Source organism: Streptomyces sp. NPDC048171, from assembly GCF_043202655.1.
Classification (GTDB): domain Bacteria; phylum Actinomycetota; class Actinomycetes; order Streptomycetales; family Streptomycetaceae; genus Streptomyces.
In genome coordinates this window covers 838178-948988 of record NZ_JBIDAU010000001.1, presented here as the reverse complement: position 1 = coordinate 948988, position 110811 = coordinate 838178, and the positions used below count along the sequence as shown (strand labels likewise).

Annotated in this window: 102 protein-coding genes and 1 pseudogene (2 of these 103 only partly in view); 60 read left to right on the top strand and 43 right to left on the bottom strand. The window is 72.6% G+C overall.

Annotated features, from left to right (window positions below):
* The 3 genes from ACGF3J_RS04235 to ACGF3J_RS04225 all read left to right on the top strand — a co-directional run.
* Positions 1–343, top strand: partial view of a DUF3043 domain-containing protein gene (locus ACGF3J_RS04235; RefSeq protein ID WP_161326109.1) — the 3' portion only. It extends 329 nt beyond the left edge of the window; 343 of the gene's 672 nt are visible here — the last part of the coding sequence; its start codon lies beyond the left edge, outside the window; the stop codon is at positions 341–343.
* 83 nt (positions 344–426) lie between these two features.
* A complete protein-coding gene (locus ACGF3J_RS04230) occupies positions 427–1128 on the top strand; it encodes a methyltransferase domain-containing protein (protein WP_161326110.1) in 702 nt (233 codons plus the stop codon).
* 76 nt (positions 1129–1204) lie between these two features.
* Positions 1205–2281, top strand: coding sequence for a S1C family serine protease (locus tag ACGF3J_RS04225; RefSeq protein ID WP_161326101.1), 1077 nt, complete (start codon positions 1205–1207; stop codon positions 2279–2281).
* Positions 2282–2315: 34 nt separating this feature from the next.
* Here ACGF3J_RS04225 and ACGF3J_RS04220 read toward each other — a convergent pair whose 3' ends face one another.
* Entirely contained in the window at positions 2316–2570 is a 255-nt protein-coding gene (locus tag ACGF3J_RS04220) for a hypothetical protein (protein ID WP_161326102.1), read from the bottom strand.
* Positions 2571–2733: 163 nt separating this feature from the next.
* Here ACGF3J_RS04220 and ACGF3J_RS04215 point away from each other — a divergent pair, with 163 nt between their 5' ends.
* Positions 2734–3933: a bifunctional adenosylcobinamide kinase/adenosylcobinamide-phosphate guanylyltransferase gene (locus ACGF3J_RS04215; RefSeq protein WP_161326103.1), complete on the top strand. Its 1200-nt coding sequence runs from the start codon at positions 2734–2736 to the stop codon at positions 3931–3933.
* On the opposite strand, the gene ACGF3J_RS04210 is transcribed toward ACGF3J_RS04215, so the two are convergent.
* Positions 3922–4641 (bottom strand): methyltransferase domain-containing protein, encoded by a 720-nt coding sequence (locus ACGF3J_RS04210; RefSeq protein ID WP_161326104.1) that lies wholly within the window; start codon positions 4639–4641, stop codon positions 3922–3924. The genes ACGF3J_RS04215 and ACGF3J_RS04210 overlap by 12 nt on opposite strands.
* A gap of 143 nt (positions 4642–4784) precedes the next feature.
* On the opposite strand from ACGF3J_RS04210, the gene cobT reads away from it, so the two are divergent.
* Positions 4785–5861 carry a nicotinate-nucleotide--dimethylbenzimidazole phosphoribosyltransferase gene (gene cobT, locus ACGF3J_RS04205; protein WP_161326105.1) on the top strand — a complete coding sequence of 359 codons (1077 nt, stop codon included), beginning with the start codon at positions 4785–4787 and terminating at the stop codon, positions 5859–5861.
* Positions 5862–6076: 215 nt separating this feature from the next.
* Here the strand turns inward: cobT and ACGF3J_RS04200 are convergent, their stop codons facing one another.
* A complete protein-coding gene (locus tag ACGF3J_RS04200) occupies positions 6077–6820 on the bottom strand; it encodes a hypothetical protein (protein WP_161326106.1) in 744 nt (247 codons plus the stop codon).
* A gap of 63 nt (positions 6821–6883) precedes the next feature.
* Here ACGF3J_RS04200 and ACGF3J_RS04195 point away from each other — a divergent pair, with 63 nt between their 5' ends.
* Positions 6884–7666: an adenosylcobinamide-GDP ribazoletransferase gene (locus tag ACGF3J_RS04195; protein ID WP_393853454.1), complete on the top strand. Its 783-nt coding sequence runs from the start codon at positions 6884–6886 to the stop codon at positions 7664–7666.
* A gap of 30 nt (positions 7667–7696) precedes the next feature.
* Here the strand turns inward: ACGF3J_RS04195 and ACGF3J_RS04190 are convergent, their stop codons facing one another.
* Complete coding sequence (locus tag ACGF3J_RS04190) at positions 7697–8488, bottom strand: endo alpha-1,4 polygalactosaminidase (protein WP_161331980.1); 792 nt, start codon at positions 8486–8488, stop codon at positions 7697–7699.
* 253 nt (positions 8489–8741) lie between these two features.
* Between ACGF3J_RS04190 and ACGF3J_RS04185 the strand changes: the two genes are divergently transcribed.
* From ACGF3J_RS04185 to ACGF3J_RS04155, 7 genes are all read left to right on the top strand, one after another.
* Entirely contained in the window at positions 8742–10277 is a 1536-nt protein-coding gene (locus ACGF3J_RS04185; RefSeq protein WP_393853453.1) for a leucyl aminopeptidase, read from the top strand.
* Positions 10278–10642: 365 nt separating this feature from the next.
* Positions 10643–12031 (top strand): dihydrolipoyl dehydrogenase, encoded by a 1389-nt coding sequence (gene lpdA / locus ACGF3J_RS04180; protein WP_161330460.1) that lies wholly within the window; start codon positions 10643–10645, stop codon positions 12029–12031.
* Positions 12032–12094: 63 nt separating this feature from the next.
* The gene (sucB, locus tag ACGF3J_RS04175; RefSeq protein WP_393853452.1) at positions 12095–13891 is read left to right on the top strand and encodes a 2-oxoglutarate dehydrogenase, E2 component, dihydrolipoamide succinyltransferase; all 1797 of its coding nucleotides are present in this window, start codon (positions 12095–12097) and stop codon (positions 13889–13891) included.
* A gap of 209 nt (positions 13892–14100) precedes the next feature.
* Positions 14101–14724: a GntR family transcriptional regulator gene (locus ACGF3J_RS04170; RefSeq protein WP_161328654.1), complete on the top strand. Its 624-nt coding sequence runs from the start codon at positions 14101–14103 to the stop codon at positions 14722–14724.
* A gap of 416 nt (positions 14725–15140) precedes the next feature.
* Positions 15141–17843, top strand: coding sequence for a pyruvate dehydrogenase (acetyl-transferring), homodimeric type (aceE, locus tag ACGF3J_RS04165; protein WP_161330919.1), 2703 nt, complete (start codon positions 15141–15143; stop codon positions 17841–17843).
* Positions 17844–17902: 59 nt separating this feature from the next.
* A complete protein-coding gene (locus ACGF3J_RS04160; RefSeq protein ID WP_161330920.1) occupies positions 17903–18904 on the top strand; it encodes a YafY family protein in 1002 nt (333 codons plus the stop codon).
* A gap of 84 nt (positions 18905–18988) precedes the next feature.
* On the top strand, positions 18989–19510 hold the full coding sequence (locus ACGF3J_RS04155) for a DUF4240 domain-containing protein (protein WP_161330924.1): 522 nt from the start codon (positions 18989–18991) through the stop codon (positions 19508–19510).
* Positions 19511–19564: 54 nt separating this feature from the next.
* On the opposite strand, the gene ACGF3J_RS04150 is transcribed toward ACGF3J_RS04155, so the two are convergent.
* The gene (locus tag ACGF3J_RS04150; protein WP_393853451.1) at positions 19565–20401 is read right to left on the bottom strand and encodes a peptidoglycan recognition protein; all 837 of its coding nucleotides are present in this window, start codon (positions 20399–20401) and stop codon (positions 19565–19567) included.
* Positions 20402–20610: 209 nt separating this feature from the next.
* Between ACGF3J_RS04150 and ACGF3J_RS04145 the strand changes: the two genes are divergently transcribed.
* On the top strand, positions 20611–21795 hold the full coding sequence (locus tag ACGF3J_RS04145) for a MarP family serine protease (protein ID WP_161330922.1): 1185 nt from the start codon (positions 20611–20613) through the stop codon (positions 21793–21795).
* Here ACGF3J_RS04145 and ACGF3J_RS04140 read toward each other — a convergent pair.
* Positions 21785–22300: a GNAT family N-acetyltransferase gene (locus ACGF3J_RS04140; protein WP_393853450.1), complete on the bottom strand. Its 516-nt coding sequence runs from the start codon at positions 22298–22300 to the stop codon at positions 21785–21787. The genes ACGF3J_RS04145 and ACGF3J_RS04140 overlap by 11 nt on opposite strands.
* 72 nt (positions 22301–22372) lie before the next feature.
* On the opposite strand from ACGF3J_RS04140, the gene ACGF3J_RS04135 reads away from it, so the two are divergent.
* Both ACGF3J_RS04135 and ACGF3J_RS04130 read left to right on the top strand, forming a co-directional pair.
* Positions 22373–23275, top strand: a complete 903-nt coding sequence (locus ACGF3J_RS04135) for a TIGR01777 family oxidoreductase (protein WP_237552597.1) — start codon at positions 22373–22375, stop codon at positions 23273–23275.
* A 173-nt stretch (positions 23276–23448) separates the two neighbouring features.
* Positions 23449–24852 carry an NAD(P)/FAD-dependent oxidoreductase gene (locus tag ACGF3J_RS04130; RefSeq protein WP_161329664.1) on the top strand — a complete coding sequence of 468 codons (1404 nt, stop codon included), beginning with the start codon at positions 23449–23451 and terminating at the stop codon, positions 24850–24852.
* A gap of 37 nt (positions 24853–24889) precedes the next feature.
* Here the strand turns inward: ACGF3J_RS04130 and ACGF3J_RS04125 are convergent, their stop codons facing one another.
* A complete protein-coding gene (locus tag ACGF3J_RS04125; protein WP_161329663.1) occupies positions 24890–26356 on the bottom strand; it encodes a regulator in 1467 nt (488 codons plus the stop codon).
* Positions 26357–26587: 231 nt separating this feature from the next.
* Between ACGF3J_RS04125 and lipB the strand changes: the two genes are divergently transcribed.
* The 4 genes from lipB to ACGF3J_RS04105 all read left to right on the top strand — a co-directional run bounded on the left by lipB (position 26588) and on the right by ACGF3J_RS04105 (position 29747).
* On the top strand, positions 26588–27388 hold the full coding sequence (lipB, locus tag ACGF3J_RS04120; RefSeq protein ID WP_161329662.1) for a lipoyl(octanoyl) transferase LipB: 801 nt from the start codon (positions 26588–26590) through the stop codon (positions 27386–27388).
* Positions 27389–27562: 174 nt separating this feature from the next.
* Positions 27563–28516, top strand: coding sequence for a lipoyl synthase (gene lipA, locus ACGF3J_RS04115; RefSeq protein ID WP_161329654.1), 954 nt, complete (start codon positions 27563–27565; stop codon positions 28514–28516).
* A gap of 232 nt (positions 28517–28748) precedes the next feature.
* The gene (locus ACGF3J_RS04110; RefSeq protein WP_161329652.1) at positions 28749–28964 is read left to right on the top strand and encodes a hypothetical protein; all 216 of its coding nucleotides are present in this window, start codon (positions 28749–28751) and stop codon (positions 28962–28964) included.
* A gap of 78 nt (positions 28965–29042) precedes the next feature.
* Positions 29043–29747, top strand: a complete 705-nt coding sequence (locus tag ACGF3J_RS04105; protein WP_161329651.1) for a DUF4191 domain-containing protein — start codon at positions 29043–29045, stop codon at positions 29745–29747.
* Positions 29748–29862: 115 nt separating this feature from the next.
* Here ACGF3J_RS04105 and ACGF3J_RS04100 read toward each other — a convergent pair whose 3' ends face one another.
* The gene (locus ACGF3J_RS04100; protein ID WP_161329649.1) at positions 29863–30330 is read right to left on the bottom strand and encodes an RDD family protein; all 468 of its coding nucleotides are present in this window, start codon (positions 30328–30330) and stop codon (positions 29863–29865) included.
* 220 nt (positions 30331–30550) lie between these two features.
* On the opposite strand from ACGF3J_RS04100, the gene glnA (ACGF3J_RS04095) reads away from it, so the two are divergent.
* From glnA (ACGF3J_RS04095) to ACGF3J_RS04085, 3 genes are all read left to right on the top strand, one after another.
* A complete protein-coding gene (glnA, locus tag ACGF3J_RS04095; RefSeq protein ID WP_114527715.1) occupies positions 30551–31960 on the top strand; it encodes a type I glutamate--ammonia ligase in 1410 nt (469 codons plus the stop codon).
* A gap of 171 nt (positions 31961–32131) precedes the next feature.
* Positions 32132–32389 carry a hypothetical protein gene (locus ACGF3J_RS04090; RefSeq protein ID WP_202558344.1) on the top strand — a complete coding sequence of 86 codons (258 nt, stop codon included), beginning with the start codon at positions 32132–32134 and terminating at the stop codon, positions 32387–32389.
* A 93-nt stretch (positions 32390–32482) separates the two neighbouring features.
* On the top strand, positions 32483–33670 hold the full coding sequence (locus ACGF3J_RS04085) for a winged helix DNA-binding domain-containing protein (protein ID WP_161329645.1): 1188 nt from the start codon (positions 32483–32485) through the stop codon (positions 33668–33670).
* Between the two features lie 132 nt (positions 33671–33802).
* On the opposite strand, the gene ACGF3J_RS04080 is transcribed toward ACGF3J_RS04085, so the two are convergent.
* On the bottom strand, positions 33803–34117 hold the full coding sequence (locus ACGF3J_RS04080) for a hypothetical protein (RefSeq protein ID WP_125492994.1): 315 nt from the start codon (positions 34115–34117) through the stop codon (positions 33803–33805).
* Positions 34118–34292: 175 nt separating this feature from the next.
* Between ACGF3J_RS04080 and ACGF3J_RS04075 the strand changes: the two genes are divergently transcribed.
* Positions 34293–34667: an arsenate reductase family protein gene (locus ACGF3J_RS04075; protein WP_161332577.1), complete on the top strand. Its 375-nt coding sequence runs from the start codon at positions 34293–34295 to the stop codon at positions 34665–34667.
* Positions 34668–34765: 98 nt separating this feature from the next.
* Positions 34766–35473 carry a hypothetical protein gene (locus tag ACGF3J_RS04070; protein WP_161332576.1) on the top strand — a complete coding sequence of 236 codons (708 nt, stop codon included), beginning with the start codon at positions 34766–34768 and terminating at the stop codon, positions 35471–35473.
* A 3-nt stretch (positions 35474–35476) separates the two neighbouring features.
* Here ACGF3J_RS04070 and ACGF3J_RS04065 read toward each other — a convergent pair whose 3' ends face one another.
* Positions 35477–36349 carry an alpha/beta fold hydrolase gene (locus tag ACGF3J_RS04065; protein ID WP_161332575.1) on the bottom strand — a complete coding sequence of 291 codons (873 nt, stop codon included), beginning with the start codon at positions 36347–36349 and terminating at the stop codon, positions 35477–35479.
* 156 nt (positions 36350–36505) lie between these two features.
* Between ACGF3J_RS04065 and ACGF3J_RS04060 the strand changes: the two genes are divergently transcribed.
* From ACGF3J_RS04060 to ACGF3J_RS04020, 9 genes are all read left to right on the top strand, one after another.
* A complete protein-coding gene (locus ACGF3J_RS04060) occupies positions 36506–36964 on the top strand; it encodes a MarR family transcriptional regulator (protein ID WP_161332574.1) in 459 nt (152 codons plus the stop codon).
* A 162-nt stretch (positions 36965–37126) separates the two neighbouring features.
* A complete protein-coding gene (glnII, locus tag ACGF3J_RS04055) occupies positions 37127–38158 on the top strand; it encodes a glutamine synthetase (RefSeq protein ID WP_161332573.1) in 1032 nt (343 codons plus the stop codon).
* An 85-nt stretch (positions 38159–38243) separates the two neighbouring features.
* A complete protein-coding gene (locus ACGF3J_RS04050) occupies positions 38244–39173 on the top strand; it encodes a DUF6891 domain-containing protein (protein ID WP_161332572.1) in 930 nt (309 codons plus the stop codon).
* 87 nt (positions 39174–39260) lie between these two features.
* Positions 39261–39383: a hypothetical protein gene (locus ACGF3J_RS04045; RefSeq protein ID WP_052839917.1), complete on the top strand. Its 123-nt coding sequence runs from the start codon at positions 39261–39263 to the stop codon at positions 39381–39383.
* 122 nt (positions 39384–39505) lie between these two features.
* Positions 39506–40105, top strand: a complete 600-nt coding sequence (locus tag ACGF3J_RS04040; RefSeq protein ID WP_161332571.1) for a winged helix-turn-helix domain-containing protein — start codon at positions 39506–39508, stop codon at positions 40103–40105.
* Positions 40106–40164: 59 nt separating this feature from the next.
* Positions 40165–41196, top strand: a complete 1032-nt coding sequence (locus tag ACGF3J_RS04035; RefSeq protein WP_161332570.1) for an SDR family oxidoreductase — start codon at positions 40165–40167, stop codon at positions 41194–41196.
* A gap of 51 nt (positions 41197–41247) precedes the next feature.
* Positions 41248–42507, top strand: coding sequence for a sensor histidine kinase (locus tag ACGF3J_RS04030; protein WP_161332569.1), 1260 nt, complete (start codon positions 41248–41250; stop codon positions 42505–42507).
* Entirely contained in the window at positions 42498–43151 is a 654-nt protein-coding gene (locus tag ACGF3J_RS04025) for a response regulator transcription factor (protein ID WP_122620474.1), read from the top strand. Before ACGF3J_RS04030 ends, ACGF3J_RS04025 begins: the two co-directional genes overlap by 10 nt.
* A 144-nt stretch (positions 43152–43295) precedes the next feature.
* Positions 43296–44834 (top strand): DUF1996 domain-containing protein, encoded by a 1539-nt coding sequence (locus ACGF3J_RS04020; protein WP_161332568.1) that lies wholly within the window; start codon positions 43296–43298, stop codon positions 44832–44834.
* Between the two features lie 83 nt (positions 44835–44917).
* Here the strand turns inward: ACGF3J_RS04020 and ACGF3J_RS04015 are convergent, their stop codons facing one another.
* The gene (locus tag ACGF3J_RS04015; protein ID WP_161332567.1) at positions 44918–45355 is read right to left on the bottom strand and encodes a hypothetical protein; all 438 of its coding nucleotides are present in this window, start codon (positions 45353–45355) and stop codon (positions 44918–44920) included.
* A 94-nt stretch (positions 45356–45449) separates the two neighbouring features.
* On the opposite strand from ACGF3J_RS04015, the gene ACGF3J_RS04010 reads away from it, so the two are divergent.
* From ACGF3J_RS04010 to ACGF3J_RS03990, 5 genes are all read left to right on the top strand, one after another.
* Positions 45450–46001 (top strand): tetratricopeptide repeat protein, encoded by a 552-nt coding sequence (locus ACGF3J_RS04010; RefSeq protein ID WP_161332566.1) that lies wholly within the window; start codon positions 45450–45452, stop codon positions 45999–46001.
* Between the two features lie 62 nt (positions 46002–46063).
* A complete protein-coding gene (locus ACGF3J_RS04005; RefSeq protein ID WP_161332565.1) occupies positions 46064–47995 on the top strand; it encodes a hypothetical protein in 1932 nt (643 codons plus the stop codon).
* 101 nt (positions 47996–48096) lie between these two features.
* A complete protein-coding gene (locus ACGF3J_RS04000; protein ID WP_161332564.1) occupies positions 48097–48978 on the top strand; it encodes a metal-dependent hydrolase in 882 nt (293 codons plus the stop codon).
* On the top strand, positions 48975–50033 hold the full coding sequence (locus ACGF3J_RS03995) for a PDR/VanB family oxidoreductase (protein WP_161332563.1): 1059 nt from the start codon (positions 48975–48977) through the stop codon (positions 50031–50033). Before ACGF3J_RS04000 ends, ACGF3J_RS03995 begins: the two co-directional genes overlap by 4 nt.
* An 81-nt stretch (positions 50034–50114) precedes the next feature.
* Positions 50115–50780 carry a TetR/AcrR family transcriptional regulator gene (locus ACGF3J_RS03990; RefSeq protein ID WP_161332579.1) on the top strand — a complete coding sequence of 222 codons (666 nt, stop codon included), beginning with the start codon at positions 50115–50117 and terminating at the stop codon, positions 50778–50780.
* Between the two features lie 23 nt (positions 50781–50803).
* Here the strand turns inward: ACGF3J_RS03990 and ACGF3J_RS03985 are convergent, their stop codons facing one another.
* The 7 genes from ACGF3J_RS03985 to ACGF3J_RS03955 all read right to left on the bottom strand — a co-directional run bounded on the left by ACGF3J_RS03985 (position 50804) and on the right by ACGF3J_RS03955 (position 63402).
* Positions 50804–51157, bottom strand: a complete 354-nt coding sequence (locus ACGF3J_RS03985) for a 5-carboxymethyl-2-hydroxymuconate Delta-isomerase (protein WP_161332562.1) — start codon at positions 51155–51157, stop codon at positions 50804–50806.
* 50 nt (positions 51158–51207) lie between these two features.
* Positions 51208–56625 carry a pullulanase-type alpha-1,6-glucosidase gene (pulA, locus tag ACGF3J_RS03980; RefSeq protein WP_393853449.1) on the bottom strand — a complete coding sequence of 1806 codons (5418 nt, stop codon included), beginning with the start codon at positions 56623–56625 and terminating at the stop codon, positions 51208–51210.
* A gap of 133 nt (positions 56626–56758) precedes the next feature.
* A complete protein-coding gene (locus ACGF3J_RS03975) occupies positions 56759–58129 on the bottom strand; it encodes an alpha-amylase family protein (protein ID WP_161332560.1) in 1371 nt (456 codons plus the stop codon).
* Positions 58130–58274: 145 nt separating this feature from the next.
* Positions 58275–59969, bottom strand: coding sequence for a glycoside hydrolase family 13 protein (locus ACGF3J_RS03970; protein ID WP_161332578.1), 1695 nt, complete (start codon positions 59967–59969; stop codon positions 58275–58277).
* Positions 59970–60090: 121 nt separating this feature from the next.
* Positions 60091–61002 carry a sugar ABC transporter permease gene (locus tag ACGF3J_RS03965; RefSeq protein ID WP_161332559.1) on the bottom strand — a complete coding sequence of 304 codons (912 nt, stop codon included), beginning with the start codon at positions 61000–61002 and terminating at the stop codon, positions 60091–60093.
* Positions 61003–61015: 13 nt separating this feature from the next.
* Positions 61016–62020 (bottom strand): carbohydrate ABC transporter permease, encoded by a 1005-nt coding sequence (locus ACGF3J_RS03960; RefSeq protein WP_161332558.1) that lies wholly within the window; start codon positions 62018–62020, stop codon positions 61016–61018.
* Positions 62021–62130: 110 nt separating this feature from the next.
* Positions 62131–63402 carry an extracellular solute-binding protein gene (locus ACGF3J_RS03955; protein WP_161332157.1) on the bottom strand — a complete coding sequence of 424 codons (1272 nt, stop codon included), beginning with the start codon at positions 63400–63402 and terminating at the stop codon, positions 62131–62133.
* A 378-nt stretch (positions 63403–63780) separates the two neighbouring features.
* Here ACGF3J_RS03955 and ACGF3J_RS03950 point away from each other — a divergent pair, with 378 nt between their 5' ends.
* Positions 63781–64815 (top strand): LacI family DNA-binding transcriptional regulator, encoded by a 1035-nt coding sequence (locus ACGF3J_RS03950; protein ID WP_161332156.1) that lies wholly within the window; start codon positions 63781–63783, stop codon positions 64813–64815.
* An 86-nt stretch (positions 64816–64901) separates the two neighbouring features.
* Positions 64902–65759 carry a phosphatase PAP2 family protein gene (locus ACGF3J_RS03945; protein ID WP_393853448.1) on the top strand — a complete coding sequence of 286 codons (858 nt, stop codon included), beginning with the start codon at positions 64902–64904 and terminating at the stop codon, positions 65757–65759.
* 24 nt (positions 65760–65783) lie between these two features.
* On the opposite strand, the gene ACGF3J_RS03940 is transcribed toward ACGF3J_RS03945, so the two are convergent.
* Positions 65784–68777 (bottom strand): bifunctional [glutamine synthetase] adenylyltransferase/[glutamine synthetase]-adenylyl-L-tyrosine phosphorylase, encoded by a 2994-nt coding sequence (locus tag ACGF3J_RS03940; protein ID WP_161332154.1) that lies wholly within the window; start codon positions 68775–68777, stop codon positions 65784–65786.
* A 208-nt stretch (positions 68778–68985) separates the two neighbouring features.
* On the opposite strand from ACGF3J_RS03940, the gene ACGF3J_RS03935 reads away from it, so the two are divergent.
* On the top strand, positions 68986–69432 hold the full coding sequence (locus ACGF3J_RS03935; RefSeq protein ID WP_161332153.1) for a VOC family protein: 447 nt from the start codon (positions 68986–68988) through the stop codon (positions 69430–69432).
* Positions 69433–69451: 19 nt separating this feature from the next.
* On the opposite strand, the gene ACGF3J_RS03930 is transcribed toward ACGF3J_RS03935, so the two are convergent.
* From ACGF3J_RS03930 to ACGF3J_RS03920, 3 genes are read right to left on the bottom strand one after another with little or no spacing between them, the layout of a single operon-like run.
* Complete coding sequence (locus tag ACGF3J_RS03930) at positions 69452–71206, bottom strand: NAD+ synthase (protein WP_161332152.1); 1755 nt, start codon at positions 71204–71206, stop codon at positions 69452–69454.
* A gap of 54 nt (positions 71207–71260) precedes the next feature.
* The gene (locus ACGF3J_RS03925) at positions 71261–71887 is read right to left on the bottom strand and encodes a DUF305 domain-containing protein (protein ID WP_161332151.1); all 627 of its coding nucleotides are present in this window, start codon (positions 71885–71887) and stop codon (positions 71261–71263) included.
* On the bottom strand, positions 71884–72552 hold the full coding sequence (locus ACGF3J_RS03920) for a DUF3105 domain-containing protein (RefSeq protein WP_161332150.1): 669 nt from the start codon (positions 72550–72552) through the stop codon (positions 71884–71886). The genes ACGF3J_RS03925 and ACGF3J_RS03920 overlap by 4 nt, the downstream gene beginning before the upstream one ends.
* A 293-nt stretch (positions 72553–72845) precedes the next feature.
* On the opposite strand from ACGF3J_RS03920, the gene glnA (ACGF3J_RS03915) reads away from it, so the two are divergent.
* Complete coding sequence (gene glnA, locus ACGF3J_RS03915) at positions 72846–74207, top strand: type I glutamate--ammonia ligase (protein WP_122620453.1); 1362 nt, start codon at positions 72846–72848, stop codon at positions 74205–74207.
* Positions 74208–74263: 56 nt separating this feature from the next.
* Here the strand turns inward: glnA (ACGF3J_RS03915) and ACGF3J_RS03910 are convergent, their stop codons facing one another.
* On the bottom strand, positions 74264–74710 hold the full coding sequence (locus ACGF3J_RS03910; protein ID WP_161331057.1) for an RNHCP domain-containing protein: 447 nt from the start codon (positions 74708–74710) through the stop codon (positions 74264–74266).
* 26 nt (positions 74711–74736) lie between these two features.
* A complete protein-coding gene (locus tag ACGF3J_RS03905; protein ID WP_161331058.1) occupies positions 74737–75108 on the bottom strand; it encodes an RNHCP domain-containing protein in 372 nt (123 codons plus the stop codon).
* Between the two features lie 586 nt (positions 75109–75694).
* On the opposite strand from ACGF3J_RS03905, the gene ACGF3J_RS03900 reads away from it, so the two are divergent.
* Entirely contained in the window at positions 75695–75904 is a 210-nt protein-coding gene (locus tag ACGF3J_RS03900; protein ID WP_161331059.1) for a hypothetical protein, read from the top strand.
* 30 nt (positions 75905–75934) lie between these two features.
* On the opposite strand, the gene ACGF3J_RS03895 is transcribed toward ACGF3J_RS03900, so the two are convergent.
* From ACGF3J_RS03895 to ACGF3J_RS03875, 5 genes are all read right to left on the bottom strand, one after another.
* Positions 75935–76132: a DUF397 domain-containing protein gene (locus ACGF3J_RS03895; RefSeq protein WP_161331060.1), complete on the bottom strand. Its 198-nt coding sequence runs from the start codon at positions 76130–76132 to the stop codon at positions 75935–75937.
* Positions 76129–76980: a helix-turn-helix transcriptional regulator gene (locus tag ACGF3J_RS03890; protein ID WP_161331061.1), complete on the bottom strand. Its 852-nt coding sequence runs from the start codon at positions 76978–76980 to the stop codon at positions 76129–76131. The genes ACGF3J_RS03895 and ACGF3J_RS03890 overlap by 4 nt, the downstream gene beginning before the upstream one ends.
* Positions 76981–77112: 132 nt before the next feature.
* Entirely contained in the window at positions 77113–78051 is a 939-nt protein-coding gene (locus tag ACGF3J_RS03885) for a MerR family transcriptional regulator (protein WP_161331062.1), read from the bottom strand.
* A 60-nt stretch (positions 78052–78111) separates the two neighbouring features.
* Positions 78112–79332 carry an MFS transporter gene (locus ACGF3J_RS03880; protein WP_161331063.1) on the bottom strand — a complete coding sequence of 407 codons (1221 nt, stop codon included), beginning with the start codon at positions 79330–79332 and terminating at the stop codon, positions 78112–78114.
* Between the two features lie 101 nt (positions 79333–79433).
* Entirely contained in the window at positions 79434–80486 is a 1053-nt protein-coding gene (locus tag ACGF3J_RS03875; RefSeq protein WP_161331064.1) for an endonuclease/exonuclease/phosphatase family protein, read from the bottom strand.
* Positions 80487–80793: 307 nt separating this feature from the next.
* On the opposite strand from ACGF3J_RS03875, the gene panB reads away from it, so the two are divergent.
* The 3 genes from panB (at position 80794) to ACGF3J_RS03860 (ending at position 83649) form a co-directional block, all read left to right on the top strand.
* On the top strand, positions 80794–81669 hold the full coding sequence (panB, locus tag ACGF3J_RS03870) for a 3-methyl-2-oxobutanoate hydroxymethyltransferase (protein ID WP_161331065.1): 876 nt from the start codon (positions 80794–80796) through the stop codon (positions 81667–81669).
* Positions 81670–81814: 145 nt separating this feature from the next.
* The gene (locus ACGF3J_RS03865) at positions 81815–82840 is read left to right on the top strand and encodes an ATP-binding cassette domain-containing protein (protein WP_161331066.1); all 1026 of its coding nucleotides are present in this window, start codon (positions 81815–81817) and stop codon (positions 82838–82840) included.
* Entirely contained in the window at positions 82837–83649 is an 813-nt protein-coding gene (locus ACGF3J_RS03860; protein WP_122620423.1) for an ABC transporter permease, read from the top strand. Before ACGF3J_RS03865 ends, ACGF3J_RS03860 begins: the two co-directional genes overlap by 4 nt.
* A gap of 24 nt (positions 83650–83673) precedes the next feature.
* On the opposite strand, the gene ACGF3J_RS03855 is transcribed toward ACGF3J_RS03860, so the two are convergent.
* Positions 83674–87069 (bottom strand): BTAD domain-containing putative transcriptional regulator, encoded by a 3396-nt coding sequence (locus tag ACGF3J_RS03855; protein WP_393853447.1) that lies wholly within the window; start codon positions 87067–87069, stop codon positions 83674–83676.
* A gap of 161 nt (positions 87070–87230) precedes the next feature.
* Between ACGF3J_RS03855 and ACGF3J_RS03850 the strand changes: the two genes are divergently transcribed.
* The gene (locus ACGF3J_RS03850; RefSeq protein ID WP_161326214.1) at positions 87231–88028 is read left to right on the top strand and encodes a site-2 protease family protein; all 798 of its coding nucleotides are present in this window, start codon (positions 87231–87233) and stop codon (positions 88026–88028) included.
* A 6-nt stretch (positions 88029–88034) separates the two neighbouring features.
* On the opposite strand, the gene ACGF3J_RS03845 is transcribed toward ACGF3J_RS03850, so the two are convergent.
* Positions 88035–88292 carry a hypothetical protein gene (locus ACGF3J_RS03845; RefSeq protein WP_382811885.1) on the bottom strand — a complete coding sequence of 86 codons (258 nt, stop codon included), beginning with the start codon at positions 88290–88292 and terminating at the stop codon, positions 88035–88037.
* 4 nt (positions 88293–88296) lie between these two features.
* The gene (gene npdG / locus ACGF3J_RS03840) at positions 88297–89004 is read right to left on the bottom strand and encodes an NADPH-dependent F420 reductase (RefSeq protein ID WP_161326213.1); all 708 of its coding nucleotides are present in this window, start codon (positions 89002–89004) and stop codon (positions 88297–88299) included.
* 142 nt (positions 89005–89146) lie between these two features.
* On the opposite strand from npdG, the gene ACGF3J_RS03835 reads away from it, so the two are divergent.
* Both ACGF3J_RS03835 and ACGF3J_RS03830 read left to right on the top strand, forming a co-directional pair.
* Positions 89147–89761: a hypothetical protein gene (locus ACGF3J_RS03835; RefSeq protein ID WP_161326212.1), complete on the top strand. Its 615-nt coding sequence runs from the start codon at positions 89147–89149 to the stop codon at positions 89759–89761.
* Between the two features lie 67 nt (positions 89762–89828).
* Positions 89829–91145: an MFS transporter gene (locus ACGF3J_RS03830; protein WP_346345935.1), complete on the top strand. Its 1317-nt coding sequence runs from the start codon at positions 89829–89831 to the stop codon at positions 91143–91145.
* 35 nt (positions 91146–91180) lie between these two features.
* Here ACGF3J_RS03830 and ACGF3J_RS03825 read toward each other — a convergent pair whose 3' ends face one another.
* Positions 91181–91411 carry a hypothetical protein gene (locus tag ACGF3J_RS03825; RefSeq protein WP_125494282.1) on the bottom strand — a complete coding sequence of 77 codons (231 nt, stop codon included), beginning with the start codon at positions 91409–91411 and terminating at the stop codon, positions 91181–91183.
* A gap of 58 nt (positions 91412–91469) precedes the next feature.
* Between ACGF3J_RS03825 and map the strand changes: the two genes are divergently transcribed.
* Both map and ACGF3J_RS03815 read left to right on the top strand, forming a co-directional pair.
* Positions 91470–92327, top strand: a complete 858-nt coding sequence (gene map, locus ACGF3J_RS03820) for a type I methionyl aminopeptidase (protein WP_161326211.1) — start codon at positions 91470–91472, stop codon at positions 92325–92327.
* 129 nt (positions 92328–92456) lie between these two features.
* Positions 92457–93104 carry a heme oxygenase (biliverdin-producing) gene (locus ACGF3J_RS03815; protein ID WP_161326210.1) on the top strand — a complete coding sequence of 216 codons (648 nt, stop codon included), beginning with the start codon at positions 92457–92459 and terminating at the stop codon, positions 93102–93104.
* A 36-nt stretch (positions 93105–93140) separates the two neighbouring features.
* On the opposite strand, the gene ACGF3J_RS03810 is transcribed toward ACGF3J_RS03815, so the two are convergent.
* The 3 genes from ACGF3J_RS03810 to ACGF3J_RS03800 form a co-directional block, all read right to left on the bottom strand.
* Entirely contained in the window at positions 93141–93785 is a 645-nt protein-coding gene (locus tag ACGF3J_RS03810; RefSeq protein WP_161326209.1) for a PhzF family phenazine biosynthesis protein, read from the bottom strand.
* A gap of 65 nt (positions 93786–93850) precedes the next feature.
* Positions 93851–95401: an HtaA domain-containing protein gene (locus ACGF3J_RS03805; protein ID WP_393853446.1), complete on the bottom strand. Its 1551-nt coding sequence runs from the start codon at positions 95399–95401 to the stop codon at positions 93851–93853.
* 64 nt (positions 95402–95465) lie between these two features.
* The gene (locus ACGF3J_RS03800; protein WP_161329712.1) at positions 95466–96890 is read right to left on the bottom strand and encodes an HtaA domain-containing protein; all 1425 of its coding nucleotides are present in this window, start codon (positions 96888–96890) and stop codon (positions 95466–95468) included.
* Between the two features lie 102 nt (positions 96891–96992).
* Here ACGF3J_RS03800 and ACGF3J_RS03795 point away from each other — a divergent pair, with 102 nt between their 5' ends.
* The 5 genes and pseudogenes from ACGF3J_RS03795 to ACGF3J_RS03775 all read left to right on the top strand — a co-directional run bounded on the left by ACGF3J_RS03795 (position 96993) and on the right by ACGF3J_RS03775 (position 101056).
* Entirely contained in the window at positions 96993–98021 is a 1029-nt protein-coding gene (locus tag ACGF3J_RS03795) for an ABC transporter substrate-binding protein (protein ID WP_161329713.1), read from the top strand.
* Entirely contained in the window at positions 98018–99109 is a 1092-nt protein-coding gene (locus ACGF3J_RS03790; protein ID WP_393853445.1) for a FecCD family ABC transporter permease, read from the top strand. Before ACGF3J_RS03795 ends, ACGF3J_RS03790 begins: the two co-directional genes overlap by 4 nt.
* The gene (locus ACGF3J_RS03785; protein WP_161329715.1) at positions 99106–99966 is read left to right on the top strand and encodes a heme ABC transporter ATP-binding protein; all 861 of its coding nucleotides are present in this window, start codon (positions 99106–99108) and stop codon (positions 99964–99966) included. Before ACGF3J_RS03790 ends, ACGF3J_RS03785 begins: the two co-directional genes overlap by 4 nt.
* Positions 99967–99969: 3 nt before the next feature.
* A pseudogene (locus ACGF3J_RS03780) lies at positions 99970–100107 on the top strand (iron transporter); the annotation flags it as partial.
* Positions 100067–101056 carry a hypothetical protein gene (locus ACGF3J_RS03775; RefSeq protein WP_161329716.1) on the top strand — a complete coding sequence of 330 codons (990 nt, stop codon included), beginning with the start codon at positions 100067–100069 and terminating at the stop codon, positions 101054–101056. The pseudogene ACGF3J_RS03780 and the gene ACGF3J_RS03775, both read left to right, overlap by 41 nt.
* 15 nt (positions 101057–101071) lie before the next feature.
* Here ACGF3J_RS03775 and ACGF3J_RS03770 read toward each other — a convergent pair whose 3' ends face one another.
* Both ACGF3J_RS03770 and ACGF3J_RS03765 read right to left on the bottom strand, forming a co-directional pair.
* Positions 101072–101803 (bottom strand): bifunctional DNA primase/polymerase, encoded by a 732-nt coding sequence (locus ACGF3J_RS03770; RefSeq protein ID WP_161329717.1) that lies wholly within the window; start codon positions 101801–101803, stop codon positions 101072–101074.
* A gap of 91 nt (positions 101804–101894) precedes the next feature.
* Entirely contained in the window at positions 101895–102542 is a 648-nt protein-coding gene (locus ACGF3J_RS03765) for a TetR/AcrR family transcriptional regulator (RefSeq protein ID WP_161329718.1), read from the bottom strand.
* 103 nt (positions 102543–102645) lie between these two features.
* Between ACGF3J_RS03765 and ACGF3J_RS03760 the strand changes: the two genes are divergently transcribed.
* Positions 102646–102849 carry a DUF6243 family protein gene (locus tag ACGF3J_RS03760; protein ID WP_161329719.1) on the top strand — a complete coding sequence of 68 codons (204 nt, stop codon included), beginning with the start codon at positions 102646–102648 and terminating at the stop codon, positions 102847–102849.
* 57 nt (positions 102850–102906) lie between these two features.
* Here the strand turns inward: ACGF3J_RS03760 and ACGF3J_RS03755 are convergent, their stop codons facing one another.
* The 3 genes from ACGF3J_RS03755 to ACGF3J_RS03745 all read right to left on the bottom strand — a co-directional run bounded on the left by ACGF3J_RS03755 (position 102907) and on the right by ACGF3J_RS03745 (position 106590).
* Positions 102907–103905 carry a small ribosomal subunit Rsm22 family protein gene (locus ACGF3J_RS03755; protein ID WP_161329720.1) on the bottom strand — a complete coding sequence of 333 codons (999 nt, stop codon included), beginning with the start codon at positions 103903–103905 and terminating at the stop codon, positions 102907–102909.
* 211 nt (positions 103906–104116) lie between these two features.
* Positions 104117–105166 (bottom strand): serine hydrolase domain-containing protein, encoded by a 1050-nt coding sequence (locus ACGF3J_RS03750; protein WP_161329721.1) that lies wholly within the window; start codon positions 105164–105166, stop codon positions 104117–104119.
* 77 nt (positions 105167–105243) lie between these two features.
* A complete protein-coding gene (locus ACGF3J_RS03745) occupies positions 105244–106590 on the bottom strand; it encodes a multidrug effflux MFS transporter (RefSeq protein ID WP_202558364.1) in 1347 nt (448 codons plus the stop codon).
* Between the two features lie 106 nt (positions 106591–106696).
* On the opposite strand from ACGF3J_RS03745, the gene ACGF3J_RS03740 reads away from it, so the two are divergent.
* Positions 106697–107713 (top strand): Gfo/Idh/MocA family protein, encoded by a 1017-nt coding sequence (locus ACGF3J_RS03740; RefSeq protein ID WP_161329722.1) that lies wholly within the window; start codon positions 106697–106699, stop codon positions 107711–107713.
* Here the strand turns inward: ACGF3J_RS03740 and ACGF3J_RS03735 are convergent.
* Complete coding sequence (locus tag ACGF3J_RS03735) at positions 107700–109352, bottom strand: alkaline phosphatase (RefSeq protein WP_161329723.1); 1653 nt, start codon at positions 109350–109352, stop codon at positions 107700–107702. The genes ACGF3J_RS03740 and ACGF3J_RS03735 overlap by 14 nt on opposite strands.
* Before the next feature lie 132 nt (positions 109353–109484).
* Here ACGF3J_RS03735 and ACGF3J_RS03730 point away from each other — a divergent pair, with 132 nt between their 5' ends.
* Positions 109485–110273, top strand: coding sequence for an SDR family oxidoreductase (locus ACGF3J_RS03730; protein WP_161329724.1), 789 nt, complete (start codon positions 109485–109487; stop codon positions 110271–110273).
* A 215-nt stretch (positions 110274–110488) separates the two neighbouring features.
* On the opposite strand, the gene ACGF3J_RS03725 is transcribed toward ACGF3J_RS03730, so the two are convergent.
* On the bottom strand, positions 110489–110811 hold the 3' portion of the coding sequence (locus ACGF3J_RS03725; RefSeq protein ID WP_122620575.1) for a nuclear transport factor 2 family protein. The gene runs 4 nt beyond the window's last position; only the last 323 of its 327 coding nucleotides appear in the window; its start codon lies off the right edge, out of view; its stop codon occupies positions 110489–110491.

Genomic DNA, 110811 nt, shown 5'->3' with positions numbered 1-110811 from the left:
GCCGGCCCGCGACAAGGGTCCGGTCCGCAGGTTCGCGCGCGACTTCGTCGACTCGCGGTTCAACATCGCGGAGTACTTCCTGCCGATGGCCGTGATCATTCTCGTGCTGAGCATGGTCCGCGTCGCCTCGCTGCAGAACGTCGCGCTGCTGCTGTGGCTGGTCGTGATCGTGCTGATCGTGCTCGACTCGATCGTCACCGGCGTCCGGCTGAAGAAGCGCCTCGCCGAGCGCTTCCCCGACGAGCGCCGGCGCGGCGCCGTCGCCTACGCCCTGATGCGGTCGCTCCAGATGCGTCGCCTGCGGCTGCCCAAGCCCCAGGTCAAGCGCGGAGAGCGGCCCTGAGCACGACGCCGTTCGCCGGTGACGCGGCCCGGACCTGGACAGCGGGACTGCCGGGTCTGCGCAACGTCGTACGGCAGGAGATGGTGGCGCGACAGCTGGACGAGCAGATAGCCGGCCGTTTCGCCGTGGGCAGGCGCCTGCGGGTGCTCGACGTCGGCATGGGCCAGGGCACCCAGGCGCTGCGGCTGGCACGGGCCGGGCACCAGGTGACCGGCGTGGAGCGGGACGCCACGATGATCGCCGCGGCGCGGGACGCGCTGGCCGGGCAGCCGGAGGGCATCCGGGAGCGGATGCGGATCGTCGAGGGCGACGGCCGGGACACCGGCGTGCACTTCCTGCCCGGCAGCTTCGACGTGGTGCTCTGCCACGGCGTGCTGATGTACGTCGAGGAACCCGATCCGCTGCTGGCGGGGCTGGCCCGGATGCTCGCTCCGGGCGGCCTGCTGTCGCTCCTGGTGCGCAACGGCGACGCGCTCGCCATGCGCCCGGGACTGCACGGCGACTGGGCCGGTGCGCTGGCCGCCTTCGACACCACGAACTACCGGAACCGCCTCGGCCTCGAGGTGCGCGCGGACCGGCTGGCGACGCTGACGGCGAAGCTCGCGAGCATCGGCGCCCCGCTGCACGTCTGGTACGGCGTCCGGGTCTTCACGGACACGGCGAGCGACGAGACCGCTCCCCCGGCCGATCTCGAACCCCTGCTGGCCGCCGAGGAGCGGGCCGGCCGGACGGACCCGTACCGCGGGACGGCGGCGCTGCTGCATCTGTGCGGAGTGCGCGGCTAGGGCCTGCGCGCCTGCCGGGCGCCCGTTCGGGTGTTCACCGGAAGCCGCCGCCGGGGTGCGCGGTGAGACTCGGGGCATGGACGCTTCCCGTACCCGTGTGCCACGTCGGCTCGGTGCCTTCGCCGCCTGGGCCTGCGCCCTGCTGCTGGTGACCGGCTGTTCCGGATCCGGCCGGGGCTCCGACGGCGCACGGGAGGGCGACACGGCGCAGGCCGCCGCGCCGCACGCGGCCAACGACCTCCAGGCCGACTACGAGCGGGTGATCAAGGACGTCCTGCCGTCGGTCGTGCAGATCCAGGCGGGCGACTCGCTGGGGTCGGGGGTCGTGTACGACGACAAGGGGCACGTCGTCACCAACGCGCACGTCGTCGGGGACCGCGAGTCCTTCCGGGTGACGACGGCCCGCAGCGAGGGCGCCCTGGCCGCGCGGCTCGTCTCCTCCTACCCCGAGCAGGACCTGGCGGTGATCAAGCTGGAGCGGCTGCCGGACGGACTGAAGACGGCCCGTTTCGGTGACTCCGCGAAGGTCGCCGTCGGGCAGATCGTGCTGGCGATGGGCTCGCCGCTCGGCCTGTCCTCCAGCGTGACGCAGGGCATCGTGTCGGCGACCGGGCGGACCGTCACGGAGGGCAGCAGCGGGGGCGGCACGGGCGCGACCATCGCCAACATGGTGCAGACGTCCGCGGCCATCAACCCCGGCAACAGCGGGGGCGCCCTGGTGAACCTGGACGGCCAGGTGATCGGCATCCCGACACTGGCGGCGACCGACCCGGGCATGGGCGACAGCGCGGCACCGGGCATCGGCTTCGCGATCCCGGCGTCGATGGTGCGGACGGTCGCCGACCAGATCGTCGCGGACGGCCGGGTCACCGACTCGGGCCGGGCGGCGCTGGGCATCACCGCCCGTACGGTCGTCGACGACGACTACCGGCCCGCGGGCGTGGCCGTCGTCGAGGTGAGCGACGGCGGGGCCGCGGACGACGCGGGGATGCGTCCCGGCGACGTCATCGTCAGGGTCGGGGACACCGGCATCACCACCATCACCTCCCTGGCCGAGGCTCTGGCGTCGATGGCGCCGGGCGACCGGACGAAGGTGACCTACACCCGGGACGGCGACGAACGCACCGCCGAGGTGACGCTGGGCGAGCAGTGACGGGGGCGCGGCCGCCCCCGCCCGCTCCCCGCGCCTACGCCTCCGAGGCCTCCGAGGCCTCGGCGCTCTCGGTGGTCTCGGCACCCTCGGCGTGCAGGCTCATCGGGCCGTAGATCTCGGTGGCGTCCTCGAAGAGCCGCACCTGGTCCGCGCCGCCCTCCTTGAGCTGCTGCCAGTACTCCCCGATCCAGGACTCGGCGTCCCCTTGCGTGGTGAACTCCTCGGGCTGCACCGCGGGCTGGACCTCCGTCCCGCCGGCCGTCTCGAACCGCCACGTCCATGCCGCCATGTACGCCTCCAAGATGTGAGCACCTGCAGAGCGGAAGCCGGATCTTGGTCCGGCCTCCGACCGCAGCCTATGCGCTGAGCGGGGTGCGCCGTACAAGGCGGTGCGTGCTCCTAGGGGGGCCTCGGGCGCGCACGTCGCCGGGCGACCGGCGAAAATCGGGTGCGTGGACGTGACTCTGCTCGGCACCGGTGCCCCCGCGGGACTCCCCCGCCCCGACTGTCCCTGCGCGGCCTGTGCCGCGGCGCAGGGCGAGCAGGCGCGCGCGGCGACCGCGCTGCTGGTCGACGGTGCGCTGCTGCTCGACCTCACGCCGGGCGCCGCGTTCGCCGCGGCCCGCGCCGGGCGGTCCCTGGCCGGCGTACGGCAGGTGCTGCTCTCCCATCCGCACGACGGGCCCGCGGTGGAGGTGCCGGCCGGGCTGCCGCAGCCGGGGCGGGTGCCGGACGGGCGGGAACTGGCGGTGCTGACCGGGCACCGGGTGCGGGCGGTGGCGCTGGACGCGCCGGGCACGGGTTACGCCGTGACGGGGCCGGACGGCAGGCGGCTCCTCTACGTGCCGCCGGGCGGCGCCCCGGCCGGTCTGGAGGAGCCCGCGGAGCCGTACGACCTGATCGTCGCGGACGTGGTGGGGCGGCCGGACGCGCTGGCGAAGCTGCGGTCGGTCGGCGCGGCGGGCCCGACGACGGACGTCGTCGCCGTCCACCTGGACCACGACGTGCCGCCCGGCCCGGAACTGGCGCGGCGGCTCGCGGCGGCCGGGGCGAGGGCCGTGCCCGACGGCACGACCCTGACGGTGGGCGCCTACGAGGACGTACCCGACGTACCCCGGCGCACCCTCGTCCTGGGCGGCGCCCGGTCGGGCAAGTCGGTGGAGGCCGAACGCCGCCTGGAACCCTTCCCGGACGTGCTCTACGTGGCCACCGGCGGCTCCCGGGGCGGCGACACCGAGTGGGCGGCCCGGGTCGGCGTCCACCGGGAACGGCGCCCGGGTTCGTGGCGCACCGCCGAGACCTGCGACCTGGTGCCCCTGCTGAAGGACGACGGCCCGCCCCTCCTGGTCGACTGCCTGTCGCTGTGGCTGACGGACGCGATGGACGCGGTCGGCGCGTGGGACGACGCGGAGTGGTCCGGCGGGGGCGAACGTGCTCTGAGGGACCGGGTGCGGGAGCTGACGGAGGCGGTCCGCGCCACCCGGCGCACGGTGGTCGCGGTGTCGAACGAGGTGGGCTCGGGCATCGTCCCGGCCACCGCGTCCGGCCGCCGCTACCGGGACGAACTCGGGCGGCTGAACGCGGCGTTCGCGAACGAATGCGAGCAGGTGCTGCTGGTGGTGGCGGGCCAGGCCCTGGTGCTACGCGGCTGACCCGTCCCGGCGCGCGACGACCCGTTGCCCCCGGGCGCCGCCGAGCACGGTGCAGCCCTGGGCCACCAACTCGGCGGCCAGACCCACGGGATGCGCGGGAAGGATCCGGCGCGGATCCGCCACACCGACGAGCAGATGACCACCGGGCCGCAGCACCCGCACCGCCGCCCGCAGTTCGGCCCGCGGGTCGGGCACGCTCTCCAGGTACTGGAAGAGACTCACGACGTCGTAGCGGGCGCGCAGCCGGGACGCGATGTGCGGGTCCGTCAGCCGCCCCACGAACGCCTCCTCGACCCGCTCCACCGCACGGGCCCGCAGCACGCGGTGGGTGGCGTCCAGCCCGTCGAACGAGGTGTACGGGAAGTGCGCGCGGGCGGTGTGCGGGAAGTCGGCGTCGCCGGTGCCGACGTCCAGCCAGCTCTCGGGCTCGGGGCAGTGGCGGAGCATCGCGCGGGCGGCGAGCGCGTGTCTCAGCCGGACTCCGGCCCGGAGCGCGGGGTGCCCGGTCGCCGCCGGGACCGGTGGGTTCCTGAACCCGAGCCGGCAGTCCGCACACCTCTCGAGAACGGACCGGCCGGGTTCGCCCTGCCGCGGCTCCTCGCGCCGCGGCCGTGCCCGCAGCCGACGCGAGCCGCACCAGGGGCAGTCCGCGCGGGAGGGCCCGTAGCGGGGGACGGGAGGCACCGAGGGGGCGGGGGGTGCGGACATGGGCGGCTCCCGGGACGAGTACGAACGACAATCCAGGCAAAACGTTACGTAGGTGATCGCGTTCCGGGGTGCAACGACGCCGCCCGGGCGCGCTGCCCACGGGCCCTCCTTGGTGTTCGACCGGGGCCGGTACTGTTCGGCGAATGAGCTCGCTGAATCTCGACGACTTCACCGACCTGATCGAGCGCCCGGACGGCGGCGTACGTCGCGACGCGGAGGCGCGCCGGGAGCGTCAGGTCGTGCCGCCCGGAGCGCTGGGCCGCCTGGACGAACTGGGCGAGTGGCTGGCCGCGGCGCAGTCCGCCGTGCCGGTACGGCCCGTCGAACGGCCCCGGGCCGTGCTCTTCGCCGGCGACCACGGGATCGCCGAACTGGGTGTCTCCGCGCGGCCCGCGGGCAGTGCGGGCGAGTTGGTGCGCGAGGTGCTGGAGGGCGGCCGGCCGGTGTCGGTGCTCGCCCGGCGCCTCGGCGTACCGGTCCGCGTCGTCGACATGTCGCTGGACTGCGACCCCGAGTCGCTGCCGGCCGAGGTCTCCGGCCACCGGGTGCGTCGTGGCGGCGGGCGCATCGACATCGAGGACGCGCTGACCCCCGAGGAGGCGGAGGCCGCCTTCCGGGCCGGGATGGCGGTGGCCGACGAGGAGGCCGACTCGGGCACCGACCTGGTGGTGCTCGGCGATGTGAGCGTGGGCGGGACGACGGCGGCGGGCGTGCTGGTCGCGGCGCTGTGCGGGACCGACGCCTCCGTCGTCACCGGGCGGGGCGGGCTGCCCATCGACGACCTGGCCTGGATGCGGAAGTGCGCGGCGATCCGGGACGCGTTGCGCCGCGCCCGGCCGGTACTCGGCGACCAGTTGCAGCTGCTCGCGACGGTGGGCGGCGCGGACCTCACCGCCATGACGGGCTTCCTGCTCCAGGCCGCGGTGCGGAAGATGCCGGTGATCCTCGACGGCGTCGTGTCGGCCGCGTGCGCGCTGGTCGGACAGCGGGTCGCCTTCCGGGCGCCGGACTGGTGGCTGGCGTCGCACGACAGCGGCGAGCCCGGCCAGGCGAAGGCGCTGGACCGGATGGCCCTGGAACCGCTGCTGTCCCAGGGTGTGACGGTGGGTGAGGGCACGGGGGCTCTGCTGGCCCTGCCCCTGGTCCAGGCCGCGGCGGCACTGGCGGCGGAGCTGCCGGAGTCAACGCCCGACGACAAGACGGTGCCCGCGGCGGGGTGAACCTCGGGGGTCGGCTCCCTGACCCGGCGTCCCGGTGGCCCCCGGCGTGGGTGCGGGCGCGTGGGTGGGTGACGCGACCCGGCGCTGACCGGGTGCCGCCACGCCCACCCGTGCCGCCCCTGGGGGTACCTCCCAGGACGTTCAGGCACTGAGGGAGGCACATCTGCCCGCGGTTACGGAGGCGCTGCGCGCACCCCACCCAACCCGCGCAGGCATCAGCCGCGTGGGTCCGGGCGGCCGCCGATCCAGTCCTGGACGGCGCGGCGCGGGCCGGACCAGCGGCGGTCGTGGTGGTAGGCCCGCAAGCGGGCGCGAGCGCGGGCGCGCGGGCGGCCGGCGTAGAAACGGCGGGCCCAGGGCGAGCCGGGCCGGGCCAGCCGGACCGCGCCGATCAGCGCGATCACGGGCACGATCACCCCGAAGAGCGCGAGCCGCGTCTTGCCCTTGGCCAGGGCGAGCAACGAGAACAGGAAGTTACCCGCGACGGTCGTGACGACGCCCGCGCGGCCCTCCAACTCGTCCTGGTCCACCCCGTCGACCCCGAACGGCGTGAACCCGGCGAGGACCAGCCCCACCAGGGCCGCCGTGACCACCACGACCTCCACGCTCTGGCGCCCCTCCTCGCTCCAGTACACGTCGTCGAGGTGCAGGATCAGCGCGAACTCGTCCAGGACCAGCCCCGTTCCGATGCCGAAGACCACGGCCGCGACGGCGGACCCGAACCCGTGCCGTCCCCCCGCCACCGCCGCGAACCCCCCGATGACGGTCAGCAGGACCCCGGGCACCACGTGGTGGATGTGCACCCCGCCCGCCTTGACGTTCCCGAACGGCCCCTTCCCCGCCCGGATCAGACGAGTGATGACCCGGGTGATCACGAACGTCAGCACGAAGGACCCCAGGGCGAGCAGCAGCGGCAGCTTGCCGGGTTCCGCGATGTTCCGCTGCCACCAATCTCCCATATGCGCACTTTATCCCGACCCCTCGTCAACACCCTGCCCACCACCTCCGGGTACTCTGCGCCGGTGTCCAGGACCCTCTCCCCCGACGGCCTCCGCTTCGCCTTCGGCACCCTCACCGTGTTCCCGGTCGCGGTGACCCGCTGGGACAGGGAGGCGGCACGCGCCGGCATGCTGTGCGCGCCACTGGCCGGACTGGCCGTCGGCGCCGCGGCCGCGGGCACCGGACTCCTGCTGCTGTTCCTGGGCGCCGGCAGCCTCCTCGCCGCCGTCGCCACCGCCGCCGTACCCGCCGTCCTCACCCGGGGACTGCACCTGGACGGCCTGGCCGACACCGCAGACGGACTGGGCAGCGGCAAGCCCCCCGAGGACGCCCTGCGGATCATGAAGCAGTCGGACATCGGGCCGTTCGGCGTACTCGCCCTGCTGTTCACGCTCCTCGCCCAGGTCGCCGCGCTGGCGCAGGCCTACGACGGCTCCTGGGCCCGGGGCGCGCTCGCCGCCGTGGTCTCGGCGACCGCCGCCCGGCTGGCGCTCACGCTGGCCGCCCGGGCGGGCGTGCCCGCCGCCCGCCCGGAAGGGCTGGGCGCGGCGGTCGCGGGGGTGGTCCCGGTCGCCGCGGCGCTGGGTGCGGCCGCCGCCGTCACCCTGGCGGCCGCGGGCGCGGGCGCGCTCCTGGGGGCGGACGACGTCGTACGCACGGCCCTCGCCGTACTGTGCGCCGCGGCCGCGGCCGAACTGCTCCTGCGGCACTGCGTCCGCCGCTTCGGCGGGGTCACGGGTGACGTCTTCGGCGGCGTCGCGGAGACGGCGGCCACCACGGCACTGGTGGTCTCGGTCCTCGGCTGATCCGGAGCAGGAGCCGCGAGGGCACCGGTCTCAGCAGGCCTCGCGCTCCGGTCCCAGCTCGTACTTCTTCAGCATCGAACTGAGCCGCATCTTCCGGGACTCGGCACAGAACCGCTCGGTGGGCAGCTCGTACTCGACGTGGAAGACCGCCTTGTCCGCCTCGACGAACGGCTGGTTGTCAGCGCACTCTCCGTACTGCGCGCACTGCTCGTTGACCGCGAAGTCGAAGTCGTCGACCAGTTCGGGGATCTGGTCGAGGTCGTTCTTGAGCCCGACGGCCATTCCGCGTTCATGGGCGAGTTCGGCGATCAGCCGGTTGTAGCGGAGCTGGTCGTCCGCGCTGAGGGGGAAGCCGGTCTCGTTCCGGTAGCCGTCCATGTTGTCCGGCTCGACGGCGTCGAAGCCCTTCTCCCGGCACATGTCGAGGCGTTCGGCCATCAGCGGCTCCAGGACGTCCGTCGCGCGGATGTCCAGCCACCGCTCGCCCTCCCACCCGTTGCCCTTGCCCAGCACGGACTTGGGGAACTTCGCCGCGTCGGGCCGGAAGTCCTCCCAGGCGCCGGTGGAGAGGTAGCAGATGACCTTGCGGCCGTCGTCGTGCAGACCGGCGACCGTGGCCTTCGTGTGGTCGAAGCCGTCGATGTCGTAGACCGGCACGTCCACGGAGGTGTCGAGCTTCCCGCTGAGCTGCCACTGCCAGGCGGTGCCGGGCCGCGGCCGCCAGTGGTCCGCGGCGTCCCCGCCGCCCCCGCCGTCGACGGGAGAGGAGGTGCAGCCCGCCAGCAGCAGGAGGAGGGCTATCGACAGGGCCGGGCGTCTCACGGGGGTGCTCCAGGGGGTGGGGTGGCGCGGTGGCGTACCCCAGGAATGATCTCTCATCCCGGGTGTCCGGCGGGAAACCGCGGCCCCGCGGGATCGGACGCGCGCGGGCGCGAGCGTAGGCTCGTCCCGGGTCCTCGCCCGCCCGGGCGCGGACCGCGCCTCGCAGGAGGGATCCAGGGTCGGATGTCGGGCCCGGTCGACCCACCCGCATTCGGCCACACCAGACTTCATACGGAAGCGAGAATTCACCACCGTGACTGCTCTCACTCTCAGCACCGCAGCGGCGCCCGGCCTCCGGGCCGACGCGATCGTGATCGGTGTCGCCAAGGACACGGCGTCCAAGTCCCAGGGCCTGGTCGTCGCACCCGGCGCCGAGGCCGTGGACAAGGCGTACGACGGCCGGCTCGCCGGCGTCCTGGAGACCCTCGGTGCCTCCGGCGCCGAGGGCGAGGTGACGAAGCTGCCCGCTCCGTCCGGCTTCAAGGCACCCATCGTGGTGGCCGTGGGTCTCGGCGCCCAGCCCGAGAAGGACGCCTCCTTCGACGCCGAGGCGCTGCGCAGGACGGCCGGTGTCGCCGCCCGCACCCTGGCCGGCGCCAAGAAGGCCGCCTTCGCCCTCCCGCTCACCGAGGCCGCCGACGCCGGCGCCGTCGGTGAGGGCGTGCTGCTCGGCGCGTACTCCTTCGACGCCTACAAGGAGAAGGGCGGCGCCAAGGCCAAGAACGGCAAGGCCCCGCTGGCGGAGGCCGTGCTGCTCGGCGGCAAGCCCCGCGACAAGGCGTACAAGGCGGCGGTCGAGCGTGCCGCGGCCGTGGCCGAGGAGCTGAACCGCGCCCGCGACCTGGTCAACACCCCGCCGAACGACCTGAACCCGGAGGCCTTCGCGGCGGTCGCGCAGGCCGCGGCCAAGGAGCACGGCATCAAGGTGCAGGTGCTCGACGAGAAGGCGCTGACCAAGGGCGGCTACGGCGGCATCCTGGGCGTCGGCGCCGGGTCGGCGGCGGGTCCGCGGCTGGTGAAGCTGTCGTACACGTCGTCCAAGGCGACGAAGTCCCTCGCCTTCGTCGGCAAGGGCATCACCTACGACTCGGGCGGCATCTCGCTGAAGCCGGCCGGGCACAACGAGACGATGAAGTGCGACATGGCCGGCGCCGCCGCCGTGTTCGCCGCCGTCGTCGCCGCCGCGCGGCTGGGCCTGGAGGTCAACGTCACCGGCTGGCTGGCGCTGGCCGAGAACATGCCCTCGGGCTCCGCGACGCGCCCGGGTGACGTGCTGCGCATGTACAGCGGCAAGACGGTGGAGGTGCTCAACACCGACGCCGAGGGCCGGCTCGTGCTCGCGGACGCGCTGTGGGCGGCCTCGCAGGAGAAGCCGGACGCGATCATCGACGTGGCGACGCTGACCGGCGCGATGATGCTGGCGCTGGGCAGCCGGACGTACGGGGTCATGGCGAACGACGACGCGTTCCGCGCCGCGGTGCACGAGGCGGCGGAGGAGGTCGGCGAGCCGGCCTGGCCGATGCCGCTGCCGGAGCACCTGCGCAAGGGCATGGACTCGGCGACCGCGGACATCGCGAACATGGGTGAGCGGATGGGCGGCGGTCTGGTGGCCGGCCTCTTCCTGCGCGAGTTCGTGGGCGAGGGCATCGCCTGGGCGCACCTGGACATCGCGGGCCCGGCGTTCAACGAGAGCGGTCCCTTCGGGTACACGCCGAAGGGTGGCACGGGTACGGCGGTGCGGACGCTGGTCCGCTTGGCCGAGCTGACGGCGTCCGGCGATCTCGGGTGACGTTCGCGTGAGCGCCCGGGGGTGCGGGGTGATCTTGCGGCTGCGGGTCCGTCGTGGCTGGTCGCGCAGTTCCCCGCGCCCCTGGCGGCGTTGCGGTGCCGACGGGCAGAACGGTCGCGCCCACGCGGCGGAGCCGCAGATCAGACACAGCCCCGCACCCCTGGAGGCGCTGCGATGCCGTCGGTGTCCGGTGAACGTGGGGCGTCTCACACCCCGGCCCCACGTCTCGTTCGCCTCTCACAAGTGCGAAGATGGAGCCCGGCAGGACAGGGCCCACCCAAGGGCCGAGAACAATGAGCGGCCGGACACCAGCCGCCGACCGGTCACTGGAGACCGGCGTGGCGCACATGCATGGAGGACGTGACGTGGCGAACGACGCCAGCACCGTTTTCGACCTAGTGATCCTCGGCGGTGGCAGCGGTGGTTACGCCGCGGCCCTGCGCGGGGCTCAGCTGGGCCTGGACGTCGCCCTGATCGAGAAGGGCAAGGTCGGCGGTACCTGCCTGCACAACGGCTGCATTCCTACGAAGGCCCTGCTGCACGCGGGCGAGATCGCCGACCAGGCCCGCGAGAGCGAGCAGTTCGGTGTGAAGGCCACCTTCGAGGGCATCGACATGGCGGCCGTCCACAAGTACAAGGACGACGTGATCTCGGGCCTCTACAAGGGCCTGCAGGGTCTGATCGCCTCGCGCAAGGTGACCTACATCGAGGGCGAGGGCCGGCTGTCCTCGCCGACCTCCGTGGATGTGAACGGTCAGCGGGTCCAGGGCCGGCACGTGCTGCTGGCGACCGGCTCCGTGCCGAAGTCGCTGCCCGGCCTGGACATCGACGGCGAGCGGATCATCTCGTCCGACCACGCGCTCAAGCTCGACCGCGTGCCGAAGTCCGCGATCGTGCTGGGCGGCGGCGTCATCGGCGTCGAGTTCGCCTCCGCGTGGAAGTCCTTCGGCGCCGACGTCACGATCATCGAGGGCCTGAAACACCTCGTCCCGGTCGAGGACGAGAACAGCTCCAAGCTGCTGGAGCGCGCCTTCCGCAAGCGCGGCATCAAGTTCAACCTGGGCACCTTCTTCGAGAAGGCCGAGTACACCCAGGACGGCGTCAAGGTCACCCTCGCCGACGGCAAGGAGTTCGAGGCCGAGGTCCTGCTCGTCGCCATCGGCCGCGGCCCGGTCTCCCAGGGCCTGGGCTACGAGGAGGCCGGGGTCGCCATGGACCGCGGCTTCGTCCTCGTCGACGAGTACATGCGGACCAACGTCCCGACCATCTCCGCCGTCGGTGACCTCGCCCCCACCCTCCAGCTCGCGCACGTCGGCTTCGCCGAGGGCATCCTGGTGGCGGAGCGGCTCGCCGGCCTGAAGACCGTCCCGGTCGACTACGACGGCGTGCCGCGGGTGACGTACTGCCACCCCGAGGTCGCCTCCGTGGGCATCACCGAGGCCAAGGCCAAGGAGATCTACGGCGCGGACAAGGTCGTCGCCCTGAAGTACAACCTGGCCGGCAACGGCAAGAGCAAGATCCTCAAGACCGCGGGCGAGATCAAGCTCGTGCAGGTCAAGGACGGTGCCGTGGTCGGCGTCCACATGGTCGGCGACCGCATGGGCGAGCAGGTCGGCGAAGCCCAGCTGATCTACAACTGGGAGGCGCTGCCCGCCGAGGTGGCCCAGCTCATCCACGCCCACCCGACGCAGAACGAGGCGATGGGCGAGGCGCACCTGGCGCTGGCCGGCAAGCCGCTGCACTCCCACGACTGACCTCCCTCGGTCATTGGGCGCGACGACACAGACTTCCGCAATTCGTAAGGAGCAACCGAAACCATGGCGGTTTCCGTAACCCTTCCGGCGCTCGGCGAGAGCGTCACCGAGGGCACCGTCACCCGTTGGCTGAAGGCCGAGGGTGAGCGCGTCGAGGCCGACGAGCCGTTGCTCGAGGTCTCGACCGACAAGGTCGACACCGAGATCCCGGCGCCCGCGTCGGGCGTGCTGTCCTCCATCAAGGTCGCCGAGGACGAGACCGTCGAGGTCGGCGCCGAGCTGGCGCTGATCGACGACGGCACCGGAGCCCCGGCCGCCGAGCAGGCCCCGCAGGCCGAGCAGGCCGCCGAGCCCGCTCCCGAGCCCGCCGCTGCCGCCCCGTCCACCGAGCAGGCCGCCCCGGCGCCCGCGCCGAGCGCCGAGCAGTCCGGCGGCGGTTCCGCCGAGGGCACGGACGTCGTCCTGCCCGCGCTCGGCGAGTCCGTCACCGAGGGCACCGTCACCCGCTGGCTGAAGTCGGTCGGTGACAGCGTCGAGGCCGACGAGCCGCTGCTCGAGGTGTCCACCGACAAGGTCGACACCGAGATCCCCGCCCCCGCGTCCGGCACCCTGCTGGAGATCGTGGTCGGCGAGGACGAGACCGCCGAGGTCGGCGCCAAGCTCGCCGTCATCGGCGAGGCGGGTGCCGCTCCGGCCGCCGCCCCGGCCCAGGAGGCTCCGGCTCAGGAGGCTCCGGCTCAGGAGGCTCCGGCTCAGGAGGCTCCGGCCAAGCCCGAGCCCACCCCGGCTCCGGCTCCCGCGCAGGCCGCCCCGGCTCCGGCCGCTCCGGCCCCGCAGGCGCCCCCGGCTCCCGCCCCGCAGCCGGCCGCCCCGGCTCCGGCTGCCGCCCCGGCCGCCCCGGCCGCTCCGGCCGCCGCCCAGCCGGCGGACGACGGCGCCTACGTCACCCCGCTGGTGCGCAAGCTCGCCGCCGAGAACGGCGTCGACCTGTCCACCGTCAAGGGCACCGGCGTCGGCGGCCGCATCCGCAAGCAGGACGTCATCGCCGCCGCCGAGGCCGCGAAGGCCGCCGCTCCGGCGCCCGCCGCCGCGGCCCCGGCCACCGCCGCGAAGAAGGCCCCCACCCTGGAGGCCTCCCCGCTGCGCGGCCAGACCGTCAAGATGCCCCGCATCCGCAAGGTCATCGGCGACAACATGGTCAAGGCGCTGCACGAGCAGGCGCAGCTGTCGTCGGTCGTCGAGGTCGACGTCACCCGCCTGATGAAGCTGCGCGGCCGGGCCAAGGACGCGTTCGCGGCCCGTGAGGGCGTCAAGCTCTCGCCGATGCCGTTCTTCGTCCGGGCCGCCGCCCAGGCGCTGAAGGCGCACGCGCCGATCAACGCCAAGATCAACGAGGCCGAGGGGACCATCACCTACTTCGACACCGAGAACATCGGTATCGCGGTGGACTCCGAGAAGGGCCTGATGACCCCGGTCATCAAGAACGCCGGCGACCTCAACCTGGCCGGCATCGCCAAGGCGACCGCCGACCTGGCGGGCAAGGTGCGGGCCAGCAAGATCAGCCCGGACGAGCTGGCCGGTGCGACCTTCACCATCAGCAACACCGGTTCGCGCGGCGCGCTCTTCGACACGATCATCGTGCCGCCGGGCCAGGTCGCCATCCTCGGCATCGGCGCCACGGTCAAGCGTCCGGCCGTCGTCGAGACGGAGGAGGGTCCCGTCATCGGCATCCGCGACATGACCTTCCTGACCCTGTCCTACGACCACCGCCTGGTGGACGGCGCCGACGCCGCCCGCTACCTGACGGCGGTCAAGGCGATCCTGGAGGCCGGCGAGTTCGAGGTCGAGCTCGGCCTGTAGTCCCTCGCCAGTGGGCCTGTACGGTGCCCCCGCCCGGAATCCTCCGGGCGGGGGCATCGCCGTGTTCCGGGCGGGGAACGCTGTGTAAGTCTCGTCTCACCTGCGCCGAAGCGCCCCCGTGCGCCCTTCCCGCCCGCCGCGACGGCCGTATTGTTACTCAACGTCAAACGCCCCAGGGGGCCGAACAGACCCCTCCCGAAGGAGCTCCCATGACCGCGCCCGTCGTCCACTCGCTGCGCGAACAGATCCGCGAGCACATCCTGGAAGGGATCATCAGCGGGCGCTGGCAGCCGGGCGAGCGGATCGTGGAGCGCCGGATCGCCACCGAGCTGGAGGTCAGCCAGACGCCGGTGCGGGAGGCGCTGCGGGAGCTGGAGTCGCTGCGGCTGATCGAGTCGGCGCCGAACAAGGGCGTGCGGGTGCGGAACCTGACCGCCGCCGACCTGGAGGAGAGCTACCCCGTCCGGGCCGGCCTGGAGGCCATCGCGGCCGAGCTGGCGGCGGACCGGCTCGCCCTGGACTGCTCGGCCCTGGAGCCGCACGTCGCGGCGCTGTACGAGGCCGACCGGGTCTCCGACGGGACGGGCCAGGTGCGGCACACGGTGGGCTTCCACCGCGAGCTGGTTCGCGCGGCGGGCAACTCGGTGCTGCTGCACACGTGGGAGGGGCTGGGCATCGAGGTCTTCACCGCGCTGTCGATACGGTGGCTGGGCACGGTGCAGCAGTCGTATGCGGAGGAGCACGACGAGCTGGTCGCGGCCTTCCGCCGCCGGGATCCGCGCATCCCGGAGATCGTCAAGGCTCACGTGTTGGGCTGCGCGCCCCGGGCGTAGTTTCTCGCCCCCGCCGCCCCTACCCTTCCCGTCCCTGGGGGCTGCGCCCCCAGACCCCCCGATTCGCGCAGTTCCCCGCGCCCCTTGAGGGGCGCGGGGAACTGCGCGATCAGCCACGACGGCACCCGCACCCGCCACTCGGCCGCACCCCCCGAGCTCATCCGCGCCCACCCCACCTCACCTGCACAAACCCCCGACGGGAACCGTCACTCCGTGCCATCGCCGAAGGCACCCCGTGCCGACTTTCTCGCAATCAAGAGGTTTTGCCCCTCAACCCTTTGATCGATCATCGATCAGGGAGTTACAGTCACGGACGGGCTTCCACCCGAGCCCCACGCCCTGTCCTGCCAAAGACCTAGGGCACCCCCGAACCCTTGCCGATGAGGGAACCCCCTTCGACTGAGGAAGGCGGCGACATGACCGACCCCAAAGCCATCCAGCCGAGCGAGCTCGACCAGCTCCCGGACCGCGACCCCGAGGAGACCGCCGAGTGGCAGGCCTCTCTGGACGCCGTCACCAAGGCGGCCGGGCCGCACCGTGCCGCGTACCTGATGCGCCGCACCCTGGAGCGCGCCGAGGGCGCCGGCCTGGCGCTGCCGAAGCTGCTGGAGACGGACTACGTCAACTCCATCCCGACCGCCGACGAACCCGCTGTGGACGGCGACGAGGACCTGGAGCAGCGGATCACCGCCTGGAACCGCTGGAACGCGGCCGCCATGGTGACCCGCGGCAGCAAGCACGGCGTCGGCGGCCACATCGCCACCTTCGCCTCCGCGGCCTGGCTGTACGAGACCGGCTTCAACCACTTCTTCAAGGGCAAGGAGGGTGACGGCTCCGGCGACCAGCTCTACGTCCAGGGCCACGCCTCCCCCGGCATCTACGCCCGTGCCTTCCTCGACGGCCGGCTGACCGAGGACCACCTCGACAACTTCCGGCGCGAGTCCGGCGGCAACGGACTGCCGTCCTACCCGCACCCGCGCCGCCTGCCCTGGCTGTGGGAGTTCCCCACCGTCTCCATGGGCCTCGGGCCGATCTCCGCGATCTACCAGGCGCGGTTCAACCGCTACCTGACCAGCCGCGGCATCAAGGACCTGACCAACTCCCACGTGTGGGCGTTCCTCGGCGACGGCGAGATGGACGAGCCCGAGTCCACCACCGCGCTGACGCTCGCGTCCCGCGAGGGCCTGGACAACCTGACCTTCGTCATCAACTGCAACCTGCAGCGCCTCGACGGTCCGGTCCGCGCCAACTTCAAGATCGTGCAGGAGCTGGAGGCCCAGTTCCGCGGTGCCGGCTGGAACGTCGTCAAGAGCCTGTGGGGCACGGCGTGGGACGAGCTGTTCCAGCTCGACACCAACGGCGCCCTCGTACGCCGCCTGCGCGAGGTACCCGACGCGCAGGTGCAGACGTACCAGACGCGCGACGCCGCCTACATCCGCGAGGACTTCTTCGGCAAGGACCCGGAGCTCGCCGCGATGGCGAAGCTGCTGTCCGACGACAAGATCCTCGAGTGCTTCCACTACTCGCGCGGCGGCCACGAGTCCCGCAAGGTCTACGCCGCCTACCGGGCCGCGCTCGCCCACAAGGGCGCGCCGACCGTGATCCTGGCCCAGACGGTCAAGGGCCACACCCTCGGCACCGGCTTCGCCTCCAAGAACGCCAACCACCAGATGAAGAAGCTCTCGGTGGACGAGTTCAAGGACATGCGGGACCTGCTCGGCCTGCCGATCAAGGACAGCGACTTCGTCGACGGCGTGGTCCCCTACGGCCACCCCGGCGCCGACTCCCCCGAGGTCCGCTACCTCCAGGAGCGCCGCGCCGCCCTCGGCGGTCCGGCCCCGGCCCGCCGCGTGCACCCGGTCGCGCCGCTGCCCGCGCCCGCCGAGAAGGCGTTCGCCTCCTTCGACAAGGGCTCCGGCTCGCAGAGCGTGGCCACCACCATGGCCTTCGTCCGCCTGGTCAAGGACCTGGTCCGCGACAAGGAGACCGGCAAGCGCTGGGTGCCGATCGTCCCCGACGAGGCGCGCACCTTCGGCATGGAGAGCCTCTTCCCGTCCCTCGGGATCTACTCCCCCAAGGGCCAGACGTACGAGCCGGTCGACCGCGACCAGCTGATGTACTACAAGGAGGCCAAGAACGGCCAGATCCTCAACGAGGGGATCACCGAGGCCGGCTCGATGGCCGACTTCATCGCCGCGTCGACGTCGTACGCGACGCACGGCGAGACGATGATCCCGTTCTACATCTTCTACTCGATGTTCGGCTGGCAGCGCACCGCCGACCAGATGTGGCAGCTCGGCGACCAGCTCGGCCGCGGCTTCCTGGTCGGCGCCACGGCCGGCCGGACGACGCTGACCGGTGAGGGCCTCCAGCACGCGGACGGCCACTCCCCGGCGATCGCGGCGACCAACCCGGCCGCGATGACGTACGACCCGGCCTTCGCCTACGAGGTCGCGGCGATCGTCAAGGACGGTCTGCGCCGGATGTACGGCGAGGCGGCCCCGGGCGAGGACCCGAACGTCTTCTACTACCTGACCGTCTACAACGAGCCGATGCCGCAGCCGGCCAAGCCGTCCGGCGCCGGTGTGGACGAGGGCATCGTCAAGGGCCTGTACCGCTTCAACACGGCGGAGTCGGCGGGTCTGACCCCGGCGGCGAACGCCCCGCGGCTCCAGCTCCTGTCCTCCGGTACCGCGATCCACTGGGCGCTCAAGGCGCAGCGGCTGCTCGCCGAGGAGTGGGGCGTGGCCGCCGACGTGTGGTCCGCGACCTCCTGGACGGAGCTGCGCCGGGACGCGATGGACGCCGACGCGGCGCTGCTGCGCGGCGAGGAGCGGGTGCCGTACGTCCGCCGGGCGCTCCAGGGCGCCGAGGGCCCGGTCCTCGCGGTCTCCGACTACATGCGCCAGGTCCCGGACCAGATCGCGCAGTGGGTCGAGCAGGACTACTCGTCGCTCGGTGCCGACGGCTTCGGCCTCTCGGACACCCGTGACGCCGCCCGCCGCCACTTCGGTGTCGACGCCGAGTCCATCGTGGTCGCGGCCCTGGCCCAGCTCGCCCGGCGCGGCGAGGTCAAGGCGACGTCCGTGAAGGAGGCGCGCGAGCGCTACGGCCTGTAGGGCCGCGCACGACCCGAGGAGGCCCCCGCCGCGGCGGGGGCCTCCTGCATGATGTGGGGATGCGTGCTGCCCGCCTCATCAAGATGGTGCTGCTCCTCCAGTCCCGCCCGTCCATGACCGCCGCCGAACTGGCCCGGGAGCTGGAGGTCTCCGAGCGGACCGTGACGCGGGACGCGCAGGCGCTGTCGGAGGCCGGGGTCCCGGTGTACGCGGAGCGCGGGCGGGCCGGGGGGTACCGGCTGATCGGCGGTTACCGGACGCGGCTGACCGGGCTGGCCCGGGGCGAGGCCGAGGCGCTGTTCCTGTCCGGGGTGCCGGGCGCGCTGCGCGAGATGGGCCTGGAGGACGCGGCCTCGGCGGCCCGGCTGAAGGTGTCGGCGGCGCTGCTCCCCTCGCTGCGGGACGCGTCCCGTACCGCGGCGCAGCGCTTCCATCTGGACGCGCCGAACTGGTTCCGGGAGCCCCGCACGCCCGAGCTGCTGCCGGCGGTCGCGGACGCGGTCTGGGACGACCGGCGGATCGCGGCGCGCTACCGGCGTGCACAGGACGAGGTGGTGCGGGAGCTGGAGCCGTACGGCCTCGTCCTGAAGGCGGGCGTCTGGTACCTGTGCGCCCGGGTCGCGCGGGGGGCGGACGGCGGGCCGTACCGGGTGTACCGGATCGACCGGTTCACGGCGGTGGAGCCGGGCGAGGAGCGTTTCGCGCGGGACGACGACTTCGACCTGCCCGCGTTCTGGGCGGAGCGGGCCGAGCAGTTCGCGCGGTCCATCCTGCGGGCGCGGGTCGTGGTGCGGCTGTCGGAGCGGGGCGTGCGCGGGCTCCCGCACGTGGTGGACACGCTGTCGGCCCGGGAGGCGCTGGAGGCGGCCGAGGGGCCGGACGCGGACGGCTGGGTGACGGTGACGCTGCCGGTGGAGTCGGAGGAGGTCGCGCACACCCAGCTGACGGGACTGGGTGCGGAGGTGGAGGTGCTGGCGCCGGAGGGGCTGCGGGACCGGTTCGCCCGGGACGCCCGGCGGCTCGCGGGGCTGTACGCCGGTGCGGGGCGGGACGGCGGCTGACGGTTCCCACGCGGTGATTCCCGCATAACGATCCGCCGCACTCCACGTGCGTGGCACCCCCGCAGGGCCGATGCTGGACCCGTGATGGACGAGACGGAGTTCTGGGAGCTGATCGACGCCGCCCGGCGGGGCGCCGACGGCGATCCCGAGGACCAGGCCGACCTGCTGGTGGACCGGCTGCTCACCATGGACCCGGACCTCGTGCTCGACTTCGCCCGCCACTTCGAGGCCCGCTACAACCGCGCCTGCACCTGGGACCTGTGGGCCGCGGCGTGGGTGCTGCTGGGCGGGGCCAGCGACGACGCGTTCGACTTCTTCCGCTGCTGGCTGATCGGCCAGGGCCGGGAGGTGTACGAGGGCGCGGTGCACGAACCCGACTCGCTCGCCGAGCTGCTGGACGACTTCGACGAGGAGCTGGACGGCGACGGGGAGGAGCTGGGCTACGCCGCCGACGAGGCCTACGAGCAGCTCACCGGCACGGTCGCCCCCGACCTCGGCATCGCCCCCGCCCCCGCGGAGCCACTGGGCACCGCGCTCGACCTGGAGAGCGACCAGGCCCTCGCCGCACGCCTGCCCCGCCTGTGGGAGCGGTTCGGGCCCGAGTGACCCGGCGGCGTCCGCCGTGCCCGTGCCGCACGGGACGTTCTCGCCGGCCGCGGGTCAGCCCGTGCGGCCCTGGAGACGGGCCGCGGTCCGGCGGATTTCCGGGAGGCGGTCCGAGAGGGCGGCGCCCGGACAGCTGGTCTGGTAGCCGTCGTCGTGGCCCGCGACGGCGGGCAGGGTCGCCGTGGCGCCCGCGGCGTAGCGGCTGAGCCCGTTGCTGGAGACCAGGGCGACCTTCGCGCGCGGGTCGGTGTCGGTCTCGCCGAGTTTCCAGGCGGCCACGGCGGCGATCGCGTCGGTCAGCGCGTCCGGCACGGGCACACCCGCGGTGAAGGTGCCGAGGGCGGCGATGCCGGTGGTGCGGTGGTTGAAGCCCTGGGTGTGGGCGCCGGTGACGGGGCGGTCGGCGCCGCCGGCGCGGCCCTCGTAGACGGTGCCGCAGCGGTCGACGATGAAGTTGTAGCCGATGTCGTCCCAGTCCCGGGCGCCGGTCTGGCCCGTGTACACGCCGCGCAGGATGGCCGGCACGTCGGCGCAGTCGTAGCCGTTCGGCGTGTCCGTGTGGTGGACGAAGGCGGCGAGGACCTTGTCGTCGTAGCGCGGGGCTGGCTGCTCGCGGGCGGCCCCGCCCAGCCATTGCGACCGGGGCACGATGGCGGGCCGGGGCGCGGTGTGCCGGTCGGCGGCGACCGGACTGGCCCGCGTGGTCGCCGCCTGTTCGACCCCGTTGGCGCAGAGGAACAGCGCGGCGACGGCGGCCAGGCCGGGCAGCGCGCCGAGCACCGCCCGCAGCGCGCGCGGCATCCCGGCCGCACCGGAGGTGGCGGCGCGGGTGGCACCCGGTGCGGGAACGGCACGCCGCTCCCGGGCCCCGCGCGGTCTCAGGGGACGCATGGTCCCACTGTCCGGCGGATCGGGTCCGCCCGCGATGTGTGCTGTGCCACCTGGTGGAACCATCGTCCCGGTCCACGACGTTTTCCGGTTGATCGCACATGCTCGCTCGGGTGACCGTTTCCGGTCGGTCGCGCGGCAGAGTCTGATCACCGGGGCCGTACGGCACGTACTGAGGGTTCCCGGGGTCCGGTGGTGGAAAGGCGGCTCGCGTGGACCTGCTCGACGTTCTGCTGGTGCTGGTGGTGCTGGCCTACGCCGCGTCCGGATACCGGCGCGGCCTGGTGGCCGGCTGTGTCTCGCTGGCCGGTTTCGTGGGCGGTGCGGCGATCGGCGTGTGGATCCTGCCCTGGGTCACGGACCTCGTGACGCCGGGCTCGACGTCGGCGACGGTGCTCGCGGTGGTCACGGTGCTGCTGCCGGCGATCGTGGTGCACGAGCTGGCGGGGCGGCTGGCGCTGCGGCTGCGCCGGGAGCTGGACGCCGGCCCGCTCAGGGTGGCCGACGGGGTCGGCGGAGCGGCGGCGAACGCGGTGGCGGCGCTGATCGTGGCGTGGGTGGCGGCCAGCGTCCTCGCGGCGTCCTCGTCCTCGCTGCTCACCTCGGCGATCCGGGACTCGACGCTGCTGGGCGCCGTACAGCGGGCGATGCCGGACACCACGCCCGCGTGGTTCTCGGGAGCGACGTCCGCGCTGACCGAGGCGGGGTTCCCGCAGGTCTTCAACCCGTTCGAGAACGAGGCCACGGCGCAGGTCGCCGAGCCCTCCGGGGACAGCGTGACGGCGGCGGCGACCCGGGCGGCCCAGCGCAGCACGGTGAAGGTGGAGGGCGTCACCGGCACCCAGGGCCGGGAGGGCAGCGGCTTCGTGTTCGCGCCGGAGCGGGTGATGACCAACGCCCACGTGGTGGCCGGGATCGACGACCCGACCGTGCGGATCGGCGGGGTGGGCCCGTCGTACGAGGCGCGCGTGGTGCTGTTCGACCCGGGCAAGGACGTGGCCGTGCTGTACGTACCGGACCTGTCCGCGCCCGTCCTGCGGTTCGACGACGACGCGGAGCGCGGGGACCCCGCGGTGGTGGCGGGCTATCCGCAGGACGGCGACCTGGACCTGCGGGCGGCGACGGTGGCGAACCGGACGCGGGCGACCGGCCAGAACATCTACAGCGACGCGAACGTCACCCGGGAGATCTACTCGATCCGCTCCACGGTCCGCCCCGGCAACTCGGGCGGACCGCTGCTGACCACCGACGGCCGGGTGTACGGCGTGGTGTTCGCCCGCTCCACCTCCGACGCGGGGACCGGCTACGTGCTGACGGCGGCCGAGGTGGCCGCCGACGCGGAGCGTGCCGCGGACGCGACGGAGGCGGTGGACACGGGCGAACCGGTCACGTCGTGACCGGCGACGGCTCCCGCTCGGTCAGGAACCGGCCCATCGTCACGTCGTCGACGTAGGCGCCGCCGAGGTAGAACTCCTCGGGCTGGACCCCCTCGACGACGAAGCCCTCGGACTCGTAGAGCTTGCGGGCGGCCGTGTTGTGGCCGAGGACGCGCAGGGTGATGCGGCGGGCGCCGAGGCGGCGGGCCTCCTCGACGGCGGCGCGGACCAGCGCGCGGCCGACGCCGGCCCCGCGGGCCGTGCCGGCGACGGCGAGGCCGCGGATCTGGCGTACGTGGGAGTTGGCGGCCAGTGGCGTCGGGAAGCCGAGACGGACATAGCCCGCGACGGCACCGTCCAGCTCGGCCACGAGGTGGTCGTCCGGGCCCGAGTGCGGCCGGAAGAAGGGGTCGTCGGGTCCCGGCGGGGGTGAGACGGCGTGCAGGAGCGACCAGGTGTCGCGGTCGAGCCGGTGCAGCGGCTCCTCGTCGTCGGGTCTGGCGGGACGTATGTGCGGAGCTGGCATGACGGTCACTGTACGACGCGGACGCGGGCACCGGTCCGCCGCTTTTCCCGGCCCACCCGGCAGGATGGGCGCATGGACTTGGAACGTTCCCGCATCGTGGTGGCCGGCGCGTCCGGTCTCATCGGCAGCGCACTGGTGCGGTCCCTGACCGCGGACGGACACAAGGTGGTGCGGCTGGTACGCCGTACGCCCCGCGGCGCGGACGAAATCCGCTGGGACCCGGAGAACGGGCGGGTGGACGCGGCCGGGCTCGCGGGCTGCGACGCCGTGGTCAACCTGGCCGGCGCCGGGGTGGGCGACCGCCGCTGGACCGACGCGTACAAGACACGCATCCGCAGCAGCCGCGTGCACGGCACGACGGCGCTCGCCGAGGCCGTCGCGGCGATGGAACGGCCGCCGCGGGTCTTCGTGAACGGCAGCGCGATCGGCTACTACGGGGAGACCGGCGACCGGGCGGTGGACGAGAGCGCGCCCGCCGGTGAGGGCTTCCTGCCGGCCCTGTGCGTGGAGTGGGAGGCCGCGGCGGCGCCCGCCCAGGAGGCGGGCGTACGGACCGTCTTCACCCGGACGGGGCTGGTCGTCTCGAGCGGCGGCGGAGCCTGGGGGCGGCTCTTCCCGCTGTTCAGGGCCGGGCTAGGCGGACGGCTGGGCGACGGGTCCCAGTACTGGTCCTTCGTGGCGCTGCACGACGAGGTGGCGGCGATCCGGCACCTGCTGGACCACGAGGACCTGTCGGGGCCGTTCAACCTGACGGCCCCACAGCCGCTGACGAACCGTGAGATCACCGTGGCCATGGGCCGGGTGCTGCACCGCCCCACGCCCTTCCCGGTGCCCGCGCCGGTGCTGCGCGCCGCGCTCGGCGAGATGGCCGGGGACGTCCTGGGCAGCGCCCGGGTCCTGCCGGGCCGCCTCCAGGAATCGGGGTTCCGGTTCGCGTTCCCGGAGATCGACGGGGCTATCCGGGCGGCGCTGTGAGGTGCGGATGTGGCCACTTGGCGCCGCTGTGCGACCGCCGTGCGACCGTGCCCTGTCCCTGCGCGACTCCTCTTGACGATTTCTGGACCTAACCTCGGCTCGAACTCGGGTATCCCTCAAGGCGGTTGGGGGCATGACGTCTCCAGCGGCCGCGCAACCTCGAGGAGGGGCACGTGCTTGAGCCCGCGTACCAGGCGGACGTCGTCGTCGTGGGGGCCGGGATCGCCGGACTCGCCGCGGCGCATCGGCTGACCAGCGCAGGAGTGACGACCACGGTCCTGGAGGCCGCCCATGCGGTGGGCGGCCGGCAGGCGACCGAGAAGGTCGACGGATTCCGGCTCGACAGAATCGGACACCTGCTGTCCACCGCGTATCCCGAACTGCGCCGCACCCCCGGGCTCGACGGCCTCGCGCTGCTGCCCTTCGCCCCCGGGGTCCTGCTGCACAGCGAGGGCCGGCACCACCGCGCGGGCGCCCCGGCAGGTGCAGGGGGCGCAAGGGGCGCACTTCACGCGGTGCGCGCCCTCGCGAGCGCCCCTCGGTCGATCCCCGCGCCCCGGCGCACGGTCGGCCCTCCCAGGGCGTACGGCAGGCCCGCGCCCACGCCCCGCGTCCGGGCCGGCGCGCCGCTCGGTACCGCCGTCGACCAGGCCCGGCTCGGCGCAGCGCTGTCGCGGCTCGCGAGCACCCCGGTGGAGCGGCTGATGGCCCGCCCGGAGCTGCCCGCCGCCCGGGCGCTGGCCGCCCGCGGACTGCCCGCCCGGACGGTGGACGGTTTCCTGCGTCCGCTGCTCGCCGCCCTGCTGTGCGACCCGGACCTCACGACCTCCAGCCGGTGCGCGGACCTCGCGCTGCGCGCCTTCGCGGCCGGACGGCTGGGCCTGCCCGAGGGCGGCGCCGAAGCCCTGCCCGAGCACCTGGCCCGCTCCCTCCCTCCGGGCACCGTGCACACCGGCGTCCGGGTCACCTCGGTCGCCACCAACGCCGTGACCACCGCGGAGCACGGGGTCATCCGCTGCCGCGCCGTCCTGGTGGCGACGGACGCCCGCGCGGCGGCCGCGCTGCTGCCGGGACTGCGGGTGCCGGCCTTCCATCCCGTGACGGTGGTGCACCACACCACCGACCAACCCCCGACGACCGGTACGTCCCTGCTGCTGGACGCCGACCGGGGCGGTCCGGTCGCCCACACGGCGGTGGTCAGCCACGTGGACCCGACCCGCGCCCCGGCCGGTCGCGCCCTCGTCTCCTCGACGGTCCTCGGCCCGCCCCCGTCCGACGTGGACACCGCCGTCCGCATCCACCTGTCCCGCCTCTACGGCACCTCCACCACCCGGTGGGAGACCCTCGCCGTGCACCACACGCCCGAGGCGGTCCCCGCGATGCGCCCCCCGCACGACCCACGCCGCCCCGTGAGGCTCCTGGCCGGTCTCTACGTCTGCGGCGACCACCGCGACACCAGCACCGTCCAGGGCGCCCTCCACTCGGGCCACCGCGCCTCGGCGGCCATCCTGACGGACCTGGGAGCGGGCCGGCCGATGCACTCGGCGGAGTCGGTGGGGTCGGCTCGGGCGGCGTAGGGCCTGGCTGGTCGGACGAGACCTGCGGCCGGGGTGGTCAGCCCAGCGCGGCGACCTTGTCCCGGTACCCGCGTGCCGGGGGTGCGTCCCGGTACGGCTCCAGGCGGCGTTCGAAGTCACGGACGTACTCCGCGGCCCGGACCGAGCGCATCTCGGCCGCCTGCCCGGCCGCCTCGGCGGCCAGCTGGCAGGCCTGGTCGAGTTCGCCGAGGCCGAGGCGGGCGGTGGCCAGGACCACCCGGCAGAACAGCCGGCTGCGGGCGTAGACGGGGGCGCGCAGTTGCAGCGAGCGTTCCGCGTGCTGGGCGGCGGCGCGGAACTGCTGGAGGTCGCGGTGGCAGTGGCCGAACTCGTCGGCGAGCTGCGCCTCGTCGAAGAAGCGCGCCCAGTGCGGCACCTCGTCGCCCGGTCGCGCGGTCTCCAGCGCCCGCTCGGCGCGCACCAGGGCGGCGGTGCAGGCCCGCACCTCGCCGAGCAGACCGTGCGCCCGCGCCTCGGCGGCGTGCAGCAGCGTCTGCACCACCGGCGGCGCGGAGGTCCCGACGCCCTGCTGCGCGACCCGCGCGAGCTGCACGGCCTCCCTCCCGTGCCCCAGGTAGACGGCCTGCCGGCTCATGGTGACCAGCACGTACGAGCCGTACGCCCGGTCGCCCGCCGCCTGCGACAGCCGCAGCGCCTGCACGAAGTAGCGCTGGGCGAGACCGTGCGCGGCGATGTCGTACGACGTCCAGCCCGCGAGCCGGGTGAGGTCCGCGGCGGCGCCGAACAGTCGGCGGCCGGTCTGCTCGCCGTAGGTGCCGCGCAGCATCGGCTCCAGTTCGTGCTCCAGGTACCGGACCAGCGCCTGCCTGGCGTGCCCGCCGCCGTACCGGTCGTCCAGGCTGCGGAACAGCTCGCCGACCGAGCGCAGCGCGGCGAGGTCTCCGCCGGTGACCCTCTGGCCTGGGCCGCGCTCGGCCGGGGCCCTGCGCCGGGACGGTTCGAGGGGGACGGCCGGGAGCCGGGGAGTCGCCGGACGGCCCTGCGCCGGGATGCGGAGGGGCACCTCGGCGCGGGCCACCCTCTCGTCGGCGCGGCCGATCAGCCAGTCCCGGCTGGGCACGACGAGCCCGGCCGGGGTGAAGGCGATCTTCCGCAGTTCGGCGTGGCTGCCGGAGTCCTTGCGCCACAGGCCGCCGACGATGTCGACGGCCTCGTCGGGGCTCCCGGCGAACTCCAGCCCGGCGTAGACCGGCGCGCAGGCGTCCAGGCCTAGGTCCTGGGCGGTGAGGCGGCGGCCCAGGCGCCGGGTGAAGACCTCGGCGATCAGCGCCGGGGTGGTGCCGCGGGGCTGCTGGCCGCGCAGCCACCGGGTGACGGACGTCTTGTCGTATCTCAGGTCCAGGCCGTGTTCGAGTCCGAGCTGGTCGACGCGACGCGCGAGACCCGCGTTCGAGAACCCCGCTTCGGCGATGAGCGCGGCTAGCTGGCGGTTGGGGGTGCGCTGCGCGGGTCGTTCCGTCATGGTGCGGTGCGGTCTCCTGCCTTCCGGGCCATATGCCCGGAGCGCCTGTGAGCAGCCCTTATGGCCTCGTGAACGGCGTGAATGTAGCGGAGAGTAAGCGTCCGATCGCAGGCTTCCAGCGGCATTCATCCGATCGTGTGAGGATTGCCCGCCCGGCTGACGGCGAGCGGGCGGTCGTACAGTGGCTTGGGCACGTTTCGTGCCTGACGACCTTCCAGGGAGGCACTTGCCGTGAGTGAGCTGCGGTTCGTCCGAATGGGGTTCGATGCCGAACGCGTCGAGTACCAGGAGGCGTGGGACGAGCAGCGCCGGGTGCACGCCGCGCGGTTCGCCGACGAGGTCCCCGACACCGTGCTGCTCCTCGAACACCCGCCGGTCTACACCGCCGGCCGGCGTACCGAGGAGAGTGAGCGCCCGCTGGACGGGACGCCCGTGATCGACGTGGACCGCGGCGGCAAGATCACCTGGCACGGGCCGGGCCAGCTGGTCGGCTACCCGATCCAGAAGCTCCCGCGCCCGGTGGACGTGGTGGCGCACGTACGGCGCCTCGAGGAGGCGCTGATCCGCACCTGCGCGGAGTTCGGCCTGGAGACCACCCGGGTCGAGGGCCGCAGCGGGGTCTGGGTCCTGGGCGACCCGGTCGAGCACCGCCCGGCGCTCGGCGGCCTCTCCCTGGACTTCGACCCCCGTCTGACGGACGACGAGTTCGACCCCCGCATGAACGGGCCCGAGTACGCCCCGTCCAACGCCGGCCAGCGCCGCGAGGACCGCAAGATCGCCGCGATCGGCATCCGGGTCGCCAAGGGCGTGACCATGCACGGCTTCGCGCTGAACGTGAACCCCGACAACAAGTGGTTCGACCGGATCATCCCCTGCGGCATCCGCGACGCGGGCGTCGCCTCCCTGGCGGGCGAACTCGGCCGCGACGTGACCATCGAGGAGGTCCTGCCGGTGGCGGAGCGCCACCTGCGGGACGTCCTGGAGAACGCGGACCTCAAGCCCCGGGAGATCGAGAAGGCACCGGCGGCGTGATGTCGGGGCCGGGGCATAAATCCAGCCCGTCCGGCGTTTGACGACGAGGCCGTTCAGGCCGAGAGCGGGGGCCTGGGGGCGGCAGCCCCCAGCAAGGCCAGCACCAACGCCGACCACCAAATCAACGGGCGTACCCTGAAGAACGCCGAAGAATCAAACGCTAGGGAGCCGGTCGTGTCCGCAGTCGCACCCGACGGACGCAAGATGCTGCGCCTGGAGGTCCGCAACAGCCAGACCCCCATCGAGCGCAAGCCCGAGTGGATCAAGACCCGGGCGAAAATGGGCCCCGAGTACACGAAGATGCAGAACCTCGTGAAGGGCGAGGGCCTGCACACGGTCTGCCAGGAAGCCGGCTGTCCCAACATCTACGAGTGCTGGGAGGACCGCGAGGCGACCTTCCTCATCGGCGGCGACCAGTGCACCCGGCGCTGCGACTTCTGCCAGATCGACACCGGCAAGCCCGAGGCGCTCGACCGCGACGAGCCCCGCCGCGTCGGCGAGTCCGTGGTCACCATGGACCTGAACTACGCCACCATCACCGGCGTCGCCCGTGACGACCTGCCCGACGGCGGCGCCTGGCTGTACGCCGAGACGGTGCGCCAGATCCACCAGCAGACGGCGGAGCGCGAGGCCGGCCGCACCAAGGTCGAGCTGCTCGCCCCCGACTTCAACGCGGTGCCGGAACTGCTGCGCGAGGTCTTCGACTCCCGCCCCGAGGTCTTCGCGCACAACGTCGAGACCGTCCCGCGGATCTTCAAGCGCATCCGCCCGGGCTTCCGCTACGAGCGCTCGCTGAAGGTGCTCACCGACGCCCGCGACTACGGCCTGATCACCAAGTCCAACCTGATCCTCGGCATGGGCGAGACCCGTGAGGAGATCAGCGAGGCCCTGAAGCAGCTGCACGGGGCCGGCTGCGAGCTGATCACCATCACGCAGTACCTGCGCCCCTCGGTGCGCCACCACCCCGTGGAGCGCTGGGTCAAGCCGCACGAGTTCGTGGAGCTGAAGGAGGAGGCCGAGCAGATCGGCTTCTCCGGTGTGATGTCCGGCCCGCTGGTCCGGTCCTCGTACCGCGCGGGGCGGCTCTACGGCATGGCCATGGAGCAGCGTCACTCCGCCACCGTGTGAATTCACGCACAAGGCGCTACTCGCCAGTAATGGCCGAGATTCCGCGGCCCCGACCGTCCTCGCAGATGAGGACACCGGTCGGGGCCGCGGACCCGTTCCGGGGCCCGGCATCACGGCTTCACGTCCGTTTGACCGGCGGGTCACGCCCTGGTAACACCAGTCAGTGACCCTGGAATCACACCACGTACACCCGTCTCCGTACCCGGAGCCGTACCGAGGGGGGACCTCCACGATGCAGGCCGCACCCGTTCGCCCCACCACCGTCCGCGCCACCGCCATCCCGTCGTTCACCACCGCGCTGCGGGCCGTCGAGTCGCTGCTGATGAGCAGCGGCCAGCGCACCGCCCGGCGCAACGCATGGACCTCCGTGCTGGAGGACCGCCGCCGCGCCAAGGAGCGCATCGAGACGGAGCGGGTCCTCGGGCAGTCCCTCGCCGGCCGGCCCTGACCCCGCCGCCGGCCCCGCCCCGGCCCCCGCCGGACACTGCCGTCGTCGGCGCTTTCTGGGGCACGTAGACTTCGTGCCATGGCGAGGAAGGAACCTGCAGCGGACGCTGCGAATCCAGGGCGACTGAAGCAGATCGCTCTGACCTACAAGATGACCCGCAAGGCCGACAAGAAGATCGGTCTTGTGCTCGCGGGTGTCGGCATCGTCGTCTTCGGTGTCTTCCTGGCGATCGGTTTCCTGGTCGGTCACCCCATCTATCTCGGCATCCTGGGCGTGCTGCTCGCCTTCCTCGCGACGGCGATCGTCTTCGGGCGCCGGGCCGAGCGGGCGGCCTTCGGCCAGATGGAGGGACAGCCCGGCGCCGCGGCGGCCGTGCTGGACAACATCGGCCGGGGCTGGAGCACTACCCCCGCGGTGGCGATGAACCGCAACCAGGACGTCGTGCACCGCGCGGTCGGCAAGGCCGGCATCGTGCTGGTCGCCGAGGGCAACCCGAACCGGGTGAAGTCCCTGCTCGCGGCCGAGAAGAAGAAGATGAACCGCATCGTCGCCGACGTGCCCGTGCACGACCTGGTGGTGGGCACCGGCGAGGGCCAGGTCGAGCTGAAGAAGCTGCGCACGACCATGCTCAAGCTCCCCCGCGTCCTGTCCGGCCCGCAGGTCACCGTGACCAACGACCGGCTGCGCGCGCTGGGCGACCTGATGAGCAACATGCCGCTGCCGAAGGGCCCGATGCCCAAGGGCATGCGCATGCCGCGCGGCGGCAACCCGCGCCAGCGCTGACCCCGTAGGACTCCGAGACGCCGGTACGGCGATGGGGGCGACCGAATCACTTCGGTCGCCCCCATCGCCGTACCGGCGGCGTCGTCTCCACGCCGGCGTCGTGCCGCACGCCGAGTCAGATCCGGACCTCCACCGTGCGCGCCAGCCTGTCGTGCAGGCCGCGGCCGTCGCGGTCCCAGATCAGCGCCGGGAGGGCGAGGCACAGCAGGACCGAGCGCAGCAGGGCGCGCAGCGGGCTGGGGCGGCCGGTGGCCAGGTCGACCACGCGCAGGCCGAGGAGGCGCTTGCCCGGGGTGAAGCCGACCGTGCCGACGGTCAGCACGCTGAGCACGAAGAAGATCAGCAGGGCCCAGTTGCCGGTCGCCTGCTCGTAGCCGTCCGTGATCAGGCCGTATGCGATCAGGAGGCACAGGGCCCAGTCGATCGCCAGGGCGCCGATGCGCCTGCCCGGGCGGGCGATCGAGCCCGGTCCCTCCTCGGGCAGACCGAGCTGCTCCCCCCGGTATCCGAGGTCGGCGCCGGACTCTTCGATGGCCGCGCGCGGCCCGGAGAGCCACGATCCGATTGCTTGCCTGTTGTCCACCCGAACACGGTACTGCGCCCGTATACGTACCGTGGACGGCGGGGTGTGGCGGGCCCCGATCCGGCCTAGGCTGGACGCGGAGCCGGTTAACTTCTGCGAAACAAACGGGTCACCTTGGAGAAATCACCCGTCCCTAGGGTCGAGGAAGCGTGTGCCACCCGCACTGGCCGCACGAACGATCTACCACCCCGGCGGGACGGTCGGGAGTAGGAGGAGCTGGATGTTCCAGAACGCCGACGACGCCAAGAAGTACATCGCGGACGAGGACGTCAAGTTCGTCGACGTCCGGTTCTGCGACCTGCCGGGCGTCATGCAGCACTTCACGTTGCCCGCCGAGGCGTTCGACCCCGACGACGAGCAGGCCTTCGACGGATCCTCGATCCGCGGTTTCCAGGCCATCCACGAGTCGGACATGTCCCTGCGCCCGGACCTGTCCACCGCGCGCATCGACCCGTTCCGCCGGGACAAGACGCTCAACATCAACTTCTTCATCCACGACCCGATCACGGGCGAGCAGTACTCCCGCGACCCGCGGAACGTGGCGAAGAAGGCCGAGGCGTACCTGGCGTCGACCGGCATCGCCGACACGGCGTTCTTCGGCCCGGAGGCGGAGTTCTACGTCTTCGACTCCGTCCGCTTCGCCACCAGCGCGAACGAGTCCTTCTACCACATCGACTCCGAGGCCGGCGCCTGGAACACCGGCGCCCTGGAGGACAACCGCGGGTACAAGGTCCGCTACAAGGGCGGCTACTTCCCGGTCCCGCCGGTCGACCACTTCGCCGACCTGCGCGCCGAGATCTCCCTGGAGCTGGAGCGGTCCGGCCTGAAGGTCGAGCGCCAGCACCACGAGGTGGGCACCGCCGGCCAGGCGGAGATCAACTACAAGTTCAACACGCTGCTGGCCGCCGCGGACGACCTCCAGCTCTTCAAGTACATCGTGAAGAACGTGGCCTGGAAGAACGGCAAGACGGCGACCTTCATGCCGAAGCCGATCTTCGGTGACAACGGCTCGGGCATGCACGTCCACCAGTCGCTGTGGTCGGGCGGCGAGCCGCTCTTCTACGACGAGCAGGGCTACGCCGGCCTGTCCGACACCGCCCGCTACTACATCGGCGGCATCCTGCGGCACGCCCCGTCGCTGCTGGCCTTCACCAACCCGACGGTGAACTCCTACCACCGCCTGGTCCCGGGCTTCGAGGCGCCGATCAACCTGGTGTACTCGCAGCGCAACCGGTCCGCCGCGATGCGTATCCCGATCACCGGGTCGAACCCGAAGGCCAAGCGCGTCGAGTTCCGCGCGCCGGACTCCTCCGGCAACCCGTACCTGGCCTTCTCGGCCCTGCTGCTGGCGGGCCTGGACGGCATCAAGAACAAGATCGAGCCGGCCGAGCCGATCGACAAGGACCTCTACGAGCTGGCTCCGGAGGAGCACGCCAACGTGGCCCAGGTCCCGACCTCCCTGGGCGCGGTCCTCGACCGCCTGGAGGCCGACCACGAGTTCCTCCTCCAGGGCGACGTCTTCACACCGGACCTGATCGAGACGTGGATCGACTACAAGCGCGCGAACGAGATCGCCCCGCTGCAGCTGCGTCCGCACCCGCACGAGTTCGAGCTGTACTTCGACGTGTGATCGACTCGGCGTCCAGCCGTCCGGCGCCCCCGTCCCCCGTTCCGCGGGGGGCGGGGGCGCCTTCGTCCGTGGCCGAAAAGCCTTCACAGCGCGGACCGGGACCGGAATCATGTCCAGTGACACGACTGTTCGAGTCGGGTTCGGAGCAGGGGGACGGGGAGCGTGCCGGAGATGGCTGAGCGGGACGACGAGGAGCGCGAGTTCGACATCCGGTGGGCGGACGGCGCCGAGCACAAGGAGCCCTCCGCGCGCGCCCGGATGCTCGCCGCGCGCTGGAAGGAGAACCCTCCCGGACCGGTCCCGTTCCGCGGCGACCCCGACCACGTGGGTTCGCCGCGCCGGTCGTCCTGGGTGTCCACCGTCATCGTGCTCGGCTGCGTGGCCGCGGTGATCGTCCTGCTGGGGTACATCAACTTCCGGGTGCCCTAGGCCGGCCTGCGAGCCCGGCGCTCGGGCCGTTGTCAGTGGGTCCCGGCAGGATGGACGTACGCGGACGCTTCACGGACGGGCGGAGGGCCAGGGATGGGCGACGGCGGGCGGCGGCACATCGGGGCGGCGGAGCGACGGGGCCGGCTGGCCCTGCGGCAGCGGCTGACCGCGTCGGCGCGCGCGGGGAGCCCGGAGGACGTCGCCGCCGCTCTGGTCGCGCTGCACGGCACGGACCCCGCCACCGTGCACCTGGCCGTGGGCGCACGGCTGACGGACGCGGCGAAGACCGTGGGCGCGACGGAACGGGCGCTGTACGAGGACGGGACGCTGGTCCGGATGCACGGCATGCGGCACACCGTGTTCGTGTTCCCGGCGGAGCTGACCGCGGTCGTGCACGCCTCGACCGGCCGCACCGTCGCCGCCCGGGAACGGGCCGCGCTGCTCAAGGACATGGCCGGGGCCGGGGCGCCGGACGCGGCCTGGCTGACGGAGGTCGAGGAGTCGGCCCTGTCCGCGCTGGCCCGGCGCGGCGAGGCCACGGCGGCCGAGCTGGCCCGGGACGAGCCGCGCCTGAAGGAGCAGTTCGTGTACGCGGCCGGGAAGAGCTACGAGGGCGTGCACACCGTCTCCACCCGCTTGCTGAGGGTGCTGGGCGTGGAGGGCAAGGTCGTCCGGGGCCGGCCGCTGGGGTCGTGGACGTCCAGCCAGTTCCGCTGGGCGCCGGCGCCCGAGCATCCCGAGCTGGATCCGGGCGAGGCGCAGGCGGAGCTGTTGCGCCGGTGGCTGGCGGCGTGCGGGCCCGCGACCGAGGACGACCTCAAGTGGTGGACGGGGTGGCGGGTGACGGAGGTGCGCCGGGCGCTGGCCGCGATCGGCGCGGAGGCGGTGTCGCTGGACGAGGGCACGGGGTACGTCGCCGCCGGTGACGCCGGTCCGGTGACCGGCCCGGCCGAGCCGTGGGCGGCGCTGCTGCCCGGCCTCGACCCGACGGCGATGGGCTGGCGCGAGCGGGACTGGTACCTCGCCCCCGGACTGCGGCCGGCGCTGTTCGACAGAAGCGGGAACGTGGGGCCGACGGTGTGGTGGAACGGCCGCGTGATCGGCGGCTGGGCCCAGCGCGCCGACGGCGGGATCGTCTGGCGGGTGCTCGACGGCACGGGCGTCGGCCGGGAGGCGGAGGTCGCGATCGGAGCTGAGGCGGAGCGGCTGGCGGCGTGGGTGGGCTCGACCCGGATCACACCGCGCTTCAGGACACCGCTGGAGCGGGAGCTGTCGGCGTAGTTCCGGGCACCCCCCAGCCCGTCCGGCGTTTGAGGACGAGGCCGTTCAGGCCGAAGCGGGGGTCCGGGGGCGGCAGCCCCCGGAGACGACAGCGCCGGGCGCCGCACAGACCGACGGCACCCGGCGCCGGATTCACCGCGAGTACCGCATCAACGCCCGCACCATGTGGCACGTGGTGTCCGACGGCGGATGAACCCCGATCGTCAGCGCGGCGCTCCGTATCCTCTCGTTGCGCGCCTGGTTCGGCAGGTAGACGCCGGAGTCGAGCAGGGCGATGGCGAGCCGCATCGCCTTGAGCCGGCGGTTGTGCGTGACGTACCACTCGCGGGGGCGGCCGGCCGGCAGCGGACGCTTCTCCACGGGTGCGTACGGCAGGTCGAGCTGGACGGGCCGCTTGGCGGTGGACTGGGTGGGCAACGGCTTCGACTTCAGTGCGGCAGCGGGCACGGGCATCCTCCTGTCGCGGTCAGGGCGCCGTCCGGACCACCCGGCGACACCCTCGAACACTGCTTCTATTTTACCGCCCCCCACTGACAAAAGCCCCTGGCCACAAGGGCTTTCGGGGTTGCTGTGACGTACGGGGAGAACGGGTTTCGGAAGCCCTCGGGCTACCGTGTCCGGCATGGAGATCTGGATCAATCCGGCCTGCTCGAAGTGCCGCAGCGCGCTCAGCCTGCTCGACGCCGAGGGCGCCGACTACACCGTCCGCCGCTACCTGGAGGACGTACCGACCGAGGACGAGATCCGTCGGGTGCTCGTCCGTCTCGGCCTCGAACCCTGGGACATCACCCGCACCCAGGAGGCCGCGGCCAAGGAGCTGGGGCTGAAGGACTGGCCCCGTGACGAGGCGTCGCGCGACCGCTGGATCACCGCGCTCGCCGGGCACCCCAAGCTGATCCAGCGCCCGATCATCACCGCGACCGACGGAACGGCCGTGGTGGGCCGCACCGACGAGGCGGTGCGTGAGGCGCTGGCGCACGAACAGGGCGGCCTGTGACGCAGGTTACGTGCGCGAATCGACGTGACTGCTGAGTAACAGCGTTCGGTATCTCGTACATAGCGGCGTACGCTCCCCTATCCCTTCAGGAGGCGCGCATGTCGCGCAGGAGAACTCTCGGCACGAAGAAGAAGATCGCGCTGCTGGTCAGTGCCGCGGCGGTGGCGGGCGGCGGGGCCTTCGTGATGGCGAACGCGTCGAACGCCGCGCAGACCGACCAGAACGCGCAGACCAAGTCCGCGCAGGACTCGACCGTCTGCCAGGGTCTGGCCACGGCGGTCGGCAACAACCAGCGGTTCATCGACGGCCAGCGGGCCAATCCCGACGCGCAGTCCGAGGCCCGGATCGCCAACCGCGAGGCCGTCATCGCGGAGATCGGGCGCCAGCAGGAGGCATCGGGATGCACCGCCGGGGAGTCGGCTCAGGACTCCCAGGCGACACAGCCGCCGGCCGGGCAGGACGCGGGCCAGGAGGCGGGCGGGGGAGCCGGGCAGGACGCCGGCCAGCAGGCCGGTGAGGAACAGGCCGGGGAGCAGGCGGGCGGTGGCGCGCAGGCGGGTGAGCAGGTGTGCAACGGCTCCACCGTCACCCTCTCCGGCGAGGGCGGCGCACCGGCCGCGTCCAGCAACCAGTTCCCCGTGGGCACCCAGCTCAAGGTGACCAACCTCGACAACGGCAAGTCCACCACGGTGGAGGTGAACTCGGTCTCGGGCAGCTGCGCGCTGCTGAACAACGCCGCGTTCGAACAGGTCAGGGAGGAGGGCAAGTTCCTGATCCGTCGGGCGCTGATCGAGAAGGTCGGGTGAGGCTCAGTCACCCGGCCCGGTGAGGAACTCGCCGAGGCGGCGGCCCAGCCCGGGCGGCGCGGCCTGCGGCAGCGCGTGATGGGACACGTCCGGCAGGACGGCCACCTCCACGCGCGGCAGCAGCTCCCGCGCCCGGGCCGCCACCCCGGCGGGGTCATGGGTTCTGCTGTTCCCGGCCAGGAGCAGCAGGACCGGCACCTCCAGTCCGCGCAGTGCGTCGGGGGCCGGACGCGGTCCGGTCACCGGACGGCGGGCGGGAAAGCCGACGGCCGCCTCCTGGAGGGCGAGCCAGTCCGGGTCGAGCGGGGTCGCACCGGTCTCCCATTCCAGGAACGCGCGTGTCCGGCGCGGAGCCGGCCGCAGCAGCACCGGCGCCGCGCGCAGCAGGTAGGCCGCCTTGAACCCGGCGAAGCACTGGGTCGGGTCCAGGAGGAACAGGCGGCGTACCCGGTCGGGTGCGTGCAGGGCGTACGACAGGGCGATCCACGCGCCGTAGGAGTGGCCGCCCAGGGCGGCCGCCCGGATGCCGAGGCCGTCGAGGAGCGCGTCCAGCCAGCCGGTCAGGTCGGCGACCGTGCGGGGGTGGCGGTCGCCGGCCGGCGTGCTGCGGCCGGGGGCGCCGATCAGGTCGACGGCGTGGACCCGGTGGGTGCGGGACAGCTCGGCGGCCTGGGCGTACCAGGAGGCGGAGGTCGCCTCGCCGCCGCCCGGCAGGAGGACGAGCGGCGGGCCGTCGGCCGGGCCGGTCACATGGACGTACGTCTCACCGAAGGGCGTGGGTACGGTCACCGACTCGCGCCCGGGCGGCCACTTGGCCATGACCCTGTCGTAGGCGTCGTGGAAACGGCCGGCGTCGTACGAACCGCGTGCGCTCATGAGCGGTGCCCCCTGACTCCTTCGAGGCTCTCCGCCTCTTCCAGAACCTCTGCGTGTTCCGAGACTCTCCGAGGTTTCCGATAGTATCTCGCTGAGCGAGATACATGCCGGGCGAGGCAACAGTCCGGAGAGCCGGGGAGCGGGAGAGGAAGACCGATGCCCGACGAGGGACCGGAGATGGAGATCGTCCATCTGCTGCGTGCGGTCGCGGTCGAACTGGGAGCGCACAGCACGCGGTTCGCGCAGCGCAACGACATGCACCCCACCGACGTCCGCGCCCTGATCGCGCTGATGGACGCCTCGCGGGCGGGCGAGGAGATGACCGCGGGACGCCTCGGCGCCGCGCTCGGACTGAACTCGGCGGGGACGACGGCGCTGGTGGACCGGCTGGAGCAGGCCGGCCACGTGCGGCGGGTGCGTGACGGACGCGACCGGCGCCGGGTCACCGTCGAGGTCGACGAACGGGCCGTCGCCCTCGGCCGGGCCCACTTCGGCCCGCTGATCGGGCGCGCGGTGGAACTGCTGCGCGGGTACGACGAACGCGAGACGGCGGCGATCCGCTCCTTCCTGGCCGGCGTGCGCGAGGCGGCGGCCGAGGACGGGCGCGCACCGTGAGAGACGGGCCACACCCACCCCAGGTAACACGGGGTTCACACATGGGCAACGGTCGGGAAATCGCCTGTTGACACGCTGCTGCGCAGTAGACGCGGCGCCCCAGTGCCGCAGCGCCGCAGCACCCGCAAGTGCGCCCAGACCCACCCCGAAGGATGTGGCCCCGTGACCTTCAAGGCTGAGTACATCTGGATCGACGGCACCGAGCCGACGGCCAAGCTCCGTTCCAAGACGAAGATCATCACGGGTGCTCCCGCCGGTCTCGACGCCCTGCCGATCTGGGGCTTCGACGGCTCCTCCACCAACCAGGCCGAGGGCAGCTCCTCCGACTGCGTGCTCCGGCCGGTCTTCTCCTGCCCCGACCCGATCCGCGGCGGCGACGACGTGCTCGTGCTGTGCGAGGTCCTGGACACGGACATGACGCCGCACCCGTCCAACACGCGCGCCGCGCTGGCCGAGCTGTCCGAGCGGTTCGCGGCCCAGGAGCCGATCTTCGGCATCGAGCAGGAGTACACCTTCTTCAAGGGCGCCCGTCCGCTCGGCTTCCCCGAGGGCGGCTTCCCGGCCGCGCAGGGCGGCTACTACTGCGGTGTCGGCTCGGACGAGATCTTCGGCCGTGACGTCGTCGAAGCGCACCTGGAGAACTGCCTGAAGGCCGGTCTCGGCATCTCCGGCATCAACGCCGAGGTCATGCCCGGCCAGTGGGAGTTCCAGGTCGGCCCGCTGGCGCCGCTGGAGGTCTCCGACCAGCTGTGGGTGGCCCGCTGGCTGCTCTACCGCACCGCCGAGGACTTCGAGGTCTCCGCCACCCTCGACCCCAAGCCGGTCAAGGGCGACTGGAACGGCGCGGGCGCGCACACCAACTTCTCCACCAAGGCGATGCGCGAGGGCTACGACGCGATCATCACCGCCGCCGAGTCGCTGGGCGAGGGCTCCAAGCCGCTCGACCACGTCAAGAACTACGGCGCCGGCATCGACGACCGCCTGACCGGCCTGCACGAGACCGCCCCGTGGAACGAGTACTCCTACGGCGTCTCCGACCGCGGTGCCTCGGTGCGCATCCCGTGGCAGGTCGAGAAGGACGGCAAGGGCTACATCGAGGACCGCCGTCCCAACGCCAACGTCGACCCGTACGTGGTGACCCGCCTGCTCGTCGACACCTGCTGCTCGGCGCTGGAGAAGGCCGGCCAGGTCTGACCGGGCCCCACCCGCTCCCGAGGGGCGTCCACCGCCACGGTGGACGCCCCCGCGCGTTGTCAGTGGCGCGTGCCATGGTGGGGACATGGAGATCGACGGGGGCCTCACCATCAAGGTCGAGAGGGAGAACGGGCGGACGCACACCCGGATCCGGGCGGCGGAGCTGCGCGAGCTGGTGACGCGGATCGGCGCCACCGGCGACCGGTTCCTGGTGGTCCAGCGGATACCCGACATCCCCGACGTGTTCGCCCAGGTGTGGCACGAGGAGGGCGGGGACTACCGGCTGGAGCACCGGGCCGCCGAGGACGCGTTCTTCGGGACGGACATCGCGGACCCCGGCCGCGTGGCGGACCTGCTGACCGGCTGGGCACGCCGGGAGACCGGCTGGGACGCGGGCGTCGGCTGGGAGCCGATCGACCTCGGACCCGGGGAGGACGTGCCGGACCTGCCGGACGAGGTCCGCGAACAGGTCGAACGGCGGGTGCGCGAACGACTGCGCTGCGGCTACGACGACCGGACGGTGCTGGCCGAGATCGCCGAGGACCACCTCGTGGGCGGCGAGCACGGCGAACGGCCGGTGTCGAGGGCCCAGGCGCGGCGGTTGGTCGACCGGCTGTGGCTGGAGCGGCTGGCGGAGCAGGAGTCCTGGGGCGACGCGACCACCGACCCCGACCGCCTCACCCGGGTCTTCGGGGCCCTGGACGCGGCCGGACTCACGGCCCGGGAGAACTTCACCTGCTGCCGCGGCTGCGGCACCACGGAGATAGGCACGGAGCGGCCGGGGGCACGCGGCTTCGTCTTCTTCCACCAGCAAAGCACCGAGGCCGCCGCCGAGGGGCACGGACTCACGCTGCACTACGGCGGTTTCGACGGCTCCGAGGAGACGACCGCGGCCGTCGGGCGCGAGGTCGTGGCCGCGCTCGCCGCGTCCGGACTGTCCACGGAATGGGACGGCGATCCGGGCCGCGCGATCACCGTCACCCCGCTGAACTGGCGCAGACGGCTGGAGGGATGATCCGGCCAGGGAGTACTTCCCGCCAGTCCGCGTCCACGCAGTGAGAGGAGTCTCCTGCCCGGCGCCGCCGTCTGCTTCAATGGGCCCATGGCCAGCTTCCGGAAGTACGCAGCGACGGGTCGCCATGACCTGGAGCCCTTCTGGCCCTCCCGTCAGCACGACGACTTCGACCGGGTGTGTTGCCGCGCGACGATCGCGCCGGCCCGCTAGAAAGCCGTACACCCCAGGCCTTCGGCCGGCGCGCACGACGTACGTCCCGCGACGCGCCCGACCATGAACTCGCGCCCGTCGCCCCTCCCGACGAACTTCTCGCGCGAAAGAGCTGACGTCTCATGGCGACCACCCGTTCCCTGTCCACCCTCCCCGTCGACTCCCCCACCCCCGCCGCCGGCCTGCCCGGCCCCGGCGGTCCCCGGCACCGGCTGCGCGCCGTCGACCGCGACGAGGTGGTGGACGTCGCGGACCTGCTGCCGCCGGGCGCCACCTGGCTGCCCGCACCCCCGCACGCCCTGCCCTCGCTGCCGGGGCGCCCGCCGATGGTCGGCTACCTGGTGCTCGTCCCGGCCGACCAGCAGCCGCCGTTCCCGCGCGAGGCCGGGCCGACGGCCGTGCCGTCCCGGCCGGACGCGGAGGACGGCGACGCGCTCGTCCGGATCGACGCCGCGCGGCGCACCGCGGCGGTGGACGGGCAGGAACTCGACCTGACGTACCTGGAGTTCGAGCTGCTCGCCCACCTCGTGACGCATCCGCACCGGGTGCACACCCGCGACCAGCTGGTCACCACGGTGTGGGGCTACGGACACGTGGGCGACGGCCGGACCGTCGACGTGCACGTGGCCCGGCTGCGGCGCAAGCTCGGCGCGGCGCACCGGCAGACCATCCAGACCGTGCGGCGGGTCGGCTACAAGTACACGCCGCCCACGGGGCGCTGAGCGTCTGCTGTCGGCAGAGCACCGTTCCCTCCGGGCGGCGGGCCGGGCACAGTGATCGCATGAGGCTACTGGTGCTGGGCGGTACGGAGTTCGTGGGGCGGGCCGTGGTGGAGGAGGCGCTCGGGCGCGGCTGGGAGGTGACCGTCTTCCACCGCGGGCTCCACGCGCCGCCGCCCGGAGTGCGGGCGCTGCACGGTGACCGCACCGCGCCCGGCGGGCTCTCCGCCCTGGCCGACGGCTCCTGGGACGCCGTCGTCGACACCTGGTCGGCGGCGCCCCACGCGGTGCGGGACACGGCGCGGCTGCTGCGCGAGCGCGCCGGCCGGTACGTGTACGTGTCGAGCTGCTCGGTGTACGCGTGGGCCCCGCCCGCCGGGTACACCGAGGAGGCGCCGCTGGTCGAGGGCGCCTCGGCGGACGCCGGGCAGCTCGACTACGCCCGGGACAAGCGCGGCGCCGAACTCGCCGTGTCGGCCGCCTTCGGCGCGGACCGCTCGGTACTCGTCAGGGCCGGGCTGATCCTCGGCCCCTACGAGAACATCGGCCGCCTCCCCTGGTGGCTGAACCGTGCCGCGCGCGGCGGCCCGGTCCTCGCGCCCGGCCCGCACGACCTGCCCCTCCAGTACATCGACGTCCGTGACCTCGCCGACTGGGTGCTCGGCGCGGTCGAGCGGGAGCTGAGCGGCCCCTACAACCTGGTCTCCCCACCCGGGCACACCACCATGGGCGCAATGCTCGAAGCCTGCGTGCGGACGACGGGCGGCGCCGCGGAGCTGCGCTGGACCGACCCCGGCACCCTGCTCGCCGCCAGTGTCGAGCCCTGGAGCCAGCTGCCGGTGTGGACGCCGCCGGGCAGCGAACTGCACGACGCCGTGCAGAGCGCGGACGTCTCCCGGGCGCTGGCGTCGGGCCTGCGCTGCCGGCCCGCCGAGGACACCGTCGCCGACACCTGGACCTGGCTGCGCGGCATCGGCGGCACGGCACCCCACCGCCCCGACCGTCCGCCGGTCGGCCTGGACCCGGAGACGGAGGCGAAGATCCTCGCCGCGGCGGACGGGCCCGGCGCAGGTGTACCTGGCACCACCCCATGACCGGGTGCCCGGCCCCGTGACCGGCGCGGCCGCCTCCGGAAGACTGACGGCATGAGCATCGAGACGAAGAGCGGGAACCGTTCGGAACGCACCCGGGGTGTGGCGCTGTCGGCCGTGCGGGGACTCGCGGTGGCCCTGGTCGCCCTGCCCGGGGCGGTGCTGTGCTTCTGCCTGGCGCTGGTGTCGATCGCCCTCGTCCCGATCGGCGTCGGCATCGTGACCACGCCGTGGGTACTGACCGGGGTACGGGCGTTCGCGGACTGGCGGCGGCTGCTGGCCGCCCGGTGGGGCGGGGTGCGGATCCCGCGGGCGTACCGGCCGCTGCCCGCGGACGCCAACCCGTGGGCGCGCACCTTCGGGATGCTCCGCGACCCGGCGACCTGGCGGGACCTGCTGTGGCTGGCCGTCGACATGACGGCGGGCTTCGTCACCGCGCTGCTGGCCTTCGCGCTGGCGCTCTACCCGCTGGAGGGCTTCGCGATCGCCGCCGGGCTGTGGCGGGTGCTGCCCGAGGGGTACTGGTACGGGTTCGTCCGGGTCACCGACCAGACGTCCGCCCTCTACGCCGCCGGTCTCGGGGCGGTGCTGCTCGCCGTCGCCCACCGGCTCACGCCTCTCCTGCTGCGCGCCCACTTCCGGCTCACCGGCGCGGTCCTCGGCTCCGGCCAGGGCGAACTGGCGGAACGGGTGCGGGTGCTGACCGAGACCCGTCGCGACGCCGTCGACACCTCCGCCGCCGAACTGCGCCGCATCGAGCGGGACCTGCACGACGGGGCACAGGCCCGGCTGGTCGCCATGGGCATGGACCTCGGCACCGTCGAGGCGCTGCTGGAGAAGGACCCGGCCAAGGCCCGGGAACTGCTCGCGCGGACCCGTGCGTCCTCCGCCGAGGCCCTGACCGAGCTGCGCGAACTCGTGCGGGGCATCCACCCGCCGGTGCTCGCCGAACGGGGTCTCGGCGACGCCGTGCGGGCCCTGGCGCTGCGGCTGCCCGTCGCGTCCGAGGTGAACGTGGACCTGCCCGGCCGCGCCGAGGCGCCGGTGGAGGCCGCCGCCTACTTCGCGGTCAGCGAGGTCCTCACCAACGCCGTGAAGCACTCCGGCGCCGACCGGCTCTGGATCGACCTGCACCAGGCCGAGGGGCGGCTGCGCGTCACCGTCACCGACAACGGCAAGGGCGGCGCGGTGATCGGAGCGGGGTCGGGGCTGGCCGGGGTGGAGCGCCGGCTCGGTACATTCGACGGCGTCCTGGCCGTCAGCTCGCCCGCGGGCGGCCCCACCATGGTCACCATGGAGATCCCTTGCGCGTAGTCCTGGCCGAAGACCTGTTCCTGCTGCGCGACGGCCTGGTCCGGCTCCTCGAAGCCCACGACTTCGAGATCGCCGCGGCCGTCGAGACCGGCCCCGAGCTGTCCCGGGCCCTGGCCGAACTGGAACCGGACGTGGCGGTGGTCGACGTACGGCTGCCGCCCACGCTCACCGACGAGGGGCTCCAGTGCGCCCTGAAGGCCCGCCGCGACCGGCCCGGGCTGCCGGTCCTGGTGCTCTCCCAGCACGTGGAGCAGCTCTACGCGCGCGAGCTGCTGGCCGACGGCAACGGCGGGGTGGGATACCTGCTCAAGGACCGGGTGTTCGACGCCGAGCAGTTCGTGGACGCCGTGCGGCGGGTGGCGGCCGGCGGTACGGCCATGGACCCGCAGGTCATCCAGCAGCTGCTCAGCCGGCGTGCGGCGGAGGACCGGCCGCTGGAGCGGCTGACGCCCCGGGAACTGGAGGTGCTGGAGCTGATGGCGCAGGGCCGGACCAACGCGGCGATCGCCGGTCGGCTCGTCGTGACGGAGCGGGCGATCGCGAAGCACACGGCGAATATCTTCGCCAAGTTGAGCCTCGAGGTTTCGGACGACGACAACCGCCGTGTGCTGGCGGTTCTCGCCTATCTGGACCGCGGACGCTGACCCTTTCGCCCCTCTCACGCGTCCCACCGACCCCAGCAATCTCCGTGACGGGTGAACACCCCTGCGGCGGCTTCCGTATCCATGGGAGCCGCTTCACTCCTGTCGGGCGCCCTCGATGCCCCGCAAGGAAGTCAGAGGAGTTCCATGGGACGCAACACAAGAAAACGTCGTTCGCCGCTGGCCACCAAGGTCGTAGCCGGGGCGGCGGCCCTGGCGGTCGGCGGGGGTGGGCTGGTCTGGGCCAACTTCTACGCCTCGGCGCACGAGTCGGAGTCGTCGCACAACCGCACCAGGTCCGCCGGAGCGCAGGTCGCCACGATCCAGTGCCCGGACGTCGGCCAGAAGCTGCGGAAGGTGCCGAGGGGAGCTCGGGCGGGCGTCGACAAGGAACTGGCGCAGCTCGACAAGCAGATCACCGAGGCATACGCACGGCTCGCGTCGACGCGCCAGGCGCAGTCCGGTGACGCGAGCTACGTCCAGAACGCCATCCTCGGCCCCCTCAAGTCCAAGCGGACCGCCGCCCTGGACCGGATCGGGACCAACATCCGGCGGGTGGGCGGCAACGCCCCGCAGGGCCTCGACCGCTTCGCCGAGTGCCGGGGCATGGGCGTCGACCAGCCGAACGACGGCAACGGGAACGGCGACGAAGGGAACGGCCAGGACGACCAGAACAACGGCGGCCAGGGCCAGGACGACGGCCAAGGCCAGGACGGCGGTCAGGACGGCGGCCAGAACCAGGGCGACAACGGCAACGGTGCCGCGGGTCCGTTCGCCGAGGACTTCGTGGACATCAACGACGTCCAGCCCGGCTCCAGGGACCTGGAGAACGGCTTCGCCGCCAACGGGGACGGAGGGTCCCAGGGCTCCTTCACCGCGGTCTGCGGCGTGAACGAGAACAACCTGTTCAACAGCGACAACCTGATCGTCGCCCCCGGTGTCGACAACGGCGCGCACCACACGCACGACTACGTCGGCAACCAGGACAACGACGCCTTCTCCAGCGACGAGGACCTCGCGAACGCCGAGACCTCGTGCCAGAACCAGGGCGACAAGTCCACGTACTACTGGCCGGTACTGCGGCTCCAGGACGGTACGCAGGAGTTCGACGCGGGCGACCTGGGCGGTGGCGCCGAGGGCAACGTCGGCAAGATCCTCAAGGCCTCCGAGGCGGAGATCAAGTTCGTGGGCAACCAGCAGAGCGACGTCGTCGCGATGCCGAAGTTCCTGCGCATCATCACCGGTGACGCCAAGGCCTTCACCAACGGGGTCGCCAACGCCAACAGCTCCTTCAGCTGCACCGGCTTCGAGGACAGGCAGGTGACGGACAAGTACGTGCTCTGCCCGGAGGGCAGCCAGGTCGTGCGGACGTCCAACTTCCAGAGCTGCTGGGACGGCCAGAACATCGACAGCGCCAACCACCGCGACCACGTCGCCTTCGTCCAGCAGGACGGCAGCTGCCCGAACGGCTTCCAGGCGATCCCCCAGCTCCAGGTCCGCCTGGTGTACGACGTGCCCGCCCCGACCGTCGAGAACGGTCAGGTGCAGAACCCGTACGCCGTCGACGGTTTCCCGGAGCAGCTGCACAAGCCGATCACCGATCACAACGACTTCATCAACGTGATGGACGAGAACCTGATGAACGAGGTGGTCGACTGCATCAACAGCGGTGAGGACTGCCAGTAGTCCGCACCGGAACGGGGTGAGCAGACGAAGGGGGCCGGTGGCGGAATCCGCCACCGGCCCCCTTCGTCGTGCCCCCGGGGAGGTCAGCCGCCGTGCCCGGTGTGTTCGCCGCCTCCGCCCGAGTGGCCGCCGCCGTGCACCGTTCCCTGCTCCAGGGTCCCGCCGAGCCTGCCGCGCAGGCCGGCCACCACGTCCTCGTGGCCGACGGCGACCCACTTGCGGCCGACGAGGTAGAAACCGCCGTAGTCCTTGGCGGTGTTGATCCACTCCCGCTGGCCGCGGTCGGTGGAGAAGGTCGCGAGGACGTACTTCTCGTCGCCCTGCTCGCAGATGGCCTGACGGATGGTGTCGGCGTCGGTCTGCATGTTCGGGGCGCACTTCGCCTCGGCGGCCAGGTGTTCCAGGCTGCCGGTCGCCGTCTCGGGCACGGCGGCCTCGCCGTCACCGCCGGAGCCGCAGCCCGTCAGCGCCAGTACCGCCGCCAGGGCGGCCGGCGCGAGCATCGGTCGGGTCAGCCTCATGTGTTCCTCCGGTCCGTTCCGGCGACATGCCGCACGGAGCCCCGGCAAGGGGCTCTGGTCATCGGTACGGGCGCGGCGCCCGAAGTATTCACGGATGCGGGTGACCTTCTGGTGGCACCCGTGCGAAAGTGGCGCCGTGGACCAGGACTGGGAAGACCGCGTGAATGCCGCCTGGACGGCGTTCGACGCCTACGCCGAAGACGACGCCGCCGAGTTCCGGGCGGTGATCGACGCCCTCGCCGACGAACTGCCGGCGGACAGTCCGCTCGCCCTGTTCGAGCGGGCCTGCGCCTGGGACTCCACGGGTCACTCCGACCGCGCCGTGCCCCTGTACCGGGAGGCCCTGGAGCGCGGACTGGGCGACGCGAGCGCGTACAAGGGGCGCCGTGCGAAGATCCAGCTCTCCAGTTCCCTGCGCAACACCGGGCAGCCGGAGGAGGGCGTGAAGCTGCTCTCGCCGGAACTGGTCGCGCCCTCGGACGAGTTGGACGACGCCGTACGGGCCACACTGGCGCTGTGCCTGTCGAGCATGGGCCGCGACCGGGAGGGCCTGTCTCTGGTGCTCGGCGCCCTGGCACCCCATCTCCCGCGCTACCAGCGATCGATGGCCAACTACGCCCGGCTGCTGGTGGAACCGGAGGAGTAGCCCTCCCCCGCCCCGGTGGCGGCCCACGGTGACCATCGCCCCGTTCGCTCGTTCTGCTGAACGTGCAGCCACAGGATGTCGCCCCGCGCCCCGCACCGCCCTCAACCCCCTCGGCCGACCCGGTCGTCGACGTCGAGCAGGCCGAGGCGGCGCTCGTCGAGCACTATCCGCGCCTGGCCCGGCTGGCCTATCTGGTGCTGCCGCCGGGTCTCGGCCGCGGCCGCCGCGTCCTGACCGCGCACGCCCTCACCCAGCGCGCGCTGCCCCGCGGCCGGACGACGACCCCGGTGATCCCGGCCCAGTCGACCGGTCAGGAGGTCGATCCCGGCTACGCCCTGGTCCGCCTGCGGGTCGTCCGTACGGCACTGGAGGCGGGGCGTCCGCTGCGGCGGCGCGCCTGGCCCACGCGGGCCCAGCTGCCGCCCCTGCTCCCCCACGTCCGCGGCCTCAAGCTGTTCCCGCGTTCCGGCGGCGCCGACGAACTCGCCCTGGACCAGCGGCTGTCCGCGCTCTCCGGGCCGGCCCGGGCGGCGTACGCGCTGCGGGGCCTCGAGGGGCTCTCCGAGGACGGTGTCCGCCAGGTGCTCGGGGCCGCCGGGGCCGAGGACGTGGAGGGCGCCCTGCGGGAGGCCGGCGCGATGCCGGGCGAATACGCGCTGCTCGGCTCCCCCGAGTTCGACCCCTGCTCCCTGCAGGCCCGGCCGACCGATCTGATGCGCCGGCGCCAGCACACGAAGGCCGCGCTGGTCGCCGGTGCGGCCCTGGTGGTGTGCGGGGCGCTGCTGGGGCTGCCCGGCGACGGCTGGGGTCCGGACGGTGCCGCCGCCCCGGCGTACGCGCAGAACCCGGCGGCCCAGGCGGCCCTCGATCCCGGCAGGCTCACGAAGGTGGCCCCCACCGCGTGGGAGACGTCCGCGCGCACGGACTTCTCGGTGTGGCCCGCCCGCGGTGACCGCACCGGCGACGAGGAGCTGCTCCGCCGCGCCCTGGCCGTCTGGGCGCGGCCCGGCGAGAGCGTGGGGGTGTCCGCGACGCCGGGCACCGAGACCGGCGGGCCGCCCGGGCCGCCGCAGCTGCTCTACGCCGGGGACGTCGACAACGCGCGCGTGGTGATCCTGCACGACGGTCTGCGCCTCGTCCGGTACGCCGAGCCGAAGGACGGCACGGCCGGTGCCGCCCTCGACCTGGCGCGGACCGACGGGGCCGACCGGGCCGGGGCGACCGCGGTGGTCCTGGGCCGGGCCGACGGCAACGTCCGCTATCTGACGGCGCCCTGGGTCACGAAGGCGGCCGGGCGGGACCTCGGCGGGCCGGACGCCGGGGCGCGGGAGCTGGCGCTCACCGACGGTGTCACCGCGCCGCTGGCCAGCCCGGTGCAGCAGCAGTCGGGCGCGTGCGCGTCCTGGAACGTGCTGGAGCTGACCGACGGCGCGGACACCCGCGTGGTGACCGACCTCGGCGAGCTGGTCCCGGCCCGTCTGACCACCGGCCGACCCGGCTCGGTGCGGGACGCCTCGGGCCCTGAGGCGCTGCGCTCCTGGGCGCCGTACGCCTGCTCGCTGGGCGCGGTGCGCGGGCAGGGGGTGCGGTCGGTGAACGCCTGGGAGTTCGCGAAGCAGCCGCTGCCCGACTCGACCGGGTCGGGCGCCTGGGTGTGCACCCGCGCCGAGACCTGGCGCGGCGACGGGGCCCGGGTGCTGGCCCAGTTCCGCACGCCGGGCGGCACGCAGGGGGCGGTGGCGGCCAAGGCGCAGTCCGTGCCCGCCTGCGGCGAACGCGACCCGCACGTGCTGGCCGGGGTGCTGTGGAAGTCGGCCGGCGGGCACTGGTACCTGCTCGCCGCCGGCAGCCGCGACACCGAGTCGATCGAGGCGACGGGCGGCATCAGCGACTCGGCGGACGGCAACCTGCTGACGGCGAAGGCCGAGCAGGGTGCCCGCGCCGAGCTGAAGGGCATGCTGGAGGGCGGCCGGGCCATCGGCGGGCTGCGCTAGCGGCCCCCGGGCCACCGCCCCCACCACGCCTGCTGACATCCGCGTCAACAAGTGGCCGCACGAGGGTTCCCCAGGCCCTTACCCGTCAGTACATTGACGCCATGTCTAACACGCATGTCCCGCTCAAGGCCCGCAAGGTGTCCTTCGCCTGGGAGGCCACCCCGCTGCACTGGGTGCCGGGGGACCCGTTCACGACGCACACCATCAACGTGCTGCACCTGCTGCTGCCCGCCGGGGAACGCTGGTTCGTGCACGTCTACAAGCAGGTGCTGCCGCTCATCCGGGACGAGCGGCTGCGCGAGGACGTCATCGGGTTCATCGGGCAGGAGGCGATGCACTCCCAGGCCCACGACGAGGTGCTGCCGCACCTGCGGGACCAGGGGCTCGACCCGACGCCGTACACCGCGCAGGTCGACTGGCTCTTCGAGAAGCTGCTCGGCGACCGCACCCTGCCGCCGGGCCGGCCGCGCCGCTGGTGGCTGATGGAGCGGGTGGCGCTGATCGCGGCCATCGAGCACTACACGGCGTTCCTCGGCGACTGGGTGCTCAACGCCGAGGCGCTCGACCGGCACGGCGCCGACCCGACCATGCTGGACCTGCTGCGCTGGCACGGCGCCGAGGAGGTCGAGCACCGGTCGGTGGCCTTCGACCTCTTCGAGCACCTGGACGGGGGGTACGCGCGGCGGGCCCGCACCTGGGCGACCGCGTTCGCGGCCCTGGTGTTCCTGTGGCAGCGCGGTGCCCGGTTCTTCATGGCGAACGACCCGACGCTGACCGACGGCCGCGCCACCTTCGGCGACTTCCACCGGCGCGGGCGCAGCGGCCTGCTCCCCGCCACCGGCGCCGTACTGCGCTCCATACCCGGCTATCTGAGCCGGGACTACCACCCGTCCCGGTTCGGCTCCACCGAGCAGGCGGTGGCCTATCTCGCGGCCTCCCCCGCCGCCGTGGCCGCCGAGAAGTCCCAGGAGGCATCCTCATGAGGCCCAAACCGACGGCACTGCTGCTCGCGGCCGGTGCCGCGCTCATAGCCCGGCGCGCGCTGCGGCGCCGCGTCCAGGGCTCTCCGCTGTGGCCGATGCCCGCCCTGGACCCGCCGGTCTCGGGGCGGCCGCGCTCGCGCGCGCTGACGCTGCTGGTCACCTCGCGGGAGCTGGTGGCCGACGGGGTGGTCCGGATCCGCCTGGAGGGTCACGACCTGCCGCGCTGGGAGCCGGGGGCGCACCTGGACCTGGTGCTGCCGTCGGGTCTGGTGCGGCAGTACTCGCTGTGCGGCGACCCCGAGGACACCTCGTCGTACACCGTCGCCACACGGCTGGCCGAGGACGGGCGGGGCGGTTCGCGCGAGGTGCACGAGCAGGTGCAGGAGGGCACGGAGCTGGAGGTGCGCGGGCCGCGCAACCGCTTCCCGCTGGTCGAGGCGCCCGCGTACGTCTTCGTCGCCGGCGGCATCGGCATCACGCCGGTGCTGCCGATGCTGCGGGCGCTGCCGGAGGGCGCCGAGTGGCGGTTGCTGTACGGCGGCCGGACGCGGGCCTCGATGCCGTTCCTGGAGGAGATCGAGAAACTGGACCGGGACGGCGGGAAGGTGACCGTCGTCGCCGAGGACGAGGAGGGGCGGCCCGGGCTCGACGCCTTCCTGGCGGAGCTGTCCGAGGGCACGGCCGTGTACTGCTGCGGCCCGGAGGGGCTGATCGCGGCCGTCGAGGAACGCCTCCCGGCGGGCACCGCCCTGCACCTGGAGCGGTTCGCGCCGCGCACCTCGGCGGGCGGCGACGCGGAGTTCGAGGTCGAACTGCACCGCAGCGGGCGCACGCTGACCGTGCCCGGCGACTCGTCGGTGCTGGCCGCGGTGCGGGCCGAGCTGCCGGGCACCCCGTACTCCTGCGAGCAGGGCTGGTGCGGGACCTGCCAACAGAGGGTGCTGGAGGGCGAGATCGATCACCGGGACGAGCTGCTGACCGACTCCGAGCGGGGCGACTCGATGCTGATCTGCGTCTCCCGCGCCCGCGGCACCCGGCTGGTCCTCGACATGTGAACGCCGATGCCCGGTCCGGCCCGTTCAGGGGCCGGATTCGATCGGTAAGGTGTTCGTATGAGTACCGGGGTACGCCGCAGAATGGGCGTCGAGGAGCGGCGGCAGCAGTTGATCGGCGTCGCGCTCGAACTGTTCAGCCGCCGCTCGCCGGACGAGGTGTCCATCGACGAGATAGCGTCGGCCGCGGGCATCTCGCGCCCGCTGGTGTACCACTACTTCCCCGGCAAACTCAGCCTGTACGAGGCCGCGTTGCAACGTGCCTCGGACGATCTGGCGGCCCGGTTCGAGGAGCCGGCCCAGGGTCCGCTGGGGGCGCGGCTGCTGCGGGTGATGGGGCGCTACTTCGACTTCGTCGAGGAGCACGGGCCCGGTTTCTCGGCCCTGATGCGCGGCGGTCCGGCGGTGGGCTCCTCGACGACCAACGCCCTCGTGGACTCCGTACGGCAGGCCGCGTATGTCCAGATCCTTTCGCACCTGGACGTCACGGATCCGCCCGCACGGCTGGAACTGGTGGTCCGCTCCTGGATCTCGCTGGCCGAGTCGACGGCCCTGATCTGGCTGGACGGGCGCCGTATCCCGCGCGCGGAGCTGGAGACGCAGCTCGTGCACGACTTCGCCGCGCTGACGGCGGTGAGCGCCGCCTACGACGAGGAGATGGGCGCCCTGCTGCGCCGCGTCATCGAGGCCGAACCGGCCGACGGCCCGTTCGGGGACCTGGTCGGCCGGCTGATCGCGCTGGCGTCCTGAGGGCCCTGTCGCAGCCCCCTGTCTCAGACCTCGGCCTTGCGGTAGGACGGGTCGAGGTCGCGCACCTCGGCCGACAGGTGCAGGGTGACGCCGTCCCGGGGCGCGACGTGCTTGCGGAGCAGTTCCACCACGGCCTCGGTGAGCCGCGCCTTGGCCTCGTCGGAGCGTCCGGCGAGCAGCGCGATCGAGACGTCCACGATGGCGTGCCGCTCCTTCTCGGCGCCGACGGCCTCGTCCTCGCTGCGCAGGACCCGCGTCTTGCACGCCTCCAGCCGCGCGGCCACCGTCTCCACGATCACCGGGTGCAGGGCGAGTGCGAACTCCTCCCAGTCGACGTCGTCGAGAGACGGGGAACGCTCGATGGTGATCTGCGGCATGGGTGCTCCTGTTCTACGGCGGACAGGAGCACCCTAACCGCAGCGTTCCGCTAGCCCGCGCGGGTGAAGACCGCCACCGTGCGCGCCGGGACCGTGAAGGTACCCGACGCCTTCGCGTAGGCGGCGTCGCGGACGACCGGGTCCGCTCCGGACGCCTGGGCCGGGTGCAGCCGGTAGCCGGTCCCGGCCGACGCGCTCAGCCGCTGCCGCTGCTCCTGCGGGGTCGCGTTGAAGACGACCACCAGGTCACCGAGGCGCATGGTGATCACGCCGGGTGTCTCGTCCTTCCCGGAGAGCGGGAAGGAGAGCCGGGACTGCACCTGGCCCGCCGTGGCAAGGGAGAAGTCCCGCTCGCCGGTACGGATCCTCAGCAGGTCCTGGTACGCCGCCGAGGCCCCGGTGATCTGGGGGCAGCCGACCCGCACCGCGCCCAGCAGGGGCTTGGCGTACGGCCACTTGTCCTGGTTGTCGGCGGCCGGCGGCAGCCCGCGTCCGAAACCGTTGCCGTCGGCGCAGCTCCAGTGGACGGCGTTGAACCAGTCCCCGCTGTCGTAGGAGTTGCGGTCCAGCGACTTGGAGCGCAGCAGGTCGGTGCCCGCCTGGGAGAGCGCCGGGCCCTGCGAGAGCGCGGCGGTCGCCATGGCGAGGACCTGCATGCGGGCCCGGTCGGCGGCGGACGTGTCCTTCGGCAGCTTGAAGGCGAGCGCGTCGAACAGGGACTCGTTGTCGTGCGCGTCGGCGTAGGCGAGGGCGTCGCCGGGTGCCGCCGCGTAGCCGGCGGGGGCGCCGTTGTAGTCGACCTCGGAGCCCTTGACCTCCTTGCCGCCGGTGTCGGTGAAGCGGTATCCGGCGAGGTTCCCGGAGAGGCCGACCTTGATCAGATCCTGGTAGTGCAGCAGGCGGGCCTTCTGCTCGGCCTCGGTGCCGTTGGCCTTCGTGGTGTTGGGGTCGGTGAACAGGCCCGAGGCGAAGCCCTGGACGCCGGGGTCCTCGTCGAAGGGGCCGCCGCCGCGCACGGCGTCGCGGGCGCGGTCGGAGAAGGTGGCGACGCCGGTGCCGGCCATGTTCTTCTGGGTGGCCTGCGTGAAGCGGGCGTCGTCGGCGACCTCGCCGAAGTTCCAGCCCTCGCCGTACAGGATGATCTTCTTGCCGTCGACGCCGTCCTTCTTGAGGGTCAGCGCGTCGAGGGCCTCGCGGACGGCGAGGATGTTGGCCTTCGGGTGGTGGCCCATGAGGTCGAAGCGGAAGCCGTCGACCTTGTACTCCTTGGCCCAGGTGACGATCGAGTCGACGACGAGCTTGCCCATCATGGCGTTCTCGGTGGCGGTGCCCGCGCAGCAGGTGCTGTTCGCGACCGAGCCGTCGGCGAGGAGCCGCTGGTAGTAGCCGGGCACGATCCGGTCGAGGACGCTGGTCCTCGCCTGACCGCTCGCGGCGGTGTGGTTGTAGACGACGTCCATGACGACCCGCAGCCCGTCGTCGTTGAGGGCCTTGACCATCTCGCGGAACTCGACCGTGCGGGCGGTGCCGTCCGGGTCGGTGGCGTAGGAGCCCTCGGGGACCGTGTAGTGGTAGGGGTCGTAGCCCCAGTTGTAGGCGTCCTCGGCGGCGGCCCGGGCCACGCATTCCTGCTGCTTGTCGGAGTCGGCCGGCAGTGCGGCCAGGTCGCAGTCGACGGTGGCCTGGTCGGACTTCTTCTCGGGGATCGTGGCGATGTCGAAGGCCGGGAGCAGGTGGACGTACGAGGTGCCCGCCTCGGCCAGTTCGCGCAGGTGCTTCGAGCCGTCGCTCCGCTTGTCGGTGAAGGCGAGGTAGGTGCCCCGGTGGCCGGCGTCCGCCGTCCGGTCCGCGACGGAGAAGTCACGGACGTGCAGTTCCTGGATCTGGGCGTCCCTGAGCGGCACGGCCCTGGGCTTGTCGTAGCTGTTCCAGCCGCGCGGGGCGAGGTCGCGGTCGGCCAGGTCGACGGCGAGGCTGCGCTCGGAGTCGGTGGTCAGGGCGAGCGAGTAGGGGTCGGTGACCTTGTTGGTGACGACCTTGCCCACCTCGGGCGCCCACACCGTCACGGCGTACCGGTAGGCCTCGCCCTTCCAGGAGCGGGGGCCGGTGACGGACCCGACGCCGGAGTCGTCGTCGCGCCGCATCCGGACCGTGCGGTCGCCGATCTCCAGCCGCACGTCCTGCGCGGTCGGCGCCCACAGGGAGAGCGTGGGGCGGCCGTGCCGGAAGACGGCGCCGAGGTCCGCCCCGGTCGCGTCGGCCGCGTACAGGTCGTCCAGGGCACCGGCGATCTGCACGCCGGTCGCCGCGAGGACGGCGCCGGTGGCGGCGCGCTGGGCGGCGACGACCTGGCCGCGCAGGGCCTCGCGGACCCGGTCGCGGTCGCGCGGGTCGACCGACCAGGCGGCGTACTCCTTCAGGTGCGGGTACTTCGCCTTCTGGGCGTCGGTGAGGTCGGTCTTCGTGAGGCGGAGCCAGGTGGCCCCGTCGTCGCCGGTCAGTCTGCCGTTCGCGGCCTTGACCGAGCCGGTGCGGGAGGCGAGCAGCTGGGTGGAGGCGGCGCCCTCGGCGCCGTTCCACGCGATGGTGTTCCGGTCGATCCAGACCGCCTTGGAGGTGGCGAGGTCGACGGCCGCCGCCGAACCCGCGGGCTGGGGCAGCAGGTGACTCTCCTGCCCGCTCAGCAGCCACACCTCGTGGCCGTCGGCGGTGAGGTCCAGGGCCTGGTCGGTGGGCAGGTCCTTCTCGTCGCCCTTGTGGATGATGTAGCTGAGGCCGGTGGCGCCCTCGGTGAGCGGTACCTCGAAGACCGCGCCGTAGGAGTCGGTCCGCACCGGCTGGAGCGGTTTCGCCCAGTCGGTGGGGTTGGCGGCGCCGCTCCAGACGTGCAGGCCCCAGCCGTCGTAGTTCCCGTCGGCGCGGTGGTAGTTGAGGACGGCCTTGGTCTTGTCCTGGGCCGGGTACTCGGGCCGTTCGGTGACGACCTGCTCCTTGCCCTGCTCGATCCAGACCTCGCCGGTCCGGGTGACGTCGATGCTGCGGTCGGCGGCGACGTCCTTGTTGCCGTCCTTGTCGACGACGAGGAAGTCGACGTCGCTCGCGCCGGGCTTGAGCTTGACGTAGGCGAAGGCGCCGTAGGCGTCCCGGCCGATGAAGGGGTGGCTGTCGGGCCATTCGGTGGCCTCGCCGTCGGCGAGGTCGCCCCAGGCGTAGAGGCCCCAGTCCTCGTAGTTCCCGTCCGCCCGCTTGTAGTGGACGATCGCGTGGTCGCGGGAGGCGGCGGCGGGCGGCTCCTCGACCGGCGGGGTGCCGGTCGTCGAAGCGGCCATGGCGCTCGCGGTGCGGCCCGCCGAGTCGACGGCGACCGCCTTGTAGCGCAGGGCGGTGCCGGCCGGGGTGTCCTCGCCGATGGTGTGGGTGACCTTGTAGGGGGCGTGGTCGGCGGAGCCGAGGGTGCGCCACCGGCCGTCGCCGGTCTGGGCGGCGAAGACGACGCGGTTGAGCTGTCCGCCCTCGACATCGGCGGTCAGTTCGACGGTGCCGGTGGCGCCGGGGCCGGGGGCGGTGAGGGTGACCGTGGGCCTGGTGGCGGGCTCGGCGAGCCTGCCCGCGGCCTTGAGGACGACGGCCGACCCGGCGGGCACGGTGACCGTGACCTTCTTGTCGGCGCCGGACCTGGCGTCGTCGTCGGTGCCGTAGAGGGCGCGGAAGGTCATGTCCGCCGAGCCGGTGGCGAAGGTGGCCGTCCGCGCCTCGTCGGCGTTGTTGAAGGCCACGACGTACTCGGTGCCGCGGGCGGCGTCGGTGCGCGAGAAGGCGTAGACGCCGGCGCCGTCGGCCGCGTGGCGCTCGGTCTGGACGCCGTCGGCGAGGGCGGGATGGGCCTTGCGCAGCTTGGCGAGGGTGCTGATCTGCCGGTACAGCGGCGCGTTCGGGTCGTAGGCCGGCTCGGCGTGGGTGCGGTCGGTGCCGAGCTGGTCGTCGTCCAGGTAGTCGGCGGTGCGGGAGGCGAACATCGGCTGGCGGGCGTCCTTGTCGCCGCCCGCGCCGGTGAAGCCCTGCTCGTCGCCGTAGTAGACCACCGGGTTGCCGCGGCTGAGGAACATCAGCTCGTTGGCGAGCCTGTCCTTCTTCAGCAGTTCGGCGTCGGTGGCCTCCGGGTCGTCCTGCCTGAGGAAGGTGCCGATGCGGCCCATGTCGTGGTTGCCGAGGAAGGTGACCTGCTCGTACGCGTTGGCCTTGTCGGTCGTGTACTTGTAGTCGTCGCCGAAGACCGAGGCGAGCTTCTGCGCGCTGCCGCCCTGGGAGGCGTACGCGCGGACCGCGTCCTGGAAGGGGAAGTCCAGCGTGGAGTCCAGGCGGCCCTCGGTGACGTACGGGGAGGTGACGGCGGTGTCGGCGGAGTAGACCTCGCCGAACATGAAGAAGTCGTCGCGGCCCTTCTTCGCGGCGTACGCGTCCAGCGCGGTCGCCCACTGGGTCCAGAACTCCATGTTGACGTGCTTGACCGTGTCGATGCGGAAGCCGTCGATGGCGAAGTCCTCGACCCACCGCTGGTAGATCTTCTCCATGCCGCCGACGACCTCGGGACGCTCGGTCCACAGGTCGTCGAGGCCGGAGAAGTCGCCGTACGTGGTGGACTCGCCGGCCCAGGTGGAGTCGCCCCGGTTGTGGTACATCGCCGGGTCGTTGAGCCAGGACGGCACCTTGAGGTTCCGCTTGGCGGCCGGGACGGTGGGCGTGCGCGGGAAGGAGCCGGAGTCCACTCGGGGGAAGCGGCGCTCGCCGTCGGCGTAGTCGGCGTCGTCGAAGGGCTCGCCGTCCTCGGTCAGGTACGGGAAGGCGCCCTTGGAGAGGTAGTCGTACGACTTCTCCTCGTAGTCCACGACGTCGGCGGTGTGGTTGGTGATGACGTCGAAGAAGACCTTCATGCCCTTGGCGTGCGCCTTGGCGACGAGGTTCTTGAGGTCCTGGTTGGTGCCGAAGTGCGGGTCGACCTGGGTGAAGTCGGTGATCCAGTAGCCGTGGTAGCCGGCCGAGGCGTTCTCCCCCGTGCCCTGCACGGGCTGGTTCTTGAAGAGGGGCGCCATCCAGATGGCGGTGGTGCCCATGCCCTTGATGTAGTCGAGCCGGTCGGTCAGTCCCTTGAGATCGCCGCCCTGGTAGAAGCCCTTGTCGGTGGGGTCGTAGCCGGTGGCGAGCCGGGTGCCGGTCAGGCCGCCCTTGTCGTTGCGGGTGTCGCCGTTGGCGAAACGGTCCGGCAGGACGAAGTAGAACTGCTCCCGGGTGAGGTCGTGCCGGGCGTCCGCCTTCGCGAGCTTCGCGTCGGACGGGGGCGCGGGCGGGGTGTCGGCCCGCGCGGCCAGGGGCGGGAGGAGGGCTGCGGCGAGCGCGGTCACGGTGACGGCCGCGACCCGTCTCACTCGTGCGGTGCGGCGCGCGACAGGCACCGGCCATCTGGGTATCACGGGCGTGAACTCCTTGTGCTGACGGCTCGATCGGGTCCGACCCCGGCGTGACCGTAGCGCTGCCGCAAGTCTTGCGGCAAGGGTCGTGAAAGTACCGGTAAGAATTTTCACGACCCTTGCCCTCGGGGCCCGTTCAGCAGGCGGACCTGCCGGCGTGCAGCGCGAGCGCGGTGTGTGCGCCCAGCGTCGCCGTGAACTGCCCGGAGCCGTTGACGCTCACCGTGTTGCCGCTCTGGACGTCGCAGTACGTCCCGGCGGGCAGCGAGGTCTGGTAGGTGCGGTTCAGCGCGCCCGACTCGTGGTTGACGGCGACGAAGCCCTTGTCGCCGCGCCCGAAGGCGATGGCGTCGTTGCCGTTGTCCCACCAGTTCGTGACCGCCTGCCCCCGGGTGGCGTTGCGGAAGGCGACCATCGACTTGATCTCGGGCCAGGCGTGCTGGCACTTCCAGCCGCTCTGCCAGCAGGCGTCCACACGCCCGCCGTTGGGGGGTCCGGCGTCGGCGTTCGACCACTCGTAGCCGGAGTTGACGTCGGGTGCGCCGTAGGGCCAGGCGAGCATGAAGACGTTGGCCAGGGTGTAGGTGGCGTTGTCCTTGTAGCTGAGGGTGGAGCCGTTGCGCTCGGTGTCGTGGTTGTCGACGAAGACGCCGGAGACGCCGCTGTTCATGTACCCCCAGCCCTCGCCGTAGTTCTTCAGGTAGGCGAGGTTCTCGTTGTTGAAGACGCGCTTGAGGTCGTAGGCGTACCGGAACTCCTGCACGTCCCCGGTGCCGGTGTACTCGCTCGGCTGCACGGCCTCCCCGGCACCGAAGATGGCCTCCTGCTTCCAGTACACGCCCGGGTTGCTCAGCCGCGACTTGATGTTGGCGAGGTCGGCGGCCGGGATGTGCTTGGCCGCGTCGATCCGGAAGCCGTCGACGCCGAGCGAGAGCAGGTCGTTCAGGTACCCGGCGACGGTCTTGCGGACGTACTCCTCGCCGGTGTCGAGGTCGGCGAGGCCCACCAGTTCGCAGTGCTGGACGTTGTAGCGGTCCTGGTAGTTGGAGATCTGGGAGCGGCAGTCGTCGAAGTCGGGCGACGAGTAGAGCCCCGGGTAGTCGTACTTCGCGTACGTGGAGCCGCCGGTGCCGGTGCCGCCGCCCGCCGACATGTGGTTGACCACGGCGTCGGCGACGACCTTCACACCGGCCGCGTGGCAGGTGTTGACCATGTTCTTGAAGGCGGCGCGGTCCCCGAGCCGTCCGGCGATCCGGTAGCTGACGGGCTGGTACGAGGTCCACCACTGCCCGCCCTGTATGTGCTCGGCGGGCGGGGAGACCTGCACGTAGCCGTAGCCGGCGGGGCCGAGGGTGCTGGTGCACTCCTTGGCGACGGAGGCGAAGTTCCACTCGAAGAGGACTGCGGTGACGTCCTTGGCGCCGGGCGGGGAGGCCTGCGCTCCAGTCGGGGTCATGACAAGGGCGGCCGCGAGAGCGACGGCGGCCGTGAGGAATCTGCGTGCCATGTGGGGGTTCCTTCTTCTTTGAAGGCTCTTGCTGAAAGCTTCAGCAAGAATTGCGGGTGACGCAGATGGTAGAGGCCCGCCGCCCGAAAGGGCAGCAGGCCGTACCAACTTCAAAGAAAAAAGCCGTTCGTCGAGCGGCGGGCCGTCAGCCCGTCGTCCACCACACCGTCGTGTCCGCCGGGACCTTCGTCTCGTCCGGTGTCTCGGTGATCTCGTCGCTGGACAGCAGAAGACGGCCGTACGCGGGCATCGTCACCGACTCGCCGGTGGTGTTGGCGACGCACACGAAGTCGCCGCGGCGGAAGGCGAGGACTCCCTCGGGAGCGCGGAGCCATTCCACCGCGTCACCCGCGCCCAGGTCGGGCTGGTCGCGGCGGGTCGCCAGTGCGGCGCGGTACAGCTCCAGGGTCGAGCCGGGCTCGCCGGTCTGGGCCTCGACGCTCAGCTCCGCCCAGCCCGCCGGCTGCGGGAGCCAGCTGCCGCCCGCGCCGAAGCCGTACGACGAACCCGTGCGCGTCCAGGGGATCGGCACCCGGCAGCCGTCGCGGAAGCCGTCCTGGCCGGCGCCCCGGAAGTAGGCCGGGTCCTGGCGTACCTCGTCGGGGAGGTCGACGACGTCCGGCAGGCCCAGCTCCTCGCCCTGGTAGACGTAGGCCGAGCCGGGCAGGGCCAGCATGAGGAGGGTGGCGGCGCGGGCGCGGCGCAGGCCGAGCGCGCGGTCGCCGGCCAGGCGGATCTGGGTGCCGAGGCCCGCCGGGTTGGCGAAGCGGGTGGCGTGGCGGGTGACGTCGTGGTTGGAGAGGACCCAGGTGGCGGGGGCGCCGACGGGACGCATCGCGTCCAGGGTGCGGTCGATGACCGTGCGCAGTTCCTCGGCGTCCCAGTGGGTGCCGAGGTACTGGAAGTTGAAGGCCTGGTGCAGTTCGTCGGGGCGGACGTAGTTCGCGGTGCGCTCGACGGTCGGGGTCCACGCCTCGGCGACGAAGATGCGCTCGCCCGAGTACTCGTCCAGGATCCGCCGCCACTGGCGGTAGATGTCGTGGACGCCGTCCTGGTCGAAGAACGGCATGACATCGTTGCCCAGCAGCTTCAACTGCTCATGGGATCCAAGGTCCGGCAGGCCCTGCGCCTTCACCATGCCGTGCGCCACGTCGATGCGGAAGCCGTCCACGCCCATGTCCAGCCAGAAGCGCAGGATGGAGCGGAACTCGTCGCCGACCGCCGGGTGCTCCCAGTTGAAGTCGGGCTGCTCGGGCGCGAAGAGGTGCAGGTACCACTCCCCCGGCGTGCCGTCGGGCTCGGTGACCCGGGTCCAGGCCGGCCCGCCGAAGATGGACTCCCAGTCGTTGGGCGGAAGTTCGCCGTTCTTCCCCTTGCCGGGGCGGAAGTGGTACCGGTCCCGGGAGGGGGAGCCGGGGCCCTCGGCGAGGGCGCGCCTGAACCACTCGTACTGGTCCGAGGAGTGGTTGGGGACCAGGTCCACGATGATGCGCAGGCCGAGACCGTGGGCGTCGCGGATCAGCGCGTCGGCGTCCAGGAGGGAGCCGAACATGGGGTCGACGGCCCGGTAGTCGGCGACGTCGTACCCGGCGTCGGCCTGCGGCGAGGCGTAGAAGGGGCTGAGCCACACGGCGTCCACGCCCAGGTCGCGCAGGTACGGCAGACGGGTGCGGACACCCTCCAGGTCGCCCATGCCGTCACCGTTGCTGTCGGCGAAGCTGCGCGGATACACCTGGTAGATGACCGCGTCCCGCCACCAGTCGCGGCGCCCCGCGACGGTGGCCGTGGCGGAGGAGGTGACGGAGGTGGGGGCCGGTGCGGCGGAGTGCTGCTGGCTCATGGCGTCCTTGGTGTGCAACAGGGTTCTGGTCATGGAGGCATGGGTGGGGGGGAAGAGGCGGCCGGCCGCGGTGCTGCGGGGTCGGATGGGCACCGCGGCCGGACGTTTCCCGGGTCGGGCCTCAGCCCTTGGTGCCGCCCGCAGTGAGGCCGGTCACCAGGTTCTTCTGCACGAGGTAGAAGAACGCGGAGACGGGTATCGCGACGAGCACCGCGGTGGCGGCCATCAGATGGCGCTGCGCGTCGTGTTCGCTGATGAAGCTCTGCAGGCCGACCGCGAAGGTGTACTTCGTGTCGCTGAGCATGAACGTCGAGGCGAAGGCGACCTCACCGAAGGCGGTGATGAAGCTGTAGAAGCCGGCGACGGCCAGGCCCGGCCGGGCGAGCGGCAGGATCAGCCGGAAGAAGGTGCCGAACGGGGTCAGCCCGTCCACGCGCCCGGCCTCGTCGATCTCGAACGGGATGGTGTCGAAGTAGCCCTTGAGCAGCCACGCGCAGTACGGCACCGCGGTGGAGCAGTACACGAGGATCAGGCCGAGGTAGCTGTCGACGAGCTGGAGGTCGGACAGGATCTGGTACATCGGCACGATCAGGACGGCGATGGGGAACATCTGGGTGACCAGCAGCACCCACATCAGCTTGCGGTAGCCGGGGAAGCGCATCCGCGAGACGGCGTAGCCGGTGGTGGCGGCGACCATCACGCCGATGACGGTGGTGCCCAGCGAGACGATCAGCGAGCTCTTCAGCCACTCGAAGAAGTTCGTGTGCTGGAGCACGAAGGCGTAGTTGTCGAAGGTCATCTTCGACCAGATGCGCCCGGGGTGCAGGTAGTCGTCCTTGTCCGGGCCGAGGGACAGGTAGACCAGCCAGGCGACCGGGAAGAGCGCGACGAGGCTCGCGACGGTCAGGATGCCGTGCGAGGCGGCGCTCGCGGCACGGCCTCGTTCGCCGCGCCGCCGGGTCCGGGGCGGCTTCGCCGCGGACTCGGTGACCTGCTCGGCGGGCGCGGTGGTCGGCACTGCGGTCGTGCTCATGGTGGCTCCTGCCTCAGATCGCGAGCTGCTGCTCATTGCGGTTCAGCCAGCGGCGGTAGAAGGAGGTGAAGACGATCAGGATGGCCAGCAGCAGGATGCCGTACGCCGCGGACTGCGCGAAGTCGCGCGGCTGCTGCCCGAAGCCGAGGTGGTAGGCCCAGGTGACCAGGATCTGCGCGTCGGGGGCGGAGTTGCCGAAGAGCAGGAAGATCACGGCGAACTGGTTGAAGGTCCAGATGATGCCCAGCAGGACGACGGTGGAGCTGACCGACCTGAGGCCCGGCAGGGTGACGTACCGGAAGCGCTGCCAGGCGGTCGCGCCGTCCATCTCGGCCGCCTCGTAGAGGCTGTTGTCGATGGACTGGAGGCCGCCGAGGAGGGAGACCATCATGAACGGCACACCGCACCAGGTGTTCACCATGATCGCGGAGAACCGCTGCCAGAAGGTGTCCTCCAGCCACGCGGGCGTCGGCAGGTGCAGCCAGTCGAGGGCCGAGTTGATGATGCCGGCGTCGGCGAGCATGAAGCGCCAGCCGAAGACGGTGACGAAGGTGGGCACGGCCCAGGGCAGGACCAGGAGCAGCCGGTAGAGGGTGCGGCCGCGCAGGTTCTGGTTGAGCAGCAGGGCGAGACCCAGCCCGATGAAGAAGTGCAGGCCGACGCAGACCGCCGTCCAGACGATGGTCCAGATGAAGTGCGACCAGAAGCGGTCGTACGCCGTAGGGCCCCACAGGATGTCGGCGTAGTTGTCCAGGCCGATGAACTTGTAGGTGGCCTCGATCTCGTTGACGCCGATGGTGCGCCCGGTGTTGAGGCTGTTGGCGTCGGTGAGGGTGAGGTAGAGGCCGTACCCCAGGGGGTACAGCACGAGGACGCCGATCACGACGGCCACCGGGGCGACCATGGCGTAGGCGTACCAGTACTTCTGGTATCCGTCTTTCAGACGCCGGCCGAGGCCGGGCCGCGGTGTGCGGTCACCGCGGCGCTTGCCGGTCGCGCGGTCGATGGTGACTGTCATGGTTCGGCACCTTCGGGAGCATCGGGCTGTGCGGGACGATCGGGGGCTGCGGCGCGGCGGCCGCCGGGTCCCTCCCCCCCCTCGGGCGGGGACCCGGCGGCCGCGCGGACTCACTTGGAGAAGTCCGGCACCAGCTTGGCGATCGCGGCCTCGGCGTCGCTCAGGCCCTCGTCCAGGGACTTCTTGCCGCCGGCGATCTGCGGGAGCTGCTCGTCGAGCGGGGCCCACAGGGAGCCGTACTCCGGCAGCGCCGGGCGCGGCTGGGCGGCGGGCAGGACCGTCTGGTAGCCGGCGATGCCCGGGTCGGCCTTGACCTTGTCGGTGTAGGCGTCGTCGCGGGTCGGCAGCGTGGAGTTCTTCAGGGCGATGGTCTCCTGGGACTTCGCCGAGGTCATGAACTTCACGAGCTTCAGCGACGCCTCCTGCTGCGCCTTGCCCGAACCGGCGTAGACCGACAGGTTGTGGCCGCCGGTCGGGGCCCCCGCCTTGCCGGCGGAGCCGGCCGGGACGGTGGCGATGCCGAGGTTGTTCTTGTCCTTGAAGGCGGTGCCCTTGTAGAAGTTGGTGATCTCCCACGGGCCCTGGACGATCGAGGCGACCTTGCCGCTGACGAACGCCTCCTGGATGTGGGCGTAGGCGTCGGCGGTGGTGTCGGCCTTGTGCAGGCCCTTGCCGTCGAAGAGGCTCAGCCAGGTGGCGTACGCCTTCTTCGCCTCGGGCGAGTTGACGGTGATCTTCTTGCCCTCGGCGTCGACCGTGTCGGTGCCCTCGCCGAAGAGGAACGGCTGGCCGTAGTAGCCGGCCGTGGAACCCCAGAAGCCGTCGGCGCCGGTCTTGTCCTTGATGGTGGCGGCGGCCTTCTTCAGGTCGTCCCAGGTCTTGGGGGCCTCGACGCCGGCCTTCTCGAACAGTTCCTTGTTGTAGACGAAGGCGAGGGTGTCGGTGACCAGCGGGACGCCGTAGGTCTTGCCCTCGTACTTGGCCTGCTCGATCAGGTTGGGCTGGAACTTGTCCTGCTCGGCGAGGGCCTCGGTGCCGTCCAGCGGCAGGAAGAAGCCCTTCTTGGCGAAGGCGGGGGTCCAGCCCACCTCGGAGCGCAGCACGTCGGGGGCACCCTTGGAACCGGCGGCCGTGTCGAACTTGTTCTGCGCCTGGTCGAACGGGACGTTGACGAAGTTGACCTTGACGTCCTTGTTGGCGGCCTCGAACTCCTTGACCAGGGCCTTGTAGGTCGGCGCCTCGTTGGTCGCGTTCGAGGTGTCCCAGTAGGTGATGGTCACCGGTCCGCCGGACTCGCTGTCGCTGTCGCCGTCCCCGCCGCACGCCGTCGCCGCCAGGGCGAGGGACGCCACCAGCGCGGTGGCCGCTATGCCACGCCGCATGAGTTCTCCTTGAGGGTGAAAGCCCGTGTGGTGCAGGGTGCGGGCCCGTCCGCCGCTCCTGCCGCTGCCGACCGCGTCGTTGCTGCCGTCGGGCGACGTGAACGTAACAGCGTTGTAAGCGCGGCGAAAGGTCTTGCAGCAAAAAAGTGCAAGACATCTCCGATGTTATCCGGGCGTGACCTCCTGGCGACCACCGTGAGACGCTTGTTTACAGGGGTCGAGCGGTATCCGGCCGGTTGTGCAAGACTCTGCAAGCTCTTGCCGCCACTTTCTCGAGGGAGCGCGATGACGCAGCAGCCCGCGCCGGGCCGTCCAACAGGCCGTCCACGGCGCCCGATCGGTGTGCAAGGCGGCGGCCGACAGGTACAGTCCACCCCTGTGACCACACGGCTTGCCGACATCGCCGCCCAGGCGGGGGTGAGCGAAGCGACGGTCAGCCGGGTCCTCAACGGGAAGCCGGGCGTCGCCGCCACCACCCGCCAGTCCGTACTCGCCGCCCTGGACGTGCTGGGCTACGAACGCCCCGTGCGGCTGCGGCAGCGCAGCGAGGGCCTGGTGGGCCTGATCACCCCGGAGCTGGAGAACCCGATATTCCCGGCGCTGGCCCAGGTCATCGGCCAGGCACTGACCCGCCAGGGGTACACGCCGGTCCTCGCCACCCAGACCCCGGGCGGCTCCACGGAGGACGAGCTGACGGAGATGCTGGTCGACCGCGGGGTGGCCGGCATCATCTACGTCTCCGGACTGCACGCCGACACCACCGCCGACATGCAGCGCTACGAACGGCTGCGCGCCCAGGGCGTGCCCTTCGTCCTCGTCGACGGCTTCTCGTCGAAGGTGCAGGCGCCGTTCATCTCCCCGGACGACCGGGCCGCGATGAGCCTCGCGGTCACGCACCTCGTGTCCCTCGGCCACACCCGGATCGGGCTGGCCCTGGGGCCGAAGCGGTTCGTGCCCGTGCAGCGCAAGATCGAGGGCTTCGTCCGCACCGTCCAGGATCAGCTGGACCTCAGCGCGGACATCGTGGAGAAGGAACTCGTCCAGCACTCGCTGTACACCCTGGAGGGCGGCCAGGCGGCGGCCACCGCGCTCATCGCCCGCGACTGCACGGCGGTGGTCTGCGCGAGCGACATGATGGCGCTCGGCGCGATACGGGCGGCCCGGCAGCAGGGGCTCGACGTGCCCAAGGACGTCTCGGTCGTCGGCTTCGACGACTCGCCGCTGATCGCCTTCACCGACCCGCCGCTGACGACCGTCCGCAAGCCGGTCCCCGCGATGGGGCAGGCGGCCGTGCGCACGCTGCTGGAGGAGATCGCCGGGACGCCCGCGCCGCACAGCGAGTTCGTGTTCATGCCGGAGCTGGTCGTCCGCGGCTCGACGGCTTCCGCGCCGGGCGAGCGCAACCGCTCCTGACGTCCGCCCTCCGCGCGGCGGATGCGGACCACAGCGGACGGGGGGATGATCGGTGGAAGATGTCTTTTCTGGCAGACTCCATGCCTATGGGTGACGCGACCGTGAGGACTCCGGAACGCCGTGCAGAGGCCGTTCCGCACCCCGTCACTGAGGGGACGGGGCGGGGGCTCCTGCGTCGGCTCCGTGCGCCGCGCCGACCCCGTCTGTGGTTCGAGATCCTGCTGATCGTGGTGAGTTACTGGACGTACTCGCTGATCCGCAACGCGGTGCCGGAACAGCGGGCGCAGGCGTTGCGCAACGCCGACTGGATCTGGCGGGTCGAGCAGCAACTGGGCGTCGCCGTCGAGGAATCGGTGAACCACGCCGTGAACTCGGTGACTTGGCTCATCATCGGGATGAACTACTACTACGCCACGTTGCACTTCGTGGTCACCCTCGGTGTGCTGGTGTGGCTGTACCGCAGCCATCCCGGCCGCTATGCGGCGACCCGTCTCGTCCTCTTCGCGACCACGGGCGTCGCGCTGGTCGGTTACTACCTGTATCCCCTCGCCCCGCCCCGGCTGATGAACGGCGGCCGGTTCATCGACACCGTCATGGTCCACCAGACGTGGGGGTCGATGGCCTCCGGTGACCTGAAGAACATGTCCAACCAGTACGCAGCGATGCCCTCGATGCACATCGGGTGGTCCGTCTGGTGCGGGCTGACGATCTTCGCACTGGCGTCCGTGCCGTGGGTGAAGGTGCTGGGACTGCTGTACCCGGCGCTGACGCTGGTGGTGATCGTGGCGACCGCCAACCACTTCTGGCTGGACGCGGTGGGGGGCGTGCTGTGCCTGGCGTTCGGCTACCTGGTGGCGGCGGCCTGGTACGGCAGCCTGCCGTACGCGCTGCCGCGGATGGCGGCGGTGCGGAAGAAGGGGGCGTGGTCGCCCACGCGGGCGTAGCCGCCGGGCATCACGCGCCCGGCATCACGCGTAGAACAGCTCCTCGACCACCGCGCGTGCCCTGCGCGCCGTGCGGCGGTACTCGTCCAGCATGTCGCCCGCGTGGCCCGGGCCGTGGCCCAGGTAGCGGCCGACCGCGGCCAGCTCGCGCGGATCGGTGGGGAACGTGTCGCCGGCCCGGCCGCGGACCAGCATCACCGCGTTGCGCACCCGCGATGCCAGCACCCACGCCTCGTCCAGGATGCCGGCGTGCTCCGCGGAGATCAGCCCGGCGGCGGACGCGGCGGCCAGCGCGGCGCGCGTCCGGGTGGTGCGCAGCCCGGCCTCGGTGTGGCCGTGCCGCAACTGGACCAGCTGCACGGTCCACTCCACGTCGGTCAGCCCGCCAGGACCCAGTTTGGCGTGCAGCTTGGGGTCGGCGCCGCGCGGCAGCCGCTCGGACTCCATCCGGGCCTTGAGCCGCCGGATCTCCCGTACGTCGTCATCGCCGAGTCCGTCCGCCGGGTACCGCAAGGGGTCGACCAGCTCGGTGAACCGCTGCCCCAGATCCGCGTCGCCGGCGACGAACTCGGCCCGCAGCAGCGCGTGCCGCTCCCACACCAGCGACCAGCGCCGGTAGTACGCCTCGTACGACTTCAGCGTCCGCACCAGCGGCCCGGACTTGCCCTCGGGCCGCAGGTCGGCGTCGATCAGCAGCGGCGGGTCGGCGCTCGGCACCTGGAGCAGGCGGCGCAGCTCGGCGACGACCTTGTTGGCCGCGTCCCCGGCCTCCCGCTCGTCGACGCCGTCGCGGGGCTCGTGCACGAAGAGCACGTCCGCGTCCGAGCCGTAGCCCAGCTCGTGGCCGCCGAACCGGCCCATGCCGATGATCGCGAACCGGGTCGGCAGCGTGTCGCCCCACCCTTCCCGCACGACCGCCCGCAGCGTCCCCGCCAGCGTCGCCGCCGTCAGGTCGGAGACCGCGTCGCCCACCAGGTCCACCAGGGCGCCCTGGTCGGCCTCGACGGGCTGCGCCTCGGTGCCGTAGGAGCCGACGATGTCCGCGGCGGCCGTACGGAACAGCTCCCTGCGCCGCACCCCGCGAGCCGCGGTGACCGCCTGTTCGCCGCCGTCGGCGCGCCGGACCGCGGCCAGTATCTCCTGCTCGAGCTGGGGGCGCCCGCGCGGCGCCAGACCGCCGGTCGCGCCGTCCCCGAGCAGCGCGACCGCCTCGGGGGCCCGCATCAGCAGGTCGGGGGCGAGCCGGCCGGCGGAGAGCACGCGGGCGAGGTTCTCGGCGGCCGCGCCCTCGTCCCGCAGCAGCCTGAGGTACCAGGGGGTCTTGCCGAGCGCGTCGGAGACCTTGCGGAAGTTGAGCAGGCCCGCGTCCGGGTCGGCGGAGTCCGCGAACCAGCCGAGGAGCACGGGCAGCAGCGTGCGCTGGATGGCCGCCTTGCGGGTGACGCCGGACGCCAGCGCCTCCAGGTGCCGCAGCGCGGCGGCCGGGTCGGCGTACCCGAGGGCGACCATCCGTTCGCGGGCCGCCTCGGGGCTGAGCCGGGCCTCGCCGGGCGCGAGCTGGGCGACGGCGTCGAGCAGCGGCCGGTAGAACAGCTTCTCGTGCAGCCGCCGCACCACGGAGGCGTGCCGCTTCCAGGCGCGCTGCAACCCGGCCACCGGGTCGGTGCGCAGGCCCAGGGAGCGGCCGAGGCGACGCAGGTCGGCGGGGTCCTCGGGCACCAGGTGGGTGCGCCGCAGGCGGTGCAGCTGGATGCGGTGCTCCATGGAGCGCAGGAAGCGGTACGCCTCGTCGAGCTGGGCGGCATCCGCCCGGCCCACGTACCCGCCCGCGGCGAGCGCCTCCAGGGCGTCCAGCGTCGTACCGCTGTGCAGGGAGGTGTCGGACCGGCCGTGCACCAGCTGGAGCAGCTGCACGGCGAACTCGACGTCCCGCAGGCCGCCGGGGCCGAGCTTGAGCTGGCGGTCGACCTCGGCGGCGGGGATGTTCTCCACCACCCGGCGGCGCATCTTCTGCACGTCGGCGACGAAGTTCTCGCGGTCGGCGGCCTGCCACACCAGGGGCTGGAGGGCGGCCACGTACTCGGCGCCGAGACCGGGGTCGCCAGCCACCGGGCGGGCCTTGAGCAGCGCCTGGAACTCCCAGGTCTTGGCCCACCGCTGGTAGTAGGCGACGTGGCTGCTGAGGGTGCGCACCAGCGGCCCGTTGCGGCCCTCGGGGCGCAGGTTGGCGTCGACGGGCCAGATGGAGCCCTCGACGGTCGTCTCGGAGCAGATCCGCATCATGTGCGAGGCCAGCGAGGTCGCGGCCCGCAGCGCCTTGGTCTCGTCGGCGTCGCCGGCCGCCTCGCCCACGAAGATGACGTCCACGTCGGAGACGTAGTTCAGCTCGTGGCCGCCGCACTTGCCCATCGCGATCACGGCCAGCCGGCACAGCGCGGCGTCGTCGGGCGCGGCCTCCTCCGCGATGGCCAGGGCGGCCCGCAGGGTGGCGGTGGCGAGGTCGGCCAGCTCGGCGGCGGTCTCGGCGAGGTCGATGGTGCCGCACACGTCGCGGGCGGCGATGGAGAGCAGGCAGCGCCGGTAGGCGACGCGCAGCGCGACGGGGTCGGTGGCCTCGGCCAGGCCGCGTTCGAACTCCTCGACGCCGGGGTGCAGGTCGCGGGGCTCGTAGGTGACCAGGGCCTGCCAGTCGCCTGCGTGCCGGGCCAGGTGGTCGGCGAGGGCCTCGGAGGCGCCGAGCACGCCGAGCAGCCGGTCGCGCAGCGGCTTGGCCGCCACCAGGGTGTCCAGCAGCTCCCGGCGGGCGGTGGGGTCGGGCTGCGCCTCCAGCAGCCGGACCAGGCCGTGCAGGGCGAGGTCGGGGTCGGCGGTGGCGCCCAGTGCCTCGAGGAGCACGGGGTCGGCGCGGAGCTCGGTCAGCTCCGCGCCGTCCAGCAGTTCCTCGGCGGCCGAGGGATCGGTGAAGCCGTGCCGGAGCAGCCGTGTGAAGGTACTGCTCCTGCGCCCCGGCGCCGTCATCTCGGCCTCCTGTCGGACCCTGTGGGATGGACTTGTGGGATGGACCTGTGGGACCTGTGGGATCAAGGTCGTAGGCCGAGCGTAACCGGGGATCGCCCGCGGGGCACCGAACGGGCGGCGTCCCGGGCGGGAAGCCGCTAGCTTGTTGGACACCGCGGCCGGCGCCGGAGCCGGCACGGATGCCGATGGAAGCCGAAGGAGTCACGCCATGGACTTCACCCTCGAGGTCATTCCGCTGCCCGTGAGTGACATCGACCGGGCCCGGGACTTCTACCGGGACAAGGTCGGCTTCCACGTCGACATCGACCAGGAGGTCATGCCGGGGATGCGCATCGTCCAGCTGACGCCCCCGGGCTCCGGCTGCTCGATCGCCCTCGGTGACGCCATCTGGGACATGGCGCAGGGGCAGACCCGGCCGGAGCCGGGCTCGTACCAGGGCCTCCAGCTGTGCGTCGCCGACATCAAGGCGGCCCACGCGGAGCTGTCCGGGCGCGGCCTGGACGTCTCCGAGCCCGTGCAGTACGCGCCGGACGACGGCGCGACCTTCATGTACTTCAAGGACCCGGACGGGAACGGCTGGGCGGTCCAGGAGTACCGGCGCCGGGTGGCGGAGCCGCTGCACAAGGTGCTGGCGGACCAGCGGCCCCAGGGCTGACCGGTGCCGTGCCGCCGTCTCAGCCGGTCTCCCGCCAGCGGTTGGTGACCGGCAGGCGGCGGTCCTTGCCGAAGCCCTTGGCCGAGATCTTGGTCCCCGGCGGGTACTGGCGGCGCTTGTACTCGGCGGTGTCCACCATGCGCAGCGTCCGTGTCACCAGGTCGCGGTCGAACCCGGCGGCGACGATCTCGTCCGCGCCTCTGTCCCGGTCGACGTACAGGTCGAGGATGGCGTCCAGCACGGGGTAGTCCGGCAGCGAGTCCGTGTCGACCTGGCCGGGGCGCAGCTCCGCGCTGGGCGGCTTGGTGATCGAGTTCTCCGGGATCGGCGGGGTCTGCCCGCGGGCACCGGCCGCGCGGTTGCGCCATTCGGCGAGGCGGAAGACCGACGTCTTGTACACGTCCTTGATGGGCCCGTACGCGCCCACCGAGTCGCCGTACAGCGTCGAGTAGCCCACCGCCAGCTCCGACTTGTTGCCGGGCGCCAGGACCAGGTGGCCCTCCTGGTTGGAGAGCGCCATGAGCAGCGTGCCGCGCAGCCGGGACTGGAGGTTCTCCTCGGCCAGGCCGGTCAGTCCCAGCGCGCCCATGTAGGCGTCGAACATGGGCGCGATCGCGACGGTCCGGTAGTGCAGGCCGGTGCGCCGCGCCAGCTCGGCCGCGTCGGTCTTGGAGTGCTCGGAGGAGTATCCGGACGGCATCGACACGCCGTACACGTGCTCCGCGCCCAGCGCGTCGCAGGCGATCGCCGCGACCAGCGCGGAGTCGATGCCGCCGGAGAGGCCGATCAGCACCGAGCGGAAGCCGTTCTTGGTGACGTACGCGCGCAGCCCGGCGACCAGCGCCGAGTAGACCTCCTCGTCGTCGTCCAGCGGCTCGGCGCGGCCGCCGGACAGCGCGGTCCCTTCGGCCGGTACCGGTTCCTCGGAGAGCACGACCCGCTCGATGCGCAGGCCGTCGTCCACCACGCCGGTGGGCGCCTTCGGCTCCGCGGCCGGCAGGTCGAGGTCGAGGACCACGCACTCCTCGGTGAACTGCGGGGCGCGGGCCACGACCACCCCGTCCCGGTCGACGACGATCGAGTCGCCGTCGAAGACCAGCTCGTCCTGCCCTCCGGTCATGGCGAGGTAGGCGGTGGTGCACCCGGCTTCCTGGGCGCGCTTGCGCACCAGCTCCAGCCGGGTGTCGTCCTTGTCGCGCTCGTACGGGGAGGCGTTGACGGAGAGCAGCAGTCCGGCCCGTGCCGAGCGGGCGGCGGGCACCCGGCCGCCGTCCTGCCACAGGTCCTCGCAGATCGCCAGCGCCACGTCGACGCCGCGCACCCGGACCACGGGCATGGTGTCGCCGGGGACGAAGTAGCGGAACTCGTCGAAGACGCCGTAGTTCGGCAGGTGGTGCTTGGCGAAGGTGAGCGCCACCTCGCCGCCGAACAGCACCGCCGCCGCGTTCTGCGGGGCGCCGGCCGGCTGGCCGTACTTCGGCTGGGCGGTGGCCGAGCGGTCCAGGTAGCCGACGACCACCGGAAGGCCGCCGAGGCCCTCCTCGGCGAGGCGCGCCGCGAGGGCGCGCAGGGCGGTGCGGGACGCCTCCACGAACGACGACCTGAGGGCCAGGTCCTCGACGGGATACCCGGTGAGCATCATCTCGGGGAACGCCACCAGGTGGGCTCCCCGGTCGGCGGAGTGCCGGGTCCAGCGCAGGACCGCCGCCGCGTTCGCGTCGAGGTCGCCGACGGTGGAGTCGATCTGGTTCAGGGCGAGTCGTAGTCGAGGCACCCGGCCAGTGTAATCGTCAGAACGACACAATGGGGTGACGTGCCGGTGTCCGCCTCATGTCCGGGGCTTCGCGCCGCGCTCCGCCAGCAGGTCCGCCATCAGCCGGATCTCCGACTCCTGCGACTCCACCATTCCGCCGGCCAGGCGCTTCTCCACGCCGACCGTGCACTTCTCGACGCAGCCCCGGGCCATGTGGACGCCGCCCTTGTGGTGCTCGGTCATGAGCTGGAGGTAGTAGACCTCGGCCCGTTTCCCGTTCAGCGTGCCGAGCTTCTCCATCTCGGCGTCGGTGGCCATCCCCGGCATCAGGGAGCCCTCACCGGCCGACGGCGCCCCGCCCATCCCCATCCAGCTCATCGGCGGCTCGGACGACACCTTCGGCAGTCCCCACAGGTCGAGCCAGCCGATCATCATGCCCCGCTGGTTGGCCTGGGTCTGGGCGATGTCGTACGCGAGCCGCCGCACCTCCTCGTCGTCGGTGCGGTCGCGCACGATGTACGACATCTCCACGGCCTGCTGGTGGTGGACCGACATGTCCCGCGCGAACCCGGCGTCCGCGGAGTCGGCGGACGGCACCCGGCTCGCCCCGTCGTCGCCCGCGACGGCGTAGGTGATCCCGCCGGCCGCGACGAGGACCGCGGCGGCGGCCCCCGCGGTCCAGCCGGCCCGTTTAGGTGTCACTGGGAGAGCCCGTTGGTGCACGCGGCCCCCGGCTCGGGGGTCTGCTCGCCCTGGACGAACTTCTCGAAGAACTTGTCCACGTTCGGGTCGTCGGCGCCCGTCACCGTGCGCTGGTGGCCCCAGGCGGTGAGCACGATCGGGTCCTGCTGCTTCTCGTCCGGGCTCATCAGCGAGTACGGCGTCTTCTTGACCTTGGCGGCCAGCTTCTCGACGTCGGCCTTCGGCGCCGCGTCGGTGTACGTCACCCACACCGCTCCGTGCTCCAGCGAGTGCACGGCGTTCTCGTTGTTCAGCGGCTTGGTGTAGACGTCGCCGTTGCAGTTCATCCAGACCTGGTTGTGGTCGCCGCCGACCGGCGGGTCCACGGGGTAGGTGACCTTCTTGGTGACGTGGTTGCGGGCCAGGTCGCCCTTCCAGGTCTTCACCCCGTCCTCGCCGGTGACGAACTTGCCGGAGGTCTTGCCGTCGGACGCGGTGTCGTCGGAGGAGTCGTCGGACTGTCCCCGGACCAGGAAGACGCCGCCGACGACGAGACCGGCGACCACCACGGTGCTGACCGCGATCGTGAGGATCCGGTTCCGGCGCTCACGCGCCTCCTCGGCACGCCGCATCTCGGCTATGCGGGCCTGTCGCGCCGTGTTGCTGTTCTTCTTCGCGGAACCCATGGGGTGCAGCCCTTCTGGGAAGTCTTCTGCCGTCGAGCGGGGTGGCCGGGTCCGCTGATCGTAAGGGTGGAGGGCCGCTCCTTCGTAGGGAGATCACAGGATCCGCCCCGGCCGGATCCCCGGAATGGCCCGATCGAACAGGTGGCCTCTACGCTGCGGTCATGGGGTGGGCCGGCCGGCCGGGGTCCGCAACGCGTTCGAAACGGCGCTGTGGTGTGATGCTCGGGTGCGGGGCCGCCTCCCGCCGTACCGGAGACAGGCGGGTCTGACCAGCGAGGATGGGGATACGGAAGATGGACAAGCAGCAGGAGTTCGTGATCCGGACGCTGGAGGAGCGCGACATCCGGTTCGTACGCCTTTGGTTCACGGACGTGCTGGGCTTCCTCAAGTCCGTCGCGGTGGCCCCGGCCGAGCTGGAGCAGGCCTTCGACGAGGGCATCGGCTTCGACGGCTCGGCCATCGAGGGCTTCGCCCGGGTCTACGAGTCCGACATGATCGCCAAGCCCGACCCGTCGACCTTCCAGGTCCTGCCCTGGCGCGCGGAGGCACCCGGCACGGCCCGCATGTTCTGCGACATCCTCATGCCGGACGGCTCCCCGTCCTTCGCGGACCCGCGCTACGTCCTCAAGCGCGCCCTGGCCCGCACCTCCGACCTGGGGTTCACCTTCTACACCCACCCGGAGATCGAGTTCTTCCTGCTGAAGGACAAGCCGGTCGACGGCTCGATCCCCACCCCCGCCGACAACTCCGGCTACTTCGACCACACCCCGCAGAACATCGGCATGGACTTCCGCCGCCAGGCGATCACGATGCTGGAGTCGATGGGCATCTCGGTGGAGTTCTCGCACCACGAGGGCGCGCCGGGCCAGCAGGAGATCGACCTGCGCTACGCAGACGCGCTGTCGACGGCGGACAACATCATGACGTTCCGCCTGGTCATGAAGCAGGTCGCGCTGGAGCAGGGCCTCCAGGCCACCTTCATGCCGAAGCCCTTCTCCGAATACCCGGGCTCGGGCATGCACTCGCACCTCTCGCTCTTCGAGGGCGACCGCAACGCGTTCTACGAGTCCGGCGCGGAGTACCAGCTCTCCAAGGTCGGCCGCTCCTTCATCGCGGGCCTGCTGCGGCACGCGGCGGAGATCTCGGCGGTCACCAACCAGTGGGTGAACTCGTACAAGCGCATCTGGGGCGGCTCCGAGCGCACGGCCGGCGCGGGCGGCGAGGCCCCCTCCTACATCTGCTGGGGCCACAACAACCGCTCCGCGCTGGTCCGCGTCCCCATGTACAAGCCCGGCAAGACCGGCTCGGCCCGCGTCGAGGTCCGCTCCATCGACTCCGGCGCCAACCCGTACCTCACCTACGCCGTCCTGCTGGCCGCCGGTCTCAAGGGCATCGAGGAGGGCTACGAACTCCCGCCGGGCGCGGAGGACGACGTCTGGGCCCTCTCCGACGCGGAACGCCGTGCGCTGGGCATCGAGCCCCTCCCCCAGAACCTCGGCGAGGCCCTCGCCCTGATGGAACGCAGCGACCTGGTCGCCGAGACGCTCGGCGAACACGTCTTCGACTTCTTCCTGCGCAACAAGCGGCAGGAGTGGGAGGAGTACCGGTCGCAGGTGACGGCGTTCGAGCTGCGGAAGTCGCTGCCGGTGCTGTAGAAGGCGGCGCCGCCCCAGGCCAGTGGCCTGGGGCGGCGCTGCTTCGGCGATTCCGGTCACAGGGCGAGCAGGGCGCGGCCGGCGGCCTCGGGGTCGGCCAGGGGTCTGAGGGCGAGGCGTACCAGGGCGAGCGGGTTGTCGTCACCGGCTATGCGGTTGGCGCTCAGCTCGCCGCACGAGGCGCACTGGTGGATGATCACCCACTCGCCGTCGGCCCGGACCGACATGCCCAGCGCCTCCATCCGCCCACGGCAGTCCGCGGCGCGGTCGCCCGGGATCCTCCGGTCGACGTGCAGGCTGGCCAGGCAGTTCGGGCAGTGGTTGCGGTGCGCGGTGCCGGGGGCGCTCAGGGTGACGTCCAGGCGGCAGGACGCGCAGCGGAAGCCGTCGGCCCGATGACCACCCCGGGCGTGCAGGACGTCCTTGTGCCGCTGCGGGCGGCGCCGTCCACGGTGGCCGCGATCGTTGCGGTTGTTGCGGTTGTTGCGGTTGTTGCGTGACACGGTGGTCCTCCTTTCCTGTCGGGCGGTCAGAGAGTTCCGAACGCTTCGAGCGGGAAAGGCGGTTGGGCCAGCGGACGGACCGCCATGCGCATCAGGATGAGCTGGTTGTCGTCCACGCAGACCGGGGTGGACGTGAGTTCGTCGCAGCGCACGCAGCGGTGGATCACCATCCAGTCACCGGTGCGGAGCACGGCGATGGCGATCGGGGCCATCCGGCCCTCGCAGTCGCTCGGACCGCCCTCGACATGGTCGAGGACGTGCCGGGAGTGCAGGCAGGACGGGCAGTGGTTGCGCGGCGCGCCGTCGGCGGCGTACGCGGACACGGTCAGCCCGCACCACGCGCAGGCGAAGGTGTTGAGGCCGAGGGTGTTGTTGTTGGTGGTGGTGTGGCTGGACACCCGGGTGCTCCTTGCTGGGAGATTGACCAAGACAGCAAGAGCAGGCCGAGCGGCCTCGTCGGAAGGCAGCCCGATCACGCCGTCGGGACGGCGGACAGGCAGGTCGGAACACCGGAGGACACGTCCGGCAGCCACCCTGGGAAACGGATGGCGGAAGGCTGCGGACGGTTACGCGGTGCGGCGAGGCGCACTCGGCGCGAGCCGGAACATAAAACACCCATTTCCAGGGCACACGGGCCCAGAACGAATCAGAACGACCCGCTGAGGCTAACAGGACGCCTTTCAGGGGTGCCAACGCATTATTTCTCCGAGCCCCAAAAATCCGTCGTACCTGCACACCGTTCATAGCAAGGTCGCAGGGGAGGGGCGTGGCGGCGGTGCACCGGGCCGACCGTGCGCACACCTGACCCCGGAGCGTCGCACGACCGGTGGGAAGCGTGAAGAGACGGGCCCTTTCCCCGACCACATTCGCACACTGATGAACGCGACGACGGCGCGCGGACGGTGGGGCGGTCACCCCGTGCTTTGATCGGTGCCCAGTTGTACCGCTCCCCCATTTTCGTCCCCACGAAAGGTAAGACCTGCCATGAACCTCGTCCCCCAGGTCGAAACGGCTGAGATCTCCGACGCGGACCTGGACCAGGTGTCCGGTGGCACCGTCGCCATCGGCGCGGCCCTCATAGCGGGCGACGGCCAGTTCGGCGCCGGCCTCCACGCGGAGGCCGGCTGCATCGGCCTCACCACGGGCGTCGGCGCCTCCGCGATCCACGGCGACGCGCACACGACGGTGGCCTGAGCCACCCCGTTTACGTTCGCGGGCCCCGGATCATCGTGTCCGGGGCCCGACGAATGCCGTCCAGACTGCCGGGGTAACGGCGAGGCGGGGGCCGTCGGGGCGCTTGGAGTCGCGGATGTGGATGGTGGCGGGGGTTATCGCGACCTCTACGCAGTCGCTGGGCTCGCTGGTATCGCTGTAGCTGCTCTTGAACCAGGCCAGGTGGCGGGATGCGTCCTTATGGCTCATGTCTCCCCCAGAAGTTGTTCGATGAAGGCCACTGACTCCCGGACGGGCAGTGCCTCGGCCCGGATACTGCCATAGCGCCGTTCGAGGGTTCGTAGCTGCCGGGGATCCGTGACCGGCCGGCCGCCGAACACGTCGTCCGCCCGTCCGACCGCCGTGCCGTCCTCGAACTTCAGCACCTGCAGCCGTCCGCCTCCCGGATGATCACCGCGAGACGTCGGCATCACCTGGATCTCCACGTGCCGCAATTGCTCGACCTCCAGCAGGTGTTCGAGCTGTCGCCGTAGAACCATCATGCCTCCCACGGGACGCCTGAGGGTCGCCTCTTCCTGGACGAAGCTGAGTTCAGGGGCGGGGGAACGTTCAAACATCGCCTTGCGGCCCATGCGCGCGGCGACGGCGTTCTCCAACTCGTCCTCCGTGAGGGCCGGTCGCCGCCTGTCGAGGAGTGCGCGTGCGTACTCCTCGGTCTGCAACAGCCCGTGGAGGCTGTAGCTGCCGTACGAGAGCGACTCGACGGCCCGCGACTCCAGTTTCGCCAAGTCCCGAACCTGCCTGGGGTACCGGACCTTCTTCACGTCCTCCCAGGTGGCCGCGAGCAGCCCGCCCGCGTCGAGCACCTGGTCCGCCTTCTCCAGGTACTCCCGGCGAGGAATCCGCTTCCCGCCCTCGACCTTGTAGACGAGGTCCTCCCCGTAGCCGACGGCGATGCCGAAGTCACCGGCCCGCAGCCCCAGCGCCTCGCGCCGAAGCTTCAGCTGGCGTCCGACCGTGGCCAGGACCGCCACGCCCCACTCGTCGTCCGGGTCGACCTCCCAACCCGGCTCGTCCGTCTCGCCGTTCACCGACATCCGCACCCCTCCTCGTACGCGTCGTATCGCGACAGGCGACACCGTAGGGATCGTGATCACGCCGTGGTGCCGGGAACGGACTACGCCCACGCCATCGGGTGACACGACGGACGCTGCATGAGCTCCTCCCCGTCATCGCGAAGTCCGGACGCGCAGAGCCTCAACGGACCAGTCGAGCACTGGAGCCAGACTCTCCGGGGCCGGCCAGCCGTTGACCACTGCGAGGAGCTGGAGGTACCGCTCCCGGCGGGGGTCGTTCACACTCTCCAGCCGAGTTGCCAGCCGGCGGCGAAGCTCGACGTCGTCGGGGCGGCCGAGGAGTAGCGCGTAGTGCGCCGTGAACGCCGCGACGATCGGATCGGCCTGGGGCGAGGCAGGGGCGATGCCTGCGGCCATGGCCGGGCCGGCCTGGTGCCCGACGACTGCGGCAATGTCGCGCCGCGGGCCCATCGTGTCGCTTCGGGCCTGCTCGGCAGCCTGCTCCTCGGCCAGCCCCCGCACGGCGGCGCGGAAATCCGGGTCCAGGGACATTTCGGCCAACTCCACCCACGCCTGGACCTGCTCTGCCTCCGGGTCGTCGGGCAACTCGGGTGTCATCGAGCGCTTGACCCCCGCGAATGCGGGGGCGGCGCCGAGATCGCCGAAGGCGACCTCGAGGAAATCCTCGATCAGACGTCGGCGTTCGTCCTTGGAGAGCTGGGCCAGCCGGTGCATGAGTTCCGTCTCCTCCGGTGTGGACCCGCGCTCGGCCACCGCCGTCAGCACCGCGCGCCGCAGGCGCAGGACGCGGATCTGCACTGCCAGTGCTTCGGCGTGCGCCGAGGCGACCTCGGGAAGCGAGAGCTCGCGGTCCACGACCTTGCGGACCGTGGGAAGGTCCAGTCCCAGCTCGCGCAGGGTCCGCACGAGGTCCAGGCGTGCGACGGCGTCGACGCTGTAGAGGCGGTAGCCGGCCGGGCTGCGGTCCGTCGGCGCCACGATTCCGCGATCGGAGTAGAACCGAACGGTCTTGACCGTGAGACCGGTCCGCCGAGCGAGTTCGCCGATCGAGTAGAGCGTGTCGCCGTCCATGCCCCCACCTTCGCGTCTCCCCCTACGGGAGACTCAAGCCCTTCGCCTGCCGGCCGCGCCTCACCTCCGCACCCTCTCCACCCCCTCCGGCACGTGCCCCGCGACCACGCGCTCACGTACGACGGCCGCGGCGCCGCGGCGCCGGTCCACCGCCCAGGCCGCCCCCGCGACGCCCAGACCGAGCACCGCCAGCCCCGCCCCCGCCAGGGCCGGGGACGTGACGCCGAAGCCGGCCGCCAGGGCGAGGCCGCCGATCCAGGCGCCGCCGGCGTTCGCGAGGTTGAAGGCGGCCTGGTTGGCCGAGGAGGCGAGGGACGGGGCCGCGGTGGCCTTCTCCATCACCATCAACTGGAGGGGGGAGCCGGTGACGAAGGCGGCCATGCCGAGCAGGGCCACCGACACGGCGGCCGTGACCGGGGTGCGCATCAGGACGGGGAAGAGGGCGAGGACCACGACCAGTGCGGCGAGGCCGCCGAAGAGGGTGCCGCGCAGGGAGTGGTCGGCCAGGCGGCCGCCGAGCAGGTTGCCCGCGGTGGCGCCGACGCCGAACAGGGCCAGCAGCAGCGTCACGCTCGCGTCCGCGAAACCGGCGGCGTCCGTGAGCATCGGCGTGATGTAGCTGTACGCCGCGAAGAGCGCGCCGAAGCCCGCGACCGTGGTGCCGAGCGCCAGCCAGACCGGCAGGGAGCGCAGGGCGGCCAGTTCGCCGCGCAGGCCCGTGGTGGGGGCGGGGGCGTGCTCGCGCGGGATGAGGACGGCCAGGGCCGCTATCGCCGCGACGCCGATCGCGCTCACGCCGAGGAAGGTGGCCCGCCAGCCGAGCGCCTGGCCCATGGCGGTGGCCGCCGGCACGCCGACGATGTTGGCGACGGTGAGGCCCAGGAACATGAGAGAGACGGAGCGGGCCTTGCGTTCGGGGGCCACCATGCCGGTGGCGACGACCGCGCCGACGCCGAAGAAGGCACCGTGCGGCAGGCCGCTGACGAAGCGGGCGGCGAGCAGGGAGATCTCGCCGGGCGCCACGGCCGACAGGGCGTTGCCCAGCACGAAGAGCGCCATCAGGGCGATGAGGACGGAGCGGCGGGACATCCGCGTGGTGGCCGCCGCCAGCAGCGGGGCGCCGATGACGACGCCCAGCGCGTAGGCCGATACGAGGTGGCCCGCGGTGGGGATGGAGATGTTCAGGTCGTCCGCGACGTCGGGCAGCAGGCCCATCATCACGAACTCGGTGGTACCGATGCCGAAGGCGCCCACGGCAAGGGCGAGCAGGGCCAGGGGCATAAGGGGGCGTGCCTTTCGAGAGCGGAGTGCGCAAGGGAGGGACGACTGTATGTTCCCCTACGGAACAAAGGCTCTCAGGGCAGGTATTCCACGGGCGAACTTCAGGAGGCCGTTGTGTCGACCTTCACACGCGCGGCGATCGGCAGGTGGTCGCTGCCCGTCGACGGGAGGGTCCAGCTCGTCATCGGCTCGACCCCGTCGACCAGGATCTGGTCGATGCGGGCCATCGGGAAGGACGCCGGCCAGCTGAAGCCGAAGCCGTTGCCGACGGCTCCCTGCGGGGAGCGCATCTGCGAGGTGATCGCGGTGAGCGAGCGGTCGTTCATGGTGCCGTTGAGGTCGCCGAGCAGGATCTTGCGGGGCAGCTTCTCGTCGGCGATGGCCTCGCCGAGGGCGTCGGCGCTCTTGTCCCGCTGCCGGGCGGTGAACCCCGCCTCCAGCTTCACCCGGACGGAGGGCAGGTGGGCGACGTACACCGCGAGCGGCCCGGACGGGGTGGTGACAGTGGCGCGCATCGCACGCTTCCAGCCCAGCTGGATGTCCACCGCCCGCACGTCGGCGACCGGGTACTTGCTCCACAGCCCGACGGTGCCGACGACGGCGTGGTGCGGGTACTTCGACTCCAGCGCCTTCTCGTACGTCGGCACGGCGGACGCCTTCAGCTCCTCCAGCGCCAGCACGTCCGCGCCCGACGCGGACACGGCGCGGGCGGTGCCGGCCGGGTCGGCGTTGTCGGCGTTGACGTTGTGCGTGGCCACCGTGAGATCGCCGCCGGTGCCGGTCTTGTCGAAGAGCAGGCCGCCGAAGAGGTTCAGCCACACGCTCACCGGCAGCACCAGCGCGATCAGCGCCGTCGCCGACTTGCGGACCACGGCGATCACCAGCAGGACCGGGATCAGGAGGCCGAACCACGGCAGGAAGGTTTCGGTGAGGCTGCCCAGGTTGCCGATGGCGTTCGGGATGTGCGAGTGGGCCGCCATGACCGCGGAGAGAAGGAGCGCGACCGCGGCCGTGACCAGGCCCCGCGTCCAGATCCGCCGGTCGCCGCGCCATCCGGTGACCACCCGGCCGACCAGGCGCCGAAGCCGGTTCCCCCGGTGCTCGGGATCCGAGCCGCCGTTGTCCGTCTCCGTCATGTACGCCTGCTGCGCCATACCGTCGCCTCACTGCCCGCCGTGCTCACCGTCGCCCCCGTGACTCAGCACCATAGGGGATGATCGGTTCCGATCCTGCCGTCCTTCGACGGCCGTACGGGCACTGGGACGAGCGAGTCGCCGCGCGGAGTTCCGCATCCCGCCGGGTCGGGTCGCTCTGTGACAGAACGGGCACATTTCACCCCGTGAGCCGATCAGTGGCACGTGACGAGGGTCCCCTAGCCGGGGAGACGGCGGAAGTGCCACCATGGGAGGGATCCGGGGACGCCGTCAGGGCGCCTCGAGATGACATGAAGGAGCCGTTGCCATGACGCAGCTTTCGGCTGCCCCGACGCCGCAGCGCACCCCCGGGGACGGGAGCAGGGCGCTGTACGGGGGCAAGATCAACCGTCGCATCACCGTCCGGGACATCACCGCCGCCAAGGAGCGCGGCGAGAAGTGGCCCATGCTCACCGCGTACGACGCGATGACCGCGTCCGTCTTCGACGAGTCCGGCATCCCCGTGATGCTCGTCGGCGACTCCGCGGGCAACTGCCACCTCGGGTACGAGTCGACCGTGCCCGTCACCCTGGACGAGATGACGATGCTCTCGGCCGCCGTCGTACGGGGCACCAGCCGCGCCCTGATCGTCGGCGACCTGCCCTTCGGCTCCTACCAGGAGGGCCCGGTGCAGGCGCTGCGCTCGGCGACCCGCCTGGTCAAGGAGGCGGGCGTGGGGGCCGTGAAGCTGGAGGGCGGTGAGCGGTCGCACGAACAGATCCGGCTGCTCGTCGAGTCCGGCATCCCCGTGATGGCGCACATCGGCCTCACCCCGCAGTCCGTGAACGCCATGGGCTACCGGGTGCAGGGCCGCGGCGAGGAGGCGGCCCAGCAGCTGCTGCGCGACGCCAAGGCCGTGCAGGACGCGGGCGCCTTCGCGGTCGTCCTGGAGCTGGTGCCGGCCGAGCTGGCCGCCGAGGTGACCCGGACGCTGCACATCCCGACCGTCGGCATCGGCGCGGGCGTCGAGACCGACGCCCAGGTGCTGGTGTGGACCGACATGCTCGGGCTGACCGGCGGCCGGGTGCCGAAGTTCGTCAAGCAGTACGCCGACCTGCGCCAGGTCATCGGCGACGCCGCGAAGGCGTACGCCGAGGACGTCGTCGGCGGCACCTTCCCGCAGGACGAGCACTCCGTCCACTGACAAGCCACCGCGGTACGACACCGGCCCCGCCGATCTTCCCCCGTCGGCGGGGCCGGTGCTTCTCGCGGCGCCGTCGGCGGCCTGTCGGTGATCGTGTCGGCGGTCTGTCGGTGGTTTGTCGGTGGGGGCTGACAACGTCGTCGGCATGAAGCGAATCGACGACAACCCCTCGGCCGCGGACGCCGCGGTCACAGTACGGGGGCTGGTCAAGCACTACGGCGAGACCAAGGCGCTGGACGGTGTCGACCTGGACGTGCGCGAGGGCACCGTGATGGGTGTGCTCGGACCGAACGGCGCCGGCAAGACCACCCTCGTCCGCATCCTGTCCACCCTCCTCGCAGCCGACTCCGGCCAGGCGCACGTCGCCGGCTACGACGTCGTACGGCAGCCCCGGCAGCTGCGGCGGGTCATAGGCCTCACCGGGCAGTACGCGTCCGTGGACGAGAAGCTCCCCGGCTGGGAGAACCTCTACATGATCGGCCGGCTCCTGGACCTGCCCCGCAAGGAGTCGCGTGCCCGGGCCGACGAACTGCTGGAGCGGTTCTCGCTCACCGACGCCGGCAAGCGGCCCGCGGCCACCTACTCCGGCGGCATGCGGCGCCGCCTCGACCTGGCGGCGTCCATGATCGGGCGCCCGAAGGTCCTCTTCCTCGACGAGCCCACCACCGGCCTGGACCCCCGCACCCGCAACGAGGTGTGGGACGAGGTCAAGCGCATGGTCGGCGACGGCGTCACCGTGCTGCTCACCACCCAGTACATGGAGGAGGCCGAGCAGCTCGCCTCCGAGCTGACCGTCGTCGACCGCGGCGAGGTCATCGCGAACGGCGGCATCGAGGAGCTGAAGGCCAAGGTCGGCGGCCGCACCCTGCGCGTCCGCCCGACCGACCCGCTGCAACTGCGCCCGCTCGCCGCCTTCCTGGACGAGCTGGGCATCACCGGGCTGGCCAGCAGCACGGTCGACACGCAGCGCGGCGACGTCCTGGTGCCGATCCTGAGCGACGAGCAGCTGACCGCCGTGGTCGGCGCGGTCACCGCGCGCGGCCTCACCATCGGCTCCATCACCACCGAACTGCCCAGCCTGGACGAGGTCTTCCTGTCCCTCACCGGCCACCGCGCCAGTGCCCCGCAGGACCCCGCGCCCACCGACGCCCGCGAGGAGGTCGCCGTATGAGCGCCGCCACCACCACTCCCACGGACGACGCCCGCATCTCGCTGCGCGGCCACGCACGTCACACCAGCGCCCTGGTCCGCCGCAACCTGCTCTGGATCCGGCAGGACCCGGAGTCGATGTTCGACGCGCTGCTGATGCCGGTCGTCTTCACCCTGCTGTTCGTCTACGTCTTCGGCGGGTCCATCGGCCAGGCCCTGGGCGGCGGGCAGGACGGCTACGTGCAGTACGTGATCCCCGGCATGATCGCGATGATGAGCATGACGCTGTCCCAGGGCGTCGGCACCGGGTTCAGCCAGGACTTCAACTCCGGTGTCATGGACCGCTTCCGGTCGCTGCCGATCGGGCGCGGCTCGGTGCTCTTCGCGAAGATCGCGGTGGAGATGGTGCGGATGCTCTTCGCCACCGCCGTGCTGATGATCGTCGCCGTGCTGGTGGGCTTCGACATCAACCACTGGGTCGGGCTGTTCGCGGCCGTGGGGCTGTCCGCGGTGTTCGCCTCGTCGATCATGTGGGTGTTCCTCACCCTCGGGGTGATCCTGAAGAACGCGCAGTCCGTGCAGGCGATGGGCTTCCTGGTGCTGTTCCCGCTGCAGTTCGGCTCGTCGATCTTCGCGCCGCCGCAGTCGATGCCGGGCTGGCTCCAGGCCTTCACCGACTACAACCCGCTCTCCACGCTCGCCGACGCGGCGCGCGGCCTGATGGTGGGCGGCCCGGTCGCGCACGACCTGTGGATCACGCTGGGCTGGTCGGTGGCGATCACGGCGGTGATGGCGCCGGTCGCCATCCACAAGTTCCGCACGAAGAGCTGAGTCGCGTACGCGGTCGTGTACGCGTCAGACGAGGGCGACGGCCTCCCCGGGGGAGAGGCGGCCGCCCTCGGCGTACGCGGCGTCGTACGCCTCGGCGCCGAGTGCCGTGCGGACGCGTTCCACGGCCCGCCCGCGCGCGTCCCGTTCCAGGCCGGACGACACATGGCCGGGCGGCAGCATGGCGTCGGCGGCTCCGATGCACCGTGCGCCGTCCGCGGCCCGGCGCCCGCCGTCCACGCGGGCCAGGGCCATCGCGGCGATGGTCAGGTAGGCGGACCGCATGTGCGGGGCGATGGCCGCGGACAGCGGGTCGTCGGCCCGCTCCAGCGACTGGCGGACCTTGGTCAGGCACTCCTCGTGCCGGTCCTCCAACGTGGCGAGCCATGCCTCCGCGGCGAGGATGAAGGCGTCGAAGACCACGAAGTGCGCGATGGTGAACTCCTCGCGCAGCAATCGAAGTTGCTCGCTCGCCTCGGCGGTACGGCCGGTCATGCCGAGGTGGCCGGCGAGGAAGAGCCGGGCGGCGGGCATCGCGCCGTTGTGACCGGTGCCGCGGTTCCGCTCGATCACGTCGCGCAGGATGCGCTCGCCCTCCTCCTCGTCGCCCGCCTCCAGCAGCACGCTGCCGAGGCGGGCGTCGAGGACGTCCACCTGGGCGTGCGCGCCGAGCCGCTCGGCGTGTTCCGCGGCGGCCCGGTAGTCGGCGGCGGCGAGCGTGTACTCGCCGGTGCGTTCGCGGGCCTCGGCGCGTCCGGAGAGGGCTTCGGCCATGCCCCAGGCGTCGCCGAGGCGGCCGTAGATCTCCAGCGACTCGTCGGCGTCACGGGTGGCGTCGCCCGCCCAGTCGGTGCGGTTGGCCAGCATGTTGGCACGCATCTGGAGGGCGCCGGCCAGCTCCCACTCGTAGCCCGGGGTCTCGCGGCAGGTCCGCACGGTGGCGTCCTGGATCTCGCGCAGCCGCTCGACGTCGCCGGCGAGCAGCACCGCGAAGAACCAGAGCACCCCGGGGCTGCGGCAGGTCTGCGGCATGCCCGGCTCGTACGTCGCCGCGATGACCCGCAGCTTGCCCTGGGCCGCGGGGCGCTGCCAGGCGTCCAGTTCCGTGTCCATGCAGGCCAGGTGAGCGAGGTGCACCCCGCGCCGGGCCTCGGCGAGGATCTCGCCGGTCATCGGGGGCGGGGCGGCGGTGCAGCGCTCCCACACCGGCTGGGCGGGGCGGACCGGTTCGGCGAAGGGGTCGGGGCCGAGGGCCATGATCTCGACGAACCAGTTCCGGGCCTCCACCCGCAGGTCGCGCATCTGCCAGTACCAGACCAGGGACAGGGAGAGGGAGAGCGCCTCCTGCTCGTCGCGCTCGGCGATGGCGTGGCGCAGGGCGGTGCGCACGTTCTCGTACTCGCGCTCCAGCCGCTCGATGGCGGCGAGTTGCTGCGGGCCGCGCAGCAACGGATCCGTGGTGCGGACGAATTCGCGGTAGTGCGTCAAGTGGGCGCGTTCGGCGGCGGCGCGGCCGCCCGTCTCGTCGAGGCGTTCGCCGGCGTACTCGGCGACGGTCTCCAGGAGCCGGTAGCGCATGCCGTCGCCGGTCTGCCGGTCGGTCACGGGCGCGGCGACGACGAGGGACTTGTCGACGAGGGAGCCGAGGGCGTCCAGGGCGGCGGGCCCGCACACGGCCTCGGCCGCGGCGAGGTCGCAGCCGCCGGCGAAGACGGAGAGCCGGCCGAGCACCTCCCGCTCGTCGGCGTCCAGCAGGTCCCAGGACCAGTCGACCACCGCGCGCAGCGTCTGCTGGCGGGGCAGGACGGTGCGGCTGCCGGAGGTGAGCAGACGGAAGCGGTCGTCCAGGCGGTCGGCGATCTGGCGTGGGGTGAGCATGCGCAGCCGGGCGGCGGCCAGTTCGATGGCCAGCGGCAGGCCGTCGAGGCGGCGGCAGATCTCGGCGCAGGCGGCGGCGGTCTCGTCGTCGGCGTCGGGGCGGAAGCCGGGGCGGGCGGCGGCGCCCCGGTCGGCGAGCAGCCGCAGCGCGGCCGGTTCGGGCAGCGGCTCCACCGGGCGCAGGGACTCCCCCGGTACGCCGAGGGGTTCGCGGCTGGTGGCGAGGACGGTCAGGTGGGGGCAGCGGGCGAGCAGTTCCTCGGTCAGGCGGGCGGCGGCCTCGACGACGTGCTCGCAGTTGTCGAGGACGATCAGCATGCGGCGCCGGCCGCAGTGCTCGACGAGGCGCTCGACGGCGGTGGCCCGCCGGTCGGCGCCCACGGCCCGCATCTCCTCGGCACCGGCGCCGTACAGCACGGTCTCGCGGGCGCCGAGGGCGGTCAGCACGGCCTCGGGTACGGCGTCGGGGTCGTCGACGGGGGCCAGCTCGGCGAGCCACACGCCGTCCGGTGCGGTGTCCCCGGCGCCCTCCGCGGCCTCCTGCGACAGGCGGGTCTTGCCGGCGCCGCCGGGCCCGAGAAGGGTGACGAGACGCGTGGTCGCCAGGTCGGCGCGCAGGCACTCCAGGTCGGCGTCCCGGCCGACGAAGGAGGTGAGCCGGGCGCGGAGGTTGCCCCGGGGTCGGGGGGCCGCGGCGCGAGGTGCGTCGGCGGCATCGGCGCCGGCCCGGGTGGCCGCGGCGGGATCCGCGCCGGCTCGCGGTGCCACGGCGGGGGCGGGCGTCCGGCCGCCGGGTGCCGTGGGCGTCACCCGTTCCCCGGGCGCGAGCAGCTCCGCGTGCAGGGCCCGCAGTTCGGGCCCCGGGTCGGTGCCGAGCCGGTCCGCGAGCAGGTGCCGTACGGCCTCGTAGGCGGCCAGTGCCTCGGCGGTGCGGCCGGTGTCGCGCAGGGCGCGCAGCCGCAGCGCCTGGAGGGACTCGTCCAGGGGATGTCCGTCGCACAGCGCGGTCAGCTCGGGCAGGGAGCGCTCGGCCGCCCCGAGGCCGAGAGCTGCGGTGTGCCGGGCGCGCAGGGCGTCCAGGTGCCTGGTCTCCCAGCGGGCCGCCTCGGCGGTGCGGTCGGGCAGGTCGGCGAGGGCGGGGCCGCGCCACAGGGCGAGGGCGTCGTCGAGCACGACGGCCGCCTTCGCGGGGTCGCCGTCGGCGAGGGCGCGGCCGCCCTCCCCGACCAGCCGGTCGAAGCGGTGCAGGTCGATGTCGTCCGGGGCTGCGGTGAGCCGGTACCCGCCGTCGGCCGAGGCGACCGCGTCCGCGCCGAGCGCCCGGCGCAGCCGCCCGACCAGTGCCTGGAGGGCTCCCGGCGCGTCGGCGGGCGGATCCCCGTCCCACACCTCCTCGACCAGCAGCCCCACGGGCACGGCGCGGCCGGACCTGAGCGCGAGCACGGTCAGCAGCGCACGCAACCGTGCCCCGCCGAGCGGGACGGCCGTGCCGTCGGGACGGAGTACCTGTGTGGTGCCGAGGATGCGATAGCGCACGGGCGCCATTGTCCCTGGTGCGGTCGGAGCCGGTCACGGGGTTTTGGCGGCGCGGCGGGGCGGGGCGCCCTGCCGGAACCGCCCGGCACCCGCGGGACGTTTTGCCGGTGGGCCCGGTACGGTCGGGCAGTCCCGCAGGTCTTATGCGTGTTCGAGTACCAGGGAGTTCCATGACCACCGCCACCGCCCGCCCCAGTGACCGGCGGGTCAGTCCCGTCTTCCTCGGGATCGTCGCCGTCGCTGCGGTCACCGGGTGGGCCACCTGGAGCGGGTTCGCCGAACAGCCGGGGCTTGCCCTCTTCCTGTTCGTGACGGCGGCGTGGGTCGTCTCGCTGTGCCTGCACGAGTACGCGCACGCCCGCACCGCGCTGCACAGCGGGGACATCTCGGTCGGCGCGAAGGGCTATCTCACGCTGAATCCGGTCAAATACACCCATGCCCTGCTGAGCATCGTGCTCCCCGTGCTGTTCGTGATCATGGGCGGGATCGGGCTGCCCGGCGGGGCCGTCTTCATCGAGCGCGGGCGGATCCGGGGGCGGTGGCGGCACAGCCTGATCTCGGCCGCGGGCCCGCTGACGAACGTGCTGTTCGCGGTGGTGTGCACGGCGCCGTTCTGGCTGGACGCGCTGGACGGGGTGCCGCGCGACTTCCGGCTGGCGCTGGCCTTCCTCGCGCTACTCCAGGTGACGGCGGCGATCCTGAACTTCCTGCCGGTGCCGGGTCTGGACGGGTACGGGGTGATCGAGCCCTGGCTGTCGTACAACGTGCGGCGGCAGGTGGAGCCGCTCGCGCCGTTCGGGCTGCTGATCGTGTTCGCACTGCTGTGGATCCCGGCCGTCAACGGGGTGTTCTTCGACGCGATCGACGCGATCCTGCGCGGGCTGGGGATCGGTGAGATCGACACGTACTGCGGCTTCGAGCTGTACCGGTTCTGGCAGACCGACGAACTGTGCACGGTCGCCGGGTGACGGCGCTCAGCCCGTGACGGACTCGCGGCGGGTGTCCCGGCCCCGCTTGACGTAGTACCAGCACATGTTGGACGACAGCCCCGACAGCAGCACCCACACGACGCCGATCAGCACGCTGCCCTGCACGAAGGAGACGACGGCGGCGGTCACCGCGAGGACGCAGACGACCAGGGCGTAGAGGGCGAGGCGGGGCATGGGGCTGGCTCCTGTCGGGGGACACGTGCGGGTGACGCGGGTACCGCGGCACCCACCAGTGTCCCCCATCGGCTCAGACGTCCGTGACGCGGAGCCCGGCGTGTGCCTTGTAGCGGCGGTTGACGGAGATCAGGTTGGCGACCAGCGACTCGACCTGGTGGGCGTTGCGCAGCCGTCCGGCGAAGATGCCGCGCATGCCGGGGATGCGGCCGGCGAGTGCCTGCACCCGCTCCACGTCGGCGCGCTCCTCGCCGAGGACCATCACGTCGGTGTCGATCTCGTCGATCTCCGGGTCCTGGAGGAGGACCGCCGAGAGGTGGTGGAAGGCGGCGGTGACCCGGCTGTCCGGCAGCAGGGCGGCGGCCTGCTCGGCGGCGCTGCCCTCCTCGGGCTTGAGCGCGTAGGCGCCCTTCTTGTCGAAGCCGAGCGGGTTGACGCAGTCGACGACGAGCTTGCCGGCCAGTTCCGCGCGCAGGGACTCGAGGGTCTTGCCGTGACCCTCCCAGGGCACGGCGACGATCACGACGTCGCTGCGGCGGGCGGTCTCGGCGTTGTCGGCGCCCTCGACGCCGTGCCCGAGTTCCGCGGCGGCGGCCTCCGCGCGTTCGGCGGCGCGCGAGCCGATGATCACCTTCTGGCCGGCCCTGGCGAGGCGGTACGCGAGGCCCTTGCCCTGCGGGCCGGTGCCGCCGAGCACGCCCACGACCAGCCCGGAGACGTCGGGCAGGTCCCAGGGGTCCTTGGCGGGGGCCTTCTGTGCGGCACTGTCGGTAGAGGTCATGGGCCGACCCTACGTCCGCCCCGGTCACGACGGTCGTACGGGTCTCGGCGCCGTTGGCGGGCCCTCCCCCGTGTCCCCGGGTCGGGCGAATCCGGGGCGAACGCCGGACCGGGCGGGCGGGGTTGCGGCAGGATGCGGCCGCATGGACGCCGTACGGGTCGCGCTGCTGCGGGAAGTGCTCGCCGGGACCGAGTGGCTGGGGGCCACCCGGAGATTCGCGGGGGCGCTGCGGGGGTCGGTGGTCCCGCACGGGGGCGGGCTGCTGCTCGTGGGCACCGCCGAGCACGAGCCCTGGCATCTCGCGGCGCACTTGGTGGACGAGGCCGCCTGGTCGGGGACGCCCGAACTGGCGCCCACGCTGGTGCGGCACGACGCGCGTCCCACGGACCCGGCGCATCTGGCGGTGGGCCTCGGGCGGCTGGCGGCGGCCCGGCGCGGGGAGACGCTGCTCGTGGTGACGCCCGCCGATCCGGGTGCCCCGCTGCTGGAACGGGTGCACGACGCCCGCCGGGCCGGTGCGACGGTGCTGTCGCTGGGCACCGACCGCGGCCCGGGGGAGCGGGAGCTGACGGCGATGGCGCACGAGGCACTGACCGTGCCGGACGGCGCCGAGCTGGACCTGGACACGGTGCAGCACCTGGTCAGCGCGGCGGCCGGCGAGAACGCGGTGCCGCCGCCCCGGGGCCGCCACCGCTTCCGCGACCGCATGTCCCGCCTGGCCGACCACCTGACGGCCCCGCCTCCGTCCGGTTGGTGACGGCCGGTCCGGGGTCTCGGGAAAACCGGTTGCCGTCGTTCTCCGCCCGGCCCGACGATGACTCCTCGTGACCGAAGCCTCCCCCGTCTCCGCCGACGTGCCCGTCGGTCTGCGTGCCCTGCTGCCCGACCTCTCTCCCTGGCGGGCCTCCCGGGACTTCCGGCGGCTCTGGGTCGCCGGGCTGATCACGACCTTCGGGAGCTTCCTGACCTTCGTCGCGCTGCCGGTGCAGATCAAGGAGCTGACCGGGTCCGCGGCGGCTGTGGGTGCGATCGGCGCCGTGGAGCTGGTGCCGCTGGTGGTGTTCGGGCTCTACGGCGGCGCGCTGGCCGACGCCTGGGACAAGCGGAAGCTGATCGTGTGGACGGAGGCCGGCCAGGGCGTGCTGTGCGCCGCGCTGCTGGTCAACTCACTGATGCCGAGCCCCGCCGTGTGGCCGCTCTACGTGATCGCCGCGCTCACCTCGGCGCTCGGCGCGGTCCAGCGCCCCGCCCTGGACGCGCTGATCCCGCGGATCGTCGCCCATGAGCACCTGCCGGCCGCCGCCTCGCTGAACGCGCTGCGCTGGCAGGTCGGCGGGATCGCCGGGCCGGCGCTGGCCGGTGTGGTGGTGGCGTACGCCGGTCTCGGCTGGGCGTACGCGGTGGACCTGGTCACCTTCCTCGCCTCCGTGGCCCTGGTGGTGGGCCTCGCCTCCGCGCCCGCCTCGCACGAGGCGGCGAAGCCGTCGTGGGCGGCGATCGCCGAGGGCGCCCGGTACGCGTGGAGCCGCAAGGAGCTGCTGGGCACGTACGCGGTCGACCTGGCGGCGATGTTCCTGGCGATGCCGCTCGCGGTGCTGCCGTTCCTGGCGGACGAGCTGGACGCCGAGTGGTCCCTGGGACTGATGTACGCGGCGATCCCGGCGGGGTCGCTGCTGGTGAGCGTGAGCAGCGGGTGGACGTCGCGGGTGCACCGGCACGGGCGGATGGTGGTGCTGGCGGCGGCCGGGTGGGGTGTGGCGATCGCCGCCGCGGGGGTCGCCGGGAACGTGTGGCTCGTGCTGCTGTGCTTCGTCCTGGCCGGCGCCTGCGACATGGTCAGCGGCGTCTTCCGCAGCGCGATGTGGAATCAGACCATCCCGGACGAGCTGCGCGGGCGCCTCGCGGGCATCGAGCTGCTGTCGTACTCGGTGGGCCCGCAGCTGGGGCAGGTCCGGGCGGGCGGCACGGCAGCGCTCGCGGGGGTGCGGGCGTCGGTGTGGTCGGGCGGGCTGCTGTGCGCGGGAGCGGTGGGGCTGCTGGCGCTGTGTCTGCCGACGATGATGACGTACGACGTGCGGACCAACGAGCACGCGGTGCGGCTGCGCGAGAAACGCGCGGCCGCCCGCACGCCGGACGCCTGATCAGGCCCCGTGCCGAGGCCCGGTCAGGTGTGCGGTCACTCGTCGTCGGAACGGCCCGCGGGGGCGTCGTGCCACTTGGGGTCGTTCTCCCATTCGAGGTTGCGCTCGCGGGCGGTCTGCATCGCGTGCTCGGCCTCGGCGCGGGAGGCGTACGGGCCGAAGCGGTTCTTCGCCGGGCACTCCGGGCCCTCCTCGACCTTCTTGTGCTCCAGGCAGTAGTACCACTCGCCCGGCTTGCCGACCGTGCGCTTCTTGAACAGGGCCATGACCAGCTCCTCTCGCCACCGACATGTTCCCCCATGCCCGCTGGTTAGACTCCTTCGCATGTCTGGCCAGTCGCTGCTCGTACCAGGGGAGCTGTCTCCCACCCGTCCCGTGCCCGGAAACATCCGGCGACCCGAGTACGTCGGGAAGCCCGCACCCACGCCGTACACCGGTCCGGAGGTGCAGACGCCCGAGACCGTCGAGGCGATGCGCGTGGCCGGGCGGATCGCGGCGCGGGCGATGGAGGAGGCCGCGAAGCTCATCGCGCCCGGCGTGACGACGGACGAGCTGGACCGGGTGGCGCACGCGTACATGTGCGACCACGGCGCCTACCCGTCGACGCTCGGTTACCGGGGTTTCCCCAAGTCCCTGTGCAGCTCGGTCAACGAGGTCATCTGCCACGGCATCCCGGACTCCACGGTGCTGCGCGACGGCGACATCGTGAACCTCGACGTGACGGCGTACATCGGCGGTGTGCACGGCGACAACAACGCGACGTACCTGGTCGGCGAGGTGGACGAGGAGAGCCGGCTGCTGGTCGAGCGGACCCGGGAGGCGCTGGCCCGCGCGATCAAGGCGGTCCGGCCGGGACGGCAGATCAACATCATCGGCCGGGTCATCGAGTCGTACGCCAAGCGGTTCGGGTACGGGGTGGTGCGGGACTTCACCGGGCACGGCATCAACACGTCGTTCCACTCGGGGCTCATCGTCCCGCACTACGACAGCCCGCACGCCACGACGGTCATCCAGCCCGGGATGACCTTCACCATCGAGCCGATGCTGACGCTCGGGACGCACGAGTACGACATGTGGGACGACGGCTGGACGGTCGTGACGAAGGACCGCCGGCGGACGGCCCAGTTCGAGCACACGCTGGTGGTGACCGACTCGGGGGCGGAGATCCTCACCCTCCCGTAGTCCCCGCCGCGCCCGCTGAAGGCCCGCACTCTCGGAGGTGCGGGCCTTCGCATGTCTGGGTAGGCTTTTGCCGACAGACCGTCGGAAAGACTCTTGACTTAGGTAAGCCTAACCATAGAAAATCGGCCCATGGACTCCTTCTCGACCCTCATCCGCACGGCGTCGCACGAGCAGCACGTGGAGGCCGAGACCTCCACCTTCATGAGCGACCTGCTCGGCGGCCGGCTCGGCGTCGACGCGTACGCGCGCTACACCGAGCAGCTGTGGTTCGTCTACGAAGCCCTGGAGAGCGCCGCCGACCGCCTCGCGGCGGACCCGGTGGCGGGTCCGTTCATCCGTCCGCAGCTGCTGCGGCTGGCCTCGCTGGAGCGGGACCTGGCCCATCTGCGCGGCCCCGGCTGGCGTGCGGGGCTGAGCGCCCTGCCCGCGACGGAGGAGTACGCCGCCCGGGTGCGCGAGTGCGCCGATCAGTGGCCCGCGGGGTACGTCGCCCACCACTACACGCGCTACCTGGGCGACCTGTCGGGCGGTCAGATCATCCGCGACAAGGCGGAGCGGACGTGGGGCTTCGCCCGCAAGGGCGACGGGGTCCGCTTCTACGTCTTCGAGGAGATCGGCAACCCGGCCGCCTTCAAGCGGGAGTACCGCGAACTGCTCGACGGCATCCGCGCGGACGACCTGGAGAAGCAGCGGGTGGTGGCCGAGTGCAAGCGCGCCTTCGCCCTGAACACGGGGGTCTTCCGGGCGCTGGGCGAGGAGTTCCCGCTGTCCGCCTGATCCGGCCCCCGGACCCGGGTGCGGTGCCCTGCGGCTTCACCGCTCCAGGCGCACCCGCCCGCCGATCTCGATCCAGCCCTCCGGCTGCGGGGCGGTGAGGATCTGCGAGCCGGCGCCCTGCGTGATGTTGAGCGCGCGGCCCAGCCGCTCGGTCAGCAGCAGCGCCGCCGCACCGGTCGCCTCGTCCTCGTCGATGCCGTCGCCCCGGCCCGGGAAGGCACGGGCCCGCACCCGCCCCGCCGCCTCGTCCTCCCACGCCCAGGCATAGACCCAGTCCCCCGGCGGCGGCACCGGCAGCTCCTCCACCTCGGCGGCGGTGGCGTACTGGCGCAGGGTGCGCGGCGGGGCCCACTCGGGGCGGGCCTCGATCCAGCTGAACTCCCCGTCCAGCCGGGCGCCCACCACCCCGGCCGGGGTGACGAGTTCGGGCACGTCGAGCAGCCAGGCCGTGCCCACGCAGGGGTGCCCGGCGAAGGGCAGGCGCAGGGTGGGCGTGTAGATGTCGACGACGCCCCGCTCCGGGTCGTCGACGAATACCGTCTCGCTGAAGCCGAGTTTCGCGGCCAGCTCCTGCCGCCGCCCCGGCTCGGGCACCACGGAGCCCTCCCGGACGACGCCCAGCTCGTTGCCGTATCCGCCGTTCGGCGCGCAGAAGACGCGCAGTACGTCGTAGTCAGTCACCGGGGCATTCAAGCATCGTCCGGAGGGCCGGGGCGGTCCGGGAGTCCGCCCCGGCCCGTGTCGGACTACTGCTGGGTCCGACGCCTGCGGGCCGCGTAGACCGCGCCCGCGCCGATCGCGACCGCGACGCCCGCGGCCCCGGCCAGGGCCGGGCCCGGGATGTCGGAGCCGGTGGTGGCGAGGCTGCCGCCGCCGGTCGAGCCGCCCGTGGTCGTGCCGGTGCCGCCGATGGTCGAGGCGGTCCCTCCGGTGCCTCCGGTGCTCCCGCCCGCCGAGCCGCCGGTGCCGCCGGTGCCGCCGGTCGTGCCCGCCGAGCCGCCGTCCGGGAGCTGGGCACCGTCGCTCAGCGCCACCGACAGGTCGACGGTGTCCAGGGCCGTGCCGGCCGGGTAGAAGTCGCCGAAGGCCTTCGCGCCGGCCGCGGTGAGTGTGGCGGCGACGTCGTCGGCCGTGATGACGTCCTTCTCGGCCGTGAGGTCGGCGGACTTGGCCTTGAGGTCGGCCAGCACCACGCCCTTGGTGAGCGTGCCGAGGCTGTTCACGTCGGCGCTCAGCTTGCCGCTGCCGCCGTCGAGGGTGGCCTTGAGGTTGCTCAGGGTCAGGTCGAGGCCGTAGGTGCCGCCCGACTGGTGGCCCTTGAAGTTGACGGCGCCCTTGAAGGCGGCGGTGAGCTTGTCGGCGTCGGTGTCGTAGGTGCCGGTGGCGTCCTTGAAGGTGAAGGCGCCGTTGCCGGCCGCCTGGGTGGCGCCGCCGGAGACGGTGACCCTGCCCTTGGCTATGGGGCCGACGACATAGGCGCGGAAGGACTGCTTCACGCCCCAGCCGAGGGTGCCGTCGGCGACCTCGCCCTTGGTGGCGGCCTCGGTGGCGGAGGCGGACGGGCTCGCCTCCGTGGTCTTCGTCGACGTCGGGGCGGGTGACTCGGTCTCGGGCTGCTCGGTGGGGGCGGTCTGCGAGGCGGACGGGGACGGTTCCTGCGTCTGCGTCTGCGACGGGGAGGGCGACGGCGAGGCGGGCGGCGTGCTCGGCGGCGTCTTCTGGACGACCGTCAGCGGATCGCCGGCCGCGCCCGCGTAGCTCGCGCTGCCGAGGTACTCCCCCGCCTCGGCGGTGAGGGTGGTGGCCATGTCCTTCATCTCACGGGTCACCGCGACCGTGGCGAGCGGGACGTCGTCGCCCTCGGTGGTCTTGGGGGCGCCCGCGGAGGTGTCGACCTTCTTGATGTCGGCCGTGATCTCGCCGGCCTTGCTGTCGAAGCGCACGTCGGTGAGCGTGATCTCGAAGCCGTGCGCCGCGGACTTGCTCACCAGCCCGCCCTTGAAGGCCAGGTCGACGGTGTGTCCCGTGGTGTCGTAGGTGCCGGCGCCGTCGACGAAGGTGAAGGCGCCGTTGCCGGCGGCCTGGGTGGCGCCGCCCGAGGTGGTGAAGGTGCCGAACATGCCGACGTAGTTGCGGTACGTCTGCTTGATGCCCCAGGTCAGCTCGTAGTCCTTGAGCGGGACCTCGGCCGCCGTGGCGGTGGTGGCGCCGGCCGTGACGAGGACGGTGGCGCCGAGCGCGGCGGCGGTGGCCACGGCGGCGGCGAGGGCGGTGGAGCGGCGTCGTCTGACGGGCATGGCTCGGTTCTCCTTGGGTGAGGGGTCGCCGGGGGGGCGGTCCGGTGTCGTGTGTCTCCGGGGGTCAGCCCTCGTCCGCGGGGGACGCGGCGGGCCGGGCCCGGCGCCTGCGCAGGGCGACGGCCACGAGGGCCGCGGCCACCAGCAGCAGGGCGCCGGCCGTGAGGGAGACGGGCAGGGCGGGGAAGTCTCCGTCGTCCGTGGCGCTCGCGACGGGGGCGGCGGAGGTGTCGGCCCCGGTCTTCGCGGGCCGCGGGGTCGGGGTGGTCGTGGGCTCGCTGCCGAGGTCGGGCAGGGCGGGCAGTTCGGCGTCGGCGGTGAGGGCAACGACCAGGGACAGCGGGTCCATGGCGGTGCCCGCCTGGTACATGCCGCCGAACGCCTCGGCGCCGCGCGCGGTGAGCTTCGCGGGGGCCTCGGTCACCTTCACCAGTCCGCCGGTGGCCTTGAGGTCCTTCGCGGTGAAGGTGACCAGGGGCACCTTGCGGTCCTCGACGTCGGGGCCGGTCACGTCGGCGTACAGGGTGCCCCTGCCGTCCTCGACGGTGGCCCGCACGGCGCTCAGCCGCAGGTCCAGGCCGTGGGCGCCGGTGAAGCGCACGGCGCCCTCGAAGGCGGCGGTGAGGTCGCCGTCCTCGAACGTGCCCTCACCGCCGGGGAAGCGGAAGAGCGCGCCGCCGTCCTGGGCGCCCGCGGAGAGCGTCCACCGGCCGTCGGCGATGTCGCCGGTGACGTACTCGCGGAAGGTGCGGCGCACGCCCCAGTCGACGGCCCCGTCCTTGATCGCGCCGCCCGGAGTCGCCTTGGGCTTCGGGGACTTGTCGGCCGGGGCGGGGGTGTCGGCCGGCTCCTTCTCCGGCTGCCGTGCCGCCGCCGCGACGTCGGCGGACAGGCTCACCGGGTCGAGGGCGGTGCCGGCGGTGTAGTAGCCGGCGAAGGAGCGGGCGCCCTGGGCGGTGAGGGTGGCGGGCACGTTGGTCAGGGCCACGGTGTCGCCGCCGCCCCGCATGTCGATGGAGCCGAGGGAGAGGGTGGCGAAGGGCACCTGACGGGACGTCGTGACCGCCCCGGTGCCCTTCGCCTTGCTCGTGACGTCCACGAGGAGCGTGCCGGTGGTGCCGGAGATGCTCACGGTGGGGCGGCTGACGGTGAGGTCGAGCTGATGGTCGCCGCCGCTCGTGCGGTGGCCGAGGAAGCGCACGCCGCCGGAGAAGCCGGCCCGGAAGGTGCCCCGGGCGCCGTCGTAGGCGCCGGTCGCGGAGTGGAAGCGGAAGGCGCTGCCGCCGACGGTGGCCGCTCCCCCGTTCAGCGAGTAACTCCCCTTGGCGATGGGCCCGGTGACGTAGCTCTGGAACGACGACTTGATGCCCCAGTCGAGCCGTCCGCCCTGCACGGTCCGGCTCTCGGCGTGGGCGGCGGTCATGGGGAGCAGGGCTCCGAGGACGGCCGCGCACAACACGGTGACCAGGGCACGAAGGCGGGCGGGCATGGCGAAGTCCTCCGGATCGGGGGGCCGGTAGCGAACGAAGGTAAGGCTAACCTAAGCTCTAGCGGACTGATACCGGCAGTCGACGGAAGGACGGGACGGATCGTGCGACGCTTGCGGAACCGACTGGCGGGAGCAGCACTGTCCGTGCTCGCCCTCACCCTGACGGCGACCGGATGCGGAGGCTCCCCGGAGGCTTCGCCCGGCACCCCGGCCGGCTCGGGAACCCCGGCCGCCGGGCAGTCCGTGGCCAACCGGGCCGAGCCCCTGACCGGGAGACCCACGCCCCGGCTCCCGGCGACCGTCCGCTCCGCCGGCGGCGAGAAGGTCACGGTGGAGGGGGCGGAGCGCGTCGTCCCCCTGTCCGGCAGCCTCAGCGAGATCGTGTTCGCCCTCGGACTCGGCGACCGCGTCGTGGCCCGCGATGTCACCGCCACCTTCGAGCAGGCGTCGAAGCTCCCGGTGGTCACCCGGGGCCACGACGTCTCCGCGGAGAGCGTGCTGTCGCTCAGGCCGGACCTGGTGATCGCCGAGACCACCACGGGACCGGCGGAGGCGGTGGAGCAGATCCGCGCCGCCGGGGTCCCGGTGCTGTTCGTCGAGGCGGCGGGGGGCCTGGACGACGTGGGCTCGCGCATCCGGGCGGTCGCCGACGCCCTCGGCGTACCGGCGGCCGGGAAGGAGCTGACGCGCCGTTCGGAGGAGCGGATCGAGGCCGCCCGCAAGGACGTTCCGCACGGGGAGAAGCCGCGCGTCGCCTTCCTGTACCTGCGCGGCTCGGCCTCCGTCTACCTCATCGGCGGCGCGGACTCGGGCGCCGGCTCACTGATCGAGGCGGCCGGGGCGGTGGACGCGGGAGCCGCCTCGGGCCTGGACAAGGACTTCACCCCCATCACCAGCGAGGCCCTGGTGAAGGCCGCGCCGGACGCGATCCTCGTGATGAGCAAGGGCCTGGAGTCCGTCGGCGGCGTCGACGGCCTGGTGAAGATCCCCGGCGTCGCCCAGACCCCGGCCGGGATGGACCGCCGGATCGTCTCCGTCGAGGACGGCGTCCTCCTCAACTACGGCCCGCGCACCGACCAGGTACTCGAGTCGGTCGTGGCGCAGCTGTACGGCGAGGACGGCGCGCGGTGACCGTACTGGACAAGCCGGTCCGCCCCCAGGCGTCCGCCGACCCGGCGCCTCCCCGCACCCGGCGCACCACCGCCTGGCTGCTGACCGTCGCCCTCGCCGCCGGCCTGCTGGTCCTGGTGCCGGTCGCGGCCGGCACCGGTGCCTACCCGGTCCCGCTCGGCGACGTGCTCGGCTCTCTGCTGCACCGCACCGGGCTCGGTGGCACCGAACTGGACCGGGTGGCCGAGTCGGTGCTGTGGAACGTGCGGTTCCCGAGGATCGTCCTCGCCCTGCTCGTCGGCGCCTCGCTGGGCTGTGCGGGCGCGCTGATGCAGGGTGTGTTCGGCAACCCGCTGGCCGAACCGGGCGTCATCGGCGTCTCCTCGGGCGCGGCGGTCGGCGCGGTCGGCGCCATCGCGTTCGGGCTGAACTTCCTCGGCAACTGGACGGTGTCCGTCTTCGCGTTCGTCTCCGGCCTGATCACGGTCCTCGTCGTGTACGCCATGTCCCGCGCGGGCGGTCGCACGGAGGTGGTCACGCTGATCCTCACCGGTATCGCCGTGAACGCCTTCGCGGGCGCGCTGATCGGGTTGTTCCTGTTCTTCGCGGACACGGCGGCCGTCAACCAGATCACCTTCTGGCAGTTGGGCTCGCTCGCCCAGGCGACCTGGCCGAAGGTGCTGGCGGTGCTGCCCTGCTCGGCCCTCGGGCTCGGGCTCGCCCCGCTGTACGCCCGCCGCCTCGACCTCCTGGCACTGGGCGAACGTCCGGCCCGGCACCTGGGTGTGGAGGTGGAGCGCCTGCGGATCGTGCTGGTGCTGGTCATCGCGCTGCTGACGGCGGCGGCCGTGAGCGTCGCCGGGGTGATCGGCTTCGTCGGCCTCGTCGTGCCGCACCTGCTGCGGATGGTCGCCGGTCCTGGCCACCGTTTCCTGATCCCGGGCAGCGCGCTGCTCGGCGCGCTCGTGCTGCTCGCCGCCGACCTGGCCGCGCGCACGGTGGCGGAGCCCGCGGAGCTGCCGCTCGGGGTACTGACGGCGCTGCTGGGCAGCCCGTTCTTCTTCTGGCTGCTGCGCCGCACCCGGCGCAGGCAAGGGGGTTGGGCATGAGTGCCACGAAGGTGCCGAAGACGCGGGCCCTGCTGCGGCTCGTACCGTCCCGTCCGCTGCCGCCGGACCCGGCCGCGCCCGGCGACGTGCTCGCCGAGGCCGACGGTCTGCGCGTGCGCCTCGGCGGGCGGCCGGTCCTTGACGGGGTCGGCGTCACCGTCCGGGCGGGCGAGGTGCTGGCCCTGGTCGGTCCCAACGGAGCGGGCAAGTCGACCCTGTTGGGCGCCCTCGCCGCCGATGTCCCGGCCGCCGAGGGGCTGGTACGCGTGCACGGCCGTCCGGTGGACCGGTGGTCGGCGCCCGAACTGGCGCTGCGCCGGGCGGTGCTGCCCCAGTCGGCGTCGCTGTCCTTCCCGTTCCCGGTGGCGGAGGTCGTCCGCATGGGCCGGGCACCGTGGGCGGGGAGCGACCGGGAGGACGAGGACGACGCGGCGGTGGCCGAGGCGATGGCGCGTACGGAGGTGACCGGCTTCGCCGCGCGCCCCTTCTCCGCGCTGAGCGGCGGCGAGCGGGCCCGGGTGGCGCTCGCCCGGGTCCTCGCGCAGCGCGCGCCCCTGCTCCTCCTCGACGAACCGACCGCGGCCCTGGACCTGCGGCACCAGGAACTCGTCCTCCGCCTGTGCCGGGAGCGGGCGCGGGCCGGGGACGCGGTGGTCGTCGTGCTGCACGACCTCGCGCTGGCGGCGGCGTACGCGGACCGGGTGGCGATCCTGCGGGCGGGCCGGATCGCGGCCGAGGGCCCCCCGGCGGAGGTGTTCGACGAGGACCTCCTCTCCGAGGTCTACGACCAGCCGGTGGAGGTGCTGCCGCACCCGCGTACGGGCGCGCCGCTGGTCGTCCCGCGCCGCGAGAACTGAGCGGAGGTCACGGTGTGGCGGCTGTCCCCGGTCCCGGCGTTCGGGCACCGCCCCGCCCCGGTAGGGTTCGCCTCCGGGAAGGGGAAGGTGAAGGAACCTGATGAGCAGGGATCGCGGCCCTCGAAGGCCCCACCGGCTTGACCGGAAGATACTCACGGCGGCCTCGGTGACCGCTTTGTCGTTGACGGCGAGCGGATGCGTGGTGGTGCACGGCGAGCGCGAGGTGCTCCCGTCGGCCACCCGGGCCGAAGCCGCCGAGGCGCTCGAGCAGTTCACCTCCGCGTACAACGCCGCCGACAAGGCGTACGACGCGTCCCTGGACGCCGACCACACCGCCGGCGCCCTCGCCGCCATCGACTCGGCGCGGCTGAAGGCGGGCCGGACCAACCACCCGGACGGCAACCCGGCGCACGCGCCGCTGGAGCTGACCGACGCGAAGTACACGATTCCGAAGAAGGCGGGCTGGCCCCGCTGGTTCGTCGCGGACACCAAGGCCAACAAGGGCGGAACGTCGCGCTGGCTGCTGGTGTTCACCCGCGACGGCCTGGACGAGACCTGGCAGGCGACGTACCTGACGCTGGTCGCCCCGGACCGGATGCCCGAGTTCAAGACCGACGCGGACGGCTGGGCCGAGGCGGTCCCCGCCAACTCGACGGATCTGGCCGCCCCGCCGGGCGAGCTGAGCAAGGACTACACGACGTATCTGCAGGACGGCGGGGCGTCCTTCGCGGACGGCGTGCACACCAGTTCCTGGCGGAAGGTGCGGGAGAAGCGGTCGAGCCGCCCCGGCCTGGTCACCCAGTTCATCGACGAACCGCTGACGAACGGCGACTACGCGCCGCTGGCGCTGCGCACGAAGGACGGCGGTGCGCTGGTCTTCTTCACCACGCGGCACTACGAGAAGCAGACCTCGGCGCGGGGCGCGGCGGTGCCGACGCCGAACAAGGACGTGCTGGCGCTGACGGACGGCGAGATCAAGCAGTCGCTGACGATGGAGTTCGTGTCCAACGAGGTGGCGCTCGACCCGGCGGACGGGAAGGTGTCGGTCCTGGGCCGGGTGCAGGGTCTGACGTCGGCGAAGGGCGAGTAGCCCCGCCGCCGGGTCTCAGCGGCGCAGCGGCCAGGCCGTGCCCGCGTGGTCGCTCTCCTCGCCGGCGTGCCGGGCACAGGCGTCGGTGAGGGTCTCGAGCAGGGTCAGCGGGTCCGGCAGCGGGTGCTCGGGTCCGCGCACCCAGTGCACCGTGCGATCCTCGCCGGGCAGCCGGGCGGGCGGTACGAGTACGTAGGACCCGCGGCAGTGCCAGCGCAGCCCGGGGTGCTCGTCCATGGTCTCGGGGTGGCAGTCCAGCTCGCAGGGCCACCACTCGTCCTCGTCCTCGGGGGTGCCGCGGGTGAGGGTGAACAGCAGCATGCGGCCGTCGTCGCTCTCGGCGACCGGGCCGACGTCGATGCCGGCGTCCAGCAGCCGCCGGACCGCCTCGCGACCGGCCTCCAGGGGCACGTCGAGGACGTCGTGGACCATGCCGGTCGCGGTGATGAAGTTGGCCTCGGGCTGATGCCGGGCCCAGCGCTCGATCTGCGACCGGTCGGTCGTGGACTGGGTCTGCCAGGCGAAGGAGACCGGGTGCCGCGCCGGGGTGGGACAGCCCACGCGGTCGCAGGAGCAACGGTAACCGGCGGGGTGTGCGGCGGGCGCCAGCGGCAGTCCCGCACCGGCGGCGGCGAGCAGCAGGTCCTCCCGGCCACCGTCACCGGCGGCCTCCTTGGGGCGGCGTCCGCGCAGCCACGAGGAGAGTTTGCCCTGCAGACCGCTCCGACCGCCGAACTCCGCGCTCATCAAACCCCTTGCCTCGCCGTCGTGCGCACCAGCATGCCCTATGGTCGCACCATTCCGCGCTTCGGGGTCGCGAAGGGACAAACTTCCCTGGTCACCGAGGGGCGAGCCCGTGGAGCGCGTAGTCGACGAGTGTGTCGGTGTACTCGTACGAGATCGGCGCGGTGTGCTGGAGCCAGCGCTGGGCGAGCGGGGAGACGAAGAGTTCCAGTCCGATGCGCGGGTCGATGTCCGTCCGCACCTGGCCGGCCGCCTGGGCGGACCGCAGCCGGTCGACGTAGAGCTGGAGCGAGGGCTCCAGGAGCTTGGCGACGAACCGCCGGCCGAGCTGCTCGTCGACGAGGCCCTCGGCCGCCAGGGCACGGGAGGGGACCTCGAACCGCGGGTCCCGCAGTTCGTCGACGGTGCCGCGCAGTACGGCCTTGAGGTCGGCGGCGAGGTCGCCGGTGTCCGGGATGGCGTACGTCGCCTGTCCCTCGGCACCCGCGGCCCGCGCGGCGCGGTCGCCCAGGTCGAGGAAGGCCTCCAGCAGGACGTCCGCCTTGGAGGACCACCAGCGGTAGATCGTCTGCTTGCCGACGCCGGCGCGGGAGGCGATGCCCTCGATGGTGGTCTTGGGGTAGCCGACCTCCCCCACGAGGGCGAGGGCGGCGTCGTAGATGGCCTGGCGGGAGCGCTGGCTGCGCCGGGTGGCGTCGGGGATCGGCTTGTCGGGGGCGTGGGCGGGTTTCTGAGCGGCCATGTCTCGAATCTATCAGGTTGACAAGACGCCCCGTCTCGCCGGACAGTTTAGGCACCATGCGAGACGAACCGTCTCGTGTCATCGCGATGGCGAGGAGGACCCCATGTCCCGAGGTGGAGCAGGAAACATGCTGGGCGTCGGCGGCACCCGCCGGAAGCTCGGCCGCGACGCCCTGCGCGGCGGCGACCGCTCCGGCAGGGCCGGCGGCGCGCCGAGCCCGCAGGAGCAGAAACGGGAGCTGCTGCGCAGACTCCAGGAGCGACGGCAGTCCCGTCGGGAAGGTGAGGGCACCGGCGAGGCGTCGTGAGACCGGGCCCGGTCGGTGTGGCGGCGTGGTCTCCAGGCAGTGGAGGGCCGCTGCCTCCTACTGGTTCGCCGGGTCGACGCCCGCCGCCCCCGGCCAGGCGTCCCCCCAGGCCGCGTCCCGCGCCGCCTTGTACAGGTCGCCGTGCCGTTTGGTCACGGTCCGCCGCTCCAGCCGCTCGTCCCGCTCGCAGAGGTCGAGCAGCACCTGGCCCTTGCGGATCTGCGGCCGCCGGACCACGCGGGAGGGGGCCGGTGAGACCGGGAGGCGGGTGGCGGCGACGTAGCTGAACTTCTCGTCCTCGTAGGCGAGGGACCCGCTCTTGACCTGCCGGTGCAGGGAGGAACGGCTGACCCGCGCCGCGAAGTGGCACCAGTCCGTGCCCGGCACGATGGGGCAGGCGGCGCTGTGCGGGCAGGGCGCGGCGACGTGGAACCCGGCGGCGACGAGCCGGTCGCGGGCCTCGATGACGCGGGCGTACCCGGCGGGGGTGCCGGCCTCCACGATCACGACGGCCCGGGCGGCACCGGCGGCGGCGTCGACCAGAGCGGCACGGTCCGCCGGGGTCAGCTCATTGAGCACGTAGGAGACGGTGACGAGGTCGGCGCTCTCGACGCTGAGGGCCGCTCCGATCCGGGAGCGCTGCCAGCGGACGTCGCTCAGGGCGGGGTGGGAGGCGGCGATCTCGCGGCCGAGGGCGAGGGCCGGCTCCGCCCAGTCCAGCACGGTCACCGGGCGGCGGCCCTCCCAGGTGTCGCTGACGGCCCAGGTCGCGGCACCGGTCCCGCCGCCCACGTCCACGTGACTGCCCGGCACCCACCCCGGCACGGCGTCGGCGAACGCGGCCAGCGCGGAGCGTACGGCGGCGAAGGTGGCCGGCATGCGGTAGGCGGCGTAGGCGACGACGTCGGCGCGGTCGCGGAGGATGGGGGCGTCGGTCGGGGTGTCCCCCCGGTACTTCCCGATCAGCCGCTCCACGGCCTGCGACGCCTGCCGCGGCGGGAGCCCGTCGACGAGGTCGGCTAGGGCGGCACGCAGGAGGTCGGAGGGGTCGTTCACGCGACGATTCTACGAGGGGCTGGGCGGCCGGGCGCGGGGCGGGGTGACGAGGGTCGGCGGTCACGTGGCACCCGGCGTGGGTGCGGGCCGGGGGTGGGTGACGCGGACCGGCGCTTACCGGGTGCCGCCGCGCCCACCCGTGCCGCCCCAGGCGGCACATCTGCCCGCGGCTACGGAGGTCCCGCAGGTCCACCGCCCCCCTACACCGCCGTCAGGCGTCCCGCACCGCTCGGGCGACCCGCGTACACACCCCCGCCCGGGGTCCGTTGGCAGCGGGTCTCCGGCGTGGGTGGACCGTGTTCGCGAGGAGGATCGCGAAGGTGTCCGTCACGCGGTCGAGGACCAGCATCGTGCCGGTGAACCCGGTGTGCCCCGCCGCCCCGCGTCCCGCCAGTTCCCCCATGAACCACGCCTGGTCGAGGGCGAACCCCAGCCCCGGCTCCGTGAGCAGCAGCTCCACGAAGTCGGGACCGAGGATGCGGGCCGGCCCGTACGCCCCGCCCCCGAGCAGCGCCCGGCAGAAGACCGCGAGGTCACGCCCGGTCGAGAACAGCCCCGCGTGCCCGGCAACCCCGCCCAGCGCCCACGCGTTCTCGTCGTGGACGACGCCCCGCAGCATCCCCCGGTCGGCCTTCGCCCAGGGCCGCCGCTGGTCCTCCGTCGCCGCCGCTCCCGGGCACGGCCCGAAGCCCGTCGCCGTCATGCCCAGCGGCCGGGTGATCCCGTCCCGGACGAGGGCGTCGAGGCCGCGCCCGGTGATGCGCTCCAGCACCTGCTGGAGGAGCAGCATGTTCAGGTCCGAGTAGCAGTACGTACCCGGCACCCCCACCGGCCGCTCCGCCCGCAGCAGCGCCATCCGCTCCGCGTCGTCCGCGCAGTCGTGCAGCGGGAGTTCGGGCCGCAGCCCTGAGGTGTGGGTGAGTAGCTGCCGCACGGTGACCCGGTGTTCGGCGGCGCCCCGGAAGTCCGGCAGGTACGCCCCCACCTCCGCGTCGATGCCGAGCGTGCCCCGCTCGATCTGCTGCACCGCGGCGACGGAGGTGAACAGCTTCGTGAGGGACGCCAGGTCGAACGGCGTCCCCACGCTCATCGGCACCCGCTCCCTCTCCGGCAGCTCCACCCCGCGGTCGGTGCGCGGGTCGTAGGCGGCGTACCGCACGGCCCACCCCGCCGCCTCCTCGACGGCGAGCACGGGCCCGCGCCCGACGGCCACGACGGCGCCCGCCGCCCAGGGGCGCTGACCGGCGGTGAGGGCGTGCACGTCGGCGACGACACGGCGGAGCTGCCGGGGATCGAGCCCGGCCCGCTCGGGGCTGCCGCCGCGCAGTCTCGGAGCGCTCAGTTCTCCGCTCCCTGCCCGCTCGCAGCTCCCCGCACGCTCGCACGCCCCGCCGAGGGGCGCCCCATGCCCACGAGGAACACGAGGAAGCCGAGCGCCACCACCGCCGCCGTCAGCTGGACGACGGCCATCGGCAGGGCGGTGTCCTCACCGCCGATCCCCACCAGCGGGGAGGCGACGGCGCCGACGAGGAAGGAGGACGTGCCGAGCAGCGCGGACGCGGAGCCGGCCGACTTCTTCACCCGCATCAGGGCCAGCGCCTGGGTGTTCGGCAGGCTGATCCCCATCGCGGACATCAGCACGAACAGCGCGGCGGCCACCGGCACGAGCCCGACCTCGCCGAAGACGCCCAGGGACATCAGCAGCAGCGCGGTCGCGGCGGCGATGACGATCACGAGGCCGACGCACAGCACCCGGTCGAGCCGGACCCGCCCGACGAGGATCTTGCCGTTGATCTGTCCGACGACGACCAGGCCGATCGAGTTGAGCCCGAACAGCAGGCTGAAGGTCTGCGCGGAGGCGCCGTAGATCTCCTGGATGACGAACGGGGACGCGGCGACGTAGGCGAACAGGGACGCGAAGGCGAAGCTGCCCGCGAGCATGTAGCCGGTGAAGGCGCGGTCGGCGAGCAGCCCGCGCATCGCGCGGAGGGTGTCACGGGCCCCGCCCGCGTGCCGCTCCGCCGCGGGCAGCGTCTCGGGCAGCTTGGCCCAGACCACGACGCCGAGCACCACCCCGACCACGACGAGGACGACGAACACGCCCCGCCAGTCCGTCACCCGCAGGATCTGCCCGCCGATGAGCGGCGCCACGATCGGCGCGACGCCGGAGATCAGCATGAGGGTGGAGAAGAAGCGGGCCATGGCCACACCGTCGTAGAGGTCGCGGACCACGGCCCGGGCGATGACGATCCCGGCGGCGCCCGCGAGCCCCTGGACCAGCCGGAAGGCGACGAGGAGTTCGACGGTGGGCGCGACCGCGCACAGGGCCGTGGCGACGACGTAGACCGCGAGCCCGGCGAGCAGCGGCCGCCGGCGTCCCCACTTGTCGCTCATCGGCCCGACGAGGAGCTGACCGAGGGCCATGCCGGCCAGGCAGGCGGTGAGCGTGAGCTGGACGGTCGCGGCGGGCGCGTTCAGGGACCGGGTGACCTCCGGGAGCGAGGGGAGGTACATGTCCATCGCCAGCGGTGGCGTCGCGGTGAGGCTGCCGAGGATGAGTGTGACGAGCAGCCCGGTGCGGCGGGCGGCGCGCAGCGAGTGGACGGCCGGCCCCGTTCCGGAGCTCGGGATGTCGGTCGATTCGTCGGTCGGTTCGTACGATATGGACGGCCCGCGCTCGGGCATGTGCCCCTCCCTCTTCTACAGATCCGCCACCTATGCTCTCAGCTCGTACGCAGTTGAACGAACAGACTCGAACAAACCTGAGCGAGGGTGGGGCAGCGTGTCAGCGGTGACCGGGCAGAAGGTGCGCTGGGGGATTCTGGCGACCGGCGGGATGGCGGCGACGTTCACGGCGGATCTGGTCGATCTGCCGGACGCGGAGGTCGTGGCGGTGGCCTCGCGGACCGAGGAGTCGGCGCGGGCGTTCGCGGAGCGGTTCGGGATACCGCGGGCCTACGGCGACTGGGAGACGCTGGCGCGCGACGAGGACGTCGACGTGGTGTACGTCGCCACGCCGCACTCGGCGCACCGGAGGGCCGCCGGCCTGTGCCTGGAGGCGGGCCGGAACGTGCTCTGCGAGAAGCCGTTCACGCTGAACGCGCGCGAGGCGGAGGAACTGGTCGCGCTCGCCCGGCGGCGCGGCGTCTTCCTCATGGAGGCGATGTGGATGTACTGCAATCCGCTGGTACGCCGCCTGAAGGCACTCGTCGCCGACGGCGCGATCGGCGAGATCCGCAGCGTCCACGCGGACTTCGGACTGGCGGGCCCCTTCCCTCCCACCCACCGTCTGCGCGACCCCGGGCAGGGCGGCGGCGCGCTGCTGGACCTGGGCGTGTACCCGGTGTCGTTCGCGCAGTTGCTGCTCGGTGAACCGTCGGACGTCGTCGCGCGGTCGGTCCTCTCGGACGAGGGCGTCGACCTCCAGACGGGCGCCCTGCTCTCCTACGGCAGCGGTGCGCTCGCGTCGGTGCACTGCTCCATCGTCGGCGGCACCCCCAACTCCGCCTCGGTCACCGGCTCCGAGGGCCGCGTGGACGTCCCGCACGGCTTCTTCTTCCCGGACCGCTTCGTCCTGCACCGCGACGGCAGGGACCCGGAGGAGTTCCGGGCCGATCCGGCCGACGGCCCCCGGGCCAGCCTCCAGCACGAGGCCCGCGAGGTGATGCGGGCGCTGCGGGCCGGGGAGACGGAGTCGCCGCTGGTGCCGCTCGACGGCACGCTGGCGGTGATGCGGACGCTCGACGCGATCCGTGAGCGCGTCGGCGTCCGCTATCCCGGTGAGGAGCGCGCGGTCACGCCGGCTTGAGCCCCTGCTCCCCCACCTCCGTCACGAAGGACCCGGCGGTGGTGAGCGGCGCGCCCTGCGTGGTCACGTGGGACACCGTCTTGAAGTCGGCGCGCGCCAGTTCCCGGCCGAGCGACACCTTCGCGTAGCCGCGCCGCCCGTTGAAGAACTTCAGGTGCGGGTTGGCCGCCATGAGGGCGTCCCAGTTGGACGGCTTCTCGGAGCCGTCGCGGCCGCTGGTGACGGAGGTGGTGACGATCTCGGTGCCCAGGGTGCGGGAGCCGGGGTCGTCGAAGTCGCGCTTGATGTCGAAGCCGTAGGAGACGTGCACGTCGCCGGTGAGCACCATCAGGTTCTCGATCCCGGCGGCCTGCGCGCCGGCCAGCACCCGGTCACGGGAGGCCGGGTAGCCGTCCCAGGAGTCCATGGAGACCTTGGACGGCAGGGGCGTGCTCTGGTACCGGCGGGCGAAGGTGACCTGCTGGGGCACCACGTTCCACAGGGCGTTCGACCGGTGCCAGCCGTTGATCAGCCAGCGCTCCTGGGCGTCGCCGGTCAGGGTGCGCGCGGGGTCCTCGGACTCCGGTCCGGAGAACTGCCAGCCGTCGCCGTACGCCTGGTTGGAGCGGTACTGGCGGGTGTCGAGGACGTCGAACTGGGCCAGCCGGCCCCAGTGCAGGCGGCGGTAGAGCCTGAGGTCCGGGCCGTCGGGGAGCTGGGGCCGGCGCAGCGGCATGTTCTCCCAGTACGCCCGGTAGGCGGCGGCGCGGCGGATGAGGAACTCCTCCGGCGGGACGCTGTTCTCCGGGGTGTCGTCCGCGTAGTTGTTCTCGGTCTCGTGGTCGTCCCAGGTGACGACGAAGGGGTGGGCGGCGTGCGCGGCCCGCAGGTCGGGGTCCGACTTGTAGAGGGCGTACCGCAGCCGGTAGTCCTCCAGAGTGACGGTCTCGCGGTTGAGGAGGCCGGGCAGGGTGCCCGCGGGGTAGGCGCGCTGTCCGCCCACGTCGTTGACGGCGTACTCGTACAGGTAGTCGCCGAGGTGGAAGACGACGTCCACGTCCTCCTGTGCCAGGTGCTTGTACGCGGTGTAGTACCCCTCGTCGTACTTCTGGCAGGAGACGAGGCCGAAGGTGAGGTCGGAGACCCGGCTGTACGGCGAGGGCGCGGTGCGGGTGCGGCCGGCCGGGCTGACCCAGCGGCCGGCGCGGAAGCGGTAGAAGTAGACGTGGCCGGGGGCGAGGTGGTCCACCTCGACGTGCACGGTGTGGTGGAACTCGGGGTGGGCGGTGGCCGTGCCCCTTCTGACGACGCGGCGGAACCGTTCGTCCAGGGCCACCTCCCAGCCCACCTCGACGCGTTGCGCGGGCAGTCCGCTGTCCGCCTGGTACGGCACGGGGGCCAGGCGGGTCCACAGCAGGACGGAGTCGGACTGCGGGTCGCCCGAGGCGACGCCGAGCGTGAAGGGGTCGTCGGTGAGCCGCGCGGCGTCCAGTTCGGCGGCGCTCGCGGTGCCGGCGGCCGGCAGGTTCACGGAGAAGGCGAGCGCGGCGGCGGCGCCGGTGACGGTCAGGAAGCGGCGGCGGCCCAGATGGCGGGCGGCGGCGCGGAGTTCGGGCGCGTGCGAGGGCTGGGACTGGGCGTGCTGGTTCGCGGGTGTCATCCGTTCCTCCCCTTACGGTGGCTGCAAGGGGCATTCGACGGTCCGGGAACGACACTCGCTTGGCGCGAACATGGCGACCCCATGTCGGGAGGGTGAGGTCCGCATGATCCGCGACCCGTACGCTGCCGACTCATGAACTCCGTGAGAACCACCGACGAGGAAGCCGTCGGCGCACCGCAGATCGCCGTCGTGACGGGCGCCGGTTCCGGCATCGGCCGGGCGGTCGCCGTGGAACTGCTCACCGCGGGCTGGGCGGTGGCGCTGGCCGGCCGGCGCCCCGAGACCCTGGAGGAGACGGCCGCTCTGGCCCCCGCGGGCGCCGCGGCGCTGACCGTGCGCGCGGACGTGTCACGCCCGGACGACGTGGCGGCCCTGTTCGACGCCGTACGCGACCGCTTCGGACGCCTGGACCTGCTGTTCAACAACGCCGGGACGTTCGGCCCGGGCGGCGTGCCGGTCGAGGAACTGCCCTACGAGGCCTGGCGGCACGTGGTGGACACCAACCTGAACGGCGCGTTCCTGTGCGCGCAGGCGGCGTACCGGCAGATGAAGGAGCAGGACCCGCGGGGCGGCCGGATCATCAACAACGGCTCGATCTCGGCGCACACGCCGCGGCCCCACTCGGTGGCGTACACCGCGACCAAGCACGCGCTGACGGGCCTGACCAAGTCGCTGTCGCTGGACGGCCGTCCCTACGGCATCGCGGTCGGCCAGATCGACATCGGCAACGCGGCGACCGACATGACGGCGGGGATGCAGACCGGCGCGCTCCAGGCCAACGGGGAGACGGCACCCGAGCCGGTGATGGACGTGGCCGACGTGGCGCGCACGGTGCGGCACATGGCGCAGCTGCCGCTGGAGGCGAACGTGCAGTTCGCGACGGTCATGGCGACGGCGATGCCGTACGTGGGGCGCGGCTGAGCCGATTCATACAATCGGAATCTCAAGGTCCGCGGTATTGCGGCCGGTGGAGGGCCTATGCTCAAATCCTCTTCACCAGAACTCCACACTTGAAGCGTCGGCCTTCCACAAGGCCCTTCCGTGACGCTCCATGAACCATTCCGAGGGGGGAGGCGGCAGCCGTTCCGTCCACCGGCGCTCCGGTGGACGGAACGGCTGCCGCGCCGTTTCCCCGGCTACGCCTGACCGGTCTCGAACCGCGCGATCCGGCCGTCGTCGTTCACGGTGAAGTCCCACCGGGTGCGCATCTCGCCCCAGGTGTCGTTGCGGTAGCGGGCGATGAGGGCGCGACCGCCGTTCGACTCGTTGTCGACCTCCATGTGGCCGTTGGAGGAGAAGATCTCCTGGTCGATCCACTCGGCGAGGTCCCGGTCGGCTCCGTCGTCGGCCATGGTGGCGTCCGGTGCGAGCAGCGCGAGGAAGGCGTCGCGGTCGTGGGCGTTGACGGCGGTGACGAAGCCGCGGACGGCCGGGTCGCTGAGTCGCGTGGTCTGAATGG

Bases quoted from the DNA above. Each gene is read 5' to 3' on its own strand.
- ACGF3J_RS04225 (WP_161326101.1), top strand. From the start codon at position 1,205: ATGGACGCTTCCCGTACCCGTGTGCCACGTCGGCTCGGTGCCTTCGCC.
- ACGF3J_RS04220 (WP_161326102.1), bottom strand. From the start codon at position 2,570: ATGGCGGCATGGACGTGGCGGTTCGAGACGGCCGGCGGGACGGAGGTC.
- ACGF3J_RS04210 (WP_161326104.1), bottom strand. From the start codon at position 4,641: ATGTCCGCACCCCCCGCCCCCTCGGTGCCTCCCGTCCCCCGCTACGGG.
- cobT (WP_161326105.1), top strand. From the start codon at position 4,785: ATGAGCTCGCTGAATCTCGACGACTTCACCGACCTGATCGAGCGCCCG.
- ACGF3J_RS04200 (WP_161326106.1), bottom strand. From the start codon at position 6,820: ATGGGAGATTGGTGGCAGCGGAACATCGCGGAACCCGGCAAGCTGCCG.
- sucB (WP_393853452.1), top strand. From the start codon at position 12,095: ATGGCGGTTTCCGTAACCCTTCCGGCGCTCGGCGAGAGCGTCACCGAG.
- ACGF3J_RS04170 (WP_161328654.1), top strand. From the start codon at position 14,101: ATGACCGCGCCCGTCGTCCACTCGCTGCGCGAACAGATCCGCGAGCAC.
- aceE (WP_161330919.1), top strand. From the start codon at position 15,141: ATGACCGACCCCAAAGCCATCCAGCCGAGCGAGCTCGACCAGCTCCCG.
- ACGF3J_RS04160 (WP_161330920.1), top strand. From the start codon at position 17,903: ATGCGTGCTGCCCGCCTCATCAAGATGGTGCTGCTCCTCCAGTCCCGC.
- ACGF3J_RS04155 (WP_161330924.1), top strand. From the start codon at position 18,989: ATGGACGAGACGGAGTTCTGGGAGCTGATCGACGCCGCCCGGCGGGGC.
- ACGF3J_RS04150 (WP_393853451.1), bottom strand. From the start codon at position 20,401: ATGCGTCCCCTGAGACCGCGCGGGGCCCGGGAGCGGCGTGCCGTTCCC.
- ACGF3J_RS04140 (WP_393853450.1), bottom strand. From the start codon at position 22,300: ATGCCAGCTCCGCACATACGTCCCGCCAGACCCGACGACGAGGAGCCG.
- ACGF3J_RS04135 (WP_237552597.1), top strand. From the start codon at position 22,373: ATGGACTTGGAACGTTCCCGCATCGTGGTGGCCGGCGCGTCCGGTCTC.
- ACGF3J_RS04125 (WP_161329663.1), bottom strand. From the start codon at position 26,356: ATGACGGAACGACCCGCGCAGCGCACCCCCAACCGCCAGCTAGCCGCG.
- ACGF3J_RS04110 (WP_161329652.1), top strand. From the start codon at position 28,749: ATGCAGGCCGCACCCGTTCGCCCCACCACCGTCCGCGCCACCGCCATC.
- ACGF3J_RS04105 (WP_161329651.1), top strand. From the start codon at position 29,043: ATGGCGAGGAAGGAACCTGCAGCGGACGCTGCGAATCCAGGGCGACTG.
- glnA (WP_114527715.1), top strand. From the start codon at position 30,551: ATGTTCCAGAACGCCGACGACGCCAAGAAGTACATCGCGGACGAGGAC.
- ACGF3J_RS04090 (WP_202558344.1), top strand. From the start codon at position 32,132: ATGGCTGAGCGGGACGACGAGGAGCGCGAGTTCGACATCCGGTGGGCG.
- ACGF3J_RS04085 (WP_161329645.1), top strand. From the start codon at position 32,483: ATGGGCGACGGCGGGCGGCGGCACATCGGGGCGGCGGAGCGACGGGGC.
- ACGF3J_RS04075 (WP_161332577.1), top strand. From the start codon at position 34,293: ATGGAGATCTGGATCAATCCGGCCTGCTCGAAGTGCCGCAGCGCGCTC.
- ACGF3J_RS04070 (WP_161332576.1), top strand. From the start codon at position 34,766: ATGTCGCGCAGGAGAACTCTCGGCACGAAGAAGAAGATCGCGCTGCTG.
- ACGF3J_RS04065 (WP_161332575.1), bottom strand. From the start codon at position 36,349: ATGAGCGCACGCGGTTCGTACGACGCCGGCCGTTTCCACGACGCCTAC.
- ACGF3J_RS04060 (WP_161332574.1), top strand. From the start codon at position 36,506: ATGCCCGACGAGGGACCGGAGATGGAGATCGTCCATCTGCTGCGTGCG.
- ACGF3J_RS04050 (WP_161332572.1), top strand. From the start codon at position 38,244: ATGGAGATCGACGGGGGCCTCACCATCAAGGTCGAGAGGGAGAACGGG.
- ACGF3J_RS04045 (WP_052839917.1), top strand. From the start codon at position 39,261: ATGGCCAGCTTCCGGAAGTACGCAGCGACGGGTCGCCATGACCTGGAG.
- ACGF3J_RS04040 (WP_161332571.1), top strand. From the start codon at position 39,506: ATGGCGACCACCCGTTCCCTGTCCACCCTCCCCGTCGACTCCCCCACC.
- ACGF3J_RS04035 (WP_161332570.1), top strand. From the start codon at position 40,165: ATGAGGCTACTGGTGCTGGGCGGTACGGAGTTCGTGGGGCGGGCCGTG.
- ACGF3J_RS04030 (WP_161332569.1), top strand. From the start codon at position 41,248: ATGAGCATCGAGACGAAGAGCGGGAACCGTTCGGAACGCACCCGGGGT.
- ACGF3J_RS04020 (WP_161332568.1), top strand. From the start codon at position 43,296: ATGGGACGCAACACAAGAAAACGTCGTTCGCCGCTGGCCACCAAGGTC.
- ACGF3J_RS04015 (WP_161332567.1), bottom strand. From the start codon at position 45,355: ATGAGGCTGACCCGACCGATGCTCGCGCCGGCCGCCCTGGCGGCGGTA.
- ACGF3J_RS04010 (WP_161332566.1), top strand. From the start codon at position 45,450: ATGCGGGTGACCTTCTGGTGGCACCCGTGCGAAAGTGGCGCCGTGGAC.
- ACGF3J_RS04000 (WP_161332564.1), top strand. From the start codon at position 48,097: ATGTCTAACACGCATGTCCCGCTCAAGGCCCGCAAGGTGTCCTTCGCC.
- ACGF3J_RS03995 (WP_161332563.1), top strand. From the start codon at position 48,975: ATGAGGCCCAAACCGACGGCACTGCTGCTCGCGGCCGGTGCCGCGCTC.
- ACGF3J_RS03990 (WP_161332579.1), top strand. From the start codon at position 50,115: ATGGGCGTCGAGGAGCGGCGGCAGCAGTTGATCGGCGTCGCGCTCGAA.
- ACGF3J_RS03985 (WP_161332562.1), bottom strand. From the start codon at position 51,157: ATGCCGCAGATCACCATCGAGCGTTCCCCGTCTCTCGACGACGTCGAC.
- ACGF3J_RS03975 (WP_161332560.1), bottom strand. From the start codon at position 58,129: ATGGCACGCAGATTCCTCACGGCCGCCGTCGCTCTCGCGGCCGCCCTT.
- ACGF3J_RS03970 (WP_161332578.1), bottom strand. From the start codon at position 59,969: ATGAGCCAGCAGCACTCCGCCGCACCGGCCCCCACCTCCGTCACCTCC.
- ACGF3J_RS03965 (WP_161332559.1), bottom strand. From the start codon at position 61,002: ATGAGCACGACCGCAGTGCCGACCACCGCGCCCGCCGAGCAGGTCACC.
- ACGF3J_RS03960 (WP_161332558.1), bottom strand. From the start codon at position 62,020: ATGACAGTCACCATCGACCGCGCGACCGGCAAGCGCCGCGGTGACCGC.
- ACGF3J_RS03955 (WP_161332157.1), bottom strand. From the start codon at position 63,402: ATGCGGCGTGGCATAGCGGCCACCGCGCTGGTGGCGTCCCTCGCCCTG.
- ACGF3J_RS03945 (WP_393853448.1), top strand. From the start codon at position 64,902: ATGGGTGACGCGACCGTGAGGACTCCGGAACGCCGTGCAGAGGCCGTT.
- ACGF3J_RS03940 (WP_161332154.1), bottom strand. From the start codon at position 68,777: ATGACGGCGCCGGGGCGCAGGAGCAGTACCTTCACACGGCTGCTCCGG.
- ACGF3J_RS03935 (WP_161332153.1), top strand. From the start codon at position 68,986: ATGGACTTCACCCTCGAGGTCATTCCGCTGCCCGTGAGTGACATCGAC.
- ACGF3J_RS03920 (WP_161332150.1), bottom strand. From the start codon at position 72,552: ATGGGTTCCGCGAAGAAGAACAGCAACACGGCGCGACAGGCCCGCATA.
- glnA (WP_122620453.1), top strand. From the start codon at position 72,846: ATGGACAAGCAGCAGGAGTTCGTGATCCGGACGCTGGAGGAGCGCGAC.
- ACGF3J_RS03900 (WP_161331059.1), top strand. From the start codon at position 75,695: ATGAACCTCGTCCCCCAGGTCGAAACGGCTGAGATCTCCGACGCGGAC.
- ACGF3J_RS03895 (WP_161331060.1), bottom strand. From the start codon at position 76,132: ATGAGCCATAAGGACGCATCCCGCCACCTGGCCTGGTTCAAGAGCAGC.
- ACGF3J_RS03890 (WP_161331061.1), bottom strand. From the start codon at position 76,980: ATGTCGGTGAACGGCGAGACGGACGAGCCGGGTTGGGAGGTCGACCCG.
- ACGF3J_RS03885 (WP_161331062.1), bottom strand. From the start codon at position 78,051: ATGGACGGCGACACGCTCTACTCGATCGGCGAACTCGCTCGGCGGACC.
- ACGF3J_RS03880 (WP_161331063.1), bottom strand. From the start codon at position 79,332: ATGCCCCTGGCCCTGCTCGCCCTTGCCGTGGGCGCCTTCGGCATCGGT.
- ACGF3J_RS03875 (WP_161331064.1), bottom strand. From the start codon at position 80,486: ATGGCGCAGCAGGCGTACATGACGGAGACGGACAACGGCGGCTCGGAT.
- panB (WP_161331065.1), top strand. From the start codon at position 80,794: ATGACGCAGCTTTCGGCTGCCCCGACGCCGCAGCGCACCCCCGGGGAC.
- ACGF3J_RS03865 (WP_161331066.1), top strand. From the start codon at position 81,815: ATGAAGCGAATCGACGACAACCCCTCGGCCGCGGACGCCGCGGTCACA.
- ACGF3J_RS03860 (WP_122620423.1), top strand. From the start codon at position 82,837: ATGAGCGCCGCCACCACCACTCCCACGGACGACGCCCGCATCTCGCTG.
- ACGF3J_RS03855 (WP_393853447.1), bottom strand. From the start codon at position 87,069: ATGGCGCCCGTGCGCTATCGCATCCTCGGCACCACACAGGTACTCCGT.
- ACGF3J_RS03850 (WP_161326214.1), top strand. From the start codon at position 87,231: ATGACCACCGCCACCGCCCGCCCCAGTGACCGGCGGGTCAGTCCCGTC.
- ACGF3J_RS03845 (WP_382811885.1), bottom strand. From the start codon at position 88,292: ATGGGGGACACTGGTGGGTGCCGCGGTACCCGCGTCACCCGCACGTGT.
- npdG (WP_161326213.1), bottom strand. From the start codon at position 89,004: ATGACCTCTACCGACAGTGCCGCACAGAAGGCCCCCGCCAAGGACCCC.
- ACGF3J_RS03835 (WP_161326212.1), top strand. From the start codon at position 89,147: ATGGACGCCGTACGGGTCGCGCTGCTGCGGGAAGTGCTCGCCGGGACC.
- ACGF3J_RS03825 (WP_125494282.1), bottom strand. From the start codon at position 91,411: ATGGCCCTGTTCAAGAAGCGCACGGTCGGCAAGCCGGGCGAGTGGTAC.
- map (WP_161326211.1), top strand. From the start codon at position 91,470: ATGTCTGGCCAGTCGCTGCTCGTACCAGGGGAGCTGTCTCCCACCCGT.
- ACGF3J_RS03815 (WP_161326210.1), top strand. From the start codon at position 92,457: ATGGACTCCTTCTCGACCCTCATCCGCACGGCGTCGCACGAGCAGCAC.
- ACGF3J_RS03805 (WP_393853446.1), bottom strand. From the start codon at position 95,401: ATGCCCGTCAGACGACGCCGCTCCACCGCCCTCGCCGCCGCCGTGGCC.
- ACGF3J_RS03800 (WP_161329712.1), bottom strand. From the start codon at position 96,890: ATGCCCGCCCGCCTTCGTGCCCTGGTCACCGTGTTGTGCGCGGCCGTC.
- ACGF3J_RS03785 (WP_161329715.1), top strand. From the start codon at position 99,106: ATGAGTGCCACGAAGGTGCCGAAGACGCGGGCCCTGCTGCGGCTCGTA.
- ACGF3J_RS03775 (WP_161329716.1), top strand. From the start codon at position 100,067: ATGAGCAGGGATCGCGGCCCTCGAAGGCCCCACCGGCTTGACCGGAAG.
- ACGF3J_RS03770 (WP_161329717.1), bottom strand. From the start codon at position 101,803: ATGAGCGCGGAGTTCGGCGGTCGGAGCGGTCTGCAGGGCAAACTCTCC.
- ACGF3J_RS03765 (WP_161329718.1), bottom strand. From the start codon at position 102,542: ATGGCCGCTCAGAAACCCGCCCACGCCCCCGACAAGCCGATCCCCGAC.
- ACGF3J_RS03760 (WP_161329719.1), top strand. From the start codon at position 102,646: ATGTCCCGAGGTGGAGCAGGAAACATGCTGGGCGTCGGCGGCACCCGC.
- ACGF3J_RS03745 (WP_202558364.1), bottom strand. From the start codon at position 106,590: ATGCCCGAGCGCGGGCCGTCCATATCGTACGAACCGACCGACGAATCG.
- ACGF3J_RS03735 (WP_161329723.1), bottom strand. From the start codon at position 109,352: ATGACACCCGCGAACCAGCACGCCCAGTCCCAGCCCTCGCACGCGCCC.
- ACGF3J_RS03730 (WP_161329724.1), top strand. From the start codon at position 109,485: ATGAACTCCGTGAGAACCACCGACGAGGAAGCCGTCGGCGCACCGCAG.